We start from the raw sequence: 115343 nt of genomic DNA on the forward strand, positions 1-115343 counted from the left end.
GTCATAAATCTGACGCCAAATGATGGTGAAACCGTCACGTTGTATGCCCAGTGGCACGCTAACAGCTATACCATCCAGTTCGATGGCAACACCGCTGACAGCGGCAGCATGACAGACCAGAGCATGACCTATGATCAGGCAGCCAGCCTGACCGCCAACGGCTATATCAAAACAGGCTATGCCTTTGTGGGCTGGAATACCCAGCCCGACGGAGGGGGAACCGCCTATACTGATGGACAAACGGTCAGTAACCTGACTTCAGAAGAAGGAGGGACAGTTACCCTGTTCGCCCAATGGCGCGCCAATAATTACACCATCCACTTCGATGGCAATACGGCCGATGGCGGCAGCACACCAGAGCAGGCCATGACCTACGATCAGGCAGCCAGCCTGACCACCAACGGCTACACTAAAACAGGCTACACCTTCATGAACTGGAACACCCAGCGTGATGGTGGCGGAACCGCCTATACCGATGGACAGAATGTCAGTAATCTGAGTTCAGAAGAAGGAGACAGCGTAACGCTGTACGCCCAATGGCGTGCCAACAGATACACTGTCCAATTTGACGGCAACACGGCCGACGGCGGCAGCACGCCGGAGCAGGCCATGACCTATGATCAGGCAGCCAGCCTGACGATTAACGGCTATACCAAAACCGGCTACACCTTTACCGGCTGGAACACCCAACCCGATGGCGGCGGAACTAGCTATACCGATGGACAGAATGTTACAAATCTGACATCTGTCGAAGGAGGGACGGTTACCCTGTACGCCCAATGGCGCGTCAACACCTACAGCATCCAATATGACGGCAACACGGCCGACGGCGGCAGCACGCCGGGGCAGGCCATGACCTATGATCAGGCAGCCAGCCTGACGGTTAACGGCTATACCAAAACCGGCTACACCTTTACCGGCTGGAACACCCAGCCCGATGGAACAGGAGCAGCTTTTAACGATGAGCAGACTGTAATCAACCTGTCTCCAAGGGACGAGGATATTGTTATCCTCTACGCCCAGTGGCGGGCCAACCACTATACCATCCAATTTGACGGCAATACTGCCGAAAGCGGCAGTACGCCTGACCAAATAATGACCTATGATCAGACAGCGGAACTGACGGCCAACGGCTATACCAAAACCGGCTTTGCCTTTTCGGGCTGGAATACCCAGGCCGACGGCCAGGGAACCGGCTATACAGAGCGAGAAAGCGTAAAAAACCTGACCACTGTGGACGATGATACCGTTCTTTTATATGCTCAGTGGCGTTTAAGAATACCGGGCATCACCGTAAACCAGAATGTGAGCGCGCATGGGGATACCATCAACGTGACAGGCACCGATTTTGAGCCAAACGCAGAGATCACCTTTACAGTGCATTCAACCCCAAGGGAAGTCGGGCGAGTACATGCCGACAGCAATGGGGAGGCCCTGTTTACCTTCCAGATGCCCTTTGACATTGAAGCCGGGGATCACACCCTTTTAGCCGACAACGGTATCCACTCCGCTCAGACACCCGTTAAGGTAACAGCATCCGCACACGCCGATTCCAATGCGGCGGACAACAGCGGGCATACAGGCGGTAACAGCGCAGGCACCGGAATACAGGGAACCACCTACATTCCGATCATCATGATACTGCTGCTCTGCGGTGTTTTAGTGGTTGTATTATTAAAGAGAAAACATTCAAAACGTTAACTTTTTATCATTGGAAAGACACAGGTAAGTCCACATAACGATGCCTATGTGGACTTACACTTTTGGACTAGGAGAAAAACAATGGAAAATTTCGTTGCAATAACAGAAGTAATCAAAAATGTGGTTTGGAGTAATATTCTTGTTATCCTCTTAATGGGAGCTGGTATTTATTTTTCGATCCGGCTGAAATTTCCGCAGCTTCGTTTTTTTAAGGAGATGATCAGAGTTTTAAAAGGCAACGGCGACACAAGTGATGGGATCACACCATTCCAGGCATTTGCGACAGCCCTTGGGGCGCGTGTCGGCGTCGGGAATATCGCGGGTGTAGCGACAGCCATCTATTTTGGCGGGCCAGGTGCTCTTTTCTGGATTTGGGCCTTTGGATTCTTTGCCACCTGTACGGCTTTGTCTGAAGCTGTGCTGGGACAGGCCTATAAGATTAAAACAGGTAACGAATACCTGGGTGGCCCGGCTTTTTATATTGAGCGGGGATTGAAGTGTAAACCTTTAGCAAAGATATTTGCCATCATACTGATTCTGGGCATTGGAATACTCATGCCCGGTATCCAGATGGACGCGATTGTCACAACGCTGGACAACGCCTATGGTGTCAACACGCTGGTTACTGCCATTATCGGCACAGCGCTCATAGGGATTATCATCTGGGGCGGGATCAAGCGTATCGGACGGGTAGCCGAAGGCATGGCGCCCTTCATGTGCGCCATTTACCTGTTGTTTGGCATTGCTGTCATTATTCAAAACATCACAAAGGTGCCAGAGGTATTCTCAGTGATTTTCACCTCTGCCTTTGGAACAAACGCTATTTTTGGCGGTATTCTGGGTTCAGCGGTTTCGTGGGGCGTAAGGCGCGGGATCTTTTCGACCGATGCGGGCTATGGCTCCGGCGGTATCATGGCAGCGGCGGCAGAAGCGACCCACCCGGCCAAGCAGGGGCTCATTCAGGCTCTGTCCATTTATCTGAGCATCTTTATCGTCTGCACAATCTCAGGCTTAGTCATCCTGCTGTCCGGCATTTATAACGTTGTGGACGAGAGCACCGGCGCCATGCTGGCGCAGGGTGCGCCTAACCTTGAGCAGGGCGCCCTCTGGGTACAGACCGCGCTCAATAACCTGACACCCAACACCATTCCGTGGGAAGGTAAAATTTTGAGTGTCATCATAGCGCTGTTTGCCCTGACCACCCTGCTCGGATATTATTACCAGATCGAGAGCAATGTCCGGTATTTATTCAGAAATGTGGGAACACTGGGACGAACAATCTTACGCCTTGCTTTTTTAGCCGCTATTTTTATTGGCGGTATCGCGGATTCGTCAATGCTCTGGAATGTCATGGATATTGGCGTGGCCTGCATGGCATGGATCAATATTATTGTTGTGCTGCTTCTTTCAAATCAGGTTGTAAAGATTATGAAGGATTATGAAATACAAAAGAAGGCAGGCGTTATGGAGCCCGTATTTAATCCGAAGCTTCTGAACATAGAGGACACAACACAGGTATGGTCTAAATATCAAAAGGAGAGTGACAGTTTATAGGGCAGCGCCTTATCTGCTTTTTGCTGGTAAAATTCACAGCTTTTGGTGCAGAAAACGGAATGATGGCCGATTTCCCAGAATAGGCCAGAATGATTGTAACCTTCAAATGAAGCTGTTAAGATAAAACCAGATGAATAATCGTTATCAAAAGACTGGGAGGGAAAAGTTATGATGCAGAAAATTCAGAAATTTGGCGGGGCAATGTTTACACCTGTTTTGCTCTTTGCTTTTGCGGGGATTGTTGTCGGCATAGGAACACTTTTTACCACCCAGGCCATTTTTGGCGAGCTGGCAAGCCCGGAAAGCCTCTGGTTCAAATGCTGGAACGTCGTGCTTCAGGGCGGCTGGACCGTATTCCGGCAGCTCCCGCTGCTGTTTGTGGTGGCCCTGCCCATCGGTCTTGCCAAAAAACAAAATGCGCGCTGCTGTATGGAAGCGCTGGTCCTCTATTTAACCTTCAACTATTTTGTCTCAATCATGCTCTCCCAATGGGGCGCAGACCTTGGCATTGACCTGACATCTCAGGCAGAAGGCGGAAGCCATTTAACCCAGATTGCCGGTATTGAGCCCCTCGATATGGGGATGTTCGGGGCATTGGGAATTTCGGCGCTCGTCATATTTCTGCACAACCGGTTTTATGAAAAAGAGCTGCCGGAATGGCTGGGTATTTTCAGCGGCTCCACCTTTGTATTTATGATTGGCTTCTTCGCAATGCTGCCAGTGGCAGTCTTAGCGATCCTTATATGGCCTCAGGTTCAGCTTTTAATGAGCGCCCTTCAGCAGTTTGTACTGGGAGCAGGCACCTTGGGTGTGGGCTTGTTTGTATTTTTGGAAAAGCTGCTGATCCCCTTTGGCCTCCACCATCTGCTTTACTCCTCTTTCTACTTTGATAATGTGGTCATTAACGGAGGAATCTATTCTTACTGGGCCACACAGCTCCCTCAACTCGCGGCGTCGACAGAAGCATTAAAGGAGTTGGCGCCGTGGGCCTCCTACACAGCCACAGGATTTTCAAAGATATTCGGCTGTCCGGGGATCGCGCTGGCCTTTTATTTCACCGCTAAGCCACAGAACAGGAAACGTTTGCTGGCGCTGCTGATCCCAATAACACTGACCGCTGTTTTGTGTGGGGTGACCGAGCCCATTGAGTTCACATTTTTATTTATCGCGCCTGTTTTATTTATTGTGCACGCTGTACTGTCAGCGCTGCTGGCCATGGTGATTAACCTGCTGGGAATAACCGGAATCTTTTCCGGGGGCCTTATCGAGATGGCCTCCTTCAACTGGATTCCCCTCATGGGAAGCCACTGGCAGCAATACCTGCTCCTGTTTGCCGTAGGGCTTGCTTTTACAGGTATCTGGTTTGTCGTGTTTCGCTTTATAATTCTTAAGCTTAATCTCAAAACACCAGGGCGCCAGGATGAAGAAAACGTCAAATTTTATTCCAAGTCGGATTACAGGGCCAGTAAAAGCGATGAAGAGACACTTATTGTGCAAAAAGTGCTCGAGGCACTGGGAGGAAAAGAAAATATCATCGACGTCACGAATTGTGCGACACGCCTCAGGGTGAATATTAAAGACCCAAAAGTGGTGCTGGACGATCAGGCTTTTAAGGACCTCGGAACACATGGGTGCATTACGAGCGGCAGATCCGTCCAGGTCATTATAGGATTGTCCGTCGCAAAATTTCGGGAACAGTTTGAAAATTTATTATAAACACAGGAGGATAATGCAATGACACAAAAATATACCATTACAGTAGCAGGCGGAGGCAGTACTTTTACACCAGGTATTGTTCTGATGCTGTTAAAAGAGAGCAGCCGCTTTCCGATAAGGAAAATCATGCTCTATGACAACGACCCCGAGAGACAGAAAATAATCGCAGAAGCCTGTGGAATTTACCTCCGCGAGAACGCGCCGGAAATTGAGTTTGGTTATACCGATGATCCAAAGGAAGCTTTTACAGGCATCGACTTTGTGCTGGCGCATATCCGTGTTGGAAAATACGCCATGCGCGAAAAGGATGAGAAGATTCCCTTAAAATATGGGGTTGTGGGTCAGGAGACCTGCGGCCCGGGCGGTATCGCCTACGGCATGCGCTCCATCGGCGGCGTCCTTGAGATTTTAAACTATATGGAAGCGTATTCTCCGGACGCCTGGATGCTGAACTATTCAAACCCGGCCGCCATTGTAGCCGAGGCGACCAATCGGCTGAGGCCAGATTCAAAGATTTTGAACATCTGTGATATGCCCATCGACCTTGAAGAAAAAATGGCGGGAATAGCAGGGCTCAAGTCGCGTAAGGAAATGCAGGTCGGCTACTATGGCCTGAACCACTTTGGGTGGTGGCACCAGATCTATGACAAAGCAGGCAACGACCTGATGCCCGTTATCAGGGCATACATTGCGGAAAACGGCTTTCCAGTCAGTGCAGAGCAGCAGGTCGATGACAGCTGGGCTCACACCTTTAAAATGGCCAGAGAGGTTTACGCGATTGATCCGGAGACAATCCCAAATACTTATTTGAAGTACTATCTGTTTCCCTACGAGATCGCTGCCGGGCTGGACCCAGAATATACCAGAGCCAATGAAGTTATGGACGGGCGGGAAAAAAAGGTGTTCAGCGTCTGCCGCGAGATCATCGAAAAGGGAACCAGCAGCGGCAGTAATTTTGAAGCAGACGCCCACGCTACCTATATTGTCGATTTGGCCAGGGCGATTGCGGAGAACACCCAGGAGCGTTTTTTACTCATCGTTCCGAATGAAGGGGCCATTGAGAATTTTGAGCGGACCGCCATGGTGGAAATTCCCTGTATTGTCGGAAAAAACGGTTATGAGAAAATCTGCCAGGGAAAAATCCCGCGTTTTCAAAAAGGGATGATGGAGCAGCAGGTCAACGTCGAGAAACTGGTGGTAGACGCATGGATTGAGGGCAGCTACCAGAAGCTGTGGCAGGCCCTGACACTTTCCAAAACCGTCCCGAGCGCGGCAGCGGCAAAAGTCATATTAGATGAATTTATCCAGGCCAATGAAGATTACTGGCCTGAGCTTACTTAATCACATAAACATAAGAGGAAAACATGAAACTTGATGAACATATTAACAAGTACTACCATAATCTCAACGAAAACGACTTATATATCTGGAAATACATCAAATCAAACAGGGAGGCGTGCAAAAGCCTGACAATCACTGAGATGTCCAGCCGGTGCCATGTCTCACGGACCACATTATCGCGTTTTGTTCATAAAATTGGATTTAACGGCTTTAGTGAATTCAAAGTGACATTAATACACGACAGCCAGACGCCCAAAGAGGATTACACCAGCATGAAAAAGGTGATCAGCCTTTATAATGAGGTGGTCCACCGCATTGTGGAGCAGAACTGTGATAAAATTTTTGAGCTGATCGACAGCGCAGAGAACCTGTATATCTACAGCTCCGGAATACTGCAGAGTACTGTCGCCCATGAAATGACCCGGATCTTTGTCTCGGCAAAACGGATATTTTATGAGATTAACGGAAACGCAGAGACAAACCGTATGATTGAAAAAATCACCCCAAAAGATGTGATGTTTATGGTTTCATACAGCGGCGAATCCCCCGAGGTGGTAGAATTTGCGCATGCGCTGAAAATCCGTAATGTCCCGGTTGTCTCAATCACCACCCTCCACGAAAACGAGCTGGCAAAGCTCAGCACCGTGAATTTATACACGTCAGGGCTGGTCATAAAAAAAGATGATCTCGATGTGTCTTACACGTCGGTTACCAGCTTTTTTATATTGATTGAGATGCTGTTTCTAAAATATTTGGAATACCGTTCCCACAAGGAGCAGTGATATGGATATTAATCAATTAGTTAATCAGCACTATGAAAACTTCAGCGAAACCGACCATTGCATATGGCAGTATATTTATAAGCATATGAAAGAATGCCCCCAGTATTCACTCAGTGAGCTGGCACAAAGGTGCAGCGTTTCAAATAATTCGATCCTGAGTTTTTGCAAAAAGCTGGGCATGGACGGTTATGGGGAGTTAAGGGTTATTTTAAAGTGGCAGGAACAGACAGACGATGTGTTGGCAGTCAATCTGCTCAACCGTACCTATCAGGATTATTATCTCACCCTGGACTATTTAAAAAATCTTGATCTCACAAAAACCTTTGAGCTGTTCGACTGCCCCGGCCGGATTTTTATCTTTGGGACCGGAGAAGTACAGCGGCACGCGGCCGAAGAACTGAAACGCCTTTTCTTCATACTGCAAAAGCGTGCCTTTGTCATTGAGAGTAAAACAGAGCTGGGAACAATGACAGAGCTTCTGAAAAAGGAAGATACTCTGATCGTTTTTTCCCTGTCCGGCAACAACCGGCCGGTAAACAATCTGGTGCGCGGAGTAAAAAATAAAGGGACGTCCATATTATCCGTTACCTCCTATGAGGATAATGAGCTGGAAAAGCTCAGTGATGAACACATTTATTTTTACAACCACCGCATTATAAAAGGCAGAAGCCAGAAAACAGACGGCTATCTCTGCGCACCATTCTTCACCATTATAGAAGTACTGTTTGTGCGCTATTTAGAAGCGCATTATTTAGAAAATAAGCGTTCATAGAGGACAGGAGGCAGCATGGATATTCAATATTTATTTTTATTACAGAACTTTCGGTTTTATTCAGAAGGCGTATTCAACGACTTCTTTTCATTCATCACAACCCTTGGAGAATCCTTTATTCCCGTCCTGCTGATGGCAGCAGTGTACTGGTGCTTTAATAAAAAAGCCGGAACGTATATGTGCCTGGCAGAGGGCGTGGGGGGATTAGTCAACAGTGTGTTAAAAATCAGCTTTTGCGTTTACAGACCGTGGATAAGAGACCCGGGGATAGAACCCATCGCGGGGGCCAAAACCACAGCCACAGGCTACTCCTTTCCCAGCGGCCATTCAACAAAAGCCACCTGCTATTACGGCTCACTGGCCCTGTACTTCAGGAAATACCGTTTTGTCGTCGTGTTTTTGTTCAGTGTCATCTTTTTAGTCATGCTGTCCCGGAATTTCCTGGGCGTTCATACGCCGCAGGATGTGTTGGTAGGATTTGGCAGTGCATTTCTGGTCATCCTGCTTATGGGTTATGTGTTAAATGATTACCTGGAAAAAAAACCAGAGAAAGATATTTGGGTGGTGGCGGCCATGCTAATCTGCGGCGTCCTGATCATTATCTACGCAATGACAAAAAGCTATCCGCAGAACTGGGTTGACGGCAAACTCCTGGTGGACCCGGCTAAGATGGTCACCGACGTTTTCGGCAATGTAGGTTTTGCGTTTGGCGGCGCGATTGGATGGATCGTGGAGAGAAGGAAAATTAAATTTTCAGTCGAGGGGACACTCTATTTTAAAATCAGACGCTACCTCATCGGCGCGGCAGTCATAACCGTCCTGCACTATATTCTCAGAAACGTGTTTAACCTGTTTTTAGACGCCTACGCCGCGGCCTTTATCTATAATTTCCTGGTCCCATTTTTTATTCTGGCAATTTACCCGGCGCTTTTCAAAAAGTTTGAAACAAAATGTTCATGAATGAACAGGAAAGGAAAAAAACATGAAAACCTTATACCGAGTGATCAGTGTCATCACACTCGCTTTACTGCTGTTGCTGTTTGTGGGGGCATCGACCCTAGCAAGGGGATTTGACGTCACCTATATAAAAGACCTGATCCCCACACAGCTGACCTTTGACAAGCGAACCATAAACAACGGCGAGCAGATAACAGCGACCTTGGCGCTCGACAATCCAACAGAGGCGGGACTTTACAACGTATCGCTGAAGACGACCCTCCCCGAAGGCCTGCACGCGAGCGCTGCCGAAAAAACCTATGACCACATTGCAGGCGGTCAGAAAATAAATTACAGCTTTAAAATAAACAACGGAGAGGTCAGCAAAGCAGCACTCCTGACCGCTAAAAAAGGCGCGAACCCCCATACAGGATACCAGGGCCCCCACGCCATATTCGCCGTATTGATGCTGACCATTTTAATTTTGGGCGTTATCTTTTTTAAAGGAAATGCCAGGCGTAAACAAAAGATGATGTCAATCATACTCTGCCTGAGCATCGGAACACAGCTGGGGCTAGCGGCCCTTCCAAGAGAAGCCCTGGCGGCCGGAGAAGAAGCCGCATCAGAAGAATCCGAGCTGCCCACATCACTCGAGAACATCACCTACGACGTAACAGAGCAGCTGGTGGTAGACGGCGAAGAACAGACGGTTACCACCACTGTTTCCATCGAAAAGATCGCCCCCCTTACCGTGACCACCGCCAGCTATGAACCCATGACAACAAAAACAGAAGTCGCCGCAGACGCCAGGTTCTTTAATGTGGTTGCCACCAGTGAGGAAGACGCCTTTTCAGATTCGATCTCAGCCGCTGATATTGAACTGGCCAATGCCTTTCATGGTGTAAGCATTGATGAAATCAATTTGCTGGATGAGCACACAATCCGTCTTAAAATGTCAGGAGAACTGGACCACAGCGACGAGAGCTGCGGCGTTCTGTATTTCGACAAAAACAGCTTTAAGCAGGAAGGCGATAAAGTGGGCGTTCTTGTGGTCGATGTCATGAAACCGCTGCCGTATTTTGCAGACGGAACCGATAACGTCATGGTCAACGATGACGGCACCGCCGACATAAAATTCTGCCTGGACACCGCCGAGTTTGCAGATACTGCCGGCACCGCCCATTTTTCATTTGACAATACAGCAGTCCAGCCCGTAGCGCTGACCATTCCCTCCACCGATGCCAGAAAAGATGGTGTTTTAAAAGTCGCTGTGAACGGCACAGCCGATAAAACCGAAATCCTGGACGCCCTTGACGGCGTCACCATGACCATCGACAGCGCAGGGCTCAACTGCGGCAGCCTGGAGCTGGAGCTGGCACTGGCGGAAGAGCGGATTACAGCAGAGCTTACGCTAGATACCGTTACCGCCGATCCACAGTCCTCCACTAAGGCAGCCGCCTCCTTCACCGGTACGGTGAGCTCCTTAAACGGCAGTGTAAATTTAACGCCAGGCTCTGTCAGCCTTACAAATGACACACTGCCCGACGCCGTTATTTCGCCAGTTACCATCGAAAGCGGGTCAGACGGCACCTTTGCTTTTACCGTAGCCATTGATAACCCTGAGCTGCAAAAATGGTATGAGGAGGAAGGTGAGGAAGGGCTGAGAGCATTCTTTGCCCATTGGGCCAGCAATGAAAACCTTGTGCTGGCCGAAGGCAGCCTCATTGACGCCTACGGTGTGCCTGTCGCTGCTGACGATTATGAGGTCATTGTTTATGACAACATGCTGGCGTCAAACAGCGCGGCCTCCACAACCGACTTGGTGTCAAAAATCCTCACGATTGTCAACTCCTTTGCCAAGGACGCGCCAATAGGAGGAATCGCAGGTATCCTGGGGCTTGGCAGTCTGGCCATGTCCGAGAGCAAGGAATCAATGAGTGGAATAAGCGACAGCGTTGCTGCCCTCAGCGAGTCAGCGCTGGAAATAAACAAAATGACCACTAAAATTCAAAGTGAAGTCAACTATTTAGTCGATGCATCCCTGGAATCAAAAATCAGTAAATTTCAGGACAACGCCCGTTCCATTAACTTCCGGGCAGGGCTTCTGTCCAGCAGCACGAACGATATTCTGGCACAATTGGCCAAGGTAGAATCCATCGAATCACAGGAATATAAAGATCTTATGGACCAGCTGAATATTATTTTAGGAGGCACGACCACCGGAGGGCAAGGCTTTGTCTACGATGCCTATACCTTTGGGCAGTACATCCTTGGTGAGGGGGTTGTGGGCAGTGTGCTTGATGATTATGTCATGCTATACAACCGGCGCTACAACTGGGATTCACAGACAACAACCGCCAAATCGGAATATTGGGCAAGCAATTACCAGCTTTATATTAAAGCGTACATGATCAGCATGTGCTATATGAATGCCAATAATAAGGATCATATGTATGATGCGCAGATCACCAAAATGAAAGACCAGTTTAACAGCATTGATACTAAGTGGACGACTTTTCAAGAAAATCTGAAACCGCCTGTGGGAAAAGACCGGAATCTCGTCGATAAACAGCTGTATACTGTCAAGACGGCCAATACGGTAACTCTTGACCCTCTAAAAGATATTCATGAAATTTTGGGCGATAAATATAGAGGCAGTTTTAATATGAAAGTCGAAACACTTTTCAATAATCTGATTAAAGACAAGAAAATTACATCATACCAGGCGGATAACAAAAAAATTATTTCAGTGGATACACTCAATACAATGAAAAACCGCCTGTCCTCCAGCGGCCATAAAACGCTGTATGATGAAATGACAGCAGTCGGTATGGTGCTGCCTACAAAATATCTTTATATTGGAAATGAAAGCCTCAATGTTGACGACCGGCTTTGGATTATGTCGATCCTAACGGTCTTTGCTGGAGCCTCAGGGACGGGAAGCTTTAGGGGCGACGTGTACAATCTGGAGACCAATGCACTTGAAAAAAATGTAAAGCTTGTAAAGTTTCGTTTTATTACAGGCGGTGATTTCTTCGAATATAATTTAGACAGTTACAAGAGTGCGTACGATAAAACACCATTTGTGTTTAAAACAACAGCACAGTAATAAGAATCAAATAAAAAAGCATGGCGCATAGTTCCTTACTATGCGCCATGTTTTTTTTGTTTTTATAATTATAACATTAAACAGGAAAAAATGCTAGTATTAAATTAAATAAGGTAAATTTTGACAAACAAAGGAGAGCAATATGAAACGATTAAAAGAATTTATAAACTTTTTTGTAGGGACTGTACCGATGGACATACTTTTTGATAAATGGTTAGAAAGCAAAAACCATTTAAAAGCACAGACAAAAAGGACTTATGTTCAATTAATTAATCGATATTTGCGTCCCGTATTTGGAGAAAAGTCCGTTAAGACCATCAGTGAGGAAGATATTCAACGGTTTGTTAGCGACATACAAAAGGATCTGAGTGCGAAAACTGTGCATGAAGTTTACCGCTGTTTGCGTGCAGTATTTGAGCTGGCAATAGAGAACAAAATTATAGAAAGAAATCCATGCGAAAAAACAGTTTTACCTCAAAAGGAAAAGGTAAAAGCAAAGGCGCTAAGTATAAAAGATCAAGAAAAAATAGAAAATGCTTTGGGACAGAGTTCAAAGGCACTGGATATCGCTATACTGCTTGCTTTGAATTTAGGTTTGAGATTGTCGGAGGTGATCGCATTGCGTTGGCAAGATATACGTTTTAATGAAAATATAGTAATTATTAGGCATAGCATGGAACGTGTTCCGACAGGTGATGGAAACAAAACAGTTGCCCATCTGGGAACGCCAAAAACACAGAGCAGCCAGAGAAAAATTCCTTTGGAATTTGAATTTTCAAAATGTTTAAAAGAATATTTCCAGAAGCAAACATCAGTGCAAAAAAAGCCTGATGCTTTTGTGGTTGGGAAAAAAGATGGAAATTCTTATAATGGACGGACGGTTGAGCGGCATTTTAAAAAAAGGCTAAAAGAGCTTATGATTTCTGAGACTTATACCTTTCATTCATTAAGGCATAGTTTTGCGACGCGCGCCATGGAAAGCGGCGTCGTAATAAAAGTTATCAGTGCTTTGTTGGGGCATAGTCAGACAGCTACCACAACAGATATTTACTTACATTTAAGTGAGTCTTTTATTCGGCAGGAAATGATGAAAATGAAAGATTTTAAAAGGAAAAGACACTCCGGAAGTACGCGGGTGAGGCACGCCGCATAGTAAGGAACTATGCGGCATTTCTAAGTAATTAAATACCCGTTGCCAGAAAAAATACAAAAAACAGAGAGAGGCTAAAGAAATGCTCAAGAATTTAATCAATATGGTACTGCTTTGTCCGGAAGGCGTTCAGGAACATAATAAACGAACCGGTCGATTAATCCGTGCTCTCCTTACAGAAATCGGGCGGAGTGATCTGATTGAAATTTGGCGTTTTGGTGACCTGTCTCCCTGTGACTATCATGATCTGGGTAAAAGAAATGATGATACCGATGATCTGGAACACTGTGAACGTGGATCGGATTTTTTCAGCGATGCATTTCGGAAAGCGTCAGGTAACAAGGAATCAATATTCTGCAGTATTGCCAGTGATCTTTGCCGTTACCACCATGAACGCTGGGATGGCAAAGGGGGACCGGAGCATCTGACAGGCGACAATATTCCAATAATTGCAAGGGCTGCCGCAGTAGCGAATGCCTGGGACCATTTAAAAACAGAATGTCCCGGGACAAACGATACCGAGCTGCTTAAAAAAATTAAAAAACATGAAGGCGTCTACTATGATCCGGAGATGGTGTGCGCCTTGTTTCGTCTATTCCCGGCATAGCCGGTGATATAGAGTCTCTTTTTTACCTTAGGCGGTGTCTGCGCCATTAGACACCGTCTATTTATCAATAGAAAAACAGAATATACCCCGCAGGGGACCATTCATGGACCTGCTTTCATGCAAGCTATATTTTGCATGAAAGCGGGTCCTTTTTATTATGTGTGTGAAGTAAAGGAGAAAGAAAATGGGCTACGCCGCAGCAATGAAACGCTTAAAACAGGAAACGCTCGAACAGCATATCAAAGACCATCCCGACCAGTTTGAGGCTGTTGATACCGGTTATCTTTTAAAAAAAGGCGGAGAACTGGTGGTTGAGCTTATCTACCATGGCCATCATAAGCAAGTCCGCCGCCATTGCCAGAGTCCGCTGAAACAGAAAACCATGCGCCTGAAAGAAAAAGATGGTAAGGTTTGTGTGGTCAATGGCTTATCAAAGGAAATTGAGGATGATGAGGGACTGGTTTATGTTCTCTGGGTATGCTCAAAAGAGTGCGAGCACTGTGCAAAGCGCCAGCGTGTACTGCCCGTCTTTGCAGCGTGTTGGATGCGCCATACCCTGTTCACTGCCGCCCGTACCCTTTTACATTTGTTTGAAAACGATGAACTCCGCGAAAAGCCTCTGAACCCGCGCCGCGGCCGGCCTGTGCTCACCCTGCCCTTTTGCGGAGAACTGAGCACCGTGTACCGCTGGCGGCAGAAAATAAAAATAATTTTTAATTCATGATAATAAAAACACGTTCTCGCGTCCGTTAAAACCATAGAGTCCTGTAAGATAGAACCATCAGCAGGAGCACCGGAAAAAGTGCACCGCTGAAATTGAACCATTATATTTTACAGGAGGATTACAGAATGAATTGTAACCAGATCACCCCAACCGTCCGGGCAGAAGAAAAAGGTTTTCGTCCATGGTGTGCTTCGTGCGCGCTAAAACAGGAGGACCGCATTTTAGGGAGCTTTGAGACTCTGCCCGATGTAGACCAGCGCATCGAGCTCGCCTTTCTTGAAAAGCAGCTGAAAGCCCTGGGGCAGGAATATGACGAAAAAGCCCGGATTTATCTGGAGGATGACAGTGAGAGAAAAGAGTATGAGGACAGCAGGGCAGGCAAGGATGATATACCTGTCGCCCGTCTGGCGGAGATCATGCGGCAGCAGGGCCTGAGCATTGGGAGGAACCAGCTGTATGTGTGGCTTCGGAAAAGGGGATTTGCTTATTTTGATGCGCTGCGCAACCGTAATTTGCCAACCCGGCAGTCCCTGGACAAAAAACGTATGACCGTTGAGTACAAAACCTATGTGGAGAAAAAGAGCGGCCGTCTCAAGCAGTCCCCACAGCTTCGGATCACCCCTTCGGGCCAGGAATTCTTTATCAGCACACTGGCAGAGGAAAGAAACAGGGGATGAACTATCTGACCGAGCTCCTGGCCTTTTACAGGTGGATGGCGGAGAATCCGCTGAGCCCGCTGCTCCAGGCTTACTGGCACTTGCTTATGTACACCAATAACCGGGCAGCCATTCGGACAGCCCAGGACGTGTGGTACTGGCCGGTAGAGTTTAAACTGCCAAATACAGTGGCTATGCCCATTTTAGGCATCCGGGACCGGCGGGTTCTGCTGCGACAAAGGGGGTACCTCATTGACCGCGGCCGTGTGACGTACCAGAAGGACGCTGGCCAGCGGGCGGGAATTTACCGGATGGTCCCCTTCGATCAAGGCCTTGAGGCCATTTGTGTAAGGGATGAAAGAAGGGACAGTGTGACAAAGGTCTGGACACAGGCTGTCCCGTCAACTGTGACAGAATTGTCCCCGTTCATAAACATAAACACTAAACAGGCTTCTCTATCCTATAGTAATCAGGAGGCTGCGGCCAGCATCCACGGCTTCAACCTGCTGCCACCGCTTACGGACGAGGAAAGAGCAGAGATCAAGGCCCAGTACCCAGACGATGATGTAGCTGCTTTTAACGCCATGTGGGCAGCGAGAGAAAGGAAACAAATGGCAGGAAAAGCGCAGGGTTAAACGCCCCGCCTTTTCCTGAAGATTAAAATTTATGGAGGTAACCATATGAATAAATACGGCAGAGGCCCCAGAATCATCAACCGCCGCCGAAGCTACAGAGTTTTAGCGGAGTGCCGGGTTGAGGCAGGCTTTTATGCCCGGGACGCAGAGGAGGCAGAGGATCTGTTTAATGACCTCAGCGCCGCGGTGGAGGACCGTTTTCCAGGCATTGTGCTTGAGATCACAGATGTGTATGAGGATGACTGAAAAGGAGAAGGTGCATGGATTATAAAGAAATTGACCGGTGGGTGCTTCGCGCGCAAAAGGGGGATGGAGAAGCCATGGCTTTTCTGGAGCGTATGTTCCGCCCTCTGATGCTTGCGTCGGCGGATAAGGCCCGGCCAGAGAATTACAGCTTTGAGGACTGCCTGCAGGATGCGCGGCTCTTTTTTCTGGAGGGCATCAGGTGTTATGACGGCACGCGGGGCAGCGGCTTTGCCGCCTATATTAAGACTTATCTTTACCGGTCACTGCAAAATAAACGCAGAAAGTGCTGGCGGCGTCTGGTGCGGGACATCTCCGGCGACGGCGCCAGCCGTGAGGAGGATGAAGGAACACTGTTTGATACCCTGCCGGATTTGTCGGCCGACATCATGGGAAACTATACTCACCGGGAGGAGCTGGCAGCCCTGTCAGAAGCTCTTGGTGAGCTCACCCCTGAGGAGCTGGCTCTGCTGAGAGCTGTCTATGGGCAGGGGCAGACAATAAGAGGCGCATCCCAAAGCCTGGGGGTGGGCTACAGCACAGTCCAGTACCGCCACCGAAGGCTTTTGGACATCCTGAGAAAGCGGCTGACCGGGGTGCCGTCCAAAAAAGAATTGGTCAAAAAGAGGACTTGAAACAACTTATAGAAAAGGGCAGCTGCATTCTTCAAGAAAGCTTCAAGAAATGGAAAAAGGCTTTTTTTTCCTGTGGTCAGGTGCTATGATAAGTGCATGCTAAACATGGAGGTAAATCTGTATGAAAAAATTAGAAGATAAAGTAGCCATTGTGACAGCCGCAACCGCTGGCATTGGTCTGGCGAGCGCGAAAAAACTGGCTCAAAATGGTGCTTTGGTTTATATTGCGGGACTGGAGGATGAACTGGCGGAAAAGGCCCTGGCCGAATGCAGCGAGGAGAAACTGAATGTGAAGTTCCACCCCTTTAATGCCTTTGATTATGAGGGATATCATGTAATGGTAGAGCATGTTGCAAAGGAGGAGGGGCGCCTAGATATTCTGGTGAATAACTTTGGGATCGGGATTCCCACCAAGGATTTTGATATTTTGACAGGGGACCCTTACGCGTTTTTCGATATTCTGCAAAAAAATATCGGCAGTGTATACCTGCCCTGTAAACCGGCGATTCGCTACATGGCTGGTCATGGCGGCGGCAATATTGTCAATATATCCAGCATCGGGGGGCTTTTACCAGATGTTTCCAGGCTGGGCTATGGGGTGTCCAAAGCGGCGATTAACTACCTGACCAAAGCCATTGCCCTGCAGTTCGGCAGCAAAAATATCCGCTGTAATGCGGTAGCGCCGGGGATGATCGGCACCGATGCAGTCAAGAAGAGTATGACCGGCGATTTTCAAAAGGCATTTTTACGCCATGTACCCCTTGGCCGGGTGGGCGAGCCGGAGGATATTGCCAACGCCGTGCTGTTTTTGGCGAGTGACGATTCCTCCTTCATTACCGGACATATTCTGGATGTAGCTGGTGGCTTCGGCATCGGTACCCCAGAGTATGCAGACGCAGTGAAGGGGTAAACTAAAAGAAGGCACCGCTGATTTTGACAGCGGTGCCTTTCTGCGTGCATAGAGGATTAAGGTGTAATGGTCATTAAAATGCCAGTATAGAGCCAGCTGCTCCCTGCGATGGGGTCTCCGACAGTAAAGATCTGATCAGGTTTTTCTTCACCGTTCATGGGATCGTAAACTGTGCAGGGACAGGGATACTTCTGCTCCTGTTTTTTTATAAGGATATAGTGGAGGAGCATATCGCAGGCGGTCAGATCAAGGGTGTTGCTTGTAATGCTGATGGTGTACTGCCCTGGCTGCAGGGCCTTTAGCGGGTCTTCGCAGGTAAAATTGAACAGGGGCTTTAGTCCGTGGGTATTAACAGATCGGATGAGCGCAATAAACGGCGGATCAATAGGCATAAGACAGGTTGGTTTAAGCCCGCATTTTCTAAGATAATCGGCCATTTTGATGGGAGAGCAATAATCGGCGGTCATCACGCCACTAAGGGGATAGCTGAACTCGTGAATGCTGTCCCCAAATTTAGTTTGATTGTGGATTTTGTTTGCATACGCAATGGCGTCATCAGGATTTTCAAACGGACAAGTGTCGTGTTCAAGCTCCCACAGCAGATAGGCAATGGAAAAGGCGCCACAGTTATAAGGTTGGTCTTGTTGGATGTATTTTGGCATTTAATCTTCTCCTTTAGGGTTCGGTTATGATTTTTAGTTTTTTCTGATAGATATTCAGCTGGCTGGTTTCTTTACACTGCTGAACCAGTGTCTCAAGCAGCTCAGCGCAGGCCAGCTCATAATGAGCTTCAAGGGGGGATATCCAGTCGTAAGGAGCTCCGGCCAGTAATGGTCCAACATAGAGATCGGCTGCTCTCTGGCAGTTTTCGATCTCTGATCGTTTGTGATACAGCAGCTCAAACTCCCAGAGGTCACTGTAGACCTGAGAGGTATCCAACCCCAGGGTTCCGCGCTGAGTAATGAGGGGAATGTCGATACCCTGTTGGCGCAGGTTTTTAAACCATTCCAGTGTTTTGTACAGGCAGTACATGGCCTGGCTTTCTGTGCGGCCGGGCCAGATGGTTTCAGCGATTTTTTTCTTTGAGATCAGTGTGCCCTTCTGGCAGACCAGATGGGTTAGCAGCTCCTCTGCCTTTCTGGACTGGAGAATCAGGGGCTTCTGTGCGTAAAAGATGCGCAGGGGGCCAAAGCAGAAGACGGCCAGCAGCTTATCGGTTTTCTGAGAGATAAAGGGTTTACCGGCATACTGGAGAATCCGTTTTTTTTCATGGGATGATTGACAGGTATCAGGCAGATGGTATTTCCAATAATTTCACATTCCAGCGCGTCGCCTGTCTGAAGCTCTAATTGTTCTACCACCGAAGCAGGCAGTGTGATTTGTGATCGTTCCCTGAATTTTATATTCATAATATGAAGGTCCCTTTCTTGTTATTATTAATAAAGTTTGGCTTTTTTCTGCACGCATTATTAAAATAACATACTAATTGTATTATATCAGCAGAAATTGGAAGTTTTTTTGAAGAATTTCAGAATTTAACGAATTCACAGTAAGTCGAGCAGGTTTTGTCGCTTTTATTACCTTTTTACACAATAAAAATTTAAAAATTTACACTAAAATATGAGAATTTTACAATAATAGCAATAAATACCACCATGTTTCTATACTCTTAGAAAATACTTAAAACATAAAAATAGCGGAGGCTGTTAAGCCTCCGCTATTTATACTATTAATAGTTACCAATAACAACATTGCGGTCCTCAAAGAGTGGGATTTCAGTGCCACTGCCAGTCTCGCGGTCTGCCAGGGTGCGGATAACAGAGAAGTCCTCCCAGAAATGCATGGGGATCAGGACCTTGGGGTGCAGTTTGTCAATGAAGTATTCCGCAGCGCGGCAGGCCGAACCGCCAAGGCGGGAGTCCACCGGGACAAAGGCCACATCCATTTTGTGCTTGCCGATCTGTTCCTCGATTTTCTGGATCACTGCTTTAAAGTCACGCTCCTCGACCTCGGGGTTAATATTGGGGTGTGATGCGGTGTCCCAGTCCCACCAGTTTAAATCGCCGGAATGGAAAATATTTTTGCCTTCGGCCTGAACAAAGAAGGAAACACCCAGATCGGTCGAGCCAAAGGTTTCAATTTCGATGCCTGGAAAGCTTATTTTCTGGTAAGGCGCGATGTAATGAATATCGCGTCCTCCCTTTTCAGGGATATCATCGCTGAAAATGTAGGTGGTGTCATAGTCGCTGCCATAGGAAAGAATCTTTTGTGAGAAATGATCCTGATGGCTGTGGGTAACAAAGAAGTAATTTTTCCGACCTTTTCTCAGAAAATGAGGTGGAATATTCGTGATCGCATCAAAGATCAGTGTCATGCGCTCTAATTCTACGATGAAGCCACTGTGATGAAGATAAATAATTTTCATAAAATGCCTCCGGTTAATCATAAATTTACTTTTATTATACCATACTTATGCCCAGGTGATGGAGGGGTTATTCAATCTTTAAGAAAAGAAATCTGAAAATGTTTACGTCTCAAAAAGGTATCCGAACGTTTTAAAAACCATTGAAAATAAAGTTCGGAAATAGTAAAATACAAGTATCATTAAACAAAGGTGGAAGAGTAGTGATCAAACGAATTTTTGTAGAGAAAAAAGCGGGCTTCAATACTGAGGCTCAGGAACTGGCACAGACTTTTCAGCGCATTTTAGGCATTAAAGGTCTGAGCAGTATTCGTATCATTTACCGTTATGATGTTGAAGGATTAGAGGGAGAGCTCTTAGAAAATGTTAAACGGACCATTTTTTCAGAGCCTAATGTAGACAACATTTATGAAGACACCATGGCTTTTGGACCGGAGGAACAGGTTTTTGCCACCTCCTACCTGCCGGGTCAGTACGACCAGCATGCAGATTCAGCGGCTCAGTGTATTCAAATTTTAGCAGGCGAAAAGCCTTTAATTAAGGTTGCGAAGGTCGTTGCGGTTAAGGGCGATGTGAGCACCGAAGAACTTGGAAAAATTAAACAATACATGATCAACCCTGTAGACTCTCAGGAAACGGATCTCGGACCAAGAGATACTCTGACGGATAAAATCAAACAGCCGGCAGACATTGAGAGGATAGAGGGCTTTACTGATTTTAGCGCGGAAGCCCTGGAGGCTTACCGTAAAAAGATGGGCTTTGCCATGAGCGGGGCGGACATCGCGTTTGTACAGAAATATTATAAAGAAGATGAAAAGCGTGACCCATCTCTGACAGAGCTGAAGGTTATTGATACTTACTGGTCTGATCACTGCCGTCACACGACGTTTTCAACCTGTATTGAAGCCATTGACTTTGAGCGCGGACCGGTAACGGAAGCGGTTGAAAAAGCCTTTGAAAGCTACGACGCGACCCGTGATGCCCTTTACGGAGAAGATACTGACCGCCCCATGACCCTTATGGATATGGCGGTGATCGGCACTAAGGAAATCAAAAAACGCGGACTGATCCCGGATTTGGACGAGTCAGAGGAAATCAACGCCTGCAGTGTCAATATGACGGTTGACCACGACGGTGTGGACGAGGACTGGCTGCTCATGTTTAAGAACGAAACCCACAACCATCCCACAGAGATCGAGCCCTTCGGCGGCGCGGCGACCTGTCTTGGCGGCGCGATTCGAGATCCGCTGTCTGGCAGAAGCTATGTTTACCAGGCCATGCGCCTTACTGGTGCATGGGACCCGAGAACACCGATTGAGGATACCCTGCCGGGCAAGCTGCCCCAGCGTAAAATTTCTCAGGAAGCGGCTCATGGCTACAGCTCCTACGGGAACCAGATCGGCTTGGCCACCGGACAGGTAGTCGAGGTCTATGATCCGGGCTTCCTGGCCAAGCGTATGGAAGTCGGCGCGGTTATCGCGGCAGCGCCTAAGGAAAATATTGTCCGTGAACGTCCGCAGCCGGGGGACGTCATTCTTCTGGTCGGCGGCAAAACCGGCCGCGACGGCTGCGGCGGCGCGACAGGCTCCTCCAAGGCACACACCGAGGAATCCATCCATGAAAGCGGCGCTGAAGTCCAGAAAGGGAACCCGGTTGAGGAACGTAAGATCCAGCGTTTATTCAGAAACGGTGATCTGGCCCGTATGATCAAGCGCTGCAACGACTTTGGCGCGGGCGGCGTATCGGTAGCCATCGGCGAGCTGGCAGACAGTCTGGATATTGATCTGGATAAGGTGCCGAAGAAATATGAAGGCCTTGACGGAACCGAACTGGCGATCTCGGAATCCCAGGAACGTATGGCGGTTGTCGTCGCGGCAGAGGATGTCGATCATTTTATTGAGATGGGCAACGCCGAAAATCTGGAGGTTACCCAGGTAGCGGTTGTCACCGACACCGGACGTTTGGTCATGAAATGGCGCGGCGAGGAAATTCTGAACCTTTCCAGAGATTTCCTGAACACCAACGGGGCTGCCCAGTACGCCGATGTTCTGGTTAAGGAACCGGAAACGCTCTGCGAAGAAGCGGAAACCATTGATTTCACACGTAAAACAAAGGAAGTGCTCAGCAGCCTGAACGCCGCCAGTCAGAAAGGCCTGGCCGAAATGTTTGACAGCACCATCGGTGCGGGGACGGTGGTTATGCCTTATGGCGGTAAGTACCAGCTGACACCTCAGGATGGTATGGCGGCTAAAATTCCGGTAATTCACGGGGATACCACCACCTGCAGCATTATGACTTACGGCTACACACCGGAATTATCCAAGTGGAGCCCGTTCCACGGCGGTATTTACTGTGTGCTTGAATCCCTGTCCAAAATGGTGGCCATGGGCGGTGATTTCAGAAAAGCCCGCCTGAGCTTCCAGGAATATTTTGAGCGTCTGAACAAGGACCCCGAAAAATGGGGCAAGCCTTTTGCAGCGCTTCTGGGTGCCTTTGAAGCCCAGAAGGCCTTTGGCATTCCTGCCATTGGCGGTAAGGACAGTATGTCCGGAACCTTTGAGGATATGACAGTTCCACCGACCATTATCTCCTTTGCTGTAGAAGCGGATAAGGTCCAGAATGTTCTCTCCAATGAACTGAAAAAGACGGGCTCCAGCCTGTACCTCTTTGAGGTGGAACAGGATGACAATAAGCTCATTGACTATGATAAGGTAATGGCCATGTACGACCGTATCCGCGGCCTGAACATTGAGGGCAAGCTGCTCTCTGCCAAAGCGGTATCGGCCAATGGCCTGGTCGACGCTCTGGCTAAGATGGCCTTTGGAAACAAGATCGGCGTGGATATTGCAGACATTGATGAAGCGCGCCTGTTTGCCCCGCTTTACGGCAGCATTATCGTGGAAACCACCGAAACTCTGGACGACGCTGAGCTCATTGGTAAGACCACAGATGCTTCCGCCATCACCTGCAAAGGGGAAAGCGTGGATATGGACGAACTGATCGAAGTGTGGGAAAGCGCCATGCGCAGTGTTTACCCGGAAAGCAAGACAACAGAGGGCAAGGTTCAGAAGATCGAATATACTGGCGGCCCTGTCACTTTCGCCAAAGAAAAATTCGCGGCGCCCCAGGTCTTTATCCCGGTATTCCCAGGGACGAACTGTGAGTACGACACCGCTAAAGCCTTTGAGAATGCCGGTGCCAAGCCGGAGATCGTAGTGTTCAGAAACCGGACAGCAGACGACATCGCGGCATCCGTCAAGGAAATGGCAGACGCCATCAGACAGTCCCAGATGATCATGATTCCCGGCGGCTTCAGCGCTGGTGACCAGCCAGACGGTTCGGGTAAATTCATCGCGGCTGTTTTCAGAAACCCAGAAATCCGGGACGCGGTCATGGAGCTCATTAAAAACCGCGATGGCTTAATGCTTGGAATCTGTAACGGCTTCCAGGCCCTGATCAAGCTTGGGCTGGTACCCTACGGCGAAATCGTGGATATTGAGCCTGAAATGCCGACCCTTACCTACAATACCATTGGCCGCCATGTGTCCACCATTCCAATGACAAAGGTGGTCTCAAACCTGTCGCCGTGGCTGGCGGGCGCCAAGGTAGGCGAGACCTACCGGATTCCAATGTCACACGGCGAAGGCCGTTTTATCGCAAGTGACGCGGTGATGGAAGAACTCATCGCCAAGGGACAGGTTGCGACCCAGTATGTCGATTTTGACGGCAACGCCACCATGGACGGCGCTTTTAACCCCAATGGTTCTACCTGTGCGGTCGAAGGGATTACCAGCGCAGACGGGCGTATTTTGGGTAAAATGGGTCATTCCGAACGTATCGGAAAGGGATTATATAAAAACATTCCGGGTGAGAAGGATCAGCTGATCTTTAAATCCGGTGTTGAATATTTCAAGTAAAAGAAGGAGAATACAATTATGCCAAAAGTTGCAGTTATTATGGGCAGCGACTCGGATTTTGATGTTGTTAAAAAATGCCTGATCGCTTTGGAAAAATTTGATATTGAATATGACGCTGAGGTAATTTCAGCACACAGAAATCCGGACAAGATTTTTTCATATGTCCGTTCTGCCGAAGAAAACGGCATTGAGCTGATCATTGGCGCTGCCGGTAAAGCAGCTCATTTACCGGGTGTTATGGCAGGGCTTACCCCGCTTCCGGTTATTGGTATCCCTATTCAGACCTCTTTCCAGGGCGGCCTGGATTCCTTACTGTCCATCGTGCAGATGCCATCCGGTGTACCGGTTGCCACTGTTGCGGTAAACGGCGCTGAAAATGCCGGTATCCTGGCAGCCCAGATGCTTTCCATCAAGTATCCTGAAATCCGTGAAAAGATGAAAGCCTACAAAGAAACACTGGATGAAGAAGTAGCGGCTAAGAATGAAAAGCTTCAGGCTAAGATTAATGGTTAATTCATTATTTCAAATATAGAAAGAGGTATTTAAAATGCAGAAATTAGAACAGTTATACGAAGGCAAGGCAAAAAAAGTTTTTAAAACAGAAGATCCGGACCAGTTTATCATCGAATACAAGGATGATGCGACCGCAGGAAATGGCGAAAAAAAAGGCACCATTGTGGGCAAGGGCGTCATCAACAATAAAATGACTGCCACCATTTTCAAAATGCTCGAAGAAAAGGGTATCCCGACACATTTCATCGAACTGCTGTCAGACAATGAACAGCTGGTTAAGGCTGTTACCATCTTCCCACTGGAAGTGATCATCCGCAACACCGCTGCCGGTTCCATCTGCAAGCGCCTTCCATTTGAAGAAGGACAGGCTCTCGAAGCCCCAATCTTTGAATTCTGCTATAAGAATGACGACTACGGCGATCCAGTCATCAACGACAATCATGCCACTGCCCTGAAGCTGGCAACCCAGGAAGAGCTGGACGCTATCCGCGAAATGACCATGAAGATCAATGAGATTTTGAAAGCATACTTCCTGGAAAAGGGCATTAACCTGATCGACTTCAAGATTGAGTTTGGTAAAACCAACGACGGACAGATTGTTCTGGCCGACGAAATCTCACCGGATACCTGCCGTTTCTGGGATGTAAACACCGGAGAAAAACTGGATAAGGACCGTTTCAGACGTGACCTCGGCGGTATTGAAGAAGCTTACGAAGAAATGTTAAAGAGAGTCAACGGCTAATCGCCCGTACTCATTACGATTTGTCAACAGACTGTACGGAGCTGGCGCAAAACAGCGCCTGCTCCAAAGAAATATTTACGGAATACGGTATAGAGTGTGTTTCAATGGATGACAGCATGATTCCATTTTTGGAGGAAGAACGAATCAATGAGAGAAGACAAATTTCATGACGAATGTGGCGTCGTAGGTGTGTATTGTAAGAGTCGTGAGACAAACTGCGCTTCTTATATCTATTATGGCTTGTATGCGCTTCAGCACAGGGGGCAGGAGAGTGCGGGCATCTCGGTTAACCGTGATGGCAGGATCACAACCCATAAGGATCTCGGCCTTGTGGCAGATGTCTTTAAGGGGAATGTCCTGAAATCCATGAAGGGGAACCTGGGAATCGGCCATGTGCGCTATTCGACCTCAGGCGAGGGCGGCGTGACCAACGCCCAGCCGTTAACGGTCAGCCTGAAATCGACCCAGATTGCTCTGGCTCACAATGGCAACCTGGTAAACGATAAGGCCCTGAGGGATATGCTGGAGGATTCCGGCGTTGTTTTCCAGACCACCATCGACACAGAGGTCATGGTTGATATTCTGGCAAGGGGCCTGCGCCACGGCGTGATTGAGGCCATCCAGCGTATGGTCGAGATCATCAAGGGTGGTTTTGCGCTGGTGATCACACTGGAGGATAAGCTCATCGGTGTCCGCGACCCATACGGCCTGCGTCCGATCTGCCTTGGCAAAAAAGATGACATGTACATGCTCGCTTCTGAGAGCTGTGCCATCGACGCCATTGGCGGCGAGCTGATTCGCGACCTGAACCCGGGTGAAATTGTCGTCATTGATGAAAATGGTATTCAGAGCTATGGGCAGAATAACTGGGCCAGCAAGAGAGCCTGTATTTTTGAGCAGATTTACTTTGCGCGTCCCGACTCTGTCATGGAAGGGCGCAGTGTTTACCAGGCCCGCCATACCGCTGGGCGTATCCTGGCCAGGGAAAGCCCTGTGGAGGCAGATGTGGTGATCGGTGTACCGGATTCCGGTATTCCGGCAGCCATCGGATACGCGGAGGAATCAGGCATTCCCTATGGCATGGGCCTGATTAAAAATAAATACAGCGGGCGGACCTTTATCCAGCCCAACCAGAAGCTGCGTGAAGAAGGCGTGCGTCTGAAGCTGAATCCGCTGAGAGATACCATTGAGGGTAAGCGGGTAGTCATTATTGACGACTCCATCGTAAGGGGGACAACCTCCAAACGGCTTGTTGAAATATTGAGAAGCGGCGGCGCAAAGGAAGTGCATTTCCGCGTGACCAGTCCGCCGGTATCCCATACCTGTCATTTTGGCATTGATACCCCAAAACGTAAATATTTGATCGGCGCCAAGAAATCGGTGGAAGAAATCCGCGGGATTCTGGGTGCGGACTCACTGGCCTATATCAGCCTCGACGGCTTAAACGAATCCGTCGGAGGCGGCACAGAGTACTGCCGGGCCTGTTTTGACGGCGACTACCCCATGGAAGTCCCTGTCTTAAAAAAAGATGATTAAAAGGAGAGAAAAGATGGCACAAACAGATGCTTACAAGGCAGCAGGCGTAGATGTCGAGGCTGGTTATGAATCTGTCAAGTTAATGAAAGCAGACGTTCAAAGAACGTTTAACCAATATGTTTTATCTCATTTAGGAGGCTTCGGCGGTTTGATCGAGCTGCCCGAGGGCTACAAGAAGCCCGTCCTGGTTTCCGGTACCGACGGCGTCGGCACCAAGCTGATGATTGCCTTCATGATGGATAAGCATGATACCATCGGTATTGACGCGGTGGCTATGTGTGTGAATGATATTTTATGCCAGGGGGCAAAACCTTTGTTTTTCCTGGATTACATTGCCTGCGGCAAAAATTATCCGGAAAAAATCGCGCAGATTGTAAGCGGTGTGGCTGAGGGCTGTGTCCAGGGCGGCATGGCGCTGATCGGCGGCGAGACCGCTGAAATGCCGGATATGTACAGTCTGGATGACTATGACCTGGCCGGCTTTGCCGTTGGCGTTGTCGAAAAGGATGAAATCATCACAGGTCAGAGCATCGCGGAAGGGGACGTTCTGGTCGGCCTGCCGTCCTCCGGCGTTCACAGCAATGGCTTTTCACTGGTGCGCAAGCTGCTTTTTAAGGACCTGAAGATGGATGTCCATACGAAGGTTGACGAGCTGGGCGGCACCCTGGGTGAAGCGCTGCTCACCCCGACCCGTATCTATGTCAAGGCCGTTGAGGATCTGCTTGCACCTTACGGCGTTAAAGGCATGAGCCACGTTACCGGCGGCGGCTTCTACGAAAACATTCCGAGAATGATTCCGGAGGGCCTGTGTGCCAAGGTGGACACCGCTGCCATCGATACCCTGCCAATCTTCAAGTTTATTCAGGAAGCGGGCAATATCACAGATGAAGCCATGTACTCTACCTTTAACATGGGAATCGGACTGGTTTCCGCATTGCCGGCGGATCAGGCGGACGGCTTTGTGCAGGCCTTAAAGGATAAGGGTGAAAAGCCTGTGGTTCTTGGCGAAGTGGTCAGGGGCGACGAAAAGATTATATTATGACAAAAATAGGCGTACTGGTGAGCGGCGGAGGGACAAACCTCCAGGCCGTCATCGACAGGGTTCATCATAAATCGGGCGAAATCGCCGTTGTCATTGCCAACAACGCGGAAGCCTATGGTCTGACAAGAGCGCAGAACAGCGGGATACCAACTGCTGTGGTGCTGGAAAAGGATTTTGAGGATTACGACGCCTTCAATGCCGAGATTATCCGAACCTTAAAGGATAAAGGCGTTGAGCTGGTCGTGCTGGCAGGCTACATGAAGATCATTACCCCGGCCTTTGTGGAAGCCTACCCCAATAAGATTGTCAATATCCACCCAGCCCTGATCCCATCCTTCTGCGGTGAGGGATATTATGGGCTGCATGTGCATGAGGCGGTCATTGACTACGGCGTTAAGGTCACGGGCGCAACGGTTCATTTTGTCAATGAGGAGGCGGACGCAGGCCCGATCATCGCTCAGAAAACCGTTGAGGTTGCGGACGATGACACACCGGAATCCATTCAGAAAAAGGTGCTTGAAATTGAGCACACACTGCTGCCCTGGGTGGTGGAGCAGTACTGTCTGGGCCACATAACCGTGGAGGGCAGAAAAACAAAGATAACCAGCGAACAATAGGGTTTGCTGCGGTTTAAATAAAACGATCAAAAACTTGGAGGAGAAACTATGAGAGCTTTAATCAGTGTATCAGACAAAACGGGTATTGTTGAATTCGCACAGAAGCTGGCCGGTATGGGCTGGGAAATTTTGTCCACCGGCGGTACCGCAAAAGCCCTGCGTGAAGCGGGTGTGGATGTTATCGGCGTTTCCGACGTAACAGGCTTTCCGGAATGCCTGGATGGCCGCGTCAAGACCCTGCATCCCAAGATTCACGGCGGTATCTTAAATATCCGTGATAATGAAGACCATCAGAGACAGATCAAAGAACTGGGCATCACACCCATCGACCTGCTGGTCATCAACCTGTATCCTTTCAAAAACACCATCTTGAAGGAAGGGGTTGCCTTTGAGGACTGCATTGAAAATATTGATATCGGCGGACCGACCATGCTGCGTTCAGCTGCCAAAAACTTTAACGACGTTACGGTTGTCGTAGACCCGGAAGATTACGACGTTGTATTAAACGAACTGGAAAAGGACGGCGCTACCAGCTATGACACCCGTTACCGTCTGGCGTTAAAGGTTTTTGAAACCACTGCGGCCTATGATACCATGATCTCAGATTTCCTCAGAAAGCGTGTCGGCGGTGATGTTTTAAAAGATACCGTCACCATGACCTACGAAAAAGTGCAGGATCTCCGCTACGGCGAAAATCCGCACCAGAAGGCGGCGTTCTACAAGGAAATCGGCGTGACCAGGGGTGCTCTGACAGCTGCTGAACAGCTTCAGGGCAAGGAATTATCCTACAATAATATCAACGACACCAACGGTGCCCTTGAAATCCTGAAGGAATACACTGACGAACCGACCATCGTTGCGGTTAAGCATGCAAATCCCTGTGGTGTGGCCAGTGCCGAAACCATTTCAGAAGCCTACAGAAAGGCCTATGAAGCGGACCCAACCTCCATTTTCGGCGGAATCATCGCGTCAAACCGTGAGATTGACGCGGATACGGCAAAACAGATGGTTGAAATCTTCCTGGAAGTCATTGTAGCGCCAGCTTATACCGACGAAGCTCTGGAAGTGCTGAGCACCAAGGAAAACCTCCGTGTGCTCAAGCTGGACGATATTCTGTACAGCGAACCAGGCTATGAAACCAAAAAAGTACTTGGCGGCCTGTTAATCCAGGAACGTGATACCAAAGATTATGAAAAGCTGGAGGTAGTCACAGACCGCAAGCCTACCGACAAGGAAATGGAAGACCTGCTCTTTGCCTGGAAGGCTGTTAAGAATACCAAATCCAACGCCATCACCCTGGCCAAGGATAAATGTATGGTCGCCAACGGACCAGGACAGGTTAACCGGATCTGGCCGCTGGAAAACTGCATTGAACACGGCGGGGAAAAGGTAAAGGGTGCTGTGCTGGCATCGGACGCTTTCTTCCCGTTTGACGACTGCGCTACCGCAGCGGCCAAGGCAGGCATTACAGCCATTATCCAGCCGGGCGGCGCAGGACGCGACGCAGACTCCATCAAGGTCTGTAATGAAAACGGCATTGCCATGGTATTTACAGGCATGCGCCACTTTAAACACAGCTAAGCTCAGAGGAGAAACGACATGAAAGTATTAGTAATCGGCTCGGGTGGACGTGAGCATGTGCTCACCTGGAAAATTGCCCAGAGCCCAAAGGTAGATAAAATTTACTGTGCCCCCGGAAACGGAGGCATGGCCAAAATTGCCGAGTGTGTTGACCTTTCGGTGGAAGATATTGACGGCTGCGTAAAATTTGCCAGAGAAAAAGGCATTGACCTGACCGTTGTGGGCCCTGAGGTGCCGCTGGTAATGGGGATGACCGACGCCTTTGAGAAAGAGGGCATGCGGGTGTTTGGCCCCAACGCAAAATGTGCGGAGTTTGAAGGGAGCAAGGCCTTCACCAAGGATTTTCTCCTGCGCCACAACATTCCGACAGCCGCCTACAAGGAGTATACCGATCTCAATGAGATCATGAAAGATATCGGCGTTTACGGATTTCCGATGGTTATCAAGGCCGATGGACTGGCAGCCGGCAAGGGTGTGCTGATCGTAGAAAACGAGCAGGAAGCCAAAGACGGCATTAACATGATCATGGCTGACCATGAATTTGGCGCTGCTGGTGACAAGGTTGTCGTTGAGGAATTTCTGACTGGCCGCGAAGCCTCCATGCTGTGCTTTGTCGATGGCAATGTCATTGTGCCTATGGAAAGCGCCCAGGATTATAAGCGTGCCTACGATAACGATGAAGGCCTGAACACAGGCGGTATGGGTACCTATTCTCCTAACGTTTTGTTTGATAACGCGGTGCTGAACAAGCGCATTGAAGAAACCATTCTGACACCGATTATTGAGGGTTTCAAAGCAGATGGTATGGACTTTAAAGGGATTCTTTTCATTGGTCTGATGATCGAAAATGATATGCCCAAGGTTCTGGAATTTAATGTCCGCTTTGGCGACCCGGAAGCCCAGAGCGTGCTCATGCGCATGGACAGCGATCTGGTGGACATTATGGAAGCCTGTATTGACGGCAAGCTTGCAGACTGTGACATTAAGTGGAAGGATGAAGCCGCAGTGACGGTGGTTCTTGCCTCCGGCGGATACCCGGGACCTTACGAAAAAGGTCTTGAAATCACCGGGATTGAGGATGTGGAAGGCTGCGAAGTATTCCATGCCGGAACGGCTCTCAAGGATGGCAGGCTGGTAACCGCCGGCGGGCGCGTCCTCTGTGTTTCCGCTCTGGGTGAAGACCGTGAGGCAGCGAGAGCCAAGGTTTACAGCCAGGTAGATAAAATTAAGTTTGACGGTGCACGCTACCGGACAGATATTGCAAAAATGGACTGATGACAGTATAATAAAGGCACGCAATGATATTTGCGTGCCTTTTTCTGAATAATCTGGAGGAGAATAACGTGTGGAATAAATTAAAAAAGAATATTGCACTTGGAATATTTATCGCTGTTTTGGGTGCAGTGGTCGGAGCCATTGTCTGGTTTCTGCTGTGGCTGATGAATCTGGGCATTGACTTTTTCTGGACCTGGCTGCCCGGAAAATTTAATATCCCAGTCTATAATCTGGTGATCTGCGGCGTCGGCGGGCTGCTTGTGGGGCTTTTGCAGACAAAGTTCGGCCCCTGTCCCAGTGAGGCTCAGTGAAGACATGGCGGCCATCAAACAGGGCAAACGCCTGCCCTACGATAATCTGCCGGTCATCGCAGTCTGTGCGCTGGTACCCCTCATTTTTGGCGGAAGCCTCGGGCCCGAAGCCGGGCTGACCGGTGTGATCGCCGGACTGTGCTATTGGCTGGCTGACCGGTTTAAGTATGCCTATGAGGAAGTGGAAGATCTGGCGCAGGTCGGGATCGCTGCGACACTGGGTGTTATCTTTCACGCCCCTCTCTTTGGTTTTGTAAATCAGGTTGAGGACGAAAAGGGTGGGCAGGCCATCCCCAAAAATTCAAAGATTTTATTGTATTTTATCGCGATTTTTGCTGGTTTTGGTGTATACATTCTGCTTTCAGGATTGTTTGGCGGCGGTATGGGGCTTGGCCGTTTTGGACACATCACCATCGGGCGCAATGAGCTTCTGGCAATGCTGCCCCTTGCCCTTGTGGGTGCGCTCTGCGGCATTCTGTATTTTTATTTTGCCAAGGGTGTCAAGGTGGTAACCGCTCCTCTTGAAAAACACAAGGTATTTCTGGGAATTATCGGCGGTTTGGTTTTAGGCGGTGTTGGAATGCTGCTGCCCTTTACCATGTTTGCGGGCGAACATCAGATGGGTGAAATGATGGAAATCTGGCAGACCCTGCCCATATGGCTGCTGTTTTTAACAGGAATTGTCAAGCTTTTAATGATCAATATCTGTATCGGCACTGGCTGGCGCGGCGGGAATATTTTTCCCATTATCTTTTCAGCGGTCTGTATAGGCTATGGCTTTGCCGCCCTTTTTCCAATGGTCGACGCGACCTTCTGCGTGGCTGTGGTAACAGCAGCAGTGGCTGGCGCTATTATGCGCAAGCCCATTGCCGTTGTCATGCTCCTGATCATCTGCTTTCCAGTGGATGCCATTATCCCCATGTGTGTCGGCGCTATCATCGCGGCGTCCATTCCTCTGCCCAAGCGATTCCGGCAGATGACTGACGCCCAGGGAGAATAAAAGAACCCATAAAAAACACTCCGCTTTTGCAGAAAAGGGAGTGTTTTTTATGGGTTTGTATTATTCGCTTCTTTTACGTTTGATCAGGGCAATCACACCGATGAGAATCCCGCCGCCAGCAAATAAGCCGATGATGGAAGGAATCATCCAGGCTGGAACATCCCCGTTCATCAGGGCAGCCTGACGGATACTGGTATCCGGGTTGGTGCCTGTAACAGTGGCGGCCAGCTTCTTAATAATATTGCCGTCTCCGCTGCCACCGTCATTGTAGGTCTGGGTGGTGCCAGCGCCTTCGTTTGAATCCAGTGCTTTCACTTCGATTTCGCAGGTTGCGGTCTTGCCATTGGCTGTTGTTGCGGTAACGGATGCGGTGCCTTCTTTGATGGCCGTAACCTTGCCGTTTTCATCAACCGTTACGATGCTTGGGTCACTGGAACTCCAGGTAACATCGGCATTGGTGACATTCGCAGGTTTGACAGTTGCTTTTAAAGTGGTGCTGGCATCCGGCTGAATTTTCAGATAGTCATTGGACAGCTTGACATCCGTTGCGGCTACCGGGGTTTTGACAGCTGCGTAGTAGCTGAAATGTGGTGCTTCGAAGGATACGGTTTTGCTGTCTTTGTCTGCTACAGCATTGTCAACAACATTTACTTCATCCTTACTGTCATCAAAATGAACGATTTTGATATCGCCATTATCCTTGTATTTTTCATTCAGATCAAGCTCGACAGAAACAGTCCCGCCTTCTGGCTGTTTTTCTTCATTTGTGGTTTTATCAATGGCTTTGATATCCATGATTTCCAGAATTTCGGCTTCCGGGTCCAGTTTGTTCTTTACAGCCTGATCCGCCTTATTTTTAACTTCATCGCTGACGGATGAAACCTTTAATTCCGCATCTGGCAGAACCTTGCTGTCTGCGGAGACCTTTACCTGGGTGCCATCCACATCCGCAGTTGTTTCGACTTTTTCAGGCTGAGGCGATGGTTCTGGAGTCGGCTGAGGGGTTGGCTCAGGCGTTGGCGCTGCAGTTGGCTGAGGTGTCGGTTCAGGTGTTGGCGCTGCAGTCGGCTGAGGTGTCGGTTCAGGTGTTGGCGCTGCAGTCGGCTGAGGTGTCGGTTCAGGGGTTGGCGCTGCAGTCGGCTGAGGTGTCGGTTCAGGGGTTGGCGCTGCAGTCGGCTGAGGTGTCGGTTCAGGGGTTGGTTCTGGAGTCGGCTGAGGGGTTGGTTCAGGGGTTGGCTCTGGAGTCGGCTGAGGGGTTGGTTCTGGTTCTGCATTGTCTAACAGATAAATATAACCCAAGAAATTGCCGCCCATGCTGTTGGCATTGTCATAGTCCATATAAAAATCACGATAGCTCCAGCCAGAGTTGGAAGTGACAACCTCATTGCCATTGACTTCCTCAACAACAGCCACATGGCCGCACCAGCCATTGGTTATTGAGCCGTCCCATACGGCAATGGCGCCTACAGCAGGTTCAGACCCATAGGCAAAACCGCCGCGGCCTTCGTCGTAAAGCTCTTTATTATCAGACCAGAAATACTTTGCATTGCTTCTGAAGCTTCCCCATCCGTTTGGATTGCTGTCCACCTGTTTATTTGGAAGCGGATAGCCCAGAATTTCGTAAGCACGGCCCCAGGCGTAGTAGGTACAATTACCTCCCGTCAAAGGGTTTAACTCAAACGGATTTCCACTGGACTGGCTGTAAGGATAAGAATAATAGTCCGGTTTTTCAGTCCTTGGTGAGAATTCCGCAGCCTTTACGGTCGGTGCAAATTGCAGCGAATAGGCAAACAATAGGCAGACGCATAAAAGCGAAGGAACAAATTTGTGAATAAATTTTTTCATGCTGTGATTCTCCTTCTGAAATGATTTCGTTAAGCATAATAATGTAAAATAGTGAAGATCAGTTAACTGCTGTTAGAAAATATTATACCTTATTTCATACCGTATTTCCTTAAAATGTAACGAATTCTTAAAGAAGAAAATCCAATTGTAACGGAATTGCAAACAAAAAATATAGTTGTTGATTTTTAAGTTTTCAATAAAAGGCGCTTGTTAAAACAAAAGTTAATTCTAAAAGTAGAATGCCTAATTTTCCTGTGACCGGAGGATTTTATTGTGATAAACGATAAAACCGCAGAGGGCAGTGAGAATACCAGTAGCAATAATGATCAGCCGGACGTCAACCATATCCGCCAATGGGCCAAAGACTGTCATGCCGATCGGAAAGGCTGTGGCGGCCATAATCTGGACAAGGCTGAAAACACGGCCCTGCATGGCTTCCTCCACCCGTTCCTGAAGCAGGACGGTGATGGGCGCGGTGATAAAGGGAACAGTTAACCCCACAAAGAGCATAAACCCTAAAAAGACAGGAAAAACTGGTGAGAGTCCAAGCCCCAGGCAGAAGACGCCGCACAGGGTACTAAAGACCATAATGGTGGTTACACGGCTCTTAAAGCCGCCCCAGGCGGCAATGACGAGGCCGCCGATCATGGCGCCGACACTGTAGATGACTTCGTTGGCAGTCAGATACCATACCTCCCCGCCAAAGGTTCTGGCTATGAGAAGGGGGGTCAAAAAGGCGGTGGGTGTCACTAAAAACATGAGCAGCGCATAAAAAACAAGCAGCACCTTGATGAAAGAATGCCGGTAAGCGTAAAGAATGCCGGTTTTTAAATCGGAAACAGTGCCCGTGTCCTTGGCAGACTCAGCCCGTTTGTGGGGTGGGATTTTGAGAATGGACAGCAGGGAAATGCCAATGATGGCAGTGACAACATCAATGAAAAAGGTCGATTCCACAGACACTGTGGCCAGCAGGGCGCCACTGACCGCCGGAGCCACAATCATGGTCATGTTCTGGAGGCTTCCGTTAAAGCCGGTCACACGCATAAGCATGCTTTTGGGCGTGATCTGCGGAATGAGCGCGTTGACGGTGGGGGTCTGGATACCAGTGCCTACCGAGCGGATAGCGGATACCAGGAAGATAATCCATAACTCCCGGTAGCCCACGAAAAAGCTGAAGGCCAGCCCCAGTGTGGAAAGGGCGACCAGAGCATCGGCGCAGATAATCAGGTGTTTCCGGTTATAGCGGTCCGCCCACACGCCGGCAAAGAGGGAGATCAGTACCTGCGGAATAAAGGTGACAAGTGTGGAAATGGTCAGCATAAGCCCTGAGGAGGTGGTCAGTGTGACATACCAGATGATGGCATACTGGGTGAGAGAAGAGCCGAGAAGGGAAACGGTCTGGCTGGTTAAAAAAAGGATGATCCGTTTTTTCCAATCTTTATCGCGGGTACTGGCTTGCTGGTTCATTGGTTCCTCCTGAGGGCTTGCTGCCCGTTAGTTTAAGGTAATAAAATCCCGAATGACTGGATTTTTCGAGGCTTTAAAGGCTTTGACACTGCCGTTAAAGAGGAGCCTTCCGGAATCCATAAAGCTCAGGGAGTCACAGATGCGGTAGGCCTGGCTTGGATTGTGGGTGATGATGATAACGGTCAGTCCGGCTTCACGGTTTCTTTTAATCAGTGCAGCTTCAATAATTTTCAGGCTCTGAGGGTCAATGTTGGCGGTGGGCTCATCCAGAAGCAGGGTATCTGGTGAAAAGGACAGCGCACGGGCCAGGGCTGTTTTCTGGGATTCGCCGCCGGAAAGCTTTTTGGCGTTCTGCTTTGCGATCTCCTCGATTTTAAATTCCCGCAGCAGCCCCTCGACGATGGGGGCGGCGGCAGCTTTTCCGTACTTGCGTATCTTCAGGGGATAAGCGATGTTGTCATAGACCGACATGGCGAAAAGGTAGGGGGTGTGGCTGGCGTAGGTCAGCTTTTTCAGCACAGTTTCATCACCAGGGAGGCCATTGTAAGTGATGACGCCGCTGGTGGGGGCGAGAAGCCCGGCGACAGATTTCATCAGGGTGGTTTTTCCTGAGCCGTTAGGTCCTAAAATTCCGTGGATTTTTCCGGATTCAAGACGCAGGCTGTCCAGTGACAGGACGGTTTTTCCGTGATAAGTCTTGGTGAGTTTTTCAATCGCGATTTGCATAAGGGTCTCCTACCATATATTTGTACAGGATCGAATTCGTGACAAAAGAGATGACCAGCAGAATAATGCCCATGGCGATGGAAACAGCGTATTCACCCATGTTATTGTTCATGGCAATAAAGGTGGTCATGACCCGTGTATAGTTTTTTATATTGCCGCCCACGATCATCACAGCACCGACCTCGGATACAGCCCGCCCGAAACCGGTGACCAGAGCGATCATGATGCTGGCCTTAAGCTCCCGGATCAGCAGGAAGAGAATATCCCGGCCGCCTGCCCCAAGGGTTTTACCCATGGTTACCACAACCTGGCCGTTGACAGTGGTGTCGTTAAACACAATGCCCATGATAATAGGCGTAACGAGGATCACCTGGGCGATGATCATGGCAGTGGGCGTGTACATGAGCTTTAAATGCCCTAACGGACCGGAGCGGGCGAGCACCAGTGAGGTGAACAGTCCAATGATGACCGGCGGAAAAGACATAAAAGTGTAAAGCAGCCGGGATACGATCCGCTTTCCCCTGAATTCCTTGATGCCGAGCAGGATGCCCAGTGGCACGCCGAGAACAGTGGAATAAATGGTGGAGGAGAAGGATACATACAAGGAAAGCCCGACAATCTGGTAAATTTCCGGGTCGCCGGAGATCAGAAGATGGAAGGCCTCAATGAAGCCATTGATAATATAATCCATAGGAAACCTCGTCAGTCTGTCAATTCAAAATCAGCGCCCGAAAAAACGGACGCTGACAAATTCTAAATTCAGTTAATGCTTATTTGCTGGCGTTTGGTACAAAGGTTGGTTCGCCGTTGATTTTATAATCAGCGATGGCCTTTTGCGCTTCGTCGCTTAAAATCCATTCCTGGAATTTTTTGGCGCCGTCGGTGTTCAGCTCAGCACTGACCTTGTCAGGGTTGACGACAATGACTCCGTACTGGTTATACAGGTTATCATCCTTTTCGACAACAACTTCAAGATCCAGATTATCCTTCATATTTAACCAGGTAGCGCGGTCAGACAGGGTATAGGCTAATTTTTCATTGGCCATTTTCAGGGTGTCGCCCATGCCAGAGCCGGATTCGATGTACCAGGGCTGTCCTGCAGGGGTAACGCCTGCTTTTTCCCACAGGCCCAGCTCCTTGGTATGGGTACCGGATTTGTCGCCTCTGGATACAAATTCAGACTGGGTTTCAGCAATGGTCTGGAAGGCTTTTACCGCGTCGTTTGGAGCGACTTCCTTCAGTTTTGCCGGGTCATCCTTACTGCCCAGAACAATGAAGTCATTGTACATAACGTCAAAACGTTCGATGCCATAGCCTTCCTTGACAAAATCCTCTTCCTGAGATTTTGCATGAACCAGAAGCACATCGGCTTCTCCGTTTTTGCCCATTTCAATGGCTTTACCCGTTCCGACGGCCACAACCTTTACGGCAATGCCGGTTTCCTCTTCAAACTTGGGCAGGAGCACATCAAGCAAACCGCTGTCCTGTGTGCTGGTGGTGGTGGCCATAATAATTTCACCGTTGGAGCCTGGCTCCAGCTTTTCGGTTTTAGCAGTATTGTTGTTGCTGCTGCATCCTGCCAGGCCGATGACCATGGTCATCGTCAACAGCGCGGCCAGAACCAGTGTTAATTTTTTTTTCATTTCTCTTCCTCCTTGATAATGAAAATTAAATATATAAAAGAATAATCTTCTATACCATTATAATTTGCGAGGAGGAAATAAACGCAGTGCGCACGTTTATCATCTATCCTTCTCACAATGGAAAGCACAGCCGTTTCCCGCTGCACTCTGACGATTTTGAATCCATGGATTGACTTTAGGATAAAAAATTCGGATAGATAAATCTTTAAAACGATTTCGATATGACTATTTTAACAGAAAATGGCGAAGAATTCAAGCGGCAGTACTAATTGACAAGGGCTGTCAGGCGTGCTAGGATTAATCTGTCAGAAAAACACAGGGATTAGAACAATATTGAGGAGTAAAAAATGAAGGAAATACATATTTGTATTGGCAGTGCCTGCCATGTCAAGGGTTCCTATCAGGTGGTACAGCGCTTCAAGGAGCTGGTGGCTGAACGGGGCCTCGAAAATGAAGTGGAGCTGATGGGTACCTTCTGTCTGGACGCCTGCAGCGACGGGGTGGCTGTCAAGGTTGACGATCATATTTATACGGTTAAGCCAGAGGGCGTTGACCAGCTGTTTGACCAGATAATGGAGGGAAATAATGGGTGTCATTAATTTTACCAGGGCGAGCTGCCGGAATTGTTATAAATGTATTCGATACTGTCCGGTAAAGGCCATTAAACTGATGGATAATCAGGCTCAGATCGTTGAGGATCTGTGCATTGGCTGCGGTAACTGTTTTCGGATTTGTCCCCAGAATGCCAAATATGTGGCCAGCGATGTGGACAGCATCAGGCAGTGGCTGGAGGAGGGACCGGTGGTTCTGAGTTTGGCGCCGTCCTTTCCCGCCGGGTTTAATACGGAAGACCCGCTGCAGGTACTGGGCGGGCTGCGGGCTCTGGGATTTACAGTGATTGAGGAGACTGCTATTGGGGCAGAGCAGGTCTCAAAATACTATGCCAAGGATTACTGGGGCACAAAACGCCATGTGATCACAACCTCCTGCCCGACGGTTAACATGATGATCGAAAAATATTATCCCGATGTGGTGGAATACCTGAGTGAGGTGGTATCTCCCATGACCGCTCACGGTATGATGCTGAAGGAAAGGTATCCCAACGCGAAAGTTGTGTTCGCAGGGCCCTGCATCTCAAAGAAGATGGAAGCCGTCGACGCTGCCAGTCCGATCATCGACGGCGTGCTGACCTTTGATGAGCTGGATGTGTGGTTTAAGGAAGAAGGGATTAATGTAGCCGATATGCCAGCAGGCAGCTTTGACGCGACGGGCTGTAACGTGGCGCGCTTCTATCCGCTGGCCGGAGGTGTGGAAAAGACCAGTGTACCAGGTGTGCAGGGCGTCCGGCGGGTCATAAAAATTGACGGCCTCAAAAACTGCCGTGACTTTCTGGATGATATCGGTAAGCTGGAGGGCCAGTACTGGATCGAAATGAACGCCTGCGTCGAGGGCTGTGTCAACGGCCCGGGTAATACCCACAGCCCTCTGGTCAAGTATGAGCGGATCGAGCGCGTGACAGATTACATTAATAATAATGCCCGGAAGGACCCGGAAACACCGGAGCAGGCACCAGATTTCAGCCGTGGCTTCGCTGTTGAGAAAAAGGACCCCTTTGCGGGTGTGCCGGAGGAAGCCATTGAAGAAATTCTGCGGCAGACAGGAAAATTCACCCCGAAAGACGAGCTGAACTGCGGTACCTGCGGTTATGACAGCTGCCGTGAAAAAGCCGCGGCGGTTTACTGCGGCATGGCAGAGCTGGACATGTGCCTGCCTTTTATGCGCAACCGCAACGAGGCCATCTCCAATTTAATTATCGCGTCGACGCCAAACGCCATCGCGGTGCTGGACAAGGATTTCAGGATCGTTGATTTTAACGGGGCAGCCGAAAAGCTGTTCAAGACCGCCAAAACCGATGTGCTGCACAAAAATTTCGTTGAAGTCTTTGACTACAACCCGTTCAAAAAGCTGGACAATGTCGAGGGCAATTATTACAGCGGACGGGGACTTTACGCCCGCGGCAATATCCATTTTATGGAAATTCTGACCTATATCCCGGGACAGAAGATGTACATGGGAATATTTGTGGACATCTCCAGAGAGATCAAAAAAGAACGGGCATATCAGAAGATGCAGGAAGAAACCCTGGATATGGCCCAGAAGGTCATCGACAAGCAGATGCGCGTCGCCCATGAAATCGCAGAGCTGCTGGGTGAAACCACTGCCGAGACCAAAGTTACGCTGACCCGGCTGCAAAAGGTTGTAGGAACAAGAGAGGAAGAGGAATAATGGCTTTTTTTGTCGATATTGCCCATGACAGCATCAATAAGCACCACCAGGAGCTGTGCGGCGATAATGTGGAAATCCGCATCAACGATGAGAGCGTGATCGTTGTTCTGGCCGACGGGCTTGGAAGCGGTGTGAAAGCCAATATCCTGGCGACCATGACCTCCACCATTGCGGCGACCATGCTGGAGGACAAGATGTCGCTCAAGGATGTGGTGGAAACGCTGGAGGCCACCCTCCCGGTCTGCCAGGTCCGGAAGCTGGCTTACTCGACCTTTACCATCGTCCAGGTTTACTGGAAAACCCGGCGGCTTTATATCGTTGAGTTTGACAACCCGCCCATTGTCTATATCCGGGACGGGGAAATTTTAGAGCTGGAACGCCATCCCATCGAGTTCCAGGGCAAACAGATCTACGAAACCACCATGAAAATTGAGGAGAATGATGTTCTTGGCTTTTTCAGTGACGGTGTGATCCACGCCGGGGTGGGAACCCTGCTCAATTTCGGATGGCAGTGGGAGGACGCGGCCGACTATCTTCTGGCACGCACCTATGATGAGAAAATGGTCACCTCAAAGGATATCTCCATGCGGATGATCGAGACCTGCAATGACCTTTACGGCGGCGAGCCCGGCGACGACACAACAGTTGTGGTGATGAAGGCCGAGGAGCACCAGTATGTGACGCTGTTTTCAGGGCCGCCCCTGGACCGGACCAAGGACCAGATGATCCGAGAGATTCTGGATGAAGCCAAGGGCACAAAGGTGGTATGCGGCGGCACCGCCAGCAATATTGTGTCCCGGGAGTACGATGAGAAAATCGATATTGATCTTGACACCATGTCGGAACGGGTACCGCCAGTTGGCCGTATGAAGTCCATTGACCTCGTAACCGAAGGGGTGCTGACCATCCAGGAAACTGTCAATATCATTGAGGATTATATCCACAAGCGCCGGGGGCATGAAGTCTTTGAGGGAAACAACGGCGCGTCCATTCTGGCAGATCTGCTGGTAAACCACTGCACCCATCTGGATCTGATTCTGGGCAATTCCATCAACCCGGCCCACCAGAACCCGGATTTCCCCGATGCGCTCAGCTCAAAGTGGAAGATCACCCAGCGCCTTATCAATTTGCTCAAGGAGCTCAACAAATCCATCAATATTGTGTACGTGTAAACAGCCGGCCTGCGGGCCGGCTTGTTTAAGTTGTACTTAAGCGGTAAAATATAAACTTCTAACATAGCATTGATTCTTGACACTAAATTCAAAAAAGTATAAAATAGACTTTATAATGAGTGTCTAAAAAAACAATAATAACAAAATATTTACTTTAGGGAGGTGAATGTTATAGACATATTAACTATATGCTTAATCGTTGGTATAGTCATTGCCTTTGGCGTTGGGTATTTTATCCGCAAAAACGTCGCTGAGGGCAAGATAAATAGTGCTGAAGAAACAGCCAAGAAAATCGTAAACGATGCAGTCAAAGAGGGCGAAGCCCAAAAGAAGGAAATGCTGTTTAACGCCAAGGAGGAATCCTTAGCCTTAAAAGAAGCGATTGAAAAAGATAACCGCGAGAGACGCGCCGAGCTCCAGAAAACGGAAAACCGTTTGATCCAGAAGGAAGAAAACCTGGACAAAAAGGCGGCAAATCTCGAGCGCAATGAGGACAAGCTCGAAAGAAAAAACAAAGAGCTTGATAAGAAACAGGAAAAGCTGGACAGCCTCTATGAAGAACAGGTCAGGGAACTGGAACGTATTTCAGGCATGACCTTTGAGGAAGCAAAACAGATTTTACTGGATGATGTTGCCAAGGAAACCCGCGCCGAAGCGGCGGTAATGATCCGCCAGATCGAGGCTGAATCCAAAGCGACAGCAGACAAAAAGGCCAAGGAGCTGATTGCGCAGTCCATTCAACGCTGCGCGGCAGACCATGTGGCAGAAAATACCATTACTGTGGTCAACCTGCCAAATGATGAAATGAAAGGCCGTATTATTGGCCGTGAAGGCCGTAACATTCGTACACTGGAAACCCTGACGGGCATAGACCTGATCATTGATGACACACCGGAAGCCGTTATTCTTTCCGGTTTTGATCCGATCCGGCGTGAAGTAGCCCGTTTGTCACTGGAAAAACTGATTATTGACGGACGAATCCATCCAGCAAGAATTGAAGAGATTGTAAAAAAATCTCAAAAAGAAATGGATGCTCAGATCAAGGAAGTTGGAGAACAGGCCTGTTTTGACACAGGTATCCACGGATTACATCCCGAAGTTGTCAAGCTGTTAGGACGTCTGAAATACCGTACCAGCTACGGCCAGAACGTGCTCAAGCATTCCATTGAGGTTGCCCACCTGGCTGGCCTGATGGCCGCTGAACTGGACGCCAACGTTAAAATTGCAAAACGCGCAGGCCTGCTGCACGATATCGGCAAAGCCATCGACCATGAGGTTGAAGGAAACCATGTCGAAATCGGCGTAAACCTGCTGAAGAAATACAAGGAAAACAAAAATGTGATCCACGCGGTAGAGGCCCATCACGGCGATGTGGAAGCCACAACCATTGAGGCTGTGCTTGTGCAGGCTGCTGACGCCATCTCAGCCGCAAGACCCGGCGCAAGGAGAGAAACACTTGTCTCCTACGTACAGCGGCTGGAAGAGCTGGAAAAAATCGCCACCTCCTTTGATGGTGTCGAAAAATCCTTTGCGATTCAGGCTGGGCGCGAAGTGCGCATAATGGTTAAGCCAGACTCTGTCAATGATGACGACATGATGATGCTGTCCCGCGATATTGCCAAGAAGATTGAATCTGAAATGGAATACCCGGGAAATATCAAGGTCAACGTCATCCGTGAAACCAGAGCCGTGGAGTATGCCAAGTAACGCAGATGACGAAAAAGCCATCCTGCAAGGGATAGAAAGGCTTTTGAGGAATCTGTGATCCGATTAAAAATAATAAAAGGGGAGGGGCAAAGCCCCTTCCCTTTTATTTATTCATGAAAAGAAGACTGGAGTAACGATGAAAATATTAATGATTGGCGATGTGGTCAGCCGGCCGGGGAGAACCGTGCTCAAGGAACAGCTGGACAGCCTGATCGAGGAATATCAGATTGATTTTACCATTGTCAATGGCGAGAACGCTTCCGGCGGAAACGGCATTACTGAAAAAAACGCCAGGGAGCTGTTTAACCTGCCCATTGATGTCATGACCATGGGCAATCACGTCTGGCAGCAAAAAGAAATGGTCAATTATATTGAGAAATTTCCAAGGATTATAAGACCGCTCAACTATCCGGCTCCCTGCCCGGGCAAGGGCTATGATTTTTTTGAGCACAGCGGCAAAACCATCTGTGTGATGAACCTGTCCGGACAGATCTTTATGCCGGAGCTGGATTCCCCCTTTAACCTGTTCAGCCGCGTATGGCCGGAAATTGAGGGCAAATTTGACCTTTTGATTGTGGATTTCCACGCTGAGGCCACCTCAGAAAAGATCGCCTTTGGGTATTATCTGGACGGAAAAGCCTCCATTGTGGTGGGAACCCATACCCATGTGCAGACTGCGGATGAGCGGATTTTGCCCGGCGGAACCGCCTATATTACCGATTTGGGCATGACAGGCCCTTTAAATGGGGTTATCGGTGTGGAAAAAGACATTATTATAGGTAATATGGTGACCAAACGGCCAGAGCGTTTTGTCATCGAAAAAGCCCGCCCCTGGCAGATCAATGGGATCGTGGTTGAGGTTGACGACATGACAAACCAGCCGGTTAAAATTGAACGGATATACCGGATTTATGAGGAGTAGACAATGAGAGCAAGAGTAGCAGAAAAAGTAGAAAACTGTATTGATTCCCTGACACTGAGCCTGTCGGAAAAGGCAAAGGCTTTTCGCGAAGCAGGTGAATCCGTTGTGAGCTTTGGAACCGGAGAACCCGATTTCACCACGCCGGAGTACATCTGTGACGGCGCCAAGGCCGCCATCGACGCCGGACATACCAAATATGACGCAGTGACAGGAGTAGCGGCGCTGCGCAATGCCATCGCCAAAAAACTGAGGGAGGATAACGGCCTGAGCTATGGCATGGATGAGATCATTGTTAACAGCGGCGCCAAAAGCAGCCTCTCAGTGGCCTTACAGACCATTCTGAACCCGGGAGATGAGGTTATTATTCCCAAGCCCTACTGGGTCAGCTATACAGAAATGGTCAAGCTGGCAGGCGGTGTGCCCGTAGTGGTAGATACAGACCCTGAAAATGCCTTTAAAATGACCGCAGAGCAGATGAAAGCAGCCATTACAGATAAAACCAAAGCCATGATGCTTAACACGCCTGTAAACCCCACAGGGGTATTATACAGCCGTGAAGAGCTCCAGGCGCTTGCAGATGTGGCAGTAGCGGCAGATATTCTGGTGATAGCCGATGAAATCTATGAGGAATTTGTCTATGACGGCAACAAAATGGTCAGTATTGCTTCTTTGGGAGAAGCGATCAAAAATAACACTATTCTGGTCAACGGCTTTTCAAAAACCTATGCCATGACAGGCTGGCGGCTGGGTTACGCCGCAGCGCCCGCGGACATTATCGCAGGCATGAAGCGGATTCAGGGGCATACGATTTCCCACCCCTCGACCATTACCCAGTACGCAGGGATCACTGCGCTTGAGGAAAAGGGTGAGGTGGTGAATGAGATTATCCGTATTTTTGATGAGCGCCGCAGGGGAATGATGGCCCGTCTGGACAAAATCTCACAGCTCAGCTATATCTACCCCCAGAGTACTTTTTATATTTTTGTAGACATCAGCCAGGTTATCGAGGATAATAGATACGGAATTGCGTCCGGATACGAATTTTCACAAAGGCTGCTGAACGAGCAGAAGGTCGTTACCATACCAGGTGAGGCCTTTGGTGTTACCGAGCATATCCGTTTATCCTTTGCCACTTCGATGGAAGAGATTGAAGAAGGATTTAACCGGATTGAAGCGTTTTTAGCATCGGCATGCCCTGCATGACCGCATTAATATATAAATAGGAGAAAGAGAGTAAGAAGATGAAAGAATTTTACGAGAGTCCACTGATTGAACGCTATGCGTCCAAGGAAGTCTGCCGGATTTTTTCTGCCGATAACAAGTTTTCAACCTGGCGTAAGCTTTGGGTTGCTCTGGCAGAAGCTGAACAGGAGCTGGGACTGCCCATCACCGACGAACAGATTGAGGAGCTGAAATCCAAGATTTATGATATTGACTATGAAACAGCTGCCAGAGAAGAAAAAATCCTGCGCCATGATGTGATGGCCCATGTGCACACCTATGGGGAGCAATGCCCCAAAGCGAAGGGGATTATCCATTTAGGCGCTACCAGCGCGTATGTGGGGGATAACACAGACATTATCACCTATACGGAGGGCCTGGTACACATCCGCAAATGCCTGCTGAACCTTATCAGCGCTCTGTCGAAATTCGCGCTGGAATACAAGGACCTGCCGACCCTGGGCTTTACCCATTTTCAGCCTGCACAGCTGACCACTGTGGGCAAGCGCGCCAGTCTCTGGATACAGGACCTGATGATTGACCTGGAAGATCTGGACCATCTCATCAGCATCGTGCGCCTGCGCGGCGCCAAAGGCACCACCGGCACCCAGGCCAGCTTTATGGACTTATTTGAAAATGATCAGGAAAAGGTAAAGCAGATCGACAGGCTGGTAGCTGAAAAAATGGGCTTTAAGGCAACCTATGCCGTCACAGGACAGACCTATCCCCGTAAATTTGACAGCCAGGTTCTGGCAGTGCTCAGCGGTATTGCCCAGAGCCTGAGTAAGTTTGCCACAGACATTCGTTTGCTCCAGCACCTGAAGGAAGTGGAAGAGCCCTTTGAGAAAACACAGATTGGCTCGTCAGCCATGGCCTACAAGAGAAACCCCATGCGTTCCGAGCGTATCTGTTCACTGGCGCGCTACATCATTGTCGATTCTCTGAACCCGGCCATTACGGCGGCTACCCAATGGTTTGAAAGAACGCTGGACGATTCTGCCAACAAGCGTATTTCCGTGCCAGAGGCATTCCTGGCGGCGGACTCCATTATTTCCATCGCCATCAATATTTCCGAAAATCTGGTGGTTTATCCAAAGGTGATCCATCAGCATATCATGAATGAGCTGCCCTTCATGGCTACCGAAAATATTATCATGGAAGGCGTGAAAAACGGCGGAGACCGTCAGGATCTCCATGAGAAAATCCGGGTGCTCTCCATGGAAGCCGGGGCGACTGTCAAGGTTGAGGGCAAGCCCAATGACCTTATCGAACGCATTGTGGCGGACGGTACCTTTGGGATTAAAGAAGAGGACATCGAAAGCATTCTCGATCCTTCTTTATATATTGGCCGCGCGCCGCAGCAGGTGGTGGACTTTATTGAGGAAGAGGTACAGCCTGTACTGGATGCCAACAAGGACCTGCTTACCATGACTGAAATTGACTTGAAGGTTTGAAACCCCAAAACAGAGCTGCCGCAGCAGGCAGCTCTGTTTCGTCAAATTGTACACTGCGTAAAAAAAATAAAAAAAATTTAAAAAAGTACTTGCATTCCAGTATCGATATGGCTATAATATACGAGTACCTTAAATCTGAGGTCACACAAATGGGCCATTAGCTCAGTTGGCTAGAGCACCTGACTCTTAATCAGGGTGTCCAGGGTTCGAGTCCCTGATGGCCCACCATTTCACAATAAAGCAATCAGATTTAAGCATTACTAAAAATTAAACGAGCCTTATATGGGACTCGAACCCCGTGGGGGTTTGAGCGTGAAAAAAACCAATTGGTTTTTAGCGAAAATCTCCGAGGTTTTAAAAACCGAGGAGGACAAATGCAGAGCATTTGTGTCCCTGATGGCCCACCATTTGAATTTAATACACGAATAACACCAGTCGCTTTTGCTATGCAAAAGCCATTTTTCTGTAGGGGTATAGCTCAGTTGGTAGAGCAGTGGTCTCCAAAACCACGTGCCGAGGGTTCAAATCCTTCTGCCCCTGCCAAATTTAATCATAAACTCTAAAATTGGCTAAGACAGCCGACTTTTAGAGTTTTTTTATATTCAGCTTTAGCCAAGAAAATTGACGTATCTGTTTTTTTATATTATAATAACGAACGGTTTGTAGCGTTTTTTAAACAAGTTTTAAGAATGCTGCTTATCCATATACTCAAAATAAAAAAAGAGAGAGGACGAAGAAATGAAGAGTGTAAAAAAACTTTTTGCTCTGCTGCTTGTAGCCGTACTTGCCATCGGTATTGCAGGCTGCGGAACCGGTGGAAGTTCTTCTGGGGGAACATCTTCAGACGGTAAGATCCGTGTAGCAATGCAGGATCCTAATGTGCCGATTGACCCGCAGAAACAGACTAGTAGTTATTTAATGATGGTTGCTGACCAGATCACACAGCCATTAATCAGCCTGAAAAATGATGGTACATTAGCACCAGAATTGATCAAGGAAATGCCAAAAATCTCTGACGATGGTTTAACCTATTCTTTTGAATTGAAGGATAATGTTAAATTCCATAATGGAGAAACTGTGAAAACGTCTGACGTTAAATATTCCTTTGAACGTTTATTAACCGAAGGTGTTATGGGCTCTATGATCGACCAGATCGTGGGCGCACAGGCATTGATTGACAAAACAGCTACCTCCCTGGAAGGTTTTAAAATTATCGATGACCAGAAGTTTGATATTGTGCTGGAACAGCCTTTCAGTCCATTTACTTCTACCATTGCAACAGCTTACGTAGCCATCTATCCAGAAAAGGCCTGTAAAGATGCGGGCGCAGACTGGGGTAGAACAGTGCTTTACGGTACTGGCCCATACAAAATGGACAGCTATGTTGCAGGACAGGGAATCGAATGCTCTAAATTCGATGACTATCATGGCGAACCAGCCAAAAACGCTGGTGTTTCTTTCAAATTTATGGAAGATGCCAACACACAGGTTATGGAATTCCAGAAGGGCAACATTGATATTGTTCAGTTAGACGCTACCTTATACCCACAGTATAAAGACAATGCAGACATCAAGGACAGCATTCACTCCTTCATGCCAATCGGGGAAATCTATTTAACACCGAGTGTTGAAATGATTCCTGAAGTTAAAGTAAGAGAAGCTTTAAGCTATGCGATCGACAGAGAAGCGATCTGCAAAGATTTATTAAACGGTACTGCTGTTCCGGCTAAGACTTTCCTTCCAGAAGGCCTGATCGGATACAATGAATCAGCACCTGCATATGAATATAATCCCGAAAAAGCAAAACAGTTATTGGCAGAAGCCGGATATCCGAATGGTTACACCATTGATGTGCCATTATCTTCAAAATATCCATTCAAAACCAAAATTGCAACCGCTATTCAGGACCAGGCACGCGCAGCTGGCTTTACACTTAATTTAAGCGAAGTTGACGGCGCTGCTTACAATGATATGGATTTAGGCGGACAGATTCCTTTGGGCGTCAGCAACTGGTATGTTGATTACATTGACCCAGATGGAATGATTTATCAGCGTTTTGCACCGATCGTTACAATGACACATTCAAGTAAATATCAGAATCCTGAATTTGATGCGCTGTTGAACGAAGGCCGTCAGATTACCGACGAATCAAAACGTCAGGAAATCTATTCAAAGGCAGATCAAATGATTACACGTCAGGATTATGCTGCTATTCCGATTTGTCATGAAACCAAATATTATTTGATGAACTCTGCAGTTAAGAATTTTGAAGTTACGGATATGTTCCGTTTCCATTTTGAAACAGCAGAATTATCCTAAGTGATATAAAGGGTTATTTATAAGTTTAAAGACACGGTAGGACAACTCGTAAGGTTTTGTTCTGCCGTGTATTTTAAATGGTATAAATTAAAAAAGGAGGAAAACAGTTTGGGTAAATATATCCTAAAAAGACTTGGGCAGACATTGCTGGTTCTTTTCGCTATCAGTATCATTGTCTTCTTATTGATGAATGTGCTGCCCGGTGACCCTGTAGCGTTGATGCTTGAAAAACGTGCAGATCCTGCAACTGTTGAGCAAGTGCGTCATTCGTTAGGATTGGACAAACCTTTATTCCAGCAATATTGGGATTTTCTAGTTGGAATTTTTCATGGTGATTTGGGGACTTCTTATTTCACAAAAGAGCCGGTTATGGCAACATTAACCCGCAGCTTTTTCATTACGCTTCAGTTAGCAGCATGTTCTTTTGTCTTTGCCGTAATTATTGGGGTGACTTGTGGAATGCTGGCTGCTATTTACAGAGGTAAAGCACTGGATTCAACATTAATGACACTCTCTATCGTAGGTATTTCCGCACCATCTTTCTGGGTTGCCATTATTCTACAGATTATCTTCGGCCTGCAACTTGATTTACTGCCGATTTCCGGGTTTTCATCGCCCATTTATTTTATCCTGCCGAGTATTGCGCTCGGGACGCGGTACGCCGCATCCATTGCCCGTATCACACGTACGAGTATGCTGGACGTTATCGGGCAGGACTATATTCGTACTGCGAGGGCAAAAGGGGTAAAGGAAAGTGTTGTCATGTGGAAGCATGCCTTCAAAAACGCCTTGATCCCGATTGTTACTCTGTTGGGGACACAGCTTGGCTACATGCTTGGCGGCTCCATGCTCATTGAAAAAGTATTTACAATTCCAGGAATTGGTAATGTTCTGGTTACGAGCCTCAATAACCGTGACCTTCCGCTTCTGCGTGGTGCCATGCTCTACGTGGCCGTTGCCTTTGTACTGGTAAACCTTCTGGTCGATATTTCTTATGCATTCATTGACCCAAGAATTCGAGTTACGGAGGGTAAAAAATAATGAAGACACCAAATCTTGGATATAAACGAAACAACTACGCTGAGGAGAAGACAGGACAGGAAATTGTCGTCCAGTCAAAAAGCTACTGGAAGGACAGCTTCAACCGCCTGAAGAAAAATAAGGTTGCCATGGTCTGCATGGGGATCATTATCATTCTGGCGCTTGTCGCCATTCTGGCTCCGCTTATTTCTCCCTATGATCCAAACCAGCAGAATTTGGCCATTGCCCTTCAGTCACCTTCAGGCGAGCACCTGTTTGGCACCGATGAATACGGGCGCGATATTTTATCCCGTGTTATTTACGGTACCCGCGTATCCCTTTCAGCAGGGATTATTGCCCAGATCATCGCGACCATTCTGGGTGTTACCCTCGGTTCGCTGGCGGGCTATTACGGCGGTAAGGTGGATACTGTTATTTCCAGAATCATGGAAATTTTCGCAGCTTTCCCAGACCTGCTGTTAGCTATGGCAATCATGTTTGCGCTTGGTACTGGCCTCACCAGTCTGTTTATCGCCCTTGCGATTGTCAACTGGGTGCAGACAGCCAGAATGGTCCGCGGGCAGGTTATGCAGCTCAAAGAAAAGGAATTCGTTGAGGCCTGTATTGCCAGTGGCGGCAGTGGCTTCCGAATTATCATGAAGCACATGATTCCAAACTGTATTTCAACCATTATTGTATTGATAACCCTTGGTATTCCAAGTGCGATTCTGACCGAGGCGTCTTTAAGCTTCCTCGGTATTGGTATCCAGCCGCCAGATCCGAGCTGGGGCTCCATGATCAGCTACGCGCAGCCATATATCAACAGCGACCCGCTGTATAGTATATTCCCCGGAATCGCCATTATTATCACAGTAATTTCCTTTAATATGTTCGGTGACGGCCTCAGAGACGCCCTGGATCCGAAGTTGAAGAATTAAGATCAGAAAGCGGTGATTACGACATGAAATTATTAGAAGTAAAAGACCTTAAAACCTATTTCTACACCGATGAAGGTGTCGTTAAATCTGTTGATGGTGTTAGTTTTTCTGTAGATAAAGGCGAAACACTTGGGGTTGTAGGTGAGTCTGGCTGTGGTAAAAGTATCACATCGATGTCGATTATGCAGCTGATTGGAAAGCCGGGGAAAATTGTCAACGGCGAAATTGATTTTAAAGGTGAAAACCTGCTGAATAAAGATAAGGAAGAAATGCGGAAAATCCGTGGCAAGGAAATTGCCATGATCTTCCAGGAACCCATGACTTCCCTGAACCCAGTTTACACTGTAGGGCAGCAGATTATGGAAGCTGTCCTGATTCACGAGGATATGACAAAGGAACAGGCCCGGGAACGCGCGATTCAGATGCTGGATCTCGTCAAGATCCCAGATGCCGAAAAGCGTCTTAATTCCTATCCCCATGAGTTTTCAGGCGGGATGCGCCAGCGTGTTATGATCGCCATGGCCCTCTCCTGTAACCCTGAGTTTTTGATCTGCGATGAACCGACAACGGCACTGGACGTTACCATCCAGGCCCAGATCCTCAACCTGATCAATGAGCTCAAGGAAAAAACCGGCACCGCTGTCATGATGATTACCCATGACCTTGGGGTTATCTCTGAGGTTGCCGATAACGTTATGGTTATGTACGCGGGCCAGGTCGTTGAGTATACCGATGTGGACACCGTGTTTGAAAAACCGCTGCACCCTTATACCCAGGGCCTGATTAGCTGTATTCCGAAGCTGGGCGGCCAGGAAGAAAAGCTTTCAACCATCAAGGGCATGGTTCCAAGCTTTAACGATATGCCGGAGGGCTGCCTGTTCTGCCCGCGCTGCGAATACGCAAAGGATATTTGCCGCAAAGAACGGCCAGAGCTTGTTGACCTTGACGGCCATCAGGTACGCTGCTTTAAATATACCGATCGATGGGAGGAAGAAAACTAATGGCAGAAGAAAAAAACAATGTGTTGCTGGAAGTTAAAGACCTGAAAAAATGGTTCCCCATCAAAGGCAGCGGATTCGGCAAGGAAAAAGCCTTTGTCAAAGCGGTGGACGGCGTCAGCTTTACCCTTAACCGCAGTGAAACCCTCGGTATTGTAGGGGAATCCGGCTGTGGTAAATCCACCATGGGACGCTCAGTTCTCCGCCTGATTGAGCCGACTGAAGGCCAGATCATCTATGAGGGTGAAGATATTATGACCCTGGACCGCAAGGCCCTGCGCGCAAAACGTAAGGAATTCCAGATGATGTTTCAGGACCCTTATGCGTCGCTGAACCCGAGAATGACGGTTGGTGAAATTATCGGTGAGCCTCTGGAAATCCAGACGGATATGAACAGCAAGGAGCGTGAAGCAAAGGTTCTTGAGATCATGGACCTTGTTGGGCTCAATACCCAGTATATCCGCCGCTATCCACACGAGTTTTCAGGTGGACAGCGTCAGAGAATCGGTATTGCCCGGGCAATCATTTTACAGCCAAAGCTTTTGGTGTGTGATGAGCCCGTATCCGCCCTCGACGTTTCCATTCAGGCCCAGATCATTAACCTGATGGAGGACTTGCAGCACCATATGGGGATTGCCTTTATGTTTATTTCCCATGACCTGAGTGTTGTACGCCATATTTCGGACAGGGTTGCGGTTATGTACCTGGGCCATGTTGTCGAATACGCGGAGAAGGATGAGCTCTACAATAATCCGTCTCATCCTTATACCATTGCATTGCTGTCTGTTATTCCGACGGTTGAAAAAACCAAGAGAGAAAAAATCATTCTTCAGGGTGACCTGCCAAGCCCGGCCAATCCGCCGAGCGGCTGTTGTTTCCATACCCGATGCTACAAAGCGCAGCAGATCTGTAAGGAATGTACCCCTGAGCTCAAGGATTTAGGCAATGGCCATATGTGCGCCTGCCACTTCCCTGGAAAATAGACGGCTCAGTATGAATAAAACGCGAAAAGCCTGGAAATCCAGGCTTTTGCGTTGTATACAGGAACTTTAACAGAATAAAGGGAGAAAGTATCTAAAATGAAAATTACGAAAATCAATACAAAACGTGTCAAGATTCCTTTGGTTGAACCATTTCATATTTCGTTGGGCGTTATCACCCACGCAGAGCAGATTCTGGTTGAAATTGAAACCGATGAAGGTCTTGTGGGGATCGGTGAAGGCTCAGCCGCTGTTTTGATCAGCGGTGAAACCCTGGAAAGCATTGAAGCCGGCATCCGCATCATGGAAAAGGAAATTATCGGCTGCGACCCAATGGATATTGAAAAAATCTACTGGATCATGGACCGTGCCATTGCCCACTGTCCTTCAGCTAAAACAGCCATTGACATCGCCTGCTATGATCTGATTGGTAAAATCACAAACATGCCTTTATACAAGGTTTTAGGGGGAAATTCCAATACCTTTGAAACGGACATGACCGTTGGTATCAACGACCCGGCTTATATGGCTGAAAAAGCAAGAACCCATGTGGCCGAAGGCTTCGACACCATCAAAACAAAGGTCGGCACCACTGTGGAAGCTGACGTAGCCCGCGTTAAAGCCATCCGTGACGCAGTAGGCCCGGATGTTAAAATCCGTCTGGACGCAAACCAGGGCTGGACGCCAAAGGAAGCCATCGCTGTGATCAACAAGCTGGCAGACTATGACATCGAGCTCATCGAACAGCCTGTGCCTTACCATGATTTTGACGGTCTGGCATTCGTTACTGCCCACTCTCCAATTCCGATTATGAGTGACGAGAGCGTCTTTAACTCAAAGGATGCCATGAGAGCCATCAAAATGCATGCCGTTGACCTGATCAATATCAAGCTCATGAAATGCGGCGGTATACGTGAAGCGCTGAAGATCAACGCCATCGCTGAAGCGGCTGGCGTTGAATGTATGCTGGGCTGCATGGCCGAAGAAAGCAACATCGGTGTCACCGCTGCTGCCAGCCTGGGCGCTGCCATGAAAAATATCACGAGAGCAGACCTTGACGCTCATCTGACCCTGACCGACGTAGCTGTAAAAGGCGGCGTTATCATGGAAAATGGCAAGACCATGATCCTGCCTGAAAAACCAGGTCTGGGACTGGAAAAGTAAGAAAAGAATTAAAAGGTTAATCATAAACAGCCACCAGCTGCCTGTTGCAGTCTGGTGGCTATTTTTTAATGGAAAATTGAGAATGGAAAATGGAAAATGATAGAACCCTTTTGCATGTGCAAAAGCGATTGAGACCGCGGCCGAAGGCCGCTGTTTAAATCACTTTTTCGATAGAAAAAGTGTTCGTAAATTTTCCATTTTCCATTTTTCATTCTCCATTGATGACGTCCACAATGTCCATACGGCGGATTTTTTTGGTTGGCCCGATGATGGACAGAAAGGTTGTGGCCAGGGACAAACCGATGATGATGACCAGGGGCAGCCAGGGCAGGCTCCAGGCGTCGCCCCAGCGGGTGGTGATCATCTGGTCATACAGGAAAGCGTGAAGGGGAAGTCCCAGAACCGCGCCGGCTGCGCAGCCCACAAGGGCATAGGCGGCCGACTCTGAGGCCACCATCCGCACAAGCTGCCTGCCGGACATCCCCACAGCGCGCATGACGCCGTACTGGTTAATGCGGCTGGAGACGCTGATGTTCATGCTGTTGATGATATTGAAAATGGTGATCAGAGCAATGATGAACAGGAAGCCGTACACAAAGGTAGACATGGTGTAAAAGGCTGAGCGGGCCTCCTGATTGCCCTGTCTGGAATCCGCCACAGTAATGTCATAGCCTGGGGTGCCGCTGTGCGCGCTCTCCGCTGCTGCGACAAGGGCGTTGACCGTGCCCAGGGTGTCATCGCTGGCGGCTTCATTTACCTGCAGGTCGATGACCGTGTAGCCCTGGCCGCCTGTAATGCGGTCAAAGGTATCTTCTGAGCTGATGAGGATCTCGCCGTTTTCCTCTGCGTTAAAGGGCAGGGAGGAAAGCACGCCGCCCACGGTAACGGTTTTGTCACCGCCTGCGGCTGGCAGGGTAATGGTGTCGCCGGTCTTCCAGTTCTGGCGGTTGTCATAGCTGACCAGCACCGTATCAGGATTTTCCCGGACACTGTCAATGCTGCCGTCCACCAGCACCGCTTCGGACCAGTCAAACTGCTGATCTTCGTAGGAGATAAGGCTGATGGCGAGTCCGTTTTTTTCGGGCAGCGGGGCGTATTTTCTGCCAAAAGCCCGCTCGATTCCCGGAACCTCATTAAGCTTTGCGGCCAGGTCATCGGGCAGATAAAGGCCGTTTTCCTCCAGGGCGACTGTAATATCCGGTGTGCTGGGTTTCAGCGGACGCATGGCATGGGACATAAAATCAATGAACACCGTAAAAGATAAAAAGAGAATAATGCTGATGGCAAAGGAGGCGGCCATCAGAGCCATATTCTTCCGGTTCCCAAAGGCGTGGCTGGTCCCCATGGCGATGTCCACAGGCAGGCGGCTGGTTTTTGCCGCCCGGTGCACCTTGGGCAGATTGCTTTCCATATTGCCGGTAACTGCGTTTAACGGGGAGACCTTTGAGGCTTTTTTGCAGGGGGACATGGCCGCCAGAAATACGGTCAGAAAACCGACGATGACACCAGCGGCCAGGCCGATGGGGCTGAGCTGAAACAGGGGCAGGTTGCCGTAAAAGGTTGGGTTGAAATGCCCCACCACGGCGCAGGAAATCCAGATGATGACCGTGCCTGCAAGCAGTCCCATTGGGATGCCCCGCAGACTGAAGCCAAGGCTCTCGCGCCGCACGTATCGGCGGACCTGTTTTTTGGAGGCGCCCAGACAGCGCAGCAGACCAAAAAACTGGGTCCGCTCCAGAATACTGATGTTAAAGCTGCTGGAAATCATGATGGTGCCTGCGATCAGTACCAGCAGAAACAGCACCAGCGCAATGCCGTAAAGGGCATAGGCGTAAGGGTCGCCGATGACGCCGTAGAGCCCGAGAAGCCGCTGGTTTTCCTGAATCTGGCCGGGGGACAGGCCATAGGTAGTCTGGATATCCTCGATACCCGGGCGGATGTCAAGCGCGTTTTTAAACTGAAGGTAATAGACGGTCCGGGAATCCCGGTTTTCCAGACACTGTTTTATACCCGCTTCATTGAAAAAAGCAGCGTGCCGGTCTCTTGACTTAAGGGCGGAAAAATCATTGAAGGTACCGCAGATGGTAAAGGTGACCGGCGGGCCGCCCACCGCCTCGGTAGTGACGGTGTCGCCGATGCTCAGGCCAAGCGCATCAAGAAGCTGCCGGTCTACAAGGGCTTCATCCGCTGTCTGGGGAAAGTGCCCTTCGCTCACCGTAAGCCCCATCTCGGCCGACAGGGCTTCGCTGCTTCCCTGGAGCATGAGTTCCCTGCCGCCCAGCGCTGCGCTTGAAGCAGCAGTAAGCCAGCCGGAGACAGCCACGTCGGGCCGAAGGCCGATCATCTGGCCGGCGGCCTCGTCCAGGTCCTTGATGGCGATGTGAAAATTGCCGTCCTCCCGGATGGCCCGGTCGACTTCTGCCCGGATAGCCATATCGGCCATGCCGAAGATCGCGGTGACCAGGCAGACCGCAATGGTGATACAGAGCACGGTGATCCGGTTTTTCCTGCGGTGCACCCTTGCGTACTGTGAAACAAGGTCGAGGTAGCTTTTCATTGCAGGGCACCTCCCAGATCGGTGAGGAAACCGTCAGAAACCTGAAGCACCCGGTCGGCCTGCTGCGCGATGGCAGGGTTGTGGGTGATCATGAGAATGGTCTGACGGTAGTGCCTGGAGGTGGATTTGAGCAGAGAGATAACCTCACGGCTGTTTTTGCTGTCCAGGTTGCCCGTGGGCTCGTCGGCCAGAATGAGCATGGGCCGGGTGACTAAGGCCCTGCCGATGGCCACACGCTGCTGCTGCCCGCCGGAGAGCTGCCGCGGCAGGTGGCTTCTGCGCTCCCTTAGCCCGAGAACCTCCAGAAGCTCCTCCACATAGGCCTGATCGGGCTTTTGATAATCGAGCAGGAGGGGGAAGATGATGTTCTGCTCTACGCTCAGCTCGGGAATCAGGTTGTAGGACTGGAAGATAAAACCAATGCTGCGTCTCCGGAAGATGGTGAGCTGCTCCTCCTTCATGGAGAAGATATCCTTGCCGTCGATAAAAACCTGCCCCTTCGTCGGGGTATCCAAAGCCCCAAGGGTATTGAACAATGTGGTTTTACCAGAGCCGGATTCGCCCACAACCGCCACGAATTTGCCCTTTGTGATATTAAAGGAAACGTTTTTCAGGGCTTCTACACGGGCGTCGCCGTCCCCGTAAATTTTTGTCAGTTTTTTTACTGTGAGTAAATTCATGTTGTTTACCACCTTTCTTGATCTGCTAACAGGATAACACGGGCAGCTTACGGGCAGATGTCCCAAAGCTTACAATTTTGTCATCTTCAAAAAGGTCATGGTAAACAGGGCACCCTGGCCCGGGCTGCTCTCCACCGAGAGCGTGCCCTTATGAGCTTCGGTGATGGCCAGAGCCAGAGGGAGCCCCAGCCCGGCGCCCTGGGTATCCTGGGAGAAGCGGCTGCGGTAAAAGCGTTTGAAAATATGGTGGATATCCTCCGGGTGGATACCGCTGCCGTTGTCCTGGACCGTGATGCGGGTGACTGCTGCGCTCTCATCCCATCCAACTGCAATCCAGCCGCCGGTGCTGGTATGGTCAAGGGCGTTTTTTATCAGGTTGCTGACAGCCTCGGTGAGCCAGTCGGGATCGTAGAGGAGCCGGGCAGCCGGGCTTCCGGAAAAGCGCAGGGCTTTCTGTTCCCGTCTGGCCCTTGTCTCAAAGCTGTGTGACAAATCCTCCATCATCGCCTGAACAGGCCTGAGGACTGGTCTCAGGGTGATGGCGCCTGCGTCCAGACGGGTGATTTTAAGCAGGTTTTGAATCAGGGTTTCCATACGGTTCAGCGAGTCGTTTACCTTATCTGTGAAACGGGCCAGCACCTCGGGGTCGGCGCCGTCCTCCTGAAGAATTTCATTGTACATTTTCAGGGCGGCCAGCGGTGTTTTCAGCTGATGGGAAATATCGGAGAGGGTATCCTTGAGAAAGGACTTTGCCTTTTTTTCTGTATCCAGATGGGCGGTGAGGGAGGTGGCCAGGCTGTTGATGTCCGCAAAGAGCTTATACAGGCTGCCATCCGCGTCGCTTTCCAGACGGGCGCTGGTGTTGCCGCCCATGAAGCGTTTGAGCTGAGTTTCGGCCCGGGTGATTGTGCGCTGCTGCGCGCGGAAATACAGCACACAGAGCACTGTGACACAGAGGGTGAAGAGAAGCCCGTAGGAAAACAGCGAGAGCATGCTGCTGTACCGAAAGGCCGACAGAAAGGAAAGGTAGGCGGCAGGGGTGTCCGGCGTGTAACCCGCCCGGGTGAGCAGCGCCGAACCGGCCTCGCCCTCACTGGCGGTGAGGTCCCGGGTAAAGACATCAGCGACTTCCTCGGCAGGAAGCCCCTTATCCAGCAGCGCGCCGGCCAGCTCAGTGTCTCTGGTGTAAAGAACACTTCGGGCGCTGGAGGAGAGAGAAAAGGCGATGAGCTGTCCGGCGAGCAGCAGAAAAATCGTCGCTATGCCTAAAGCTGTAAACAAGCGCCGGATATCCCGGTTGTTAAAAATTGTGCTCATGATCAGTCACCAGCGCTTTCGGACTGCCATTTGTAGCCCATGCCGCGCACAGTGAGCAGCCGGGCAGGATGGTTGGGATCATCTTCGATTTTGCTGCGAAGGCGTCTTATATAAACCGAGAGGGTGTTGTCGTCCACAAAATCGCTCGGACTGTCCCAGAGGCGTTCCAGAATGGAATTCCGGCTCAGTATCATGCCGGGATTCTGTAAAAACATGATCAGCAGGCGCTGCTCCGCGGCGGTGAGCTCCAGAGACTGGCCGTTTTTAGTGGCGCTGCCTTTCATCAGATCCACCGCGATGCCGTGGCTTTCGAGGATGGGAGACCGGAGCTTTCGGGCGCGGCGCAGCAAGGCCTTTATTCTGGAAACCAGCTCACCCAGATTAAAGGGTTTGGTGATGTAGTCATCGCCGCCGATGTCCAGACCCATGACAACATTGACCTCCTCATCCGAAGCTGTCAGAAAAATGATAGGCACCTCAGAGTGCCTGCGGACACTGCGGCAGATATCAAAGCCGGTGCCGTCGGGCAGTGTCAGATCAAGCAGAAGCAGATCAAAGGAGTCCTTTTCGAAAAGGAGAAGGGCCTCCTGCACGGTCTGGGCAACGCGGACATTAAAGCCGTTTTTGACCAGTGTATATTCGAGTCCGTCAATGAGGCTTGTGTCGTCTTCAACTAAAAGGATACGGTTTTGGATCATAAAAAAACCTCCTGTACATAAGTGCTTTTATTATAGCACAGGAGGTCAAATGGTATTCTGAAAAGACAACATTTATTTAAACGGTCGTTTTTCGGTTTAAACGGTATAGAAAGGGATGTCAAAATTAGTTATAATAATACAAAAAGTATCAGAATGGAGGAAAAAAGTGAAAAAGAAATCATTGCCCAAATCATGGAAAGGACGAATTACCGCAGCCATCCTGGGCGTAACCCTAAGCTTTACGGCTTTTACCGGCTCTGTTGTGCTGGCAGCGCCGGAGATTCCAGTGGATACTAGCGGTGTCGATAATTATGACGGCGGCCGCCTGCCCGCAGGGCTGGATTCATCCTATTACACTCTGCCCCAGGACACCAACGGCATCACGCCAAGGGGCGTGACGTTACCGGAGCAATACGACCTGCGGAATAAGGGGCTTGTGACCGGCACCCGGAATCAGAACCCCTGGGGCTCCTGCTGGTCCTTTGGCAACACCTCCAGCATCGAATCCAACGCGGTGCTGAAAGGCGCTGGCAGCGCCGGCAGCCTGGACTATTCCGAGCACTATATGGCCTGGTTTACCTTCCAGCCCTACCAGGGCGAGGGGTATGAGATCGTGGAGGGCGCGGCAAATGTCCTGGACTTTGGCGGACGTCGGCAGATGGCCACAGCGGACACCACAGCCTGGTTTGGACCGATTGATGAGACGCTGGCGCCCTATGTCAACGCCGCGGGAGAACGGGATGACAACGGTATTCCGTTGAAAACCGGTGACTGGAGCCTTCCGGAAAGCCTGCGGGATGAGGCAGAGGAGGTGCACGTGCAGAACGTGGATTACCTGCCTGAGACGGGCGTCTTTAAAGGCACAGCGGTGGATAAAGATGGTATAACCTATAAAACCGGTTACTCTTTTGACGAGGCTGCCCTAAAGGCCGTTAAAAGCGCTCTCATGGAAAACGGTGTGCTGGACGTGTCCTACTATGCGGCAAAATCACTTCCAGATCAGGATGAGAATACCACTGAAATTTTTAATACCGAAACCCATGCTCAGTACAGCCCAAGAAATGCCTCGGCCAACCATGAAGTCTCCATTGTGGGCTGGGATGATACCTATAGTGTTGATAATTTTAGCACCACGCCGCCGGGACCAGGTGCGTGGATTGTTAAAAACAGCTGGGGCAAGGGGAACGGTGGCGCAGGCTCTGTGGATGCAGAAGGCTACTTTTATATCTCTTATTATGACCAGACCGTCAGTGAGTTCACTTCCTACCAGGTGGACGTGCCGGAAAACGGTCTGTTCAGTTATGATAATAATTATCAATATGACTTTTTAGGCTATAAGTCCTTTGTGTCCGTTCCGCCGAGCGAGGACAACAGAGGTAACAAGGTAGCCAACATCTTTACTGCGGAAAAGGATGAGGTATTAACGGCAGTGTCCGCCATTACCGTGGATACGAACAGTACCGTTGAGGTTGAAATTTACAAGCTCGCCGATGGCGCAGACCTTTCAAACGCGGGCGAGGCGGTTTCCACAATCACTGCCCAACCCACCTACGGCGGCTATCACACCATTGAACTGAACAAGGATGTTGAGCTAAAGGCCGGCGAACGCTTTGCCGTGGTCGAGACCATTACGGGAGATAGCGGTGGCTATCTACCGATAGAGATGGGCTATAGCGGTGTTATTACCCAGGGCAGCGGTGGTAAAATCCAGACCATTGCCAAGATTGAACCAGGCCAGAGCTATGTTTTTTCCAAGGAAAATGGTCAGTGGATTTGGTCTGACATAGCAAATACGCCTCCAACAGTAGTCGGCGATGAAACCAGTAACTATGGCAATGCTATGATCAAAGCCTTTACCGTCGATCAGGATGACGCAGTGGCAGCGGCTCTGACCGTTGAAAGCCTTGACAGCCAGAAGCAGTCTCTGGGAAGCCAGGAGGTAACGGATTTTGCAGCCCCGGTGCTGCTGCCAGCCGGGACAGAAACTATCCGCCTGAGCGCCACAGCCCAGAACGGAACCGCCAGCCTGAGCGTGGCTGAAAATACCGAAGTTGCCAAGGAAGATTTCCAGAATACGCCCATAGTCCTCAGCCTGACCTCTGAGCCAAGGGGGAACAACGGGGCAGAGTATACCCTGAGCTTTAACATTGAGAAAGTGCTGGTATCTGAAGATGGTAGTACAACTCTAATCGACAATCAGGAGCTGCTGCCAGAGGGAACGATCTTTGATGCCAAAGCGCTGACAAAGGGCGACGCCTACGAACAGGCAAAGAAGACATTGAAGGATGGGCATGACGCTTTTACACTTTATGAAGTTACAACGCTGGATAAGGATAACAAGCCTGTCACCCTGGCATCAGGAAAAAAACTGACCATGGAATTCAGACTGCCGGATGGTTACGAAGCGGCTAAAACCAAGATTTATACCATCGGTGATGATGGAAGTCTTAAGGATATGAACGCCGCTGCAAAAACTCCAGAGCCCCAGGCCACTGTACTGCGTACTGCTGAGGCGGCAGAGTCCAAAACCGTGCTGAGTGTGGATACTAACGTACTCAATGGCACCTACGCTATCGCCGTGGTTAAAAATGACACTTCTGGCGGCACAGATGAACCCCAGCAGGGCAGCGGCGGCACAGAAACCAAGTATGCAGAAGCGCCGGCTCAGCCGGGGGTTCTGACAGGCCTCACTTCCGCCGCCAATATCGTACTGCCCATTGGCATTATCGTTTTGGTGATTGTCATTGCGGGTGTTTGGATCTATCTGCGAAGAAAAAATAAATAACGTATACTGAGACCTGGCTGCCTGCCGGGTCTTTTTTAGTACGGAACAGAGACAAAAAGATGATAGGATACAGATGTTGAAGTAAAGGAACAGGTGCCTTTATATGAATGAATCAAGAGAAGATGATCTGTTTTTAGAGCGTTTATCACTTCACTAATGCTTTTCAAACTACAATTTGCTATAATAGAATCATGAGCAGAAATGGAGTGATTGTAAATGAAAATTTTACTATGCGAAGATAATCCGGCAGATCTGGAAAAAGCCCGGGAACAGATCGAGGCAGCTGCAGAAACCTACCCGGAGGAGAGCATGCTTGAAATTTGCCAAACTGCAGAAGCCTGCAGAGCTTATCTGAAAAGCGAGGTGCCGGATCTGGTTTTTATGGATATCTTTATGGCAGAGACCTCCGGCGTTGATTTGGCCCGTGAAATCCGAAGCCTGAGTACAGATGCAAAGATCGTATTTCTGACCAGCTCTAATGAGTTTGCGGCCGAATCCTACGAGGTTGGAGCCATGGATTATATCCTTAAGCCCCCGACGCAGAGTCAGGTGAAAAAAGTATTTGAAAATTATATGAAAACCCAGAAGTCCCAGAGGCGTTATATTTTAGTCAAGCGGGGCAGAGACGAGGTTAGAATTGAGGAAGCTGGCATTCTTTATGTCAGAACCATCGGCAATGAAACCAGTATCCATACAAAAACCGGCGTCATCAGAGCCTACTATCCCTTGAGAGAAATTGAAAAGCAATTGGACGTCAGCCGTTTTCTGAAAGTCCGAAAGGGGCTGATCACCAGCATGGATTATATCGAATCCATGGAAGGTGATTATTGCGTGCTGAAAAATGGCGAGGAGTATGCCATCAGCCGGAAAAACAAGTCGGAAAACCGAAAGAAATTTTATGACTATCAGTTTTCACAGATTGAAAGGAGGTAAAGGGTTGCTCGAATCCAATGTTTTTTTGCGGTATATTCTTGGCTTCTGGGTGCAGGTGGTGCCTGTGGCAGCCCTTTGCTATCTGGCCTTTGACCCGGAGGATTACCGCCTGAGCGTCAAAAAGACCGCTTTTCTTAACCTGGGGGTCATGCTTCTGCTGTCCATTTTGGAGACTTTTTTGTGGGTCTGGAATGAGCAGCTTCAGGGCACTGATTATGAGGCGGCCTTCAGCGGCAACAGTACCATTTTTTACGGCTTTCTGCTGCTTTGCTTCTTTTTGTTTCTGGCCTGCGTGCGCAGTACCCTGGTCAAGAAGCTGCTGGTCTTCTCGATGGGTTTTGCCTACGCGGTCTTTGTGGCCTCCGGCGCCAACACTTATCTGACTGTTTTTCCTGAAAGCAGTTTTTGGGATGCTTCCCGTGAGGCAGGGGTGATGCTGCAGGGGGGCTCCATCTATGTGATTATCGTGCTGGAGTGTGTGACACTGCCGCTCATGATACTGTTCATGCGAAAAATCGTCCGGCCGGCACTGCGGGTTCTGGATACCAAGACAAGCCGTTATTTCTGCCTGGCCATCATTATTATGCTCATGCTGTACTGCGCGAGCTATACCCGCATCACCTTTAATTTTGACACCGTACTGTTTGTGTTTTACTGCCTGACCCTGTGTGTGTTTGGGTCCTTTGGCATCTTTTTTTACACAGCCGGGCAGATGAACAAAAACAGGGAAACAGAAGAAAAGGCACGCCAGCTGGAACACCAAATCCAGCTTGAGGAGCTCAATTACCGGAATATTGTCGGCAATCTGGAGAATGCCCGCATGCTCCGGCACGATGTGCGACACCATCTGCGGCTCATTGGCGAGCTGGCCGAAAGCGGCAATACCAAGGCCATTCAGGATTATATCCAATCTTACGACGACCGTATCCAGTCTGAGACCACCGTACAGGCTTCCGACAATTATATCTTTAACAGCATCTATCAATACTACCTTGCAAAGTGTGAGGAAAGCGGTATCGAGCTGAACGTGAAGGTAAAGCTGGGGCAGACACCAGGTATTGACCAGGTGGATCTTACGGTTCTGTTTTCCAACATTCTGGAAAACGCCTTTAACGCCTGCCAGAAGGTCGTCGGCCAAAAGCCCTTTATCGACCTGCGGGTAGGGCCGGTGGGCAGTTCCATGGTCATTATCATGAAAAACAGCACCACGATGGTCAGCGAAAAACAGACCCTGACCACCGCAGAACTTCAGCGCCTGAAGGAAAACGGGCGTAAAAGCCTTGGACTGCAGAGCGTTCAAAGCATTGTGGACGCCCATCACGGGTATGTGGAGTACCACTGCAGCGAGGGCGTGTTCAGCACGAAAATAAGTATCATCTGTGCCGCAAAAGACACCGATGATAGCAGGGAGGAAAGAATATGAAAAAAATAATATCAGGAATGATGGCGTTGGTCCTCTGCTTTACACTGGCGGCCTGCACTGCCGGGTCTGGTACGGGTATCGCAGGAACCTGGAAGGAGGAGACCGCAGCCGAAACAGACCAGAGCGGTTACCAGCTGACTTTTAAGGATGACGGCAGCTTTGAGGAAAGGATTGAGCCAAAAAGCGATCAGGCATCGCCCACCACTGTCAGCGGAAAATACACTGTGGACAGCGGCAGAATAAAGCTGGAGGTCACCAGCTTTTCCGGAGGCGGTATAGAGGCGGAAAACCTCATGAACCTGGGCGCTGGCAGCAATGTGGTGGAGCGGCAGTACGAAATTGAGGGCCAAACCTTGTATTTGTACGAGAACGAAAAACAGGAGGGCCGTACCGAGAAGGCCTTTGAAGGAAAGTTCATCAGAGAATAAAAAACAGATAAAATGTGACGAGTGGTCAAAACTCGATGTAAACGGTATGCTGTCCGTGGGAAAAGTATGATATAATAAAAAGGATTTAATAAAACCTGAGAGGAGAATCATGTGAAAAAGCGAATTTTAGGCATTATGCTGAGTCTGCTTATGGTCTTTTCCACCGTGCCGGCAGGAGTGCTGGCCCAGGAAGACAGTCCGGCAGATTATGGAACACCCGGTGTAGATTACGCCGAGGGCGAGGCCATCGTCTATGTTGACGGCGGCGCAGCAGCGCTGAACAATACAAACAGCCGTAGCCGTAGCGCCTCAGCCTACGAGACCGAGGAGCTCATGACCGTAGAGGCAGCGGCAGAGCCCGCGGCCGAAAACAGCCCCATGCTGCGCAGCGCAGCCGCCCAAACGGGCAAAAGCCTGGTGCTGGTAAAAAGCGGCCAGGACACCGAAAGCCTGATCGCGGACCTGCAAAACAACCCCAATGTTGAATTTGCAGAGCCGAACTATTTTGTGGAGGCTTATGGTGTAAATGAGCCAACAGACCCGGATTATACTTACCAATGGGCTTTAAAAAATCAACTGAATCCCGGAAGCACCAGCATTCCGTCGGCGGATATCAACGCTGCAGATGCGTGGAAAGCAGTTGATACAACAGGCAATACCCCCGTGGTCGCCGTGCTGGACAGCGGCGTGGATTATCACCACCCTGACCTTGAAAATATTATGTGGAAAGACGGCTTGAATTACAAATCTCTTACTGATATGGGCGGTGGTGAGTATGGTTACAATGCTATTACAGGTGAGGATAGCAAAGATCCCATGGACACAGATACTGGCCATGGCACCCACTGCGCGGGCATCATTGCCGCCGAGTGGGATAACGATATCGGCGTTGCCGGTGTCAGCCCAAACGCCCAGATCATGGCCGTACGCTTTCTCGGCCAGTCTGGAAGCGATATGGCCGGAGCCATCCGCGGTTACGCCTATATCCAGGCAGCAGCAAAGGCTGGCGTGAACGTGGTCGCCATCAATAATTCCTGGGGCCCCAGCGCCGTTGAGGGCCGGCAGCTGCGGTCTGTTTCCACGGCAGCCACTGCCATCGGCAGAGATTACGGTGTGGTTTCCTGCTTTGCGGCAGGCAACTCCAATACCAACAACGACCTGAACAGCGGCGGCATTGTCAACAGCCCCTATGTGGTAACCGTTGGCGCCATGGACAGCGAGGGCTATCGCAGCTTTTTCTCCTGCTATGGTAAAGAAACCGTGGATGTTTTTGCACCCGGCAGCCAGATTTTATCGACCACCACCACCTTTACGGATGCAGCGCATCCCATGAACACACACGTCATGCCTGTGCAGTATCTGCCGCAGATACAGGAGGATGGGGATTCTTATTTCTATGAAGATTTTGAGAACACATCAAGGGTGGGTCTGCGCCTTTTGGACGCAGACGGTAAAGTTGTTGAAACAGCAAAATCATCCGTTTTATCCCCTGGCTATGCCAGTGACAAAGGCCTGCAGATTTCTTTAGACAGCATCCAAAATGATGAGGCTTTCGCCATTGAGATGGTCTTTAACCGGGATGAATTAAAGAGCATTGATACAAACGCGCTTTTCAATATCGCATTCCAGGCAGGCTGTGACAACGCCATGTACGGCCAGACCTTCCTGCTCCAGTATCAGGATAAGGACGGGAATTGGCAGGGCATTGATTCAACTCAGGTATTGACAAAAGATCCAGTCAGCTATTTACCTGCCCGTCTGCGCCTGTCTGACCACAACTGGAACCAGTCGACCCAGGAAGTCAACTTGCCTGATTTTATGGAATATAAGAACCCAGAAGCACAAAATGAGGTCGTCTTACGTCTCATCCCCAAGCCGGCCGAAGAAGGGCAGCAGGGCGTAATGAGCGGAAAGACAGCCGATACCGCCACCTTCCGTCTGGACGATGTGGGCTTTGGTAAAAAAGCCTCCGACTATTTTTACTCCGACGGTACCTCCATGGCCACCCCAGTGGTCACCGGGATTGCGGCCCTGCTGTCCACGAAATTTGACAGCGCAGAAGAAGTCTGCGCACGCATCAAGGGCGGTGTCAACCGCGAAGAAGCTCAGGAGGATCTGAAAAACGCGTCCGTTTCCCAGGGCTTTGTGGATGCTGGAGCCGCCTTTGACGATACACAATGCGTTCCAGTCCTCAATGATCTGACCATCGACGGCGATACAGCCACCCTTAAAGGCTATTTCTTTGGAACACAGGGAACCGTCAGCGTTGGCGGACAAAACGCAGCTATTACCGGATGGGCAGATAACACCATCACTTTTACCATGCCCCAGGGCATAAAGGGAAAACAGGAGGTTATTGTCACGCCGGAAAATAAAGATTACGGACGGAATATTTTCGAGGTCAGTACCTATGTTAAAGGCTACAGCACCCTGGCAGCCCCAGATCTTAAGCTCGATGAATTCGGTGATTACGACCTCAGATCAGCCGACCTGTATCCTCTGACCATGGCAGCCACCGAAAACAAGCTGGCCTATCTGGGAATTATACTGGAAAGCAGCAAACTTAAGATGTCCGTTTATGACATCGCGGCAGGAAAATGGGATGAAAAGCCCGTTTCGTTGCCAGAAAATATGGTAGAAACGCCAAACCTGTCCTTTTATTCAATGACCGCGGGGAAAACGAAGTTCTACTTATTGTACAGTGCACAGGAAAAAGTGATTAAAGACGGAAAAGAAACCACAAAAGATATTGTCCGGATTGGCACCTATGACCCGTCAGCAGCCACCTGGAAAACAGTGGACACAGAGCTGGGCGGCACCGAAAAGCTTGTAGTCTACGGCGATAAGCTGCTGGCCGTCGGCGGCGATGATATTACCGTAACAGATAACGGCGTGACATCGACCGCTAAAAACAGCGTGCTCATCATCAATCCAGAAACCGGTGCGACCACCGGCAGCCTGAAGGATATGCCAGAAGGCCGCAGCGGAGCAACGGTCAGCGCATCGGGCAGTACACTCATGGTTCACGGCGGCAACAACGGGCTGCTGAATCCAGATCAAAAGACCTATGACAATACCTTAAGCTACGACGGCAGCAGCTGGAACACCTATGACGACAGCTTTCCGGCCGCCGGGCAGTTTGATGCCAACCAGACCCTTGACGCAGCCTATACCGCTCTCAACAACAACGGCATGCTGGCAGTGGGCCCGGTTAAAGACCTGGACAAAGCCGAGATGATGGACACCTGGAGCTTTAACGCCAAAGACAAAGCCTGGGCAGGCGATGCCGGCAAGCTCTACAGCCAGACCAAGACCACCCAGAACATTGGCGCGGCCTCAGGCAACCAGTTTTATGTTTTAGGCTATACTGGAAGAGACACAGAACCGCTGGTATTCCGCTCCACCACCGTGGACTATACCGGCCCGACTGGCGACCCGTCCGGTGACCAGCCCACACCGCCGGAGCCAAGCCCCAGTGTGAACCCATCCCCGACAGCGGCGCCCGCAGATAGCGGCACTACTGGAAACGGATCAAACGCGGGAACTGGCCTCTTTGGCGGCGCCTCAGGCATTGCCCTGACCGCCGCGGCGCTTCTGCTGCTGGCAGCAGGCGGCGGCCTGGTACTCTACCGCAGAAGAAAAGGTTAAACCTGAAAACCCCCGCAGTACAGCTGTACTGCGGGGGTTTTTTAGTGGCTTATTGTGGCTTATGATTGTTTTTTACCCACACGCCGCAGATAAAAGGCACTGAGGCCCACGTAAAGCACAAAGGTGACCAGAACAGTGGGGCTGACACCGCCTGCAGCGCCTGCCGAAGCAGACGGTGAGCCAGCAAGATACTCGACAGCCACCGCTGGGACAATGTCATTGACCGCGTGAAAAATCATCGGCCCCACAAGATTGCCTGTGCGCAGATAAATCGTGGAGAGAAACAGGCCCATGCCAAAGTTGCTGATCACCTGAGTCAGGGTGTAGGAGAGATCTGCCTGGCCGATGAGGTTAAGGCAGTGGGCCAGAGAAAAAATAAGTCCGGCGATCACCGCTGTTTTGATGGATGAACTGCGGGAGGCGCCCAGGCCGTTCTTAACAAGGTTGACCACGCCAGCCCGAAAGACCAGCTCTTCAAAGAAAGCAACCGAGGTCATAAAAACAATTTGAGCCAGCAGCCAGCTCCAGCTAATCCCTTTGTCCGAAACATTGGCAGAGATAAACGAAAGTGCCAGAATGCCAGCAAAAAGTAGAAAAAAGGGCCAGGCGAGTAAAAGGGATTTTCCAAGTCCCTTTCCGGTAAAGCCCAGCTTTTCTGCAACCTCAAGCTTCAGGAGCAGTAAAATCATAAGGGCTCCCAGAATAAAGCGTATGGCCGTGGCCGATAAAATACCAGGCAGCCCAAGGCCTCGGATTAAAAGTACCTCAAATCCAAAAAGAACCGCAATGGCGGCAACACCGAGAACAAGGGCAGCGAGAATACCGTGCCGGCGGCACCCGTTTTTCAGTAAGTCCATATGAAACACTCCTTTACTCAATAATCTGTTTCTATTTTATGCTAAATAAACAGGCCTGTAAACAAAGACTATGCAAACGGTCGTTACTCGGTTTAAACGGTATAAAGAAATGGTTTGAATTATGATATAATAAAAATAATTTAGAACAATGAATATAAGGAGAAAACGATGAAAAAGCAAAAAACATCAACGGTTCTGCTGCTTACCCTGCTGCTCACCATTTTGTTAGCCACACCAGCGCTGGCACAGCAGGCCGCAGTGGTGGATAAAACCGGCCCCAATTACGAGGGAAAAGTGATCATGGCCGAAAACCTGAATCTGGGCATTGGCTCAGACGAGGAGCTGGCCAAAACACAGAACACCGGTATTCCATCCAGTGCATTCGGGAGAAGACCGGGAAGCACAGCAGACAGCACACACATCGAAGAGCCGGAAAACAGGGACGCGCGCTGCCTGACCATGGCACTGCCACAGCATGATTACCCGGAACTTTCCCGGGCGCCAGAGCCCAGAAACGCTCAGCCAGAGGAATATAAAACAGGGGACACCAAAACCATCTATTCCGATTATTACGCAGACGGCAGCGGCAGCTTTACCGCCGAGGTGGCCGCCGTCGGAAAAACCTGTACCATCTGGCGGGATACCGCCCACCGCGACCAGCTGAGCGATGAAGCTGCCCAGGATTACGCCGATGCCATCGATACCCTCATCCACGATCCGCTGGAGAATGCTTTTGGTGGATGGAGCAATGCAGACGTAGACCAGGACGGCAAAACCGCCTTTATATTCTACCCCATGGACGGCAATGCGGGCTATTTCTATGCGGCTGATCTCTACACAAAAGAGCAGGCCGAGTGGGCTACCGGCAATGTGATGGATATGTTGAACATGAACATTAAGAACACATCCAATGTTATGACCACACTGTCCACCCTGGCCCACGAGCTCCAGCACCTCATCAACTATGCCCAGACCGGAGGCGACAGCGACAGCTGGCTTAACGAGACCTTTTCCCAGAGCGCCATTGCCATCGCCGGGCTGGCCAGCACCGAAACCGTCTATGAGGTGCCAGCCTTCATCAATTGGACACAGGACAAAGGGTACACACATCCTTTTATCTTTAAAGAATGGTATGTCCCAGGTGGGAGCGAGGCTGGAATCCCCTACGGCAGCTGGTACCTTTTTGGCCGGTATCTGGCTCACCAGACCCAGGATCTGGAAGGCGGAGGCGACAGTATCTATCAGACCATCACAGATGTCAATGATGGCAGTACCAGGCTTAAAGATATCGAAGACGCCCTTGTTTCCATTGGTTACATGGGCGAAGGAAAAACAGTGGCCGATATGGATGAACTCATCACCAACTATAACCTGGCCCTGTACCTCAGAGAGCCCTCCGGGCCCTACAGCCTTTCCGGCAACGCCCAGGAGCCCTCAAACCTGGACGGCGTGCAGGTCGGTCGGCTGTTCCAGACACCAAATGCCCCAGAAGCCCTGCCCGGCGGCGGCGCGGCCAGCTGGAGCCTGATTAAGGGCGACGACAGCGTCACCCCTGTGGCCTTCGGCCCCAATGTTCACTTTGCGGGCATCACTACTGAAATCATGGAAGGAGCTGCTGCCGAACCCCGTTCAGGCATACTGCTTTATGGTGACACCGTTCGTCTGAGTACTGCCGATGAAAACGCCGAGATCCGTTACACCCTGGACGGCAGCGATCCGGTCAAAAACGGCATGGAATATACCGAGCCCATCACCATGACCCAAAAGACCACGCTCAAGGCCTGTACAGTACAGAGCAGTGGAAATTATTCCCCGGTGAGCACCTGGGAATATCAGGTTAAGACTGGCGCCGTCAGTGCCAGTGTGCCTTCGGGGCGGGTAGAAACCGGCACCCCGGTTACCCTGAGCTGCGCGACGCCGGGCGCAGAAATCCGCTATACCGTAGACGGCAGCGAGCCTTCGGCCACCAACGGAGCCGTCTATACCGGACCCGTCACCATCAGCCAGACCACCACCCTCAAAGTCGGCAGCCTGATGCCCGGCCGCAGCGATGTGCTGCCCGGCGACGTGCGCACCTTTGCCTATGAAGCCGGCCAGGGGATAGGTGACCGCTATGAGCCCAACAACAGCATCACCGCCGCCACAGCATTCAGCTTTCCAGGCAGGCTTGAGGGCACCATCCACAATCCCGAGGATGTAGATGTTTACGCCTTTACACTGGAAAACAGCGCAAAGCTCAGCCTGACCCTGACACCGCCCGACGGCGCATCCTTCAGCCTGACCCTCTGCGACGAAAAGGGCAATATCCTCAAGGAATCCGCCTATGCGGGAAAGAGCCAGAGTATCCGCTACAAGGCGGCCTCGGGCAGATACCTGGTAAAGGTAGCCGGCATGGACGGCAGCGCCTCCGAGGTTCAGCCCTATACCTTAAGCCTGACCAGAGAGATGGAGGAAAGCGCAGTTAAAAGCCTGGATATGTCCGAGATGAACATGCTCACAGCCTTGACCGATAAAAGTGACACCGGCAGCGACTACGCCTGGGATTGGGGCTTAGAGGGCGGCGGACATTTCCTCATGTCCATGGCCTATTATTCCCATTGGAACGGGCCTGTCAGTGAAAGACTGGATCCCTTTAGTGAAACCGGCCCTTTTAATTATCAGAACCATTCCGGACAGGCCGAGTACCATGTCCAGAACGCACTGTACCTGCCCAATGACCAACGTCAGAGCAGCATCGAGCACATTAAAAACGCCGTGTACAGCTACGGCGCGGCCGATATCTACATCATGTCTGCCAATGCCTACTGGACCCTGGACAAGGTAAACCTGTACGTAGATAAGAATAACTACGATTATGAAATAAAGGGTCACGACGGCGGCCACATCGTCACCATTGTGGGCTGGGACGATGCCTACAGTAAAGAGAATTTCAAGGGATGCCCAGAGCTGGCAAAAGCCTGGGGCTACGAAGATGTAAGCATCCCGCAGCCCGAAAGTGACGGAGCCTTTATTGTTAAAAATTCCTGGGGCGATAACGCAGGTGAGCAGGGGTACTTTTACCTGTCTTACGAGGATGCCTTTATGCTGAACAATAACCCGACCGTCTACATGGCCGACGATATGCCCGACAACTATAACCACCAGTACATCAACGATCCTTACGGCACTTTTGATTTCTGGACATTGGGCGATGCCTTCACAGCCACCGAGCGGTTTGTCAACGAAAAGGAAGCGCCAGAGCTACTAAAAGCCGTGTCCTTTGTGACCGGCACAGCCAATACAAGGTACGAGATCAGCGTGACCCAGAACGGCGAGACGAAAAAAGTGGCCGAGGGCGTCAAGAAATACCCAGGCTTCTACACCGAACGGCTGAACCAGTCCATTACCATCCCACAGGGCGGCACCTTTGACATTAACGTGAGGGTTGAGAGTACCGTACCGGGACAGAGCACCAGCATTGGCGTCAGCCTGAGAAAAGAGGGAACCACCAGCGGGGTACAGCCCAGGAGCGATGTGGCCTTCATAACCTTAAACGGTATGACCGAGGACGTTGGAAAAAAAACCATCTTCCCCAATATCCGAGCCTATACCTGTGACGTCAATACCCACGCCTATACCGAAAGCGGCATAAACACCGAAGCGGCAGACCAGAAAACAGAGGCGGCTTCGCAGACACTTCCTGAGGGAGCATTGCAGAATGTCGAGATCACCGGGGAGGATACCGCCTCCGTCAACGGCGCGGTGGCCCTTTCCATCAAAGACTCCGGCAGCGCCCAGGCCCCAGCGAGAGATCTGCCCGCCAGGTTTGACCTGAGGGATACCAGCACCCTTACCCCGGTGCGTAATCAGGGAGCCACATCCGCCTGCTGGACCTTCGCGGCCACCGCCTGTGTCGAAAACAACATCGCCCGGACCGGCGGCTTTGCCACCGACTACCCCACTGGCATCAGCCTGAGCGACAGTGAAAAAAACGTCCTGCTCACAAAAGACGCACCAGAGCAGCCCGTCACCCTGACCGCCCGCCTCACCGGGGCCGACAGCCCGTCAAGCACCCGGATCAACTGGAGTGTAACCGGGGATGTGGACAGTGTGCGCCTGGACAGCACCTTCAGCCAGAACGGCGAGAGCGTTCCAGTGCTCACCGCCTTAAAGCCCGGTGTGGTCACCCTGACCGCAGCCAGCGATGCCGACATGACCGTTACAGCCAGCTGCACCATCACCATCACCGCCCAGGGCGTGGAAACCCTGAGCATCAGCCCGGCCGCCCTCACCCTGAACAAGGGCGAAACCGGAAAGCTCACCGCCCAGACCGGCCCCAAGAGCGCTGTGAATAAAACCGTGCTCTGGGAAAGCGACCACCCCGAAATTGCCAACGTGGACGCAGACGGCAACGTTACTGCCATCTCCGGCGGTAAGGCCACCATCACCGCTAAAGCAGGCACCGCCGTTGCCACCGCCGAGGTCACCGTCAAGGGCACCCCGGCCATCAACCCGGGAGCAGACAGCCCAAAAACCGGCATTATTCAGGACAGCACCCTGTCCGCAGCCCTGTGCGCAGGGCTGCTGGCACTGTTTGCGATCTGCGGTCTGGCCTATAAAAAACAATAGAATGAATACCGTCATTAAGGAGAAGAAATGAAGAAACGATTTTTAGGCATACTGCTCAGCCTGCTCATGGCATTTTCAGCCCTGCCACTGCCAGCCCTGGCGCAGGAGAGCAGTCCGGCAGACTACGGAACCCCGGGAACCGACTATGTGGAGGGCGAGGCCATTGTCTGCGTGAGCGGCGGAGCCGGAGCCTTATCTGGCAGAGCCCAGCGCCGAAGCGCCGGGCCCTCCTACAGCGCTGAGACCCTCATGAACCTGGACAGTAGCCAGAACGCAGGAGAAGCCGTCCCGGCGATGCTGCGCGCCGCAGAGCCCCAGACAGAAGACACGCTTGTCCTTGTCAAAACACAGGACGGCAGCAGCACCGAAACCCTCATTGAGCAACTGAGTGAAAACCCGGCCGTGCGCTTTGCCGAGCCCAATTACATCCTGAAGGCAAACGCCGTGGATGAAAACACCTATGAGGATATGAGCGCCCAGCAGTGGGGGCTTGCCAACAGGCGCCAGAATCACGCCGACCTGAATATCGCGCCGCTGTACCAGTCTGGTGAGAAGGGCAGCGAGGAGGTTGTGGTGGCCGTTATCGACTCAGGCATCGACGCCACCCACCCCGATCTGGCCCCGCAGATGTGGGACAGGGGGCTTGATTACCCTGAGCTTGCCGCCATGGGCGGGGGAGCGTACGGCATGGTCACCAACGCCAACTATGACGATACCCGGAACACCAGTGACGACAACGGACATGGCACCCACTGTGCAGGCGTTATCGGCGCGTCCTGGAACAGCCAGGGAACCCAGGGTGTCTGTGCTGATCTGCGCCTCATGGCCCTCAAATATCTGGATCAGAACGGAAACGGCAATGTGGGCTGGGCCGTCAGGGCCTACGCTTACCTGTCCAAGGCATGTGATCTGGGAGTAAACCTCAGGGCTGTCAACAATTCCTGGGGCGGCGTATATATCAGTAGCGCCGTCAGGGCCGCTGTGGATGAGCTGGGGAAAAAGGGCGTCGTCTCGGTTTTTTCTTCGGGGAATAATGCCCAGAACACGGACGAAAATCCGCGCACCAGCCTCTCTTCAGCCCAGAGCCCCTACGCCCTCAATGTCAACGCCATGGATGAGTACGGTCGTCCCGCCTCCTTTTCCAATTACGGCGCCTACAGCACCGACATTTATGCCCCCGGCGTCCGTGCCCTGTCCACCCTTCCTCAGGATAAGGCAGAGTACAACAGCCTGCTGAGCCGGGACAGTCTTGTTTATACAGGCTTCGAGAAAGAAAACAGTGCCACCGACAAGGCCGATATCCCAGACGCCAATGGCAACGCCCTTACCTTCTATGCTTATGATGATACGAAGGAATACAAGCTGGGCGAGCCTTTTATCGCAGCCGGGCCGGATAAGGTGGCCTATGGCGCCAGCGCCCTGGACATAAACCCAGGGAAGCAGAAAGTCACCCGGATCATCTCCGCCCCCATTACCCTGGGGGCGCCGCAGGAAGGGCTGAGTCTCTCCTTTACAGCTACCGCCTCGGATTTCAGCGCCGTTGAGGTTTATATTCACAACCTTGCAGATCAAAAGACCTACACGCCAAAGCTTTATAATTGCGCCGGCTTTTACAATGAGGATGGCAGCGTTCTCTCCATCACCGATGGCGACTGGGTTAACAACACGGCAGCGCTTGAAGCCGGGTGGGTGGACACCCCCTTCCAGATCGAGATCGATTTGTATGAAGCTTCCGACACCAATGTCCCCACCTATATGGACACCGTAGGTATCGGCAGCCGTAAGGTGCCTTACGGCACCATGAGCGGCACCTCCATGGCAGCGCCCGCGGTTACGGGTGCGGTTGCCCTGCTGTCCGCCGCCTATCCCGATGAGGACGCCGGAAAAATCAGCGCACGGATCAGCGGCGGAGCCAATCGGAGCCTGAACGCAGCCATGAACAGCCAGTGTATCAGCGGCGGCAGCCTGGACACAGCCAAGGCCTGGCAGAACCCCGATCCAGCGCCCAGACATTTTGTGCAGGATACCGGCAGCCTTACCATCGACGGCTATTTCTTTGGCGAGGATCAGGGCAGGGTAGAAATCGGCGGTGCAGAAGCCACCGTTACCAGCTGGTCCGATACCCATATCACCGCAGCCCTGCCCGAGGGTTTTGAAGCCGAGGGCATGACCGAGGTGCGCGTCACCCGGTCAGACGGCAGCTTGGGAAGAAGCTATCATTCATTTACAGCCAGTCCGGCCCAGTCCGCCTTCCAGGCGCTGGCCCTGCCTGCCGAGTCTCCGGATTACACGGGCTCCATACTCGAAAAAGCAGGCACTGCCGGCGGTTTTATGGCCGCCACAGGCCAGAAGCTCTACTATCTGGGAAGTGACATATTCAACGAATCCAACTATGCCGGAATCACCGATTACGCCACAGAGCTCTGGTGCTACGATATTCCGGGCAATGTCTGGCAAAAGCTTGCCAGTCTGCCAGACGTCCCCTATAATTTAAATGGCTTCTGCGCATGGGAGGGAAAATTATACGCCTTGGGTGAGTACCAGCCAGACGAGGACAGCGGCGAACAGTGGGTTTATACCTATGACCCCGAAACCGGCGCCTGGAATGAAGGCCATCGGGTGGATACCCATTATCCTTTGTGCGGCGGCCTCATCAATTATCAGAACAGGCTGGTTATTGTCGGCGGCCTAAACCCATGGGAGGCTGCCGATACCGCGGGCCTGTATGCCCTCGATCCAGAAACCGGCAGCCTCAGCCAAATGGAAGGCGCCTGCCTGCCCGAGAAAATGTCCAATGTCAATATTACTGTCGGCGGTGCAGACCGGGAGCAGCTTATCATCAACGGGTATAGTCAGCTGGTTGGATACATGCTCATCGATGTCAGAAAAACCTGGCGGTACGATGGTCAGAACTGGGCGGAAACCATCATACCTGAGAATACCGCGCCCACCGGAACCACTGCTCTTGGCGGCACCAAAAGCGGCGCCCTGATCACAGGGTACAGAAGTACCAGCGAGAGCAGCCAGGACACCATCGGCATGAGCCCGGATGGGGCAGTCTTCATACAAGACAGTTTTTATCCCACCGCGTCCTGCACTTTTTACAGGGGCATCGCCTACAGCGGACATTACTATGTGATGGCGTCCGCCTCAGACACCTCCAGCCTTGTCTTTAAGCGTATGGCCGCGGATACGGCCGAGCCGGAAGAGCCCGTCGATCCGGAGCCATCCCCCAGTGTGAAACCGGCGCCGTCCGAACCCCCGGCCAACAGCAGCCAGAACCCCGGGGACAATGCAGGCACTGGCCTCACCGGACAGCAGACAGCTCTGGCCGCCGCCCTGCTCACACTCGTCGCCCTGGCAGGATTGGCCCTTTGGAGAAAGTTTATGTAGGGAATTAAGCCGTCAGGCAGCCCCCGCGGCACGACGGGGCGTCGTGCCCTACATGTCAATAAAGAATCGGCAGAAACTGGAAGCCTTTATTCAAAAACACGCAGACTAGTGCGGATGAACCATCCGATTCCGTTTATTGCCCGGGCCACCGATTTAAGCGAAAAAGAAATAGAAGAAATCAAAGCGAGTATGGAGTCCTGAAGGTAGGGAACCACGCCCCGGGGTCTGCCCCCGAGCTGTTTGATCTGCCTGACAGCCTTTCAGACGCGCAAACAGCCCGGTTTTCCACATAGTGAAAACCGGGCTGTTTTTATGTCTTAATCCATAAAGCTGTTAAGCTTTTCTGTTTCTGCGGTAGAGGATAAAGCCGCCGCTGGCTGCCAACAGGAGGACGGCCGCGATGGTCAGACCCATGCCTGCTGTGGTGTCGAAGAGCCCTGTTCCCACGTTTTTGCCGCCGCTGGTAACATTCTGTCCGTTATCATTGGCTGGGGGCGTGGCGCCGGAGCCTTCACCGGTGCCGGGGTCGCCGCCGGAAGGCGTGTCTGGGGTTACGGCCATATTCAGCACATAATGAGCGCCGTTGTTGCCGCGGGGCGCCGAGGTGGTATCAACGGTCACAGCACCTGGGGTGTTTAGCACTGCTGCGTCAAGCTTTGTGCCCTCCTCATAGGCCTCGCCGCCCACTGTAATAACTGCCTCGCCATTCTCTGTCTGTGCGCTCAGGCTAAAGGCTGCCGCGCCCTTGGGCAGGCTGATGGCTGCGGCCAGGTCGGTGACGTTCTGGCTGCCGAGGGATTGTCCCTGGGCGTCAAAGGACTCGCCGCCCAGAGTGACCGCCGGAGCCGTGTCCTGATCGACTGTAAAGGCCTTGATCATAACATTACCAGGGTAGGCCTTGTTATCCCCACCAATAGGTATCACCTGAAATGCGTTAGTAATGGTTTCATCGGTAATATCCTTCCATACCGGCACCGGCGCTTCAGCCTGATCAGTAAACAAGGTGTTAAGGCCGTAGACAAAACTCTGTCCAGGCGCATTGGTCGCTGTCTGCTGAGTATAGTAAGTGTAGACGGTCTGCCCGTTTTTGTCCTTAACATCAACCGGTGCAGCATTTTTCAACCCTATCTCAATGGGGACACCGTCGTGGTCTGGATAGGTAATGGTCTGGACAACGGAGAAATGCTCGCCGGCCTTTAAGCTAATAGGCGTTTCAGATCGGAGCTCAAGGGTGTAGTAGCCCGTATTTGAGAACGTGTCCTCCTGAGTATATACAGGAGCGCCAGAAATAGGACTGCTGGTATCTGGCACGCGGTAGATCTCCGTGGTAACCGTCGCGTTGGCGTCATTGGCGGTAAGGGACACAGCCTTTAAGACCTCAGCCTTGTCCGCCGTGAAAATGTTGGCAACCTTCAGAGGAATATTCTGGGCTTTAGCAATTTGTCCGACAAACGTATCAATATTTACAGCAATGGCGTTCTTGTTACCTAAATAGTCGTACTGATAGTTGTTGTCATAGTCATACAGGCCCATTTCGCCGCTGTCGGCTGTGCAGCTGGCGTACATGGTCATAGTGGCGTCATAGTAGGACAGGTAAAAATACCCATCAGTGCCCCATTTGTCGCTCCAGCTATTTTTGACAATCCACGCACCGGCTCCTGGCGGTACAGTGGTGAAATTCTCAGAATTGGCTGTAAAAGTGTCGTCCCACCCCACAATGCTCACGCCGTGGTTGGGAGCCATAAAGGTATCATGGTAGTAGGCGCTTGTATCGCGCTTAAAGTAAGGGCTGGGAGAGGGATTTTCTTCGGTAACATCCTCCGGCTTAGATTCGTCAGCGTTAAACATTACCGCGACGGCTCCGTTGCTCATGATTTTATCCTTGACTGCGTTTACGACAGCACCAACCTGGGTCATATCGGTGCTGCCGGATTCCCTGTTTACTGCGCCCATGATTAGCTCCATATCCTCCAGATGGTAGGCATTGTCATTGATCTGGCTGTAAGGGACAGACCAGTCGTCTTTCGGGTCAAAATAAGAGACATCGTAGAGGCTGCCATCATGGCTGGGGACTTTACCCATAACGGTATTTCCCTGAGCGCCTTGATATGGGATTTCCTTCTCTGTGCTGGCCCCATACCAGGTAGAAAGCTGAGCGCCAAACCCGTAGAAATTGCCGCCTGCATCGTATAGCTCATTGGCGTTCTTTGAGACAATGGTGGTTCCTTCCTTGTTTTCAGGCGTTGTGTTCTGCGCCTGATAGGTGAACCAGGTCGCAGCCTTTTCAGACAAATCGATACCTGCGGAGGCTTTGCCTTCAGATAAAAGGTTGGATTCCACAGAGCTGATGCCCGCAAAGGCCCAGCAGGCGCCCCAGGGGTTCTGGAACTTTACCGGGGTGGAAAAGCCTTTTTCTCTCAGATCATATTTATCTGGATAGCCCATTCGGTTTTGAACGGGTGCAGATGAAGTACTGGGCAGATTGTCCATATCCATCACAATACCGCCGTGCTGTTCCAGATTCATGGAGAGGCCCGCCCCTTCAGGCAGAGCAGACGCAAAAACCGATGCGCCCGGCAGGGCCAGGGCTGCGGCAAGTGCCAAACCGACAATCCGACTGATCAAATGTTTCTTTTTCATATCTATTTCCTTTCTGATAACGGTTAATTCTATTCTAATATAACCAATATCAGGAGTAAACAGTGATTATGTAAACAGTCATTTTATTATGTAAACGGTCGTACAAGAAAAAGAAAACTTAAGAATTAAGAAAAACATGAAGATACAATGGAGGTACATGATTAATTTTGTGTCCGGAAAAATTATGAAGTTAAAAGCCATTTGGGTATAACGGTCCAAAGGCAGATAAAAAGTAAAGGAGCCTGATCAAATGATCGAAAAAATAACCATGAAAGAATGGCTGTCCCGGCGTGTGCCAAAGGTGAAGAGCAGCAGCCTCAAGACCTACCGAAGCTATGAGCGCGCTCACATCCTGCCCTCTCTGGGGAATATCCCCATAAGTGAGGTGGGGGCCATGCTGCCAGCCTTCAGTGTGCAGCTGGCCGAGCGCCTGGCCCATAAAACCGTGCGGGATATCCTCACCTATGTGCACACCATCCTGAGGGAGGCCGAGGCAAAGGGGCTGGCCGAAGCGTCCAACATGCCCAAAATAACCATGGAACCAAAGGAAAAGGAAGTGCTCACCTACAGCGAGCAGAAAGCCCTGACCGCCCGGCTCAGACAGAGCGCCGCCCCGCTGGACATGGCCGTGCTGCTGGCACTGGCCACCGGGCTGCGCCTGGGCGAGGTGGCCGGCCTGCGGCACAAAGACATCGATCTGGAGGCCGCCGTCCTGCGGGTGCGGCGCAACAGCCAGCGCGTCTATGACGGCCATGACGGCCACACCCCCCTTAAGAATACCACGCCCAAAACCCGGCGCAGCCGGCGGGACATCCCCCTGCCCAGAGCCTTTGTCGCAGTACTGGCCCGATACATGGAAGACCGCGAGGGGCAACCAGCCGCCGCGCCCCTCATCGCCGCGCCGGGCGGCAGCGCCTACGATCCGCGCACCATCGAGCGCCGCTTCGATAAGCTGAAAGCCGAGCACGGCCTGAGCTCAGGCGTCACCTTCCACAGCCTGCGCCACAGCTTCGCCACCCGGGCCCTGGAGGCAGGCGCCGACATGCGCACCGTGTCCGACCTGCTGGGCCACAGCAGCGTGGCCTTTACCATGAACTGCTATAGCCACAGCGCGACAAAGCTCAAGCGGGAGCAGATGGAAAAGATCAACGAATATTTTTAAATGCAATAAAAAATGCCGTTAAGTTGGGAACTTAACGGCAAAAATATAAGTAATATTATTAATAGAATAGCATAAGGGTGAGAAATCTGCAAGTGTTAAATAAAAAACAAAATAGGAAATTAAGCCACCCCTAAATAGGGGAGGTTTTTTGAAATAAACATCAGTATTCTCTTTAAGCTGTCGTTAAGTTCCCAACTTAACGGCGTAAATTCCTGAAAAAGCTTAAAATAACCTGAGAGATCAAGAGAGGATATAGAAGATGAAGGCAAAGCTCAAAGACAAGCGGCTCCTGCTCACCGCCGTATTTTTCTGCGCCCTGGCTGCAATGTTTTTGTGGTCAACAGAGGTAAAGGCAGCGGGCGAAACCGGCGACTTTACCGTGACGGGTGGAACGTTGGGGACAGATTATAGCTATGATAGCACAAGCGGTGTGCTCACCGTCAACGGCGGCGCGAATCTGACCATCAAAAATACCAACCCCGGCACGGCTACCGGCAATCGCATTGTGGTCGCTGGAAATGCCAGCATTACCCTGAGCGGGGTTAACATCGAGGTGAGTGGGGGATCGTCTTCCTGCGCCTTTAATATCCAGACAAGCGCGAGCGTCAATCTGACGCTGTCAGGCGAGAATACTTTGAAAAACAGATACGGTGGCGGGTTGTTTGTGCCGGAGGGCGCGGCCCTCACCATCGGCGGCACGGCCGGCAAAGACAGCCTCACGGCGACCAGCGGTAGTGTGGGGGCAGGTATCGGCTTCGGCAATTATGACTCATGCGGTAAGATTACCATCACTGGCGGCAGTGTCAAGGCCACCGGCGTTATGGGTATTGGCGGCTGGGGTGATAAAGGCGACCAAACAGTCGAGATCAAAGGTGGCGAGGTCGAGGCCAACAGCATCGGAGGTGGATCCACTGCGGTGGCGATTAGCGGCGGTACGGTGACCACAAGTGAGAACATCAGCAGCTCCGGTTTGATGACAATTAGCAGCGGTACGGTCAAGGTTGGAAAAAACATCAATAGTGGCACCGGTACGGTAACGATTACCGGCGGTACGGTGACTACAGGTGAGAACATCGGCGGCACCGGTTCGGTGACGGTTAGCGGCGGTACCGTTGATACCCATAATATCACGGCCAACACGCTTGCCGTAACGAACGGCAAAGTTACAGCAGAGACTGGCATCAAAGGCGGCACCCTCAATGTGAGCGGGGGGACGCTTACCGCTAGTGGCGAAAATGAAAAAGCCGCCATCAACAGCGATGTCACCATCAGCGGCGGCAGTGTCACGGCCAACGGCGGCAGCACTGCTGCCGGTATTGGCGGCAACAATGGAGAAGCCGGTAAAAACGTCACCATCAGCGGCGGTATGGTCATCGCCACAGGCGGCACCGGAAATGGACTGAGCGGAGCCGGTATCGGAGGCGGTAATAAGGAAGCTGGCGGCAAGGTCACCATCAGCGGCGGCAAGGTCGTCGCCAAGGGCGGCGACTACGCGGCGGGAATCGGCGGCGGCCGGGATGGAAAAGGCGCTGACGTCATTATCACCGGCGGCAGCGTCAAGGCATCTAGCATCGGTGGAGGAGGAGCGTACGGCGGCGCCGGTGGCGGTAGCCTGACAGACGGCAAGGGCAACAGCGTCACCCTCAAAACCTTCACCTTACAGGATAGTAGCGGAAGTCCCGTTACGGATACGGCTATCGATGCTTTTACAATCCCCACCTACGGCATCAAGGACGTGCGCACCGACACTGAGGGCAAGCTGTATTTCTACCTGCCCAACAGTATCACGGACGGCACCCCGGTCACCGTCACCGCGGACAGCACAGGATATGAGGGGAGTGTAAGCGGTTCAGCCACGCTCAAACCCTTTGCCGGCGACATCGACCTGTCCCAGGGCTCAGGCAACCTGTACATCTGGGGCGACGGCTATATGCGTGGAGGCAGCGCGAATGAAAGCGCCAAAAAGACCTACACCGGCGATTACACCCTGACCGGCGGTACAGCCGAATCAGCCACTGCCAACACAGTCACTGTCATGGGCGACTACAACGGTAACCCGGTGAGCGGTACGGAAAAGACCATCACCCTGAACGGGGTCAATATCGACGTGAACAGCCAATCGTATGCCTGCGCCTTTAGTATCCAGGCAGGCACAGGCGCGGGCACAGGCGCGGACGTCAATCTGATGCTTTCAGGTGGCAATACCCTGAAGAGCGGCTCATTCGCTGCCGGACTGGGCGTGCCGGAAGGCGCGTCCGTCACCATTGACAGCGTGCCCGACACGGGAAGACTCACTGCCACCGGAGCTGACGCTGCAGCGGGTATCGGCGGCGGTAATAACAAAGCCGGCGGTACCGTCACCATCAACGGCGGTATAATCGATGCCATTGCTGTATCGAGACAAGGCACAGGCGGCGGAGCCGGTATTGGCGGTGGAGCCAGCGGTGCAGGTGGAGATATCACGATCAACGGCGGCAAGGTCACGGCCGCTGGCTGCAACAGTGCGGCGGGCATCGGCGGAGGATATCGCGGAGCCGGCGGAGCGGTCACCATCAACGGCGGCAGCGTCGTAGCTAAAGGCGACGGGGCGGGCATCGGCACCGGCGACCAATACACCAGCAGCGATTTTGGAACGGTCACCATCAGCGGTGGTACCGTTACGGCCACGGGCGGCGACAGTGCGGCGGGCATCGGCGGTGGCTATCAGGTATCTGGGGAAGATGTCAAAATTACCGGCGGCAGCATTGCGGCGATGGGTGGTAGTGGCGCAGAAGCCATCGGCCACGGCACCAACGGCTCCGGATCTGGCACCCTGACAGACGGAAGTGGGAACGACGTCTATCTCAACACGCTCACCGTAGGCGAGGGCGGCCAAAGCATGGAAATTGCTGTGGAGAATGAAGTCACCATTGACGGCGCCACCAACTATGGCACTACAGATGTCACCACTATGGATGGCGGCAAGCTCTATTTCTATCTGCCAAATAACACCACCAATCCGGAAATTGCCGTCACCCACGACGGCACCACCTACAGCCGGAACTACCAACGAAACAGTGCGGCACGGGCCAATACCTACACCGCCACCCTCCTGCCCCCGCCCACCTACACCATCACCATCCCGGAAAAAGTGGATTTTGACAGCCCAACCTACCAGCCAGCGGGGAGCGGGCAGTACAACGACAAAACCTTTGAAGTCATACCGACAACCCTCACCAACCTGACCGACGGCCGCGGCCTGAGCGTCATGGTGAAAGACGGCGGCACCAGTCCCAGCACCGGCACTGATTATCAGCTGACCGGTTCAGATTCAAGCGACACCCTGAATTATCAGGTCTATCAAGGCGCCAGTGCCACAGGTAGTGCTTTAGATGCCGCAGGGGCGACCCTTGTAAATAAATGGGAAAAAGCCGCGGGCGGCAGTTTACCAAGCGCCCAATCCGGCACCCTGCGCCTCGACCAAACCCAGATCAAGTACAGCGTCAGCTACACCGGCACCCTGACCTTCACCGTCAACGTGGTGGACAGCAAGTAGGAGGAGCTCATGAAAAAACAGACAAACATCCTGATTATTGTGCTGCTGGTACTGCTGACCGCTGCGGGCGGCGTGATCGCCTGGCTGGTGACCCATCGTCCCGACCCGTTGGCGTTGGAGCCCAACGTGGTCGCCCTGACGCCCACCCCAGCCGGACAGACCGCGCCAGACGGCATCCAGATCCCCGGCTATCCCACCTTAACTGTGGACAGCGCCACCGGTACGGTGAACACCGTGTTCCAAAACCCCGAGGGCAACCGCTGCACCTTTGAGCTCACCCTCACACGGACCGACACCGGCGAAGAGCTCTGGCATTCCGGCAAATTTAAACCCGGCACCGGCATCCAGAACCCAGCCTTAACCGTCACACCGCCGCCCGGTACCTACCCCGCGGCGCTCACCTATACCACCACCAGCCTGAAAGACCAAAGCCCCATGAACGGCGCCGTCATCAACACCGAGCTGGTCGTCAAATAAAATCTAAGAGAGGATAAAAGAATGAAAATCAGAAAAACACTCACCACTCTGGCCCTTGCCTGCCTGCTCACCGCGACATTGGCCGCTCCCGCGCTGGCAGCAGACCCCACCATTGTCTCGCCAGCCACAACCGCTGGTTCAGCCGTGAACGCAGCAGTCGATAATGCCTACACGGTCACCATTCCAGAAAAAGTTGATTTCGGAAAATTGACTAAGGATTCAACCGGTGACGCTTTGATTAAAGATTTGACCGTCAGCGCAGCCGGTGTTGTCATTCCAGCCGATAAAAATCTGAATGTTACAGTAAAAGGCGATGGAACGAGCGAAGCCTTTACCATTGACACAGCCGCTGGCGGGATCATAGGATACAATGTCTATAATACGGTGGATACCACCGGAACAGGCGTCACTACCGGAGGAACTTTTAAAGATTTTGAAGCAGGAAAGCCCTCCACTACACAAACTGTCAATGGCAAGGTCAAATTGAAAAACGCACCCGTCCATTCCGGCGATTATACCGGCACTCTCACCTTCACCTGCACTGTCGCAGCACCAACCCCATAAAAAGGAGACCATCATGAAAATCAAAAAAGCCCTCATCCCGCTGGTCCTCACCGCCCTGCTGGCCCTCGCAGCCACCCCGGCTCTGGCGACCGAGATCGAACAGGGAACAGCAGCACCGACCTACACAAATACCGGCGACACCAGCGTCACCGCCAGCGTGGACACTACCTACACCATCACCATCCCGGACAGTGATACCCTGAAGTTTGAAAAACTGACCGGCACCGCCGAGGAAGCCGCGCATACTAAAACCTTTAACGTGAGCGCAAAGGGCGTCACCCTGGAACCCGGAAAACAGCTCAACGTCACCGTTTCCGGTGAAAACAATGATTTTAAAATGACCAACGCTGCGCTTTCGTCCGTCAAGCTGCCCTACACCATCACCCCAGCTGCCGGCTCAGCCCTGAGACCCGGCGGCACCATCGCCAGCTTTGCAAACAACAGTACCGAGACGGTCATCAGCACCCTCATCGTCAACGCCCCCACCATGGGCGCAGGCAATTATTCCGACACACTGACCTTTACCTGCACCGTCGCAGATAAAACCCCATAAAAAAATGGAGAATGGAGAATTAAAAGAGCAAAATGCCGCGCATTTTGAAGGGAAGAATGGCCGCAGGCCGTTCTGATCAAATCTGCAAAAGCAGATTTGCACCAGAATTTTCCATTTTCCATTCTCAATTTTCCATTATTAAATCCTGACAAGAAAAAAGGAGATCACCATGAAAATCAAAAAAGCCCTCATCCCGCTGGCCCTCACCGCCCTGTTGGCCTTTGGCGCAGCGCCCGTCCTGGCTGGTGATATTATAAGCCCGGCCACCACCGGCACCGCCGACCTCCGTGCTCAGGTCGATGCCACCTACACCGTGGTTATCCCAGCCTCCATGACCGAGGACAAAAGCCTGAAGGGCGGCACCAACACCATCGGCGCCCTGAGTGCCACCAGTCTGAACCTGGAGCCTGGCACCAGTCTCACCTGTACCCTCAGCGGCGATACCCTGACGCGTGAGAATGGTGTGGAAACCCTGGCTTACAACGCCCATTTCGGCACCGACCAAGCCGCCAAAACCACCACCCTGGCCGAGAGCGCCAGCGTTGACGTGAACGTGGAGGTAGACAGCGCCCGTCTGGCCCAGGCCAAAGCCGGCACCTACCGAGGCACCCTGAACTTCACCCTGAGCGTGCAGTAGGAGAGCGCCATGAAAAAGCTTCTTTCCATTCTGACCCTCCTGCTGGTTCTGATCGCCGGCCTGAGCGCGCCCGTGCTGGCCGACGAGGTGAGAGGCACCGAGCTGCAGCTGATCGTTACCGAAACACCTACGCCAACGCCCGAGCCCACAGTGACACCTGCGCCAACGCCACCAGAAAATTCAGCGCCCCAGGAAAGCCCACTCACTGAGAATCCTGTCCAGACAGAGGTCAGGAACCCTGTCACAGGCAACCCCATGACCCTGAAAGAAATCGGGGTGGCGGGCATGGCAGTGGCTGCGCTTATTCTGACAGCCTGCATGGCCGCGGCACAGCATAAAAAGAAAATTCACGTAAAATAAAATAGCAGAAAATGGGACAACGGCTGTCACCCATCAAAACACCGAAGGCCACATACCGATATATGTATGTGGTCTTCGGTGTTTTTTGCACAAAAAACCGAGAAAAAGGAGAAAAAATGGCATTTGCAAAACGTTTGAGAGACCTGCTGAAAGCACTGGAACTGGATCTTAAGACCTACCTCAAAAAGCACTACGAGCTCTTTGAGGCCGTGGATACCGGCTATGTGGCCAAAGACGGCAGAGAGCACCTGACCGAGCTCATCTACCACGGCCACAGCGGCCATGTCTGCCGCTATTGCAGGCGCGCGCTCAAAAAGAAAACCCTGCGCCTGGTGGAAAAGAACGGCAGAAACCATGTGGTCAACGGCCTGTCCAAGGAAGTGGAGGACTCCGACGGGCACCTGTACGTGCTATGGGTGTGCAGCTGCGAGTATGGGCACTGCGCCAGACGCCAGCGCGTACTGCCTGTTTTTGCAGCGCGCTGGATGCGCCACACCCTGTTCACTGTGGCCCAGACCCTTTTACATTTGTTTGAAAACGATGAACTGGACGCAAAACCCCTGAAACCGCGCCGCGGCCGGCCCGTACTTACCATGCCTTTTTACGGGGAGCTGAGCACCGTGTACCGCTGGCGGCAGAAAATAAAAATAATTTTTAATTCATGATAATAAAAACACGTTCGCGCGTCCGTTAAAACCACAAATTCCTGTAAGATAGAACCATCAGCAAGAGCAAGAAAAAATTGCACCGCTGAAATCAAACCATTATATTTTACAGGAGGTTTACAATGAATCGTAAACAGACAACCCCAAAGTGTGAAACGGACAAAAAAGTGTTGAGGCCATGGTGTGCTTCGTGCGCCCTGAAACAGGAGGACCGCCTTTTAGGCAGCTTCGAGACCCTGCCTGATGTGGATAAGGGCATTGAGCTTGTCTTTCTGGATAAGCAGATAAAAGTCCTGGAGCAGGAATTTGCCGAAAAAGCCAATATCTATCTGAAGAAAACAGAACCAGAGCCAGAGGGCTGTGCAGTGGCAGACACGGCGTGCAGTGTGGAGGAACTGGCCGAAAAGCTGCAGGAGTACGGCGTCGATATTGGCAGAAACCAGCTGTTTAAATGGCTGCGGGACAATGGTTATGCCCGCTACAGCAACGGCAGCGCTTACCAGAACCTACCCACCGAGGAAGCCTTAGAAAAAAACTATCTGATCACGGTACAAGTACCCTATCGAAAAAAAAGAACCGGGAAACTCATGCACAGCCTGCGCATCCGGGTGACCCCTTTGGGTCAGGATTTCTTTGGCAGAGCCCTCATGGCAGAGTACGGCACAGCATCCAAGGCGGTGCGCCAATGAGTCACGATTGCCTGAACCTTGAAACCTGCTTCTGCCATACCGCCTATATTTTTGGCAAAAGCCATGAGCCCCTGCGCGCCATGATCGTGGGCGGCCGCTCCCTGGCCTGGCATATGGAGGACCTGGCCGCCCTGCTGGGCCTGGACGATGAGGACGGTTTCCTCGATAAGCTGCGGAACAACCGGCGTGTGGGTGTATGGCGCCGCCATTTTCCCTCCAGAGAGGACCCGATGCGGCTGGAGGTCATGGAGTTTGTGGACATCGGCGGCATGTGCGACCTGCTGCAGTACGCCCGCGACAGCGGAAAGCTCACCCCGGACGAGGCAAAGGACTGGCACTTTTTCCTGGACGGCTTGATGATCATGCAGCTGCGAAAAAGCCAGGGCTGCGGCACCGCGCACCTGCTCTTTTCCACCCGATGAATTACCTGACCGAGCTGCTGGCCTTTTACAAATGGCTGGAGACGCACCCCCTGAGCCCGCTGCTCCAGGCCTACTGGCACCTGCTCATGTATTACAACAACAAAGCCGCTGTCCGGGCAGAGGACGGTGGCTGGCACTGGCCCGTAGATTTCAAGGTGCCCAACACTGTGCTCATGCCCCTTTTAGGCATCAAAGACCGGCGCGTACTGCTGAGACAAAGAAAGTACCTCATAGACCACGGCCGCGTGACGTACCAAAAGGACAAAGGCCAGTGTGCAGGCACCTACCGCCTGGTGCCCTTTGACAGAGGCCTGAGCATGGCAGCCCTCAGGGCAGAGACAGGGGACAGCGTGACACAAATCTGGACACAAGCTGTCCCGCCCCCTGTGACCGGAGTGTCCCCGTTTATAAATATAAATAATAAACATGCTTCTCGATTGTATTCTAATCAGGAGGACGCGCCGTTTATGCCCCAGTTCAATCTGCTGCCCCAGATCACCGAGGAGGAGAAAGCCGCCATCCGGGCAAAGTACCCCGGCGACGACGTGGCCGCCTTTAACGCCATCTGGGCCGCGAGGGAATTAAAACAAATGGAGAATGAAGAATTGGAGGTAACAACATGAATCAATATGGCAAAGGCCCGGCCATCATACGCTGTCGCCGGGCTTACCTGGTCGAAGCTGAGTGCCGGATGCAGGCCGGCTTTTACGCCCGCAGCGCCGAGGAGGCCGAGGATGCCTTTAACGAGCTCAGCGCCGCCGTTGAAGACCGGTTTCCCGGCCTTGTGCTTGAGATTACAGACGTCTATGAGGACGAATAGGAGGCTTATTGAAAGAAAAATACGCGTTGATCGACACCTGGGTCCAGGAAGCAAAAAACAATGACAAAGCAGCTAAAGAGCAGCTGATCAACACCTTTAAGCCCCTGATCCTGTCCGTCATGCAAAAATACATCTACGACACAGACGCCTATGAGGACGCCCTGCAGGACGGCGCCCTGGTCGTGATGGAGGCCGTACAGGCCTACGACCCGGATTTAGGCGTCGTATTCCCCTTTTATCTGAAAAACCGCCTGTTCCATCATTTTGTCAATGCGGCCAAAGCCATCAAAAAACAACAGGAAAACGAGCGCGCCGTCACAGGCGGTGGGGAGGATGGGGAAAACAGCCTGGAACAATATCCAGATGCTGGGCCATCGCCAGAAAAAGAAATGGTCAGACAGGAAAAAAACGCAGTGCTTGAGCAGATGCTCGCAGAAATAAGAGCAGAAAGAGCAGACGTTATCCGGCTGCGCTACTTTGAGGAAAAAAGCCTGAATGAAATCGCCCAGATACTGGACATTAGTCCTTGCCTGGCCGGCGTACACGTGCATCGGGGAATAGAAGCCCTAAGGAAAAATAAGCACCGCCTGCAATAAGAATAATCTTTCAATAAAAACAACCAAAGCAGCAAATTTGGTTGTTTTTATTTTTTTTGAAATAACTGTAAAATTTCCACCCTTTTTTCCATTGTAAGAGTGTAAGGCAAAACGCCGAAACCAAAAACAGGAGGTAAGCACATGGCAATTGAAAAAACAGTGGAATCGGTAGGGATGAAGATCACCGTCAATCATGGCGAAGTGGGTGGAAAGATCGTCAAGGCCTCCAAGACCTACGGCGACGTTAAAGAGGGCGTGACCGACGACGCCTTTGTGGCCACCGCCAAAGCCATCACCGGCATGCAGGAGCCCATCCGGGAAAAGCAGGTGAAAGTGACGGCCGAAGAGATGATCGAAGTGGCTTAACAGGATTGGAACCCAGAGCACAAATTAAAAAACCAGGAGGAAACAAAACATGGCAGCAACAACCAGCAAAGATTTAACCATCACCTTTCAGCGCGCAGACGGGAAGGATCATAAAATCACCATCCCAGATTACAAGGACGGCATCACCGACGCCGAGATCAAAACCGGGGCCCAGGCCATCGTGGACCAGGGCGCCTTTGAGCCCGACGGTTTTGCCCTCGCCAAGGTCGTGGGCGCAGTGCGGGTAGACACCACCAAGACCGACGTGGCAGTGGAGTAAGAGAAGCGGTAGAAAAGGGCGAAAGCCCTTTTTTAAGTGGAAGCTTAACCGTTGATACAGAAAGGAGATTCCATGAAAAGTGTGCACAAACGTATTTTTATCCTATTAATAGCAGTGCTAATCATTGCGGCCAGTGGTGTGTTTTTTAAAAGTTTTCAGACAGGGTCAGAGGCGTCAGTTCTCAAGCCATCGCCCCCGGCACCTCAGCAGGAGCGCGCGCCAGAGACCAGCGTACCAGAACCAGAGCCACCGTTACCGCCAGAGCCCGAACCCCTACCCGACGGGGCCGTCATCGACCACCCGCTGCCTGAGGACCCCATCCTCACCAACGGCCCCTGGGCCTCGGCCCACTTCCTCATGGACGAGTACGCCTGCGACTGCGCGGGCTACTGTGACGGCTGGCCCGCAGCCATGGACCCCGAGCTGCTTGAGAAAATCGAAGCGCTTCGGTGTTATTTTGACCAGCCCATCATCATCACCTCCGGCGTTCGCTGTGAAAGACGCAACGCCGAGGTGGGCGGCATCCCAAACTCCTGGCATCTGTCCGGCCACGCGGCCGATTTGTACTGCCCGGGGGTACCTTATGACGAGGTGGCTCGGGCGGCCAGAGAACTAGGGCTTGGGGTCATCGAGTACCCGGACCAGCAGTTCGACCATTGTGAAATATGGCATTAAAAGGATGTCCCGTAACAGGGACGTCTTTTTTTGTGCAGCAAAAGCACCATGTTATAAAAAAGCTGTTCAACAGCTAAAAAAGAGGTTATAATGAAGAAAAAGAAGAAAAAATGAAGGAGTATCAATGGAGAAAGAAAACTTTATCGAACGGTTCTGGAAGGTCAAGGCCTCGGGCTCAACCGTCAGGACTGAGATCATTGCCGGGTTTACGACCTTTTTGACCATGGCCTATATTGTTTTTGTCAATCCGGCTATTATTTCGGCGCCGGCAGGGGTGGATGCCGCTTATTTTTTTGGGGCGGATGCCCAGACGGTGCAGTCTGCACTGTTTGTGGCCACCTGCCTCTGTGCCTGTATGGGGACGCTGCTCATGGCTTTTCTGGCAAGGGTCCCCTTTGCCCAGGCGCCGGGTATGGGGCTCAATGCTTTTTTTGCCTACACCATTATGCTGGGCATGGGCAAAACCTACGCTGAGGCTCTGGCCATTGTGCTGATCTCGGGCCTGCTGTTCATTGTTTTAACGGTTACAGGCCTGCGGGAGGCCATTGTGCGGGGGATACCGGCCAATATACGGGTAGCCATATCGGGTGGTATTGGCCTGTTTATTGCGTACAGCGGCCTGAAGAACGCAGGGCTGCTTAAGTTCACCCTGGACCCGGGCAGCTATCTGGTAACCGACCCGTCCGCGGCCACGGGCCAGAGCACTGTAGTGGCCAATGCCTCGGCGATCCCGAGTCTGGTGGATTTTTCGTCCTGGACGCCTGAGACGGCCGGCGCGGCCCTGGCGCTTCTTGGGCTTATTATCATCGGGGTGCTTTACGCCCGCAAATGCAAGGGGTACATTTTCATTGGGATTGTTGTTACAGCCATCATCGGGATTCCCCTTGGCGTCACCACCTTACCGGCATCCATTGATTTCAGCCGTATCGGCCTGCAGTTCCAGGACTGGGCCCAGGTTTCACTGCTGCATCTGGATTTTTCATCGCTGGTTCATGAGGGCAGCCTGGTGGGCACGCTCTTTAATATTCTGATGGTGGTCGTGGCTTTCTCGCTGGTCGATATGTTCGACACCCTGGGGACCATCATCGGAACTGCCCAGCAGGCGGGCATGCTGGACGAAAAGGGTGAGTTCCCGGCGCTCAAGCGTACACTGATGGCCGATGCCTTTGCCACCACAGCCGGCGCGCTCATGGGCTCCTCTACGGTCACCACCTTTGTGGAGTCCAGCACTGGCATCTCGGAGGGAGGCCGGACAGGGCTGACTGCTCTGGTCACCGCGGTGCTCTTTCTGGCGGCGCTGGTGCTGTCACCGGTGCTGGAGATTATCCCGGCTGCGGCCACTGCGCCGGCGCTCATCTTTGTGGGCGTGCTGATGGTCGGCCCCGTCAGAGACATTGATTTTACGGACATCACAGAGGCGATCCCGGCCTTTGTCACCCTATTGTTTATGCCGCTGACCTTCTCCATCGCCGACGGCATTGCCTTTGGGCTCATTACCTATGTGCTGTTAAAGGCTCTGACCGGGCACTACAGAGAAATTCAGCCGGTGACGGCGGTTCTGGCGCTTTTGTTTATCGTCCGGTTTTTATTCATGCAGTAAAAAGAATTGGGTGCTTTCCAAATCATAAAGGGCAGAGGACGTCAAACGCGCTGGCTGCAGATGGGTTATCCTTTAGGTGAAGGAGGTGCTTACAATGCACGCATGGGATGCGATCCAGACCACTCTGGATTATATTGAGACACATATGGATGAGGAACTGAAAATTGAGGCGCTGGCAGAGCAGGCGGCCTTATCGCCCTTTTATTATCAGCGGCTGTTCTCTCGGCTGGTAAAAAAGCCAGTGCGGGAGTATATAAGACTGCGGCGTCTGGCGCGGGCCAGCACGATGCTGAGGGAGGGGGATGCCCGGATTCTGGACATTGCCCTGGACTGCGGCTTTGGCAGCCACGAGGTTTTCAGCCGGACCTTCAAGGACGCCTATGGCATGACCCCGGCGGGCTTCCGGGAGGCTCCTGTGGCCCTGAACCAGTTTGACAAGCCGGATTTGCTGTTAAATTATGTGCTGATCGACGAGGGGGTGCCCCTTATCAGCGAGGGTCTGGTGCTGGAAATGAATTGCCGGCATCTCGGTAAGCCTGTCCGGTTTATGGGCATCAGCGGCGCTGTGCCCATCGACGGCCAGATGCCCCTGGGCGAGGCCACCGGTGTGGATATCCCCGGAGAAATCTGGGAGCGGTTCCACCGGGAAAAACACCGGATACCGCGGGCAGCTGCCAGCCGGGAGGTGGGAGTGGCCTACATGGGCGGCGCGCCTGAGGGCTGCTTCACGTATTTTACCGGCGCCGAGGTGGCCGCAGATGCCGAGGTTGATGGGTTTATGACCTGGGAGCTGCCAGCCCGGGAATACGTGGTCTGCGGCTTTGAGGCCGAAAGCTTTGAGGAGCTGGTCACTGCCGCCCTCAATAAGGCGGTCAAATACAGCGCCCAATGGCTTGAGCATAAGGGCCTGACCATGGGGGCCTACTCGCCGGAAATCTACTATCACCGGGATCAGGCAGTACCTTATATGGAGCTGTGGATGCCAGCAGAGAAAAAGTAAAAAAAAGGATGCTCCTGTAAAGGGAGCATCCTTTTTTAATGGTTTAGCCAAGGTTTCGTTTCCGGTAGAGCAGCAGTCCTGCCGCGCAGGCGGCCAAAAGCACGGCGGCCAGCAGGATACCGGCATTACCGCCCACAAAGCCTGTGGATGCGTTGCCGCTGGTGCTGGGGCTGTCCGGCGTCGCTGGATTGACCGGATTTACGGGGTCGATGGGTTTTTCCCGCTCCTCACCGGGCTGGGGCAGGGTTTTTACACTGCGGTCCACGCTAAACACGCGGTTGTTTTCGGCGTAGTTGGTTTCACCCAGAACGTAGAAAGCATTCCGGTAGGCGGTACCGGCGCCGCTGAAAACCCGGGCGGTGTTCACAATTTTACCGGTTGGCTCAAAGCCGCCTGTGTCAAAGTTCAGGGTATAGGTATCGGCAGTGACCTGTCCGCTGTCTGTGTCTGTGACCACAGGGCCGGAAAGGATCATGCCGCCGTCGATGGTGCCAAAGGCGCCGGTGTAGTCCTGGCTTTGAGCCAGATCCTGAGGCAGGATGTTTTCGCGGACTGTTGCGCTCTGGCCGTTCTCAATTTTTTCGAGGCCATCGGCCATGCTGCCGTCCGCCGCGGTTCCGGCGGCCACATAGACGCTGTTGTCTGCCGTGTAGGCCACTGCCGGTGAGACGCGGGCAGTGATGAGATCGCCGGTTTTTTCAGTGGTCTGGCTTTCCATATCCACGCGGATGATGGCAGTCTGGGCAATGTCTTTGCCTTCCACTGTTTTTTTACCGCCCACGAGCAGAACCTCGCTGCCGTTGTTGATGAGCGCCGGCATGGAGAGGTCTGCGGTCAGATCGGTGGTAAAACGGCTCCATGTGTCTGTGTCCGGGTCATAAATGCCAATACCGGCGCCTTGAGGCCCTTCGGTGTAGATGACGAGACGGCCGTTCCAGGTGCAGGCGTTATTTGCTGAGGGGAAGATGCTCTCATCGCAGTTGAGCCGTGTCCAGCCGTTGTTTTCGGCCTGCCCGGGGGTATAGCGCCAGAGCTCGACTGTATCGTTTGAGTTGAGGCCCGTGTAGTACAGGCTGCCATTCAGGCCGGTGAGGCTGCCGTAGTAGCTGTTGTAGAAGCGCGCGTCATCGGGCAGGGGCAGGCGCTCGTAAAGGTTTTTGACTGCGCCCAGGTTAAAGGACTGGTGGCCTGAGCCTTTGTCTGAGGTCACCTCAATGCGCTTAACGCCGGCCTCCATGCCCTGGGGCAGATTGACCACAATGCTTTCATCCGATGAGGATACCACCGGGACGGCTGTGCCGTCAATGGTAACTGTTGGCGCGCTGCCGAAGAAATAGCCGCCGATGGTCAGCTGGCTGTCGCCGGTGGCGGCAGCGCTGTTGACAACCGGAACCGTGTTTTCTGCCAGTGCCCGGTCGACCTGGGCCAGACCCTCGGAGACGCTTTTGCCCTTCTGGCTGTCAATTTTTTTAACACTGCCGATGACCCGGGCAGCGGTTTTGGCAGCGTCTTTATCATCAAAATGTTTTGCCACAATGGCAACTTCGCCGGTGACAGCTGGCGTGGCCATAGAGGTGCCGCTCATGTAGTCATAGGCGGCGGTGTCATCGCTGAGACCCAGATTGTCGATGTAGACATCGCCGGGGACAGTGGTTTGGCCGTCAGGAAGCACACGCAGCGTAGCGATGCGGATCTGGAAGCTGCTGTAATCGGTATTGTCGGGCAGTGTGTAAATTGCCGGGCCCCAAGCTCCGGCCAGTGTAACGGACTGGGCGAGGGGGTGCCATTTTGGCGTGCCGTCCTCGTTTAACTCAGTAGTCTTAACGCTGACACCGGTTAAGGCTGCCAGAATGGTCTGGTCTGGGGTGGAATCGGCACGGTACATATAGGACAGGTACTTGTATGGGGTGGCGGAAAGGTTCAGGGCTTCGCTTTCAATGGTGCCCTGGTTTGCGGCGGCAGTCACCCTGAAGCTTTGGCTGCCCTCAAAGGCCATGCCGCCCGAATAGGCGGTGGTGGTGCCTGGGTTGGGTTTAAAGGTTATTTTGGCAGCCGCTTCATCCTCAAAGTCTTCAAGGAATGGTGCGGTAATCAGGCGCGGGTCGGCCTTCCCCATGCTGGTGGGCACAGTGGAAAGAATGTCGACGCCCGGAGCGGCCACGTCGGTGGTGGTGGCGCCAAAATTGCTGAAGCTTGCCATGCTGCCGCCGACGTCAGTCGCGTTGACGGCAATGACATAGGGGTTGTCCCGCAGGGTAGAGACAGTTTTAGAGGCATTGTCACAGTCGGCGCTTTCATTGCCTGCGGCAAAAACGCTGACCACACCCTTTTCTCCCACAGCGGTGACTGCGCGGTCCAGCGCCTTGCCGCTGCTGCCACCGCCCCAGGAATTGTTGATGGCTGTGACGGGCACGCTGTTTTCCACGGCGCGCTGAATGTAGGCATAGCCCCTGAGCACGCCAGCGGATGCAACGCGTCCCTGATCGTTTGCGGCCTTGACGGCCATGATCTGCGTGCCGCTGGTGGCGCCGCTGACGCCCATGTTGTTCCAGGACGCGGCAATGATACCTGCACAGTGGGTGCCGTGGCTGTGGTCGTCCATGGGGTCGGCGGCATCGTAGGGAACGTCCTCGGAGTTGGCTGCGATGGCGTTATAGCCGTGGTCGCCGCCGCCGATAATGGCTTTAAGGCTGCTGTCGGCAGTCCACATGACGGATTTCAGATCCTCATGGTCGTAGTCGACACCGGTGTCCAGTACGGCGACCACTGTACCGCTGGTGTCCACTGCAGGGGCTGGCGTACCGTCTGCTTTGTATTGGTTCCAGCCATCAATGGCCATGCTGAAATCGCCGTTTTTATCATAGGCCCACTGCATACCGGTGAGATCCTTGGTGCCTTCGGAGACAGTGTATATGTAATTGGGCTCTGCGAATTCGACCGTGTCCAGCTTTTGAAGCTCGTCGATGAGCTCTGCGGTGCTCAGGGTGTCGGAGCGCACCAGCTTCAGGCTTTCGGCGGGTGCGGCGCTGCGGCTGTAGGCGTTTGCGCTGCTGTCCAGAGCCATGAGGGTTTCGGCTCCGGCCAGCAGCGCAGGCTCAGCCGACCGGCCGTAAAAGCCTGTGTCCTTTACGCAGACAATGGCCTCTCCAGGGACGTAGTCGCCAGTAAGGGCGTCTGAGCCGCCGTTTTCCTGGGCCAGGGCCGAGATCGGCAGGCTGCCGAGCAGGAGTAGAGCGGTGAGTAACAAAGTTAGTAATTTTTTCATCGTATCCTCCATATTTTAATTTGTTTGATGGGCAAAGTATAACATGCCTGCGGCCGACAGGGCAAGATACGTGTAAAGAAAGCTTAAGACAAAAAAGAAAAAGGACTGCTGCAGCAGTCCTCAGAATTTGGTTTAATCAATGGGGAACATTTCCACGATCACACGTTCCTCGTCAAAATCATGGAAGGTAAGGCGGCGGTTTTCGTATTCGCACTCGCCGCGCTGGTTGTCATAGGGGTCGGCCCGCAGGTAGGTTTTCGGCGGATCAAAGTCCAGCTGGAATTCGGAATTGGCGGCCATACGGAAGGGCTCCAGATTGCCGAAATAGAAATTCCAGCGGTTTTCGGCGCCGTTTCTGTAGGCGCTGCCCCCAAAGGAGCAGTCACAGTGCAGCCAGCCATAGGGCGCGATGTAGAACATGGCCCAGTCGTGGTTGCCGATGCTGGCCGGATTGACATAAGAGCCAGACTGCCACTTGGCTGGGATGCCCGCGCAGCGGCACAGGGTAATGAACAGCAGGGCCTGAATGCCGCAGTCGCCCTTGAGCCCGGTGGCCATGTAGTCCGGTATGTTGGTGATGGTCAGGTACTCACGCACGTAGGAGTAGTGCACCCGGGTGGTGATAAAGTCATAAATTTTGCGGGCCTTGACGAGCGGGTTGGTTTCGCCGCCAGTCAGCTCTTCGCACAGGGCGCGGATATAAGGTGAAAAGGCAATATGGGGCAGAAGCTCCTGGGTTTCAAAATCCGGCTGCTCTGCGTCTACCTTGTCCGGGTCCAGCTTCACGTATTTCGCATGGTTTTCATAGGAATATTCCACGGTAAAGGTGTCGCCCGCCTCCAGTGGCTTTTCAAAGTAGACGGTGCGCTGGCCATAGGTTTCGTCTGCGATCTTGACCGGCTCTGGTGAGATGTCAATGAGCTTAATATTGCTGATCTGATCGGCGTTCTGCGGAATGGGCAGATAAACACGGATTCGGTTGCCAAGCTCCTCGGCTTCTTTTTTGATCTTAACGGTGTGGCGGATGTGGATGAAGTAGTTCTTTTCACCCTTTTCAATCATTTCGTTGACGGTCTCGTCCAGGATTTCTACTGGGCTTACCTCGATGGTCTTCTGGTCTTCATCCACCTCGATGTCCTTGTATTTCGGGACAGTCTTTGCGATGCTGGCCACAAACATGTCTTGGAAGTGTACGACACCGTTCACGTAGATCCAGTCTGCATAGCCGTCATCCTTAAGGGTTTCCAGGTCTTCACGGGTAAAACCCGGAACCTTTTCCTGCATCATTTTCAGGGCCTCGTCATAGGGGTAGGGGTACTGCATGGGCAGCTCAGCCAGTATGGAAAGCTCCAGCGTAAGGCGTTCGGCCAGAGCCTTTGGAATGGGGCGTGTCAGATATTTTTTAATGAGTTCTGCCGCTTTGTCGAAGTCTCCCCAGGCTTTGAGCAGGGCGATGTCCTCGGGCAGGTTTGTTTTAAGGGCTTGCATGTTGTTCATTTATTTCTCTCCTCCTTATATCAGCGTTTTATTTTAAATTCTCTAAAACCTTTACCAGGTAATCCCAGGTGCGGGCTGTCGATGAGATGGACAGGCGTTCCTCCGGGGTGTGGATGTCCTGCATGTCTGGTCCGATGGACACGATGTCGAGCTCTGGCAGCTTGGCGGAGATCAGGCCGCATTCCAGGCCAGCGTGGATGGCTTCCACTGTCGGGGTCTTTCCGTACATTTCCTCAAAGGTTTTGCACATCATGTCCCTCAGGGCAGATTCCCTGCGGTATTCCCAGGCCGGATAGGAGGACGCTTCAGTGTAGGTGCCGCCCAGATATTCGGTAAAGGCCCGAACCCTGGCGCTCAGGGCTTCCTTGGCAGTGCCGATGGAGCTGCGCATGGCAAAGCTGACGAGGAAGTAATCCTCTTTGGTGTACATAATCCCCAGGTTCAGCGAGGTTTCCACCAGTCCCTCAATGTCGAGGCTCATGGCCTGGACGCCGTTTGGTATCTGCATGAGCACAAAGATGGCGCGCTCCGCGGAGGCTTCGTTAAAAACCATGAAATCCCCTTTTTCGAGGGTTTTCAGGCTCAGGGTAAGCTCTGGGTCCTTAGAGGCGTAATTCTTCTTATAGAGGACTTCCAGAGCTTTCAGGCGGTCGGTTACAGCCTGTTCATCATTAGGGTCAATGACAATGGTGGCGGTTGCTTTTTTGGTGATGACATTGTCCTTGGTGCCGCCGGTCAGATCGATGATATCAAAGCTCAGGTCCTGGGACAGGTCGTTCAGCAGAGTGCCAAGAAGCACGCTGGCGTTGGCGCCGTAGCGGTTGATCTCCTGTCCGGAGTGGCCGCCGTGCAGGCCGGATACGGCCAGCTCGCAGGACAGGCCGCTTCTGGCGGTGCGCCTGATATCAAAGGTGCAGTTGGCGCGGACACCGCCGGCGCAGCCGGCCAGAATAATGCCCTCGTCCTCGGAATCGAGGTTGATCATATAAGCCGCGTCGCTGACAGGAGTCAGGTCGATGGCGTGTGCGCCCTCCATTCCCACTTCCTCCTCGGTGGTAAAGATCACGTAGAGCTTGGGATGGGGCAGGGTGTTGTTGTCCAGCAGTGCCAGACCGTAGGCCACGGCAATGCCGTCGTCGCCGCCCAGGGTGGTGCCGTCAGCAGTGATCCAGTCGTCTTCAATCATGAGCCCCAGAGGATCGGTTTTAAAGTCGTGGTCTGAGCCATCAGCCTTTTCACAGACCATATCCAGATGGCCCTGCAGGATCACGGGTTTGGCGTTTTCGTAGCCTTCGCTGGCTTCTTTTATGATAATGACATTATTGGCGTCGTCCTGATGGCAGGTGAGTCCCCGCTCCTCGGCGAAACGGACGCAATAATCCGAAATTCGTTTTGTGTCAAAGGAACCGTGCGGAATTTCACAGATTTCTTCAAAATAGTGAAAAACCGGTTGGGGTTCCAGGGTGTTTAGTACTTTATCCATAGTGGACCTCCCGATAATAATTTGTCTTGAACCAGAGAAAAACAGCCGCTGCTGATGCTTCGGTAAAGTCAGATGATCGTTTGTGTTTTCATCTCCGTACAAGAATATATCATACACCATTTAGCGGGTTTAGTAAAGTGAGGAAGCTGGCAGAAGGTTTAAAAATACTCGAATATGGTAATTAAATAGTGGTCTTTTTGGGTAGAACAAGATATAATTAAAGATACGAAGTTTTGGCTGTTGATAAGGGCTTTTGGCGGATGCTCTCCGCTCCTGGCCTTTTCTGCGGCCAAGGGAAAACAAGTTGATTCAATTAAAAGGAGAGAGTAAAATGTCAATTAACTATGTGGATGTTTACAACGCTTATGGCAGCGACCAGCCGGCAGACAAAAGAGAACTGTATCATATGAACTGTGCGGAGGTTCTGCTGCGCACCGGGAATTCAGAATATGGGCTTAACCTGCCTGAGGAAGCGTTTAAAATGATGCAGGGCTTTGGCGGCGGCTTTAACTCTGGCCGGACCTGCGGCGCGTTCTGCGGCGCCCTGGCAGCCTTAAGCGCAATGTACGGCGAAGAGCGCCCCAGCACTCAGGACAAAGCAAAGAAGGCCTCCAAGCTTTTAGTCGAAGAATTTGAAAAGGAATTTGGCAGTCTGGATTGCAGCTACATCAAGGAACACCACCGCGATGAGGTAAAAGCCTGCGATCCTGTAAAACAACGTGCAGCCGATGTTCTTGCGCGTGTCGTTGAGAAAATGAACGCGGAGGAATAGAGGCGGAAAGGAAACAGCGTGAATAAAGAAAACATGAGAGTTAAGGGCATCGAGCTTCTGGACCGCGCCTATGGCAAGTGGTGGATGATGCTCCTCGAGGGCATCAGCCTGGTTGTCATCTGCGGGATGACCCTCTTTTTGCCCGATGTAACCTTGTCTTTCCTCGTGATGGTCATCGGTATCTACCGTGTGGCCATGGGAGTTTTTTACCTGATTGTCGGTATCGCCAACCGGGTAGAGTACGGCGTGAGCAACGGCTTTAGCTTTGGGCGGGGCATTGTCGATATTTTAGTGGGGGCGGCATTTTTGCTCTGGCCCGCCACCATCATATCTTTCTTTGTCGTGCTTGTGGGCATCTGGGCCATCATCACCGGCATTGTGCTGCTGGTCATGGGCGGAAGCTCTCTGGGCATGGGCCGGATTATAAAAATTGTGCTCGGCGTGCTTCTGATCATTTTTGGTATTTTTACATTTATTAACCCTGTTGGGCAGGCAGTGTTCTTCATTGTCTTCCTTGGAATTGTGCTGGGGATTCTTGGGTTTTTCTTTATTATTCAGTCTTTCAGTATGAAAAAGAGCTATAAAGAGCTGAAAAAACTGAATGAAGGCTTCAAAGATTACGATGTGCATTAATTGAAAAGGTTGTATCTCTTTTTTACCCTTGAAACCATATAGAAATAAGGTTAAACTTATCCTAACAACTGTGTATCTTTAAGACATCAGGGTAAGATGAAACTAAGAATTAAAGTGCAAAGGAGAAAAATTAAGTGAAAACAGTACAAATTAAAAACGACATTTACTGGGTCGGCGTCAACGACCATGAAACCTACCTGTTTGAGGGCATGTGGCCCATCGATCAGGACGGGGTGGCCTATAACGCCTATATCATCAACGACGACAAGGTCGCTGTTGTGGATACGGTAAAATCCTTTAAACAGGGCGAATATATCGAAAAGATCAAGTCCATTATCGGTGACAAGAAGGTTGATTACCTCATCGTTAACCATATGGAACCAGACCACTCCAGCTCCATCGCGGATCTGCTGGCCGTTTATCCGGATATGCAGATCATCGGCAACAAAAAAACCTTCCCGATCATGAAGAATTTCTACAATATTGATAAAAACATACTGGAAGTCGCCGACGGCGATACCCTGGATCTGGGCCATCACGAGCTGCAGTTCTACATGACGCCAATGGTTCACTGGCCGGAATCCATGGTCACTTACGACGCAACCGACAAGGTTCTGTTCTCTATGGACGTGTTTGGCAGCTTTGGCAGCACCGACGGCAGTATTTTTGACGATGAAAATGATGTGGCTTCCTACGAGGACAACACCAGACGCTACTATGCCTGCATTGTGGGCAAGGTCAGCGGGCAGGCTCAGAAAGCGCTGCAGAAACTGGGACCACTGGACATTCAGACCATCTGCCCGTCCCATGGCCTTATCTGGAGAAGCAATCCAGGCTACATTGTAGATTTCTACGACCGCATGAGCCGCTATGAAACGGAAGAGGGCGTTGTCATCGCCTATGGTACCATGTACGGCAATACGCTGCACTCCGCAGAGCTGCTGGCAGGCTACCTGAAGGACGCTGGCGTGAAGACTGTTAAATTATTCGATGTTTCCAAAACCGATATTTCCTACATTGTCAGTGACATGTGGAAATACACAGGCCTGATTCTGGGCGCGCCGGCTTATTACGGCCGCATTTTCCCGAAAATGGCCAACCTGTTATACAAGGTGGAAGAAATTGGCGTAAAGAACCACAAGGTGGGCTTCTTTACAGACTTTAGCTGGAGCAACGGGGCAGACCGTTACTTTAATGCATTTACAGAAAAGGCAAAGGCCGATGTGGTTGGCGACATGGTCAACGTCCAGGGCCTGGCAGACGCAGAAGACGAAGCGAAGCTTAAGGCATTGGCAGATGCCATGGCCGCAGCCATCAAATAAGACGTTCGCCAGCCTGACCGCACTGGGAGGAGGATAAAAATGAAAATAGTAGTAGGTATGTCCGGCGGGGTGGACTCTTCCGTCGCGGCCCTGCTTTTAAAGCAGCAAGGGTATGACGTCATTGGCGTTTTTATGAAAAACTGGGAGGAAAAGGACGAAGACGGAGTCTGTACCGCCACTGAGGACTATGAAGATGTCCAGCGTGTGTGTGAGACCATTGATATTCCCTATTACACGGTAAACTTTACCAGGGAATATTACGACCATGTTTTTGCCTATTTTCTCGATGAATACAAAAAAGGCCGTACTCCGAATCCCGATGTTCTGTGCAACAAGGAAATTAAGTTCAAACGATTTTTAGATTACGCTCTGGGGGTGGTCGGCGGCGATGTGCTCGCGACCGGCCACTATGCCCAGAAGGATGTGCATGAAGGAAAATTCCGTCTGATCCGCGCCTTTGACCATAACAAGGACCAGACCTATTTCCTCTGCCAGCTTGGCCAGCATCAGCTGGAAAATGTCATGTTCCCCATCGGGCACCTCGACAAAAAGGAGGTCCGTGAGATTGCGGAAAAGAACAACCTCATCACTGCGGACAAAAAGGACAGCACGGGAATCTGCTTTATCGGAGAACGCAACTTCACCAAGTTCCTGAGCCAGTACCTGCCCGCCCAGCCCGGAGAAATCCGGGATCTCGACGGCAATATCAAGGGAAAGCACGAGGGCCTCATGTACTATACATTGGGTCAGCGCCGCGGCTTGGGTATTGGCGGACAGGGCACAGGCGAGCCCTGGTTTGTGGTGGAAAAGGACCTGAAGGACAATGTGCTCTACGTGGTTCAGGGTGAAAAGCATCCGGCTCTGTATTCCAGATCGCTGGAAGCCACAGATACCAGCTGGGTGGCCGGCGAAGCACCGGCCCGGGAGTTTTCCTGTACGGCCAAGTTCCGTTACCGGCAGCCCGATCAGGGCGTCCACGTCACGGTGAGGGACGATGGCGGACTGCATGTTGATTTCGATAAAGATCAGAAGGCTGTCACGCCGGGCCAGGAGGTCGTCCTGTATGACGGCCAGGTATGCCTGGGCGGGGCAACCATTGACAGCATTGAGAAAATTTAATACAATACCATGCAAAAAGAGCGTATTCTCCATTTGATGGGGAACACGCTCTTTTTGTGTTTATGTTAAAGGCATAATGTTTGAAAAATCAACCTCCCGGTTAAATGCGATGGCCTCCTGTCCGATACGGTCAAGCTCCGCCTTTGGCACCCCAAGCAGCATCTCCCGGGAGGAGCTCAGGAAATTGGCCATTTCCGCGATATTCACTGTGCCGAGGGCCCCTTCCACATAGTCAATAACCATCTGTACCCGGCCGCCGTAACCAAATTTCTGCGCCATGTTGGCATAAGCATCGTCCACAAAAATGTGATAATCCTTGAGAGACTGATGATAGACCTCGGTGATAAAGTCGGCCAGCTCGCTGCCGCCATAGTTGGTCGAATGGACAGATTGGGCCTGGGTGAACTCATAATAAAAACGTTTTGTGTTTTCTTCGGTCAGCAGGTTTTCATAGTAGGGGATACTGGCGTAGAAGTGAAGCTCCAGGGCATTCAAGGGTTTGTCGGTATTTTCCAACGTGTGGTCATAGAGCCGTTCAAGAAAAATTTTCAGAATGGAGGAGACGATCGCTTCCTTTTTCTTAAAATGATAGGATAATGAGCCGAGAGCAATCCCTGTATCATCCGCGATGTCCTGCATTCTTGTTTTACTGTAGCCGTCACAGTAAAAATGCTTCTTGGCATTTTCAATAATCCTTTCACGGGTGCTGCTGTTTTTTTTCTTCTCTTCCATTGTCATTTTGCTCCTTTAGCGCATTTTCGGTATCGTGCTGATATGCACTATTATAGCAGATAATCCTTAGACAAAAAAATAAAAATACTTTAAATATTTACAAAATATACTTTTACCTGAAAAACTTAAATTTTCCGATAAAATAATCGGAAAAACTTGACTTTTCAGGCAAAAGGAATTATACTTCAATTACAAGATGCTTGTGTAAATGTTTTCCGGAAAAATAAAAAGCATACTGTAGAGATAATATTGGCGTTAATACGTATTTTATGTATGAAAATCTTAGATAATATTGGAACAATTAAGATTTTTACTATGAAAGGGAGAGAAAAATGGCTGAAAAAGTTAAACCCAGAGTTTCTCAGTTTATCGTAACAATATTTGGTTTATCAGAACTGACGGCTTTAATGGTAGCAAGCCTATCGACAAGCTATTACTCATACTTTATCACGAATGTTTTGATGGTTGCACCGGCTGTAATGGGGACGATCCTGATTTTTACCAGAGCCTTTGACATTGGTACCCTGCTGCTGTCCGGTGTTGTGGAGGAGCGGATGAACCCGAGATGGGGGAAATACCGTTCCTGGCTCCTGCTGATGTGCCCCTTGGCGGCGGTCATCGGTATTTTACAGTATTCCAGCGCTGGCGGAACACAGACCGTCCAGCTCTGGATATCGGCAGTCTGCTATATTGTGTTCTTTGCGCTGTTCAATTTTGGGCGGACCGCGCAGCTGGCGCTGCTCAACGCTCTGGGGGCCACCCCCGAGGACCGGGCCATGCTGTCTGCCAGAAAGGCCCAGTTTGCGGCCGTGGCAGGGATTGTGCTCAACTCAACCTTTATGCCGCTGGTGCTGTGGTTTTCCGGCGAAACCAAGGATGCCACATCCTTTGGCTTTCTGGCAGCGGTCGTTATTTTTCAGATCGTATACCTGATTCCTCAGATGGGGCTGTTCAAGGTCTCCAGGGAATATGACAAGCCAGAGGAAAAATCGGTGGCGGTCAGGAAAAAGCTGTCGGCCAAAGAGATGGCTGAGCAGGTCTTTAAGAACCCGCCGCTCATGCTCATGCTGGTGGCGGAAACCTGCAAGACGGTGTGCAATACCCTGGTGCTGAGCATGGCAGTCTATTATTTCAGGGTTGTTGTCAATAATCTGGAATTTCAGCCGGTCTTTTCAACCGCGATCAGCATTGCGGGCTTTGTGGGCTCCTTGATTGCCGGTCAGTTCATTGTAAAAAAGCTGGGGAAGAAAAACACCTATCTCATCGGCTTTGCCGCGCCGGCCATCGCGCTGGTATGCGCCCGGCTGTTTGGCGGTCAGAGTGATATCACCTTTATGACAATCATGGTTATCGGCTGGTTCTTCTTTACCTTTATCGCGACGCCTGGCCCTGCCATGTTTGCGGACTGCGTCGAATATGGAAAATTTAAAATCGGTAAGGAAGGGCGCGCTTTCATCATGTCGCTCTACACATTGCCCATCAAAATTGGTGTCCTGATCGCAGGCGGATTTTCAGGCTATCTTTTAGCCGCTGTTGGTTATTCGGCGGAGGCTGCGGTAACGCCGCAGGTGGTTTCAGGAATATTCAGCGCCATCACACTGGCACCGGCCGCAGTACTGGCTGTTGGCTTCGTATGTATGCTTTTCTATAAACTGACAGAAAAGCGTGTCCGGGAAATTATGGAAGTGAACCGTCAGAATGACGGAATTTAATGAAGCAAAAGGGAAATGGAGGAAAGACAGTTGGATGTGAATCAATTAAAACAGGAAAGACAAGCGGATTTAAAGGCAGTATATTCAGGCAAGGTGCCTAAAAGGGTGCCCATACATCTATCCTTTGCCTTTGAAGCGTCGGTTTCCTATGCCATTGATCAGGGCATTGTGGAAAAGGGGAAGAATCTCCGCAACATCTATTGGGAACCAGAAACCTGGTACGATATCTTTGACCGGGTCAATAATGACTTTTATTCCGATATACCGCTGGGGCCTGGCGCCATACGGTTACCGATTCTATACCAGATACTGGAGGCGAAATCTATTATCATGGGGGCCACAGGCGTCATGCAGCACCCAGAGGTGCACTCGCTGGAGCCTGAGGAGTACGATGCTTTTATTGAGGACCCTTTCTTTTATATGTCGGAAACACTGATGCCGAGGCTGTACCCGGCGCTGGATACCACGCCCGGACGGCGGGCCATGGTTCTGGCACAGGCGGTCAAGGCCAACGCCGACCAGTTTGCCGTCATCGGGCAGATGATGGGTAAAATCGCTGCAAAATACGGCTATCCAGCCGCGCCCAGTGGCCGCTCCACAGCCCCATTCGATTATCTGGCGGATTTTCTCAGATCCTTTACAGGGATATCAAAGGATATGCGCCGGTACCCGGACAAGGTTGTGCAGGCCTGCGACGCGCTGGTACCGCTGATGCTGCGGGAAGGGGTTCCAAACCCGGACAGCCTGCCGCCGGATTACCGGGTGATGATCCCGCTGCACATGGGCAGCTTTATCAACGAAAAGCAGTTTGAGAAATTTTACTGGCCCTCCTTCAAAAAGCTGATGGATGGTCTGGTAGCGCCAGGAGCCGGTGTTGACCTGTTCGTGGAGGATAACTGGATGCGCCATATGGACTATCTCAAGACCTTTAACGGGTCGGTGAAAATGCAGTTTGAATACGGCGATCCAAAGCTGGTAAAGGAAAAGCTCAGCGGAACCCGCCATGTGATCACAGGCTTTTTCCCAATCTCCCTGCTGCAGTTCGGCAGTGCGCAGGAGGTTAAGGACAAGGCCAAAGAACTTATTGACATCCTGGCACCAGGAGGCGGCTATATCTTTGGATTCGACAAGGGTTTGTTCTCGCTGGAGGGCAATACCATTAAAAACCTGCATGTGCTGACCGACTTTGTCCGTGATTACGGTGTTTACAGATAAGGAGCAAAAAATGGACGATAGAAATCAAAGCTTTGAGACCAAAAATTATGTTAAATGGGATGATTATTTGAAAGAACACGATCATCTTTCAGATATTGAAAGGGCAAGCGACATCCAAAAGTATGAGGACGTAGTATTCGCGCTGGTTCTCAGGTTATTCAGATAGTATAGAAGCCCCGGCAGTGTCTGCTTGCCGGGGTTTTTTACTGGAAAGGCAAAAAAATGAAAAAGCGTATTACAGGAATTGTGCTGTCGGCCGCTGTTTTTATCGGCTACCGGTTTGTGCCGGTTCCGCAGGGATTGGAAATGTCTGGTATGCAGACCTTGGCGCTTCTTGTTATTGCTATTCTTCTGTGGGTGACAGAGGCCATGCCTCTTGGGATTTCGAGTATTTTTGTTTTGGTGCTCCCGATGTTTTTCGGACTGGCAACCATGAAGGATTTTCTGGTGGCCTTTCCCAATCCTACTCTGTTTTTCGTGCTAGCAACCTTTGGCCTGTCGGCCGCCATTTCCAAGGTGCCCACAGCCAAGCGCATTCTGCTCATACTGCTGGAGAAAATGGGGAGCAAGGTCCACCTGTTTATTCTGGCCATGATGCTGGCCACAGCGCTCATTTCCTCCATCATGTCCAACATACCGGCGACGGTGATGTTCATGGGGCTGGCCATCAGCTTTCTGGAGCTTTACGATTCGGAGGAGGAACGCAGGCGCACTGGCAGAGCCATCATGATCGCCCTGCCCATCGCGGGCATGATCGGCGGGACCATCACGCCAGCTGGCAGCTCTAACAATATTTTAGCCCTGGGTCTGCTGGAGGAGTATGCAGGAGTGACGGTGCGATTTGTGGACTGGATGGCGATCTGTATTCCAGTAGTACTGGTCATGCTGCCCCTGGCGTGGCTGCTGATCATTAAAATTTTCAGGCCGGCGCCGGTTCATCCGGATAAAATCAGGCAGTTTATTCTGGAACTCAAGACCCTGGACAAGCCGGGCAGAGAAGAAAAAATGGTGGTGTCCATTCTGGTGGTAATGATCCTTCTCTGGATTCTGAGCTCATGGATTCCGGCGCTCAATGTCACCCTGGTTTCCATCTGCGGGCTGGCGTTTATGTTTTTGCCGGGTATTGATATTTTGCACTGGAAAGATTTCAAGGATGAGGTGAGCTGGGACGTCATTCTGATGATCGGCTCTGTCCTCTGCATCGGAAATCTGATTCTGGAAAACGGTGTGGCATCCTGGCTGGCGGACACCTTCTTCAGGGTGGACAATGGAACGAGCATTATCCTGCTCATTCTTCAGCTGGCAGTTTTCATGTATATTATGCAGCTGGTGCTGCCCAATGCCCCGGCGGTCATCACCTCCACCACGCTGCCGGTTACCATTGTGGCGGAGGCGCTTGGGATAAACGCGGCTGTTCTGGTCATTCCGCTCTGTATTTTTTCAAGCTGGACCATGATCCTGCCCCTGTCTGCAGTGCCGATGATGACCTATTCTAAGGGCTACTACAGTATGACGGATATCGGCAGGGCAGGCATCCCTATTCTGGTGATTCTCGCCCTTGTGCTGGCACTTTGGATTCCTTTTATCTGCGGGGTGCTCCTTTAGTTTTATGAATGTTGAAACCTGTATATTTGCGATGAAGCCAGAGACGGCAGAGCATGAGAAAAGCCTTTCAGGATCGATCAGACCTGAAAGGCTTTTATTTATTTGAGGCTGTCCTTATTTTCCTTGCTTTCCTCAACGAGATTGTCCTTGCGGACCTCAGATTCCTCGTTTTTGATTTCCCAGTGGATCAGGGCTGTCAGGGCAGCGCGCAGCAGGATGATCCCGCCGACGATGATAAGCTCACTGGGCTGGCGGACAACGACAGTCCTCAGGATTTCGCTGCCAAGTTTGAACTCCAGTGCCATGGCCATACCCTTGGCCAGATCCAGACGGGTGGAGGGCCTGCGGCGGATATAACCCCAGATGCCCTTGATGCCCGACCATATCAGCACGCCCACGCCAACGTACTCGAAGAACAGGATTGCGTACTGGACAATGGTATTCAGAACTTCTTCCAGAATTTCCATGGCTATTCCATTGCTACCAGATTAACGTTATGGACGCCGCGCAGTACCACCAGATCACCGACGAGATCCTCGATGCTTCCCAGAAGGTCCTTTCCGTCAAGCGTCAGGATGACAACGGCAGCGTGGTTGATAGGGATATCCTGATGAATGGTAATGATGCTGGTCTTGTGCTCGCGCAGAATGTTCAGCACATTGGACAGAATTCCGGGCTCGTCGTCGAGGATCATGGAAATGGTAAATTTCCGCCCAAAATCTTCAGAGGGCTTAAAAATATAGTCTTTGTATTTGTAATAAGTGCTCCGGCTGATGCCGACGCGCTTTACCGCGTCACTGACCGATTTGCACTGGGAGGATTCCAGCAGAATGCGGGCCTCCACCACCTTGCTGTAATACTCGGGCAGTATTTTTTTGCTGACAATCAGATAATCACGTATCATAGGCTTCTCCTTAAGAGTGCTGATCGGTACAAACGCCTGTGTTGTCCGGCTCCAGCTTGAGCAGGGTCCATCCCGGCAGCTTTTCTTTTAAATACTTACCCATTTCGGCATAAAACTGGTCATTGTCTCTGGTGGTAATGGCCAGAAGTGTGGGGCCGGCGCCGCTGATGCAGGTATTAAGCGCTCCCAGCTCCCGTGCTTTTTGGGAAACCTCATCATAATGGGCGATGAGGCCCTCGCGGTAGGGCTGGTGCAGCTTGTCCTCAACGCTGACCTTAAGGATATCCGGCCGCCCTTCAGTCAGGGCAAGGTAGGTCATGGTTGCGCGGGACACGTTAAATACTGCATCCTTGTGGAATACTTTTTTCGGCAGTGCCTTGCGGGCCTCCATGGTGGACAGGGTAAAGTCCGGAATAAGGCCGTAGAACTCAAAACACTGTGAAACCTCTTTCTTGATATAGTGGTTTTCTTCCTTGAGTCCAAGGGAAACCACCAGGCCGCCGAACATGGCGGGCGCCACATTGTCGGGATGGCCCTCCATCTCAACAGCCATGTCAAAGAGCTCCTTGCCCGTCAGGGGAGCGCCGCAGAGGGTGTTGGCCCCCACCAGGCCGCCGACAATACAGGCGGCAGAGCTGCCCAGGCCGCGGCTTACAGGAATGTTGACGTCGGTGTAAATGTAAATGCCCTTTGGCCGGTAGTGGACACGGTTAAAGACCTTGAGCATGGCCTTGTAGACCAGGTTGGACTTGCCCTGGTAGCGCCGTTCGACGCCCCGGATGGTCAGCTTGCCGTTGTCCCTTTCCTCAAAGCTGAAGATGTTATATAACTGAAAAGCCATACCGAAGGCATCAAAGCCAGGTCCGATATTGGCTGTTGTTGCGGGTACGCGTACTTTTATCATGAATGGTTCACTCTCCTATTTGTCTAAAAATGCTGTGATGCAGCCGGCCATTTCCTCCGGCCTGCAAACTTTGTCGTGGCGGTTTTCTTTCTGATCCAGATCTCTCAACGGAACGGGGATTTCCGTTTGGGTCCGGGCGGCCAGCTCCTTGAGCACTGCGTAATCGTCCATGCCTTCAGGCACTTCGCCGAAGATGCTCTCATAAACGCTGCGGCCAAATTTGTACGGGCTGGCAGTGGACAGGATGACGGTCGGAGTCTCGACATCACCGGTATCCGCGCGGTAGTCGCTGTAGACCTTGCTGGCAACAGCAGTGTGTGGGTCCATGAGGTAATGGTTATACTCAAACATACGCTTAATGGCCCCGGCGGTTTCTTCCTCGTTAGCGCAGCCGGCATAGAAAACATGGTCGTCGCCCATGAAGAGAAGCTCGCGTTCCAGCGCGTAGGAGCCGTCTGTGCTCAACTGGTTCATCAGGTCTGCGATCACCTCGCTGTTGCCGCCTGTGATGTCATAGAGCAGGCGTTCCAGGTTGCTGGAGATCAGAATGTCCATGGATGGAGACATGGTTTTATAGAAATCGCGGTTGCGGTTATATTCACCAGTGTGGAAAAAGTCGGTCAGGATGTTATTTTTATTGGACGCGCAGATGAGCCGGCTGACAGGCAGACCGATGGCACGGGCGTAGTAGCCGGCCAGAATGTTTCCGAAATTACCGGTCGGCACCACAAAGTTGACAGCCTCTCCCAGGTCGATAACTGCTTTTTTGTAGAGCTGCATGTAGCTGTAAAAATAGTATACAATCTGGGGCAGCAGGCGTCCGATGTTGATGGAGTTGGCCGAGGAAAAAACATAACCCTGTTCCCGCAGCTCCTCGATCAGGCCGCTGTTGTTCAGAATTTCCTTGACGCCGTTCTGGGTATCGTCAAAGTTGCCGGCCACACCGATGACGCAGGTGTTATCGCCATCCTGGGTTAGCATCTGTTTTTCCTGGATGGTGCTGACGCCGTCCTTCGGATAGTAGACCACAATGTTGATGTGGGGCACTTTGGCAAAGCCCTCGAGGGCAGCCTTTCCAGTATCGCCGGAGGTGGCGGTCAGAATGACGATATCCTTGCTGATATCGGCGTTTTTCATGGCCGTTGTCATCAGATAGGGGAGAATGGTCAGCGCCATATCCTTGAACGCGCAGGTAGGGCCGTGGTAAAGCTCAAGAAAATAACGATCGTCTACTTTTTTAAGGGATACGGGTTCCTCATTTTCAAATTTTCCGGTATAATAGGCATTGTGGATACAGTCTTTGATCTGTTCATCACTGAAGTCGTCCAAAAAATATTTGAAAATTTCAAAAGCCAACTCTCCGTAGGTTGCATCCTTCAAAGCTGTCAGGTCAATTTTTATGTCATGGATGAATGAAGGGACGAATAAGCCGCCATCCTTGGCGATTCCTTTGATAATTCCTTCTGACGCGGACACGTTTGCTTCGCCTCCGCGTGTGCTGACATATTTTTCTTTCATAGTTCCTCCAAAATTTTTATTGAATATCCTTAATATATATGATAGAATGTTTTCGAGATAAAAACAAGTGTTTTTTTCATGAATACATTTACAGAGGTGAAAATCATTTGAATATTGGATTATTGGGGTTCGGAACCATCGGAACCGGTGTGTACGAGCTCATCAATTTAAACAAGGGAAGGTTCGCCAAGAACCTGGACGAAAAAGTTGTGATCACCAAAATTCTGGATAAGGATCCCAACAAGAAGGTAGCTGAGGAAGACAAGGTAGCCCGCGTGGTTACGAACCCGGATGACATTATGGACGATCCGGAGATTGAGATTGTCATTGCGCTTCTCGGCGGTATGGATTTTGAGTATGGCCTTATCAAGCGGGCGCTTCAGAGCGGAAAACATGTGGTAACCGCCAACAAGGCTGTTATATCGGAGTATTTTGAGGAGCTGCTGACCATCGCGGCGGAAAACAATGTGATTCTGCGCTATGAGGCCAGCGTCGGCGGCGGGATTCCCATTATTGGCTCTTTAAAGGAAGAATTAAAGATTAACCGTGTCAATGAAATCAAGGGAATTCTCAATGGAACCACCAATTTCATTCTATCAAAGATGACTGAGGAAGGGGCCGATTTTGCGGATACCCTGAAGCTGGCCCAGAGCATTGGCTTTGCAGAGGCAGACCCGACAGCCGATATTGAGGGCTATGATGTTTCCAGAAAGCTGGCGATTTTATCCTCACTGGCCTACGGCGGCATCATCAAGGATGAGGATGTGCGCAAGCGCGGCCTGTCTGATGTGCGCGCTGTGGATATCGAGATGGCCGGCGATTACGGCTATATCATCAAGTATCTGGGTCATTCTGTGTTAAAGGAAGGAAATCAGGTCTATACGACGGTGGAGCCGGTGATGTTTAAGGAAGCTTCTATTATGAGTAATGTTAATTCCGAATTCAACATTATCTCCATTGTGGGCGACATTATCGGTGAGCTTCAGTTCTATGGCAAGGGCGCAGGTAAGGATGCCACAGCCAACGCCGTGGTGGGCGATGCCCTATACATCATCAACTGCATTAAGGACAATAACTTCCCCAAACCGCTGGTCTTCAGGAAACAGCTGGACAAAAAAGGCGTTGGCGCCTTTAAGGGCAAGTATTATCTGCGTGTGGACATTGACAGCCATGAGACCTTCGAGCATGCCTTAAACGCTGTGGACGAGGTCTGCGCACGCAAAAATATCATTGTCAGCGACAACCGGGTCTTCTTTATGACCGAGCCGGTGGAGGCAGATGTCTTTGACGCCATGGTTGCCAAAATCAAAGAAAAACAGAGCGAGTGCTTCTACGCGCGCATCTATGAATAAATAAAAGAGAACATTATTAAAGAGGAGTATGTATGGAAGATTTAATTGTGCAGAAATACGGCGGCACCAGCGTCGGCACGGTTGAAAAAATCAAGCGAGTTGCAAGGCGGATTGTGGAGACGAAAAATGCCGGCAATAAGGTCGTTGTGGTTGTTTCCGCCATGGGCAAAACCACCGATGAGCTGGTGGATCTGGCTCTGGCCATCAATCCGAATCCGCCGAGCCGCGAGATGGATGTGCTGCTGGCCACAGGTGAGCAGGTGTCCATTTCCCTTTTAGCCATGGCCATCCAGACCATCGGCCATGATGTGGTGTCTCTGACAGGCGCTCAGTGCGGCATCCAGACATCGGACGTGCACAAGCGCGCCCGTATCAGCGGCATAGACACTGCCCGTATCGAGAGAGAGCTTGCCGATGAAAAGATTGTCATTGTGGCCGGCTTCCAGGGAGTGGATGAAAACCGCGATATCACGACTTTGGGCCGAGGCGGTTCTGATACCAGTGCGGTGGCCATTGCAGCGGCTTTAGAGGCAAAATGCTGCGAAATTTATACCGATGTGGATGGGGTCTATAATGCAGACCCGCGCGTTGTGCCCACAGCCACCAAAATGGATGAGGTCTCCTATCAGGAGGTTCTTGAAATGGCCAGTCTT

97 protein-coding genes, 2 tRNA genes and 1 riboswitch (1 of these 100 running past the window's edge) are annotated in these 115343 nt (G+C 51.2%); of the genes, 76 read left to right on the forward strand and 23 right to left on the reverse strand.

Going from position 1 to position 115343, the window contains the following annotated elements:
- From BUC22_RS21750 to hdhA, 16 genes are all read left to right on the forward strand, one after another.
- A partial coding sequence (locus tag BUC22_RS21750; protein WP_200805540.1) for an InlB B-repeat-containing protein occupies positions 1-1701 on the forward strand: 1701 nt, incomplete at its 5' end.
- Positions 1702-1782: 81 nt separating this feature from the next.
- Positions 1783-3255: an alanine/glycine:cation symporter family protein gene (locus BUC22_RS06345; RefSeq protein WP_013379485.1), complete on the forward strand. Its 1473-nt coding sequence runs from the start codon at positions 1783-1785 to the stop codon at positions 3253-3255.
- A gap of 168 nt (positions 3256-3423) precedes the next feature.
- A complete protein-coding gene (locus BUC22_RS06350) occupies positions 3424-4971 on the forward strand; it encodes an alpha-glucoside-specific PTS transporter subunit IIBC (protein WP_073382614.1) in 1548 nt (515 codons plus the stop codon).
- Between the two features lie 18 nt (positions 4972-4989).
- Positions 4990-6312: a 6-phospho-alpha-glucosidase gene (locus BUC22_RS06355; RefSeq protein WP_013379488.1), complete on the forward strand. Its 1323-nt coding sequence runs from the start codon at positions 4990-4992 to the stop codon at positions 6310-6312.
- 23 nt (positions 6313-6335) lie between these two features.
- Complete coding sequence (locus BUC22_RS06360; protein ID WP_013379489.1) at positions 6336-7094, forward strand: MurR/RpiR family transcriptional regulator; 759 nt, start codon at positions 6336-6338, stop codon at positions 7092-7094.
- Position 7095: 1 nt separating this feature from the next.
- On the forward strand, positions 7096-7866 hold the full coding sequence (locus tag BUC22_RS06365; protein WP_038350739.1) for a MurR/RpiR family transcriptional regulator: 771 nt from the start codon (positions 7096-7098) through the stop codon (positions 7864-7866).
- Positions 7867-7881: 15 nt separating this feature from the next.
- Positions 7882-8826 (forward strand): phosphatase PAP2 family protein, encoded by a 945-nt coding sequence (locus tag BUC22_RS06370; protein WP_013379491.1) that lies wholly within the window; start codon positions 7882-7884, stop codon positions 8824-8826.
- Positions 8827-8848: 22 nt separating this feature from the next.
- Positions 8849-11911 carry a DUF11 domain-containing protein gene (locus BUC22_RS06375; RefSeq protein WP_013379492.1) on the forward strand — a complete coding sequence of 1021 codons (3063 nt, stop codon included), beginning with the start codon at positions 8849-8851 and terminating at the stop codon, positions 11909-11911.
- 142 nt (positions 11912-12053) lie between these two features.
- Positions 12054-13064 (forward strand): tyrosine-type recombinase/integrase, encoded by a 1011-nt coding sequence (locus tag BUC22_RS06380; protein WP_013379493.1) that lies wholly within the window; start codon positions 12054-12056, stop codon positions 13062-13064.
- A 79-nt stretch (positions 13065-13143) separates the two neighbouring features.
- Entirely contained in the window at positions 13144-13668 is a 525-nt protein-coding gene (locus tag BUC22_RS06385) for an HD domain-containing phosphohydrolase (protein WP_013379494.1), read from the forward strand.
- Positions 13669-13852: 184 nt separating this feature from the next.
- Complete coding sequence (locus tag BUC22_RS06390; protein ID WP_013379495.1) at positions 13853-14392, forward strand: hypothetical protein; 540 nt, start codon at positions 13853-13855, stop codon at positions 14390-14392.
- 125 nt (positions 14393-14517) lie between these two features.
- Positions 14518-15069, forward strand: a complete 552-nt coding sequence (locus BUC22_RS06395; protein ID WP_013379496.1) for a phage antirepressor KilAC domain-containing protein — start codon at positions 14518-14520, stop codon at positions 15067-15069.
- Positions 15066-15683 carry a hypothetical protein gene (locus tag BUC22_RS06400; RefSeq protein ID WP_013379497.1) on the forward strand — a complete coding sequence of 206 codons (618 nt, stop codon included), beginning with the start codon at positions 15066-15068 and terminating at the stop codon, positions 15681-15683. The genes BUC22_RS06395 and BUC22_RS06400 overlap by 4 nt, the downstream gene beginning before the upstream one ends.
- A 45-nt stretch (positions 15684-15728) precedes the next feature.
- Positions 15729-15929: a hypothetical protein gene (locus BUC22_RS06405; protein ID WP_013379498.1), complete on the forward strand. Its 201-nt coding sequence runs from the start codon at positions 15729-15731 to the stop codon at positions 15927-15929.
- 14 nt (positions 15930-15943) lie between these two features.
- Positions 15944-16561 carry an RNA polymerase sigma factor gene (locus BUC22_RS06410; RefSeq protein WP_013379499.1) on the forward strand — a complete coding sequence of 206 codons (618 nt, stop codon included), beginning with the start codon at positions 15944-15946 and terminating at the stop codon, positions 16559-16561.
- A gap of 121 nt (positions 16562-16682) precedes the next feature.
- On the forward strand, positions 16683-17471 hold the full coding sequence (gene hdhA, locus BUC22_RS06415) for a 7alpha-hydroxysteroid dehydrogenase (RefSeq protein ID WP_013379500.1): 789 nt from the start codon (positions 16683-16685) through the stop codon (positions 17469-17471).
- Between the two features lie 56 nt (positions 17472-17527).
- Here hdhA and BUC22_RS06420 read toward each other — a convergent pair whose 3' ends face one another.
- From BUC22_RS06420 to BUC22_RS06430, 4 genes are all read right to left on the reverse strand, one after another.
- Positions 17528-18133, reverse strand: coding sequence for a hypothetical protein (locus tag BUC22_RS06420; protein WP_013379501.1), 606 nt, complete (start codon positions 18131-18133; stop codon positions 17528-17530).
- A 13-nt stretch (positions 18134-18146) separates the two neighbouring features.
- A complete protein-coding gene (locus BUC22_RS06425) occupies positions 18147-18503 on the reverse strand; it encodes a bacterial transcriptional activator domain-containing protein (protein ID WP_013379502.1) in 357 nt (118 codons plus the stop codon).
- A 119-nt stretch (positions 18504-18622) separates the two neighbouring features.
- Positions 18623-18880: an AbrB/MazE/SpoVT family DNA-binding domain-containing protein gene (locus tag BUC22_RS22600; protein ID WP_367651004.1), complete on the reverse strand. Its 258-nt coding sequence runs from the start codon at positions 18878-18880 to the stop codon at positions 18623-18625.
- Positions 18881-19200: 320 nt separating this feature from the next.
- Entirely contained in the window at positions 19201-19896 is a 696-nt protein-coding gene (locus BUC22_RS06430) for an MBL fold metallo-hydrolase (protein ID WP_013379504.1), read from the reverse strand.
- 200 nt (positions 19897-20096) lie between these two features.
- Between BUC22_RS06430 and BUC22_RS06435 the strand changes: the two genes are divergently transcribed.
- The 10 genes from BUC22_RS06435 to BUC22_RS06475 all read left to right on the forward strand — a co-directional run bounded on the left by BUC22_RS06435 (position 20097) and on the right by BUC22_RS06475 (position 32427).
- The gene (locus tag BUC22_RS06435) at positions 20097-23810 is read left to right on the forward strand and encodes a phosphoribosylformylglycinamidine synthase (RefSeq protein ID WP_013379506.1); all 3714 of its coding nucleotides are present in this window, start codon (positions 20097-20099) and stop codon (positions 23808-23810) included.
- Between the two features lie 18 nt (positions 23811-23828).
- Positions 23829-24323, forward strand: coding sequence for a 5-(carboxyamino)imidazole ribonucleotide mutase (purE, locus tag BUC22_RS06440; protein WP_013379507.1), 495 nt, complete (start codon positions 23829-23831; stop codon positions 24321-24323).
- 34 nt (positions 24324-24357) lie between these two features.
- Positions 24358-25065 (forward strand): phosphoribosylaminoimidazolesuccinocarboxamide synthase, encoded by a 708-nt coding sequence (gene purC, locus BUC22_RS06445; RefSeq protein WP_013379508.1) that lies wholly within the window; start codon positions 24358-24360, stop codon positions 25063-25065.
- A gap of 147 nt (positions 25066-25212) precedes the next feature.
- Positions 25213-26601 carry an amidophosphoribosyltransferase gene (gene purF, locus BUC22_RS06450; RefSeq protein ID WP_038350727.1) on the forward strand — a complete coding sequence of 463 codons (1389 nt, stop codon included), beginning with the start codon at positions 25213-25215 and terminating at the stop codon, positions 26599-26601.
- Positions 26602-26614: 13 nt separating this feature from the next.
- Positions 26615-27643, forward strand: coding sequence for a phosphoribosylformylglycinamidine cyclo-ligase (gene purM, locus BUC22_RS06455; RefSeq protein WP_013379511.1), 1029 nt, complete (start codon positions 26615-26617; stop codon positions 27641-27643).
- Positions 27640-28260: a phosphoribosylglycinamide formyltransferase gene (gene purN / locus BUC22_RS06460; RefSeq protein WP_013379512.1), complete on the forward strand. Its 621-nt coding sequence runs from the start codon at positions 27640-27642 to the stop codon at positions 28258-28260. Before purM ends, purN begins: the two co-directional genes overlap by 4 nt.
- A 48-nt stretch (positions 28261-28308) precedes the next feature.
- On the forward strand, positions 28309-29841 hold the full coding sequence (gene purH / locus BUC22_RS06465; protein ID WP_013379513.1) for a bifunctional phosphoribosylaminoimidazolecarboxamide formyltransferase/IMP cyclohydrolase: 1533 nt from the start codon (positions 28309-28311) through the stop codon (positions 29839-29841).
- An 18-nt stretch (positions 29842-29859) separates the two neighbouring features.
- Positions 29860-31116: a phosphoribosylamine--glycine ligase gene (gene purD / locus BUC22_RS06470; protein WP_013379514.1), complete on the forward strand. Its 1257-nt coding sequence runs from the start codon at positions 29860-29862 to the stop codon at positions 31114-31116.
- A 68-nt stretch (positions 31117-31184) separates the two neighbouring features.
- A complete protein-coding gene (locus tag BUC22_RS22260) occupies positions 31185-31427 on the forward strand; it encodes a hypothetical protein (protein WP_242946555.1) in 243 nt (80 codons plus the stop codon).
- A gap of 4 nt (positions 31428-31431) precedes the next feature.
- The gene (locus tag BUC22_RS06475) at positions 31432-32427 is read left to right on the forward strand and encodes a chloride channel protein (protein ID WP_242946556.1); all 996 of its coding nucleotides are present in this window, start codon (positions 31432-31434) and stop codon (positions 32425-32427) included.
- Between the two features lie 60 nt (positions 32428-32487).
- Here BUC22_RS06475 and BUC22_RS22605 read toward each other — a convergent pair whose 3' ends face one another.
- From BUC22_RS22605 to BUC22_RS06510, 5 genes are all read right to left on the reverse strand, one after another.
- Positions 32488-34272, reverse strand: coding sequence for an Ig-like domain-containing protein (locus tag BUC22_RS22605; protein WP_083591109.1), 1785 nt, complete (start codon positions 34270-34272; stop codon positions 32488-32490).
- A gap of 243 nt (positions 34273-34515) precedes the next feature.
- Positions 34516-35739, reverse strand: a complete 1224-nt coding sequence (locus tag BUC22_RS06495) for an MFS transporter (protein WP_013379517.1) — start codon at positions 35737-35739, stop codon at positions 34516-34518.
- 27 nt (positions 35740-35766) lie between these two features.
- Positions 35767-36465 carry an ABC transporter ATP-binding protein gene (locus BUC22_RS06500; protein ID WP_013379518.1) on the reverse strand — a complete coding sequence of 233 codons (699 nt, stop codon included), beginning with the start codon at positions 36463-36465 and terminating at the stop codon, positions 35767-35769.
- On the reverse strand, positions 36449-37156 hold the full coding sequence (locus BUC22_RS06505) for an ABC transporter permease (protein ID WP_013379519.1): 708 nt from the start codon (positions 37154-37156) through the stop codon (positions 36449-36451). The genes BUC22_RS06500 and BUC22_RS06505 overlap by 17 nt, the downstream gene beginning before the upstream one ends.
- A gap of 79 nt (positions 37157-37235) precedes the next feature.
- Positions 37236-38108, reverse strand: a complete 873-nt coding sequence (locus tag BUC22_RS06510; protein ID WP_013379520.1) for an ABC transporter substrate-binding protein — start codon at positions 38106-38108, stop codon at positions 37236-37238.
- 89 nt (positions 38109-38197) lie between these two features.
- Positions 38198-38315, reverse strand: a riboswitch (molybdenum cofactor riboswitch).
- A 140-nt stretch (positions 38316-38455) separates the two neighbouring features.
- Here BUC22_RS06510 and BUC22_RS06515 point away from each other — a divergent pair.
- The 15 genes from BUC22_RS06515 (at position 38456) to BUC22_RS06585 (ending at position 54289) form a co-directional block, all read left to right on the forward strand.
- On the forward strand, positions 38456-38707 hold the full coding sequence (locus BUC22_RS06515; protein WP_013379522.1) for a (2Fe-2S) ferredoxin domain-containing protein: 252 nt from the start codon (positions 38456-38458) through the stop codon (positions 38705-38707).
- Positions 38694-40394 carry a [Fe-Fe] hydrogenase large subunit C-terminal domain-containing protein gene (locus BUC22_RS06520; protein ID WP_013379523.1) on the forward strand — a complete coding sequence of 567 codons (1701 nt, stop codon included), beginning with the start codon at positions 38694-38696 and terminating at the stop codon, positions 40392-40394. Before BUC22_RS06515 ends, BUC22_RS06520 begins: the two co-directional genes overlap by 14 nt.
- Positions 40394-41566, forward strand: coding sequence for a PP2C family protein-serine/threonine phosphatase (locus tag BUC22_RS06525; protein ID WP_013379524.1), 1173 nt, complete (start codon positions 40394-40396; stop codon positions 41564-41566). Before BUC22_RS06520 ends, BUC22_RS06525 begins: the two co-directional genes overlap by 1 nt.
- 162 nt (positions 41567-41728) lie before the next feature.
- Entirely contained in the window at positions 41729-43273 is a 1545-nt protein-coding gene (gene rny / locus BUC22_RS06530) for a ribonuclease Y (protein ID WP_013379525.1), read from the forward strand.
- Positions 43274-43409: 136 nt separating this feature from the next.
- Positions 43410-44195 carry a TIGR00282 family metallophosphoesterase gene (locus tag BUC22_RS06535; protein WP_013379526.1) on the forward strand — a complete coding sequence of 262 codons (786 nt, stop codon included), beginning with the start codon at positions 43410-43412 and terminating at the stop codon, positions 44193-44195.
- A gap of 3 nt (positions 44196-44198) precedes the next feature.
- Positions 44199-45398 (forward strand): pyridoxal phosphate-dependent aminotransferase, encoded by a 1200-nt coding sequence (locus BUC22_RS06540; RefSeq protein WP_013379527.1) that lies wholly within the window; start codon positions 44199-44201, stop codon positions 45396-45398.
- Positions 45399-45436: 38 nt separating this feature from the next.
- On the forward strand, positions 45437-46870 hold the full coding sequence (gene purB, locus BUC22_RS06545) for an adenylosuccinate lyase (RefSeq protein WP_013379528.1): 1434 nt from the start codon (positions 45437-45439) through the stop codon (positions 46868-46870).
- Between the two features lie 151 nt (positions 46871-47021).
- Positions 47022-47098: transfer RNA gene (locus tag BUC22_RS06550), tRNA-Lys, on the forward strand.
- A gap of 239 nt (positions 47099-47337) precedes the next feature.
- Positions 47338-47413 (forward strand) — tRNA-Trp (locus BUC22_RS06555).
- 195 nt (positions 47414-47608) lie between these two features.
- Positions 47609-49189, forward strand: coding sequence for an ABC transporter substrate-binding protein (locus tag BUC22_RS06560; protein WP_013379530.1), 1581 nt, complete (start codon positions 47609-47611; stop codon positions 49187-49189).
- 108 nt (positions 49190-49297) lie between these two features.
- On the forward strand, positions 49298-50230 hold the full coding sequence (locus tag BUC22_RS06565; RefSeq protein WP_041689831.1) for an ABC transporter permease: 933 nt from the start codon (positions 49298-49300) through the stop codon (positions 50228-50230).
- Complete coding sequence (locus BUC22_RS06570; RefSeq protein WP_013379532.1) at positions 50230-51147, forward strand: ABC transporter permease; 918 nt, start codon at positions 50230-50232, stop codon at positions 51145-51147. Before BUC22_RS06565 ends, BUC22_RS06570 begins: the two co-directional genes overlap by 1 nt.
- Positions 51148-51170: 23 nt before the next feature.
- Positions 51171-52148, forward strand: coding sequence for an ABC transporter ATP-binding protein (locus tag BUC22_RS06575; RefSeq protein ID WP_013379533.1), 978 nt, complete (start codon positions 51171-51173; stop codon positions 52146-52148).
- Positions 52148-53128: an ABC transporter ATP-binding protein gene (locus tag BUC22_RS06580; protein ID WP_013379534.1), complete on the forward strand. Its 981-nt coding sequence runs from the start codon at positions 52148-52150 to the stop codon at positions 53126-53128. Before BUC22_RS06575 ends, BUC22_RS06580 begins: the two co-directional genes overlap by 1 nt.
- Before the next feature lie 96 nt (positions 53129-53224).
- Entirely contained in the window at positions 53225-54289 is a 1065-nt protein-coding gene (locus BUC22_RS06585) for a mandelate racemase/muconate lactonizing enzyme family protein (protein ID WP_013379535.1), read from the forward strand.
- Between the two features lie 208 nt (positions 54290-54497).
- On the opposite strand, the gene BUC22_RS06590 is transcribed toward BUC22_RS06585, so the two are convergent.
- The 4 genes from BUC22_RS06590 to BUC22_RS06605 form a co-directional block, all read right to left on the reverse strand.
- Positions 54498-56846, reverse strand: coding sequence for an ABC transporter permease (locus BUC22_RS06590; RefSeq protein WP_073382617.1), 2349 nt, complete (start codon positions 56844-56846; stop codon positions 54498-54500).
- Positions 56843-57526 carry an ABC transporter ATP-binding protein gene (locus BUC22_RS06595; protein WP_013379538.1) on the reverse strand — a complete coding sequence of 228 codons (684 nt, stop codon included), beginning with the start codon at positions 57524-57526 and terminating at the stop codon, positions 56843-56845. The genes BUC22_RS06590 and BUC22_RS06595 overlap by 4 nt, the downstream gene beginning before the upstream one ends.
- 69 nt (positions 57527-57595) lie before the next feature.
- On the reverse strand, positions 57596-58843 hold the full coding sequence (locus tag BUC22_RS06600; RefSeq protein WP_013379539.1) for a sensor histidine kinase: 1248 nt from the start codon (positions 58841-58843) through the stop codon (positions 57596-57598).
- 2 nt (positions 58844-58845) lie between these two features.
- Complete coding sequence (locus BUC22_RS06605; protein ID WP_013379540.1) at positions 58846-59541, reverse strand: response regulator transcription factor; 696 nt, start codon at positions 59539-59541, stop codon at positions 58846-58848.
- Positions 59542-59707: 166 nt separating this feature from the next.
- Between BUC22_RS06605 and BUC22_RS06610 the strand changes: the two genes are divergently transcribed.
- From BUC22_RS06610 to BUC22_RS06630, 5 genes are all read left to right on the forward strand, one after another.
- Positions 59708-62326 carry a C1 family peptidase gene (locus BUC22_RS06610; RefSeq protein WP_041689832.1) on the forward strand — a complete coding sequence of 873 codons (2619 nt, stop codon included), beginning with the start codon at positions 59708-59710 and terminating at the stop codon, positions 62324-62326.
- 216 nt (positions 62327-62542) lie between these two features.
- Complete coding sequence (locus BUC22_RS06615) at positions 62543-63259, forward strand: LytR/AlgR family response regulator transcription factor (RefSeq protein WP_013379542.1); 717 nt, start codon at positions 62543-62545, stop codon at positions 63257-63259.
- A gap of 4 nt (positions 63260-63263) precedes the next feature.
- The gene (locus BUC22_RS06620) at positions 63264-64682 is read left to right on the forward strand and encodes a sensor histidine kinase (RefSeq protein WP_013379543.1); all 1419 of its coding nucleotides are present in this window, start codon (positions 63264-63266) and stop codon (positions 64680-64682) included.
- Positions 64679-65110 carry an LptM family lipoprotein gene (locus tag BUC22_RS06625; RefSeq protein ID WP_013379544.1) on the forward strand — a complete coding sequence of 144 codons (432 nt, stop codon included), beginning with the start codon at positions 64679-64681 and terminating at the stop codon, positions 65108-65110. The genes BUC22_RS06620 and BUC22_RS06625 overlap by 4 nt, the downstream gene beginning before the upstream one ends.
- A gap of 111 nt (positions 65111-65221) precedes the next feature.
- Positions 65222-68758, forward strand: a complete 3537-nt coding sequence (locus tag BUC22_RS06630; protein ID WP_070081197.1) for a S8 family serine peptidase — start codon at positions 65222-65224, stop codon at positions 68756-68758.
- A 59-nt stretch (positions 68759-68817) separates the two neighbouring features.
- On the opposite strand, the gene BUC22_RS06635 is transcribed toward BUC22_RS06630, so the two are convergent.
- Positions 68818-69615, reverse strand: coding sequence for a CPBP family intramembrane glutamic endopeptidase (locus BUC22_RS06635; protein WP_013379546.1), 798 nt, complete (start codon positions 69613-69615; stop codon positions 68818-68820).
- 168 nt (positions 69616-69783) lie between these two features.
- Here BUC22_RS06635 and BUC22_RS06640 point away from each other — a divergent pair, with 168 nt between their 5' ends.
- Both BUC22_RS06640 and BUC22_RS06645 read left to right on the forward strand, forming a co-directional pair.
- Entirely contained in the window at positions 69784-74223 is a 4440-nt protein-coding gene (locus tag BUC22_RS06640; protein ID WP_013379548.1) for a chitobiase/beta-hexosaminidase C-terminal domain-containing protein, read from the forward strand.
- Between the two features lie 27 nt (positions 74224-74250).
- Complete coding sequence (locus tag BUC22_RS06645) at positions 74251-77616, forward strand: S8 family serine peptidase (RefSeq protein WP_013379549.1); 3366 nt, start codon at positions 74251-74253, stop codon at positions 77614-77616.
- Between the two features lie 333 nt (positions 77617-77949).
- Here the strand turns inward: BUC22_RS06645 and BUC22_RS06650 are convergent, their stop codons facing one another.
- Entirely contained in the window at positions 77950-80256 is a 2307-nt protein-coding gene (locus BUC22_RS06650; RefSeq protein WP_013379550.1) for a C1 family peptidase, read from the reverse strand.
- Positions 80257-80506: 250 nt separating this feature from the next.
- Between BUC22_RS06650 and BUC22_RS06655 the strand changes: the two genes are divergently transcribed.
- From BUC22_RS06655 to BUC22_RS06740, 18 genes are all read left to right on the forward strand, one after another.
- Positions 80507-81418, forward strand: a complete 912-nt coding sequence (locus BUC22_RS06655) for a tyrosine-type recombinase/integrase (protein WP_013379551.1) — start codon at positions 80507-80509, stop codon at positions 81416-81418.
- Between the two features lie 259 nt (positions 81419-81677).
- Positions 81678-84953 (forward strand): beta strand repeat-containing protein, encoded by a 3276-nt coding sequence (locus BUC22_RS06660; RefSeq protein ID WP_073382619.1) that lies wholly within the window; start codon positions 81678-81680, stop codon positions 84951-84953.
- Between the two features lie 9 nt (positions 84954-84962).
- A complete protein-coding gene (locus BUC22_RS06665) occupies positions 84963-85430 on the forward strand; it encodes a hypothetical protein (protein WP_013379553.1) in 468 nt (155 codons plus the stop codon).
- A gap of 21 nt (positions 85431-85451) precedes the next feature.
- Positions 85452-85994: a hypothetical protein gene (locus BUC22_RS06670; RefSeq protein ID WP_013379554.1), complete on the forward strand. Its 543-nt coding sequence runs from the start codon at positions 85452-85454 to the stop codon at positions 85992-85994.
- 13 nt (positions 85995-86007) lie between these two features.
- Positions 86008-86547 carry a hypothetical protein gene (locus tag BUC22_RS06675; protein ID WP_013379555.1) on the forward strand — a complete coding sequence of 180 codons (540 nt, stop codon included), beginning with the start codon at positions 86008-86010 and terminating at the stop codon, positions 86545-86547.
- A gap of 169 nt (positions 86548-86716) precedes the next feature.
- Positions 86717-87184, forward strand: coding sequence for a hypothetical protein (locus BUC22_RS06680; RefSeq protein WP_013379556.1), 468 nt, complete (start codon positions 86717-86719; stop codon positions 87182-87184).
- Between the two features lie 9 nt (positions 87185-87193).
- A complete protein-coding gene (locus BUC22_RS06685) occupies positions 87194-87544 on the forward strand; it encodes a hypothetical protein (RefSeq protein WP_013379557.1) in 351 nt (116 codons plus the stop codon).
- 116 nt (positions 87545-87660) lie between these two features.
- Positions 87661-88209 (forward strand): hypothetical protein, encoded by a 549-nt coding sequence (locus BUC22_RS06690; protein ID WP_041689834.1) that lies wholly within the window; start codon positions 87661-87663, stop codon positions 88207-88209.
- A gap of 122 nt (positions 88210-88331) precedes the next feature.
- Entirely contained in the window at positions 88332-88898 is a 567-nt protein-coding gene (locus BUC22_RS06695; protein ID WP_013379559.1) for a phage antirepressor KilAC domain-containing protein, read from the forward strand.
- Entirely contained in the window at positions 88895-89320 is a 426-nt protein-coding gene (locus tag BUC22_RS06700; RefSeq protein ID WP_013379560.1) for a hypothetical protein, read from the forward strand. Before BUC22_RS06695 ends, BUC22_RS06700 begins: the two co-directional genes overlap by 4 nt.
- On the forward strand, positions 89317-89943 hold the full coding sequence (locus BUC22_RS06705) for a hypothetical protein (RefSeq protein WP_013379561.1): 627 nt from the start codon (positions 89317-89319) through the stop codon (positions 89941-89943). Before BUC22_RS06700 ends, BUC22_RS06705 begins: the two co-directional genes overlap by 4 nt.
- Positions 89940-90140 carry a hypothetical protein gene (locus tag BUC22_RS06710; protein ID WP_013379562.1) on the forward strand — a complete coding sequence of 67 codons (201 nt, stop codon included), beginning with the start codon at positions 89940-89942 and terminating at the stop codon, positions 90138-90140. The genes BUC22_RS06705 and BUC22_RS06710 overlap by 4 nt, the downstream gene beginning before the upstream one ends.
- 8 nt (positions 90141-90148) lie before the next feature.
- Entirely contained in the window at positions 90149-90736 is a 588-nt protein-coding gene (locus BUC22_RS06715; protein ID WP_013379563.1) for an RNA polymerase sigma factor, read from the forward strand.
- Positions 90737-90877: 141 nt separating this feature from the next.
- Entirely contained in the window at positions 90878-91102 is a 225-nt protein-coding gene (locus BUC22_RS06720; protein ID WP_073382621.1) for a DUF1659 domain-containing protein, read from the forward strand.
- 49 nt (positions 91103-91151) lie between these two features.
- Positions 91152-91382, forward strand: coding sequence for a DUF2922 domain-containing protein (locus tag BUC22_RS06725; RefSeq protein WP_038351040.1), 231 nt, complete (start codon positions 91152-91154; stop codon positions 91380-91382).
- A 72-nt stretch (positions 91383-91454) separates the two neighbouring features.
- A complete protein-coding gene (locus BUC22_RS06730) occupies positions 91455-92057 on the forward strand; it encodes a YcbK family protein (RefSeq protein WP_013381463.1) in 603 nt (200 codons plus the stop codon).
- Between the two features lie 124 nt (positions 92058-92181).
- The gene (locus tag BUC22_RS06735) at positions 92182-93657 is read left to right on the forward strand and encodes an NCS2 family permease (RefSeq protein WP_013381461.1); all 1476 of its coding nucleotides are present in this window, start codon (positions 92182-92184) and stop codon (positions 93655-93657) included.
- Positions 93658-93751: 94 nt separating this feature from the next.
- A complete protein-coding gene (locus tag BUC22_RS06740) occupies positions 93752-94657 on the forward strand; it encodes an AraC family transcriptional regulator (RefSeq protein WP_013381460.1) in 906 nt (301 codons plus the stop codon).
- A 43-nt stretch (positions 94658-94700) separates the two neighbouring features.
- Here the strand turns inward: BUC22_RS06740 and BUC22_RS06745 are convergent, their stop codons facing one another.
- The 3 genes from BUC22_RS06745 to BUC22_RS06755 form a co-directional block, all read right to left on the reverse strand.
- Positions 94701-97922, reverse strand: coding sequence for a S8 family serine peptidase (locus tag BUC22_RS06745; protein ID WP_013381459.1), 3222 nt, complete (start codon positions 97920-97922; stop codon positions 94701-94703).
- A gap of 132 nt (positions 97923-98054) precedes the next feature.
- Positions 98055-99419 carry a transglutaminase-like domain-containing protein gene (locus tag BUC22_RS06750; RefSeq protein WP_073382623.1) on the reverse strand — a complete coding sequence of 455 codons (1365 nt, stop codon included), beginning with the start codon at positions 99417-99419 and terminating at the stop codon, positions 98055-98057.
- A gap of 28 nt (positions 99420-99447) precedes the next feature.
- Entirely contained in the window at positions 99448-100902 is a 1455-nt protein-coding gene (locus BUC22_RS06755; RefSeq protein ID WP_013381457.1) for an aminoacyl-histidine dipeptidase, read from the reverse strand.
- A 331-nt stretch (positions 100903-101233) separates the two neighbouring features.
- Between BUC22_RS06755 and BUC22_RS06760 the strand changes: the two genes are divergently transcribed.
- The 4 genes from BUC22_RS06760 (at position 101234) to mnmA (ending at position 104748) form a co-directional block, all read left to right on the forward strand.
- Positions 101234-101674, forward strand: coding sequence for a C-GCAxxG-C-C family protein (locus BUC22_RS06760; RefSeq protein ID WP_013381456.1), 441 nt, complete (start codon positions 101234-101236; stop codon positions 101672-101674).
- 18 nt (positions 101675-101692) lie between these two features.
- On the forward strand, positions 101693-102307 hold the full coding sequence (locus tag BUC22_RS06765) for an HdeD family acid-resistance protein (protein ID WP_013381455.1): 615 nt from the start codon (positions 101693-101695) through the stop codon (positions 102305-102307).
- Positions 102308-102441: 134 nt separating this feature from the next.
- The gene (locus BUC22_RS06770) at positions 102442-103629 is read left to right on the forward strand and encodes an FprA family A-type flavoprotein (RefSeq protein ID WP_013381454.1); all 1188 of its coding nucleotides are present in this window, start codon (positions 102442-102444) and stop codon (positions 103627-103629) included.
- A gap of 39 nt (positions 103630-103668) precedes the next feature.
- Entirely contained in the window at positions 103669-104748 is a 1080-nt protein-coding gene (gene mnmA / locus BUC22_RS06775; RefSeq protein WP_013381453.1) for a tRNA 2-thiouridine(34) synthase MnmA, read from the forward strand.
- Between the two features lie 60 nt (positions 104749-104808).
- On the opposite strand, the gene BUC22_RS06780 is transcribed toward mnmA, so the two are convergent.
- Positions 104809-105480 (reverse strand): TetR/AcrR family transcriptional regulator, encoded by a 672-nt coding sequence (locus BUC22_RS06780; protein WP_013381452.1) that lies wholly within the window; start codon positions 105478-105480, stop codon positions 104809-104811.
- Between the two features lie 332 nt (positions 105481-105812).
- On the opposite strand from BUC22_RS06780, the gene BUC22_RS06785 reads away from it, so the two are divergent.
- From BUC22_RS06785 to BUC22_RS06795, 4 genes are read left to right on the forward strand one after another with little or no spacing between them, the layout of a single operon-like run.
- Positions 105813-107192: an MFS transporter gene (locus BUC22_RS06785; protein ID WP_013381449.1), complete on the forward strand. Its 1380-nt coding sequence runs from the start codon at positions 105813-105815 to the stop codon at positions 107190-107192.
- Positions 107193-107228: 36 nt separating this feature from the next.
- Positions 107229-108407, forward strand: a complete 1179-nt coding sequence (locus tag BUC22_RS06790; protein WP_227162900.1) for a uroporphyrinogen decarboxylase family protein — start codon at positions 107229-107231, stop codon at positions 108405-108407.
- 10 nt (positions 108408-108417) lie between these two features.
- The gene (locus BUC22_RS21755) at positions 108418-108573 is read left to right on the forward strand and encodes a hypothetical protein (RefSeq protein ID WP_013381447.1); all 156 of its coding nucleotides are present in this window, start codon (positions 108418-108420) and stop codon (positions 108571-108573) included.
- Between the two features lie 56 nt (positions 108574-108629).
- Positions 108630-110012: an SLC13 family permease gene (locus BUC22_RS06795; protein ID WP_013381446.1), complete on the forward strand. Its 1383-nt coding sequence runs from the start codon at positions 108630-108632 to the stop codon at positions 110010-110012.
- Positions 110013-110110: 98 nt separating this feature from the next.
- Here the strand turns inward: BUC22_RS06795 and BUC22_RS06800 are convergent, their stop codons facing one another.
- The 4 genes from BUC22_RS06800 to thrC are packed head-to-tail and all read right to left on the reverse strand — an operon-like array spanning position 110111 to position 113338.
- On the reverse strand, positions 110111-110479 hold the full coding sequence (locus BUC22_RS06800) for a DUF1622 domain-containing protein (protein ID WP_013381445.1): 369 nt from the start codon (positions 110477-110479) through the stop codon (positions 110111-110113).
- A 2-nt stretch (positions 110480-110481) separates the two neighbouring features.
- A complete protein-coding gene (locus tag BUC22_RS06805) occupies positions 110482-110916 on the reverse strand; it encodes an ACT domain-containing protein (RefSeq protein WP_013381444.1) in 435 nt (144 codons plus the stop codon).
- Positions 110917-110926: 10 nt separating this feature from the next.
- Positions 110927-111820, reverse strand: a complete 894-nt coding sequence (gene thrB, locus BUC22_RS06810) for a homoserine kinase (RefSeq protein ID WP_013381443.1) — start codon at positions 111818-111820, stop codon at positions 110927-110929.
- Between the two features lie 15 nt (positions 111821-111835).
- The gene (gene thrC / locus BUC22_RS06815; RefSeq protein WP_013381442.1) at positions 111836-113338 is read right to left on the reverse strand and encodes a threonine synthase; all 1503 of its coding nucleotides are present in this window, start codon (positions 113336-113338) and stop codon (positions 111836-111838) included.
- A 107-nt stretch (positions 113339-113445) separates the two neighbouring features.
- On the opposite strand from thrC, the gene BUC22_RS06820 reads away from it, so the two are divergent.
- Complete coding sequence (locus BUC22_RS06820; protein ID WP_013381441.1) at positions 113446-114690, forward strand: homoserine dehydrogenase; 1245 nt, start codon at positions 113446-113448, stop codon at positions 114688-114690.
- A gap of 32 nt (positions 114691-114722) precedes the next feature.
- On the forward strand, positions 114723-115343 hold the 5' portion of the coding sequence (locus BUC22_RS06825) for an aspartate kinase (protein WP_013381440.1). Its footprint extends 588 nt past the window's final position; the window shows 621 of its 1209 coding nt (coding positions 1-621); its start codon is at positions 114723-114725; its stop codon lies off the right edge, out of view.

This window comes from Eubacterium callanderi (genome assembly GCF_900142645.1).
GTDB lineage: Bacteria > Bacillota > Clostridia > Eubacteriales > Eubacteriaceae > Eubacterium > Eubacterium callanderi.

Coding starts and splice junctions, on each gene's coding strand:
- BUC22_RS06575 (WP_013379533.1), top strand. CDS start 51,171: ATGAAATTATTAGAAGTAAAAGACCTTAAAACCTATTTCTACACCGAT.
- BUC22_RS06395 (WP_013379496.1), top strand. CDS start 14,518: ATGAATTGTAACCAGATCACCCCAACCGTCCGGGCAGAAGAAAAAGGT.
- purB (WP_013379528.1), top strand. CDS start 45,437: ATGAAAGAATTTTACGAGAGTCCACTGATTGAACGCTATGCGTCCAAG.
- BUC22_RS06640 (WP_013379548.1), top strand. CDS start 69,784: ATGAAAAAGCAAAAAACATCAACGGTTCTGCTGCTTACCCTGCTGCTC.
- BUC22_RS06595 (WP_013379538.1), bottom strand. CDS start 57,526: ATGAATTTACTCACAGTAAAAAAACTGACAAAAATTTACGGGGACGGC.
- BUC22_RS06475 (WP_242946556.1), top strand. CDS start 31,432: ATGGCGGCCATCAAACAGGGCAAACGCCTGCCCTACGATAATCTGCCG.
- mnmA (WP_013381453.1), top strand. CDS start 103,669: ATGAAAATAGTAGTAGGTATGTCCGGCGGGGTGGACTCTTCCGTCGCG.
- BUC22_RS06665 (WP_013379553.1), top strand. CDS start 84,963: ATGAAAAAACAGACAAACATCCTGATTATTGTGCTGCTGGTACTGCTG.
- BUC22_RS06655 (WP_013379551.1), top strand. CDS start 80,507: ATGATCGAAAAAATAACCATGAAAGAATGGCTGTCCCGGCGTGTGCCA.
- BUC22_RS06695 (WP_013379559.1), top strand. CDS start 88,332: ATGAATCGTAAACAGACAACCCCAAAGTGTGAAACGGACAAAAAAGTG.
- BUC22_RS06385 (WP_013379494.1), top strand. CDS start 13,144: ATGCTCAAGAATTTAATCAATATGGTACTGCTTTGTCCGGAAGGCGTT.
- BUC22_RS06680 (WP_013379556.1), top strand. CDS start 86,717: ATGAAAATCAAAAAAGCCCTCATCCCGCTGGCCCTCACCGCCCTGTTG.
- BUC22_RS06710 (WP_013379562.1), top strand. CDS start 89,940: ATGAATCAATATGGCAAAGGCCCGGCCATCATACGCTGTCGCCGGGCT.
- BUC22_RS06345 (WP_013379485.1), top strand. CDS start 1,783: ATGGAAAATTTCGTTGCAATAACAGAAGTAATCAAAAATGTGGTTTGG.
- BUC22_RS06730 (WP_013381463.1), top strand. CDS start 91,455: ATGAAAAGTGTGCACAAACGTATTTTTATCCTATTAATAGCAGTGCTA.
- BUC22_RS06515 (WP_013379522.1), top strand. CDS start 38,456: ATGAAGGAAATACATATTTGTATTGGCAGTGCCTGCCATGTCAAGGGT.
- BUC22_RS06755 (WP_013381457.1), bottom strand. CDS start 100,902: ATGGATAAAGTACTAAACACCCTGGAACCCCAACCGGTTTTTCACTAT.
- BUC22_RS06400 (WP_013379497.1), top strand. CDS start 15,066: ATGAACTATCTGACCGAGCTCCTGGCCTTTTACAGGTGGATGGCGGAG.
- BUC22_RS06350 (WP_073382614.1), top strand. CDS start 3,424: ATGATGCAGAAAATTCAGAAATTTGGCGGGGCAATGTTTACACCTGTT.
- BUC22_RS06500 (WP_013379518.1), bottom strand. CDS start 36,465: ATGCAAATCGCGATTGAAAAACTCACCAAGACTTATCACGGAAAAACC.
- BUC22_RS06410 (WP_013379499.1), top strand. CDS start 15,944: ATGGATTATAAAGAAATTGACCGGTGGGTGCTTCGCGCGCAAAAGGGG.
- purC (WP_013379508.1), top strand. CDS start 24,358: ATGCAGAAATTAGAACAGTTATACGAAGGCAAGGCAAAAAAAGTTTTT.
- BUC22_RS06590 (WP_073382617.1), bottom strand. CDS start 56,846: ATGAAAAGCTACCTCGACCTTGTTTCACAGTACGCAAGGGTGCACCGC.
- purM (WP_013379511.1), top strand. CDS start 26,615: ATGGCACAAACAGATGCTTACAAGGCAGCAGGCGTAGATGTCGAGGCT.
- BUC22_RS06425 (WP_013379502.1), bottom strand. CDS start 18,503: ATGTACTGCCTGTACAAAACACTGGAATGGTTTAAAAACCTGCGCCAA.
- BUC22_RS06365 (WP_038350739.1), top strand. CDS start 7,096: ATGGATATTAATCAATTAGTTAATCAGCACTATGAAAACTTCAGCGAA.
- BUC22_RS22605 (WP_083591109.1), bottom strand. CDS start 34,272: ATGAAAAAATTTATTCACAAATTTGTTCCTTCGCTTTTATGCGTCTGC.
- BUC22_RS06625 (WP_013379544.1), top strand. CDS start 64,679: ATGAAAAAAATAATATCAGGAATGATGGCGTTGGTCCTCTGCTTTACA.
- BUC22_RS06740 (WP_013381460.1), top strand. CDS start 93,752: ATGCACGCATGGGATGCGATCCAGACCACTCTGGATTATATTGAGACA.
- BUC22_RS06580 (WP_013379534.1), top strand. CDS start 52,148: ATGGCAGAAGAAAAAAACAATGTGTTGCTGGAAGTTAAAGACCTGAAA.
- BUC22_RS21755 (WP_013381447.1), top strand. CDS start 108,418: ATGGACGATAGAAATCAAAGCTTTGAGACCAAAAATTATGTTAAATGG.
- BUC22_RS06720 (WP_073382621.1), top strand. CDS start 90,878: ATGGCAATTGAAAAAACAGTGGAATCGGTAGGGATGAAGATCACCGTC.
- BUC22_RS06800 (WP_013381445.1), bottom strand. CDS start 110,479: ATGGAAATTCTGGAAGAAGTTCTGAATACCATTGTCCAGTACGCAATC.
- BUC22_RS06505 (WP_013379519.1), bottom strand. CDS start 37,156: ATGGATTATATTATCAATGGCTTCATTGAGGCCTTCCATCTTCTGATC.
- BUC22_RS06360 (WP_013379489.1), top strand. CDS start 6,336: ATGAAACTTGATGAACATATTAACAAGTACTACCATAATCTCAACGAA.
- purF (WP_038350727.1), top strand. CDS start 25,213: ATGAGAGAAGACAAATTTCATGACGAATGTGGCGTCGTAGGTGTGTAT.
- BUC22_RS06650 (WP_013379550.1), bottom strand. CDS start 80,256: ATGAAAAAGAAACATTTGATCAGTCGGATTGTCGGTTTGGCACTTGCC.
- BUC22_RS06585 (WP_013379535.1), top strand. CDS start 53,225: ATGAAAATTACGAAAATCAATACAAAACGTGTCAAGATTCCTTTGGTT.
- BUC22_RS06725 (WP_038351040.1), top strand. CDS start 91,152: ATGGCAGCAACAACCAGCAAAGATTTAACCATCACCTTTCAGCGCGCA.
- BUC22_RS06375 (WP_013379492.1), top strand. CDS start 8,849: ATGAAAACCTTATACCGAGTGATCAGTGTCATCACACTCGCTTTACTG.
- BUC22_RS06560 (WP_013379530.1), top strand. CDS start 47,609: ATGAAGAGTGTAAAAAAACTTTTTGCTCTGCTGCTTGTAGCCGTACTT.
- BUC22_RS06535 (WP_013379526.1), top strand. CDS start 43,410: ATGAAAATATTAATGATTGGCGATGTGGTCAGCCGGCCGGGGAGAACC.
- purE (WP_013379507.1), top strand. CDS start 23,829: ATGCCAAAAGTTGCAGTTATTATGGGCAGCGACTCGGATTTTGATGTT.
- BUC22_RS06805 (WP_013381444.1), bottom strand. CDS start 110,916: ATGATACGTGATTATCTGATTGTCAGCAAAAAAATACTGCCCGAGTAT.
- BUC22_RS06380 (WP_013379493.1), top strand. CDS start 12,054: ATGAAACGATTAAAAGAATTTATAAACTTTTTTGTAGGGACTGTACCG.
- BUC22_RS06355 (WP_013379488.1), top strand. CDS start 4,990: ATGACACAAAAATATACCATTACAGTAGCAGGCGGAGGCAGTACTTTT.
- BUC22_RS06780 (WP_013381452.1), bottom strand. CDS start 105,480: ATGGAAGAGAAGAAAAAAAACAGCAGCACCCGTGAAAGGATTATTGAA.
- BUC22_RS06540 (WP_013379527.1), top strand. CDS start 44,199: ATGAGAGCAAGAGTAGCAGAAAAAGTAGAAAACTGTATTGATTCCCTG.
- BUC22_RS06570 (WP_013379532.1), top strand. CDS start 50,230: ATGAAGACACCAAATCTTGGATATAAACGAAACAACTACGCTGAGGAG.
- BUC22_RS06785 (WP_013381449.1), top strand. CDS start 105,813: ATGGCTGAAAAAGTTAAACCCAGAGTTTCTCAGTTTATCGTAACAATA.
- BUC22_RS06370 (WP_013379491.1), top strand. CDS start 7,882: ATGGATATTCAATATTTATTTTTATTACAGAACTTTCGGTTTTATTCA.
- BUC22_RS06760 (WP_013381456.1), top strand. CDS start 101,234: ATGTCAATTAACTATGTGGATGTTTACAACGCTTATGGCAGCGACCAG.
- BUC22_RS06600 (WP_013379539.1), bottom strand. CDS start 58,843: ATGAGCACAATTTTTAACAACCGGGATATCCGGCGCTTGTTTACAGCT.
- thrC (WP_013381442.1), bottom strand. CDS start 113,338: ATGAAAGAAAAATATGTCAGCACACGCGGAGGCGAAGCAAACGTGTCC.
- BUC22_RS06745 (WP_013381459.1), bottom strand. CDS start 97,922: ATGAAAAAATTACTAACTTTGTTACTCACCGCTCTACTCCTGCTCGGC.
- BUC22_RS06420 (WP_013379501.1), bottom strand. CDS start 18,133: ATGCCAAAATACATCCAACAAGACCAACCTTATAACTGTGGCGCCTTT.
- hdhA (WP_013379500.1), top strand. CDS start 16,683: ATGAAAAAATTAGAAGATAAAGTAGCCATTGTGACAGCCGCAACCGCT.
- BUC22_RS06645 (WP_013379549.1), top strand. CDS start 74,251: ATGAAGAAACGATTTTTAGGCATACTGCTCAGCCTGCTCATGGCATTT.
- BUC22_RS06660 (WP_073382619.1), top strand. CDS start 81,678: ATGAAGGCAAAGCTCAAAGACAAGCGGCTCCTGCTCACCGCCGTATTT.
- purH (WP_013379513.1), top strand. CDS start 28,309: ATGAGAGCTTTAATCAGTGTATCAGACAAAACGGGTATTGTTGAATTC.
- BUC22_RS06635 (WP_013379546.1), bottom strand. CDS start 69,615: ATGGACTTACTGAAAAACGGGTGCCGCCGGCACGGTATTCTCGCTGCC.
- BUC22_RS06390 (WP_013379495.1), top strand. CDS start 13,853: ATGGGCTACGCCGCAGCAATGAAACGCTTAAAACAGGAAACGCTCGAA.
- BUC22_RS06750 (WP_073382623.1), bottom strand. CDS start 99,419: ATGAACAACATGCAAGCCCTTAAAACAAACCTGCCCGAGGACATCGCC.
- BUC22_RS06670 (WP_013379554.1), top strand. CDS start 85,452: ATGAAAATCAGAAAAACACTCACCACTCTGGCCCTTGCCTGCCTGCTC.
- BUC22_RS06690 (WP_041689834.1), top strand. CDS start 87,661: ATGGCATTTGCAAAACGTTTGAGAGACCTGCTGAAAGCACTGGAACTG.
- BUC22_RS06795 (WP_013381446.1), top strand. CDS start 108,630: ATGAAAAAGCGTATTACAGGAATTGTGCTGTCGGCCGCTGTTTTTATC.
- BUC22_RS06700 (WP_013379560.1), top strand. CDS start 88,895: ATGAGTCACGATTGCCTGAACCTTGAAACCTGCTTCTGCCATACCGCC.
- BUC22_RS06525 (WP_013379524.1), top strand. CDS start 40,394: ATGGCTTTTTTTGTCGATATTGCCCATGACAGCATCAATAAGCACCAC.
- BUC22_RS06430 (WP_013379504.1), bottom strand. CDS start 19,896: ATGAAAATTATTTATCTTCATCACAGTGGCTTCATCGTAGAATTAGAG.
- BUC22_RS06510 (WP_013379520.1), bottom strand. CDS start 38,108: ATGAAAAAAAAATTAACACTGGTTCTGGCCGCGCTGTTGACGATGACC.
- BUC22_RS06675 (WP_013379555.1), top strand. CDS start 86,008: ATGAAAATCAAAAAAGCCCTCATCCCGCTGGTCCTCACCGCCCTGCTG.
- BUC22_RS06605 (WP_013379540.1), bottom strand. CDS start 59,541: ATGATCCAAAACCGTATCCTTTTAGTTGAAGACGACACAAGCCTCATT.
- purN (WP_013379512.1), top strand. CDS start 27,640: ATGACAAAAATAGGCGTACTGGTGAGCGGCGGAGGGACAAACCTCCAG.
- purD (WP_013379514.1), top strand. CDS start 29,860: ATGAAAGTATTAGTAATCGGCTCGGGTGGACGTGAGCATGTGCTCACC.
- BUC22_RS06705 (WP_013379561.1), top strand. CDS start 89,317: ATGAATTACCTGACCGAGCTGCTGGCCTTTTACAAATGGCTGGAGACG.
- BUC22_RS06685 (WP_013379557.1), top strand. CDS start 87,194: ATGAAAAAGCTTCTTTCCATTCTGACCCTCCTGCTGGTTCTGATCGCC.
- BUC22_RS06615 (WP_013379542.1), top strand. CDS start 62,543: ATGAAAATTTTACTATGCGAAGATAATCCGGCAGATCTGGAAAAAGCC.
- BUC22_RS06735 (WP_013381461.1), top strand. CDS start 92,182: ATGGAGAAAGAAAACTTTATCGAACGGTTCTGGAAGGTCAAGGCCTCG.
- BUC22_RS06520 (WP_013379523.1), top strand. CDS start 38,694: ATGGGTGTCATTAATTTTACCAGGGCGAGCTGCCGGAATTGTTATAAA.
- thrB (WP_013381443.1), bottom strand. CDS start 111,820: ATGATAAAAGTACGCGTACCCGCAACAACAGCCAATATCGGACCTGGC.
- BUC22_RS06405 (WP_013379498.1), top strand. CDS start 15,729: ATGAATAAATACGGCAGAGGCCCCAGAATCATCAACCGCCGCCGAAGC.
- BUC22_RS22600 (WP_367651004.1), bottom strand. CDS start 18,880: ATGAATATAAAATTCAGGGAACGATCACAAATCACACTGCCTGCTTCG.
- BUC22_RS06495 (WP_013379517.1), bottom strand. CDS start 35,739: ATGAACCAGCAAGCCAGTACCCGCGATAAAGATTGGAAAAAACGGATC.